Annotated in this window: 123 protein-coding genes, 1 tRNA gene, 3 pseudogenes, 5 riboswitches and 1 other annotated feature (1 of these 133 running past the window's edge); of the genes and pseudogenes, 36 read left to right on the top strand and 91 right to left on the bottom strand. The window is 41.3% G+C overall.

The features are described 5' to 3' along the window. Together mtnK and mtnA are read left to right on the top strand one after the other, a co-directional pair. On the top strand, positions 1–824 hold the 3' portion of the coding sequence (gene mtnK / locus NST65_RS06390; RefSeq protein ID WP_041116443.1) for an S-methyl-5-thioribose kinase. 370 nt of this gene lie to the left of the window's left edge; only the last 824 of its 1,194 coding nucleotides appear in the window; its start codon lies beyond the left edge, outside the window; its stop codon occupies positions 822–824. Between the two features lie 6 nt (positions 825–830). Then, positions 831–1,892: an S-methyl-5-thioribose-1-phosphate isomerase gene (mtnA, locus tag NST65_RS06385; RefSeq protein ID WP_041116442.1), complete on the top strand. Its 1,062-nt coding sequence runs from the start codon at positions 831–833 to the stop codon at positions 1,890–1,892. 24 nt (positions 1,893–1,916) lie between these two features. Here the strand turns inward: mtnA and NST65_RS06380 are convergent, their stop codons facing one another. The 3 genes from NST65_RS06380 to NST65_RS06370 all read right to left on the bottom strand — a co-directional run bounded on the left by NST65_RS06380 (position 1,917) and on the right by NST65_RS06370 (position 4,847). Beyond that, positions 1,917–2,054 carry a hypothetical protein gene (locus tag NST65_RS06380; RefSeq protein ID WP_165585032.1) on the bottom strand — a complete coding sequence of 46 codons (138 nt, stop codon included), beginning with the start codon at positions 2,052–2,054 and terminating at the stop codon, positions 1,917–1,919. Between the two features lie 89 nt (positions 2,055–2,143). Next, positions 2,144–2,635 (bottom strand): methylated-DNA--[protein]-cysteine S-methyltransferase, encoded by a 492-nt coding sequence (locus tag NST65_RS06375; RefSeq protein WP_046310751.1) that lies wholly within the window; start codon positions 2,633–2,635, stop codon positions 2,144–2,146. Position 2,636: 1 nt separating this feature from the next. Further along, positions 2,637–4,847 (bottom strand): PAS domain-containing sensor histidine kinase, encoded by a 2,211-nt coding sequence (locus NST65_RS06370; protein ID WP_034281528.1) that lies wholly within the window; start codon positions 4,845–4,847, stop codon positions 2,637–2,639. 293 nt (positions 4,848–5,140) lie between these two features. On the opposite strand from NST65_RS06370, the gene NST65_RS06365 reads away from it, so the two are divergent. After that, complete coding sequence (locus NST65_RS06365; protein WP_024426826.1) at positions 5,141–6,160, top strand: acyltransferase family protein; 1,020 nt, start codon at positions 5,141–5,143, stop codon at positions 6,158–6,160. A 26-nt stretch (positions 6,161–6,186) separates the two neighbouring features. On the opposite strand, the gene NST65_RS06360 is transcribed toward NST65_RS06365, so the two are convergent. The 5 genes from NST65_RS06360 to htpX all read right to left on the bottom strand — a co-directional run bounded on the left by NST65_RS06360 (position 6,187) and on the right by htpX (position 9,727). Continuing rightward, on the bottom strand, positions 6,187–6,360 hold the full coding sequence (locus tag NST65_RS06360; protein ID WP_170825835.1) for a hypothetical protein: 174 nt from the start codon (positions 6,358–6,360) through the stop codon (positions 6,187–6,189). After that, positions 6,353–6,517: a hypothetical protein gene (locus tag NST65_RS06355; RefSeq protein WP_087975542.1), complete on the bottom strand. Its 165-nt coding sequence runs from the start codon at positions 6,515–6,517 to the stop codon at positions 6,353–6,355. The genes NST65_RS06360 and NST65_RS06355 overlap by 8 nt, the downstream gene beginning before the upstream one ends. A gap of 6 nt (positions 6,518–6,523) precedes the next feature. Then, positions 6,524–7,042, bottom strand: coding sequence for a YetF domain-containing protein (locus tag NST65_RS06350; protein WP_046310749.1), 519 nt, complete (start codon positions 7,040–7,042; stop codon positions 6,524–6,526). Between the two features lie 294 nt (positions 7,043–7,336). After that, on the bottom strand, positions 7,337–8,683 hold the full coding sequence (locus NST65_RS06345; RefSeq protein WP_080701186.1) for a TrkH family potassium uptake protein: 1,347 nt from the start codon (positions 8,681–8,683) through the stop codon (positions 7,337–7,339). 144 nt (positions 8,684–8,827) lie between these two features. Next, positions 8,828–9,727, bottom strand: a complete 900-nt coding sequence (gene htpX, locus NST65_RS06340; protein ID WP_342489347.1) for a protease HtpX — start codon at positions 9,725–9,727, stop codon at positions 8,828–8,830. Positions 9,728–10,005: 278 nt separating this feature from the next. Between htpX and NST65_RS06335 the strand changes: the two genes are divergently transcribed. Continuing rightward, on the top strand, positions 10,006–10,722 hold the full coding sequence (locus tag NST65_RS06335; protein WP_025092320.1) for a DUF1836 domain-containing protein: 717 nt from the start codon (positions 10,006–10,008) through the stop codon (positions 10,720–10,722). A 123-nt stretch (positions 10,723–10,845) separates the two neighbouring features. Continuing rightward, positions 10,846–11,043: an alpha/beta-type small acid-soluble spore protein gene (locus tag NST65_RS06330; protein ID WP_034281522.1), complete on the top strand. Its 198-nt coding sequence runs from the start codon at positions 10,846–10,848 to the stop codon at positions 11,041–11,043. Between the two features lie 36 nt (positions 11,044–11,079). On the opposite strand, the gene NST65_RS06325 is transcribed toward NST65_RS06330, so the two are convergent. From NST65_RS06325 to NST65_RS06310, 4 genes and pseudogenes are all read right to left on the bottom strand, one after another. Beyond that, entirely contained in the window at positions 11,080–12,258 is a 1,179-nt protein-coding gene (locus NST65_RS06325) for an anti-sigma factor domain-containing protein (RefSeq protein WP_061109749.1), read from the bottom strand. Further along, positions 12,255–13,010: an RNA polymerase sigma factor SigI gene (sigI, locus tag NST65_RS06320; protein WP_003210952.1), complete on the bottom strand. Its 756-nt coding sequence runs from the start codon at positions 13,008–13,010 to the stop codon at positions 12,255–12,257. Before sigI ends, NST65_RS06325 begins: the two co-directional genes overlap by 4 nt. 215 nt (positions 13,011–13,225) lie before the next feature. Next, positions 13,226–14,117 (bottom strand): annotated as a pseudogene (locus tag NST65_RS06315) (TerC family protein). Then, positions 14,113–14,219: riboswitch (yybP-ykoY riboswitch) on the bottom strand. Its footprint overlaps the pseudogene before it by 5 nt. A gap of 77 nt (positions 14,220–14,296) precedes the next feature. Continuing rightward, complete coding sequence (locus NST65_RS06310; protein ID WP_034281519.1) at positions 14,297–14,911, bottom strand: DedA family protein; 615 nt, start codon at positions 14,909–14,911, stop codon at positions 14,297–14,299. A gap of 246 nt (positions 14,912–15,157) precedes the next feature. On the opposite strand from NST65_RS06310, the gene NST65_RS06305 reads away from it, so the two are divergent. Beyond that, positions 15,158–17,578, top strand: a complete 2,421-nt coding sequence (locus NST65_RS06305; protein WP_065214286.1) for an EAL domain-containing protein — start codon at positions 15,158–15,160, stop codon at positions 17,576–17,578. Positions 17,579–17,608: 30 nt separating this feature from the next. Here the strand turns inward: NST65_RS06305 and NST65_RS06300 are convergent, their stop codons facing one another. The 3 genes from NST65_RS06300 to NST65_RS06290 form a co-directional block, all read right to left on the bottom strand. Beyond that, positions 17,609–18,073, bottom strand: a complete 465-nt coding sequence (locus NST65_RS06300) for a MarR family transcriptional regulator (RefSeq protein WP_087975546.1) — start codon at positions 18,071–18,073, stop codon at positions 17,609–17,611. A 357-nt stretch (positions 18,074–18,430) separates the two neighbouring features. After that, complete coding sequence (locus NST65_RS06295) at positions 18,431–18,595, bottom strand: stress protein (RefSeq protein ID WP_034281517.1); 165 nt, start codon at positions 18,593–18,595, stop codon at positions 18,431–18,433. Between the two features lie 37 nt (positions 18,596–18,632). After that, on the bottom strand, positions 18,633–18,788 hold the full coding sequence (locus NST65_RS06290; protein WP_087975683.1) for a hypothetical protein: 156 nt from the start codon (positions 18,786–18,788) through the stop codon (positions 18,633–18,635). Between the two features lie 192 nt (positions 18,789–18,980). On the opposite strand from NST65_RS06290, the gene NST65_RS06285 reads away from it, so the two are divergent. After that, positions 18,981–19,310: a MerR family transcriptional regulator gene (locus NST65_RS06285; protein WP_024424656.1), complete on the top strand. Its 330-nt coding sequence runs from the start codon at positions 18,981–18,983 to the stop codon at positions 19,308–19,310. Positions 19,311–19,344: 34 nt separating this feature from the next. On the opposite strand, the gene NST65_RS06280 is transcribed toward NST65_RS06285, so the two are convergent. The 7 genes from NST65_RS06280 to NST65_RS06250 form a co-directional block, all read right to left on the bottom strand. After that, positions 19,345–19,743 carry a membrane lipoprotein lipid attachment site-containing protein gene (locus NST65_RS06280; protein ID WP_034281516.1) on the bottom strand — a complete coding sequence of 133 codons (399 nt, stop codon included), beginning with the start codon at positions 19,741–19,743 and terminating at the stop codon, positions 19,345–19,347. A gap of 308 nt (positions 19,744–20,051) precedes the next feature. After that, a complete protein-coding gene (gene mgtE, locus NST65_RS06275) occupies positions 20,052–21,410 on the bottom strand; it encodes a magnesium transporter (RefSeq protein ID WP_024424654.1) in 1,359 nt (452 codons plus the stop codon). 207 nt (positions 21,411–21,617) lie between these two features. Continuing rightward, positions 21,618–21,782, bottom strand: a riboswitch (M-box (ykoK) riboswitch). 134 nt (positions 21,783–21,916) lie between these two features. Continuing rightward, complete coding sequence (locus NST65_RS06270) at positions 21,917–22,057, bottom strand: hypothetical protein (RefSeq protein WP_181566866.1); 141 nt, start codon at positions 22,055–22,057, stop codon at positions 21,917–21,919. 76 nt (positions 22,058–22,133) lie between these two features. After that, the gene (locus NST65_RS06265; RefSeq protein ID WP_034281515.1) at positions 22,134–22,652 is read right to left on the bottom strand and encodes a PepSY domain-containing protein; all 519 of its coding nucleotides are present in this window, start codon (positions 22,650–22,652) and stop codon (positions 22,134–22,136) included. 93 nt (positions 22,653–22,745) lie between these two features. Then, positions 22,746–23,435 (bottom strand): PepSY domain-containing protein, encoded by a 690-nt coding sequence (locus tag NST65_RS06260; RefSeq protein ID WP_034281514.1) that lies wholly within the window; start codon positions 23,433–23,435, stop codon positions 22,746–22,748. A 66-nt stretch (positions 23,436–23,501) separates the two neighbouring features. Next, a complete protein-coding gene (locus NST65_RS06255; RefSeq protein ID WP_111927271.1) occupies positions 23,502–24,851 on the bottom strand; it encodes an ATP-binding protein in 1,350 nt (449 codons plus the stop codon). 3 nt (positions 24,852–24,854) lie between these two features. Continuing rightward, positions 24,855–25,541: a response regulator transcription factor gene (locus NST65_RS06250; RefSeq protein WP_034281512.1), complete on the bottom strand. Its 687-nt coding sequence runs from the start codon at positions 25,539–25,541 to the stop codon at positions 24,855–24,857. A gap of 443 nt (positions 25,542–25,984) precedes the next feature. Between NST65_RS06250 and NST65_RS06245 the strand changes: the two genes are divergently transcribed. The 3 genes from NST65_RS06245 (at position 25,985) to NST65_RS06235 (ending at position 30,297) form a co-directional block, all read left to right on the top strand. Then, positions 25,985–26,944 carry a S8 family peptidase gene (locus NST65_RS06245; protein ID WP_024424648.1) on the top strand — a complete coding sequence of 320 codons (960 nt, stop codon included), beginning with the start codon at positions 25,985–25,987 and terminating at the stop codon, positions 26,942–26,944. A 113-nt stretch (positions 26,945–27,057) separates the two neighbouring features. Continuing rightward, positions 27,058–27,249: riboswitch (cobalamin riboswitch) on the top strand. Positions 27,250–27,398: 149 nt separating this feature from the next. After that, entirely contained in the window at positions 27,399–29,687 is a 2,289-nt protein-coding gene (metE, locus tag NST65_RS06240; protein ID WP_034281511.1) for a 5-methyltetrahydropteroyltriglutamate--homocysteine S-methyltransferase, read from the top strand. A 139-nt stretch (positions 29,688–29,826) separates the two neighbouring features. Then, positions 29,827–30,297, top strand: a complete 471-nt coding sequence (locus tag NST65_RS06235) for a nucleoside deaminase (protein WP_034281510.1) — start codon at positions 29,827–29,829, stop codon at positions 30,295–30,297. Between the two features lie 58 nt (positions 30,298–30,355). Here NST65_RS06235 and NST65_RS06230 read toward each other — a convergent pair whose 3' ends face one another. Then, a complete protein-coding gene (locus NST65_RS06230) occupies positions 30,356–30,772 on the bottom strand; it encodes an organic hydroperoxide resistance protein (protein ID WP_034281509.1) in 417 nt (138 codons plus the stop codon). A gap of 161 nt (positions 30,773–30,933) precedes the next feature. Here NST65_RS06230 and NST65_RS06225 point away from each other — a divergent pair, with 161 nt between their 5' ends. Beyond that, positions 30,934–31,380, top strand: coding sequence for a MarR family transcriptional regulator (locus NST65_RS06225; RefSeq protein ID WP_024424644.1), 447 nt, complete (start codon positions 30,934–30,936; stop codon positions 31,378–31,380). A 33-nt stretch (positions 31,381–31,413) separates the two neighbouring features. Here the strand turns inward: NST65_RS06225 and NST65_RS06220 are convergent, their stop codons facing one another. The 6 genes from NST65_RS06220 to purU all read right to left on the bottom strand — a co-directional run bounded on the left by NST65_RS06220 (position 31,414) and on the right by purU (position 36,979). Further along, the gene (locus tag NST65_RS06220) at positions 31,414–31,842 is read right to left on the bottom strand and encodes an organic hydroperoxide resistance protein (RefSeq protein ID WP_041116420.1); all 429 of its coding nucleotides are present in this window, start codon (positions 31,840–31,842) and stop codon (positions 31,414–31,416) included. Between the two features lie 174 nt (positions 31,843–32,016). Continuing rightward, the gene (locus tag NST65_RS06215) at positions 32,017–32,151 is read right to left on the bottom strand and encodes a hypothetical protein (protein WP_024424642.1); all 135 of its coding nucleotides are present in this window, start codon (positions 32,149–32,151) and stop codon (positions 32,017–32,019) included. Further along, entirely contained in the window at positions 32,141–33,277 is a 1,137-nt protein-coding gene (locus NST65_RS06210; protein WP_041116418.1) for a Rap family tetratricopeptide repeat protein, read from the bottom strand. Before NST65_RS06210 ends, NST65_RS06215 begins: the two co-directional genes overlap by 11 nt. Positions 33,278–33,401: 124 nt before the next feature. After that, positions 33,402–34,649, bottom strand: coding sequence for a glutamate-5-semialdehyde dehydrogenase (locus NST65_RS06205; RefSeq protein ID WP_041116416.1), 1,248 nt, complete (start codon positions 34,647–34,649; stop codon positions 33,402–33,404). A gap of 12 nt (positions 34,650–34,661) precedes the next feature. Then, the gene (gene proB / locus NST65_RS06200; RefSeq protein WP_041116414.1) at positions 34,662–35,759 is read right to left on the bottom strand and encodes a glutamate 5-kinase; all 1,098 of its coding nucleotides are present in this window, start codon (positions 35,757–35,759) and stop codon (positions 34,662–34,664) included. A gap of 55 nt (positions 35,760–35,814) precedes the next feature. Next, positions 35,815–36,033: a binding site (T-box leader), on the bottom strand. A gap of 43 nt (positions 36,034–36,076) precedes the next feature. Further along, a complete protein-coding gene (gene purU / locus NST65_RS06195; RefSeq protein WP_046310727.1) occupies positions 36,077–36,979 on the bottom strand; it encodes a formyltetrahydrofolate deformylase in 903 nt (300 codons plus the stop codon). A 161-nt stretch (positions 36,980–37,140) separates the two neighbouring features. On the opposite strand from purU, the gene NST65_RS06190 reads away from it, so the two are divergent. Continuing rightward, positions 37,141–37,326, top strand: a complete 186-nt coding sequence (locus tag NST65_RS06190; RefSeq protein WP_034281503.1) for a hypothetical protein — start codon at positions 37,141–37,143, stop codon at positions 37,324–37,326. 136 nt (positions 37,327–37,462) lie between these two features. Here NST65_RS06190 and NST65_RS06185 read toward each other — a convergent pair whose 3' ends face one another. Next, positions 37,463–37,777, bottom strand: coding sequence for a multidrug efflux SMR transporter (locus NST65_RS06185; RefSeq protein WP_024424636.1), 315 nt, complete (start codon positions 37,775–37,777; stop codon positions 37,463–37,465). Next, complete coding sequence (locus NST65_RS06180) at positions 37,774–38,103, bottom strand: multidrug efflux SMR transporter (protein WP_041116412.1); 330 nt, start codon at positions 38,101–38,103, stop codon at positions 37,774–37,776. The genes NST65_RS06185 and NST65_RS06180 overlap by 4 nt, the downstream gene beginning before the upstream one ends. A gap of 66 nt (positions 38,104–38,169) precedes the next feature. Then, positions 38,170–38,279: riboswitch (guanidine-I (ykkC/yxkD leader) on the bottom strand. Positions 38,280–38,501: 222 nt separating this feature from the next. On the opposite strand from NST65_RS06180, the gene NST65_RS06175 reads away from it, so the two are divergent. Beyond that, the gene (locus NST65_RS06175) at positions 38,502–38,636 is read left to right on the top strand and encodes a YrzI family small protein (protein WP_073204910.1); all 135 of its coding nucleotides are present in this window, start codon (positions 38,502–38,504) and stop codon (positions 38,634–38,636) included. Between the two features lie 219 nt (positions 38,637–38,855). After that, positions 38,856–39,899 (top strand): trifunctional transcriptional activator/DNA repair protein Ada/methylated-DNA--[protein]-cysteine S-methyltransferase, encoded by a 1,044-nt coding sequence (locus NST65_RS06170; RefSeq protein WP_041116410.1) that lies wholly within the window; start codon positions 38,856–38,858, stop codon positions 39,897–39,899. Between the two features lie 14 nt (positions 39,900–39,913). Here the strand turns inward: NST65_RS06170 and NST65_RS06165 are convergent, their stop codons facing one another. From NST65_RS06165 to NST65_RS06145, 5 genes are all read right to left on the bottom strand, one after another. Further along, positions 39,914–40,459: a GNAT family N-acetyltransferase gene (locus tag NST65_RS06165; RefSeq protein ID WP_111927269.1), complete on the bottom strand. Its 546-nt coding sequence runs from the start codon at positions 40,457–40,459 to the stop codon at positions 39,914–39,916. Positions 40,460–40,476: 17 nt separating this feature from the next. Beyond that, positions 40,477–40,965, bottom strand: coding sequence for a small multi-drug export protein (locus NST65_RS06160; RefSeq protein ID WP_025092307.1), 489 nt, complete (start codon positions 40,963–40,965; stop codon positions 40,477–40,479). A 105-nt stretch (positions 40,966–41,070) separates the two neighbouring features. Next, on the bottom strand, positions 41,071–41,829 hold the full coding sequence (locus tag NST65_RS06155; protein ID WP_034281499.1) for an NADH dehydrogenase: 759 nt from the start codon (positions 41,827–41,829) through the stop codon (positions 41,071–41,073). A gap of 4 nt (positions 41,830–41,833) precedes the next feature. After that, positions 41,834–42,160: a PadR family transcriptional regulator gene (locus NST65_RS06150; RefSeq protein WP_034281498.1), complete on the bottom strand. Its 327-nt coding sequence runs from the start codon at positions 42,158–42,160 to the stop codon at positions 41,834–41,836. A 114-nt stretch (positions 42,161–42,274) separates the two neighbouring features. Next, complete coding sequence (locus tag NST65_RS06145) at positions 42,275–42,796, bottom strand: acyl-CoA thioesterase (RefSeq protein ID WP_008346212.1); 522 nt, start codon at positions 42,794–42,796, stop codon at positions 42,275–42,277. Between the two features lie 179 nt (positions 42,797–42,975). Between NST65_RS06145 and NST65_RS06140 the strand changes: the two genes are divergently transcribed. After that, complete coding sequence (locus NST65_RS06140) at positions 42,976–43,857, top strand: dimethylarginine dimethylaminohydrolase family protein (RefSeq protein WP_034281497.1); 882 nt, start codon at positions 42,976–42,978, stop codon at positions 43,855–43,857. A gap of 39 nt (positions 43,858–43,896) precedes the next feature. On the opposite strand, the gene NST65_RS06135 is transcribed toward NST65_RS06140, so the two are convergent. The 10 genes from NST65_RS06135 to proG all read right to left on the bottom strand — a co-directional run bounded on the left by NST65_RS06135 (position 43,897) and on the right by proG (position 54,495). After that, a complete protein-coding gene (locus NST65_RS06135) occupies positions 43,897–44,865 on the bottom strand; it encodes an oligopeptide/dipeptide ABC transporter ATP-binding protein (RefSeq protein WP_034281496.1) in 969 nt (322 codons plus the stop codon). Continuing rightward, positions 44,855–45,772 carry an NlpC/P60 family protein gene (locus tag NST65_RS06130; protein ID WP_034281495.1) on the bottom strand — a complete coding sequence of 306 codons (918 nt, stop codon included), beginning with the start codon at positions 45,770–45,772 and terminating at the stop codon, positions 44,855–44,857. Before NST65_RS06130 ends, NST65_RS06135 begins: the two co-directional genes overlap by 11 nt. Next, positions 45,772–46,851, bottom strand: a complete 1,080-nt coding sequence (locus tag NST65_RS06125; RefSeq protein ID WP_034281494.1) for a dipeptide epimerase — start codon at positions 46,849–46,851, stop codon at positions 45,772–45,774. The genes NST65_RS06130 and NST65_RS06125 overlap by 1 nt, the downstream gene beginning before the upstream one ends. Next, entirely contained in the window at positions 46,848–47,789 is a 942-nt protein-coding gene (locus NST65_RS06120) for an LD-carboxypeptidase (RefSeq protein ID WP_034281493.1), read from the bottom strand. The genes NST65_RS06125 and NST65_RS06120 overlap by 4 nt, the downstream gene beginning before the upstream one ends. 315 nt (positions 47,790–48,104) lie before the next feature. Then, entirely contained in the window at positions 48,105–49,727 is a 1,623-nt protein-coding gene (locus NST65_RS06115; RefSeq protein ID WP_034281492.1) for a peptide ABC transporter substrate-binding protein, read from the bottom strand. Continuing rightward, a complete protein-coding gene (locus tag NST65_RS06110) occupies positions 49,727–50,737 on the bottom strand; it encodes an ABC transporter ATP-binding protein (protein ID WP_034281491.1) in 1,011 nt (336 codons plus the stop codon). Before NST65_RS06110 ends, NST65_RS06115 begins: the two co-directional genes overlap by 1 nt. 6 nt (positions 50,738–50,743) lie before the next feature. Then, a complete protein-coding gene (locus NST65_RS06105) occupies positions 50,744–51,706 on the bottom strand; it encodes an ABC transporter permease (RefSeq protein WP_034281490.1) in 963 nt (320 codons plus the stop codon). Next, positions 51,703–52,638, bottom strand: coding sequence for an ABC transporter permease (locus NST65_RS06100; RefSeq protein WP_034281489.1), 936 nt, complete (start codon positions 52,636–52,638; stop codon positions 51,703–51,705). The genes NST65_RS06105 and NST65_RS06100 overlap by 4 nt, the downstream gene beginning before the upstream one ends. 18 nt (positions 52,639–52,656) lie before the next feature. Then, complete coding sequence (locus NST65_RS06095; RefSeq protein ID WP_034281488.1) at positions 52,657–53,481, bottom strand: M55 family metallopeptidase; 825 nt, start codon at positions 53,479–53,481, stop codon at positions 52,657–52,659. A gap of 189 nt (positions 53,482–53,670) precedes the next feature. After that, positions 53,671–54,495, bottom strand: coding sequence for a pyrroline-5-carboxylate reductase ProG (gene proG, locus NST65_RS06090; protein WP_034281487.1), 825 nt, complete (start codon positions 54,493–54,495; stop codon positions 53,671–53,673). Positions 54,496–54,663: 168 nt separating this feature from the next. Here proG and NST65_RS06085 point away from each other — a divergent pair, with 168 nt between their 5' ends. Further along, positions 54,664–55,953, top strand: a complete 1,290-nt coding sequence (locus tag NST65_RS06085; protein ID WP_034281486.1) for a trypsin-like peptidase domain-containing protein — start codon at positions 54,664–54,666, stop codon at positions 55,951–55,953. Between the two features lie 32 nt (positions 55,954–55,985). Here NST65_RS06085 and NST65_RS06080 read toward each other — a convergent pair whose 3' ends face one another. Then, positions 55,986–56,942: a ring-cleaving dioxygenase gene (locus tag NST65_RS06080; protein ID WP_034281485.1), complete on the bottom strand. Its 957-nt coding sequence runs from the start codon at positions 56,940–56,942 to the stop codon at positions 55,986–55,988. 329 nt (positions 56,943–57,271) lie between these two features. Between NST65_RS06080 and NST65_RS06075 the strand changes: the two genes are divergently transcribed. Then, positions 57,272–58,597 carry an amino acid permease gene (locus tag NST65_RS06075; protein WP_034281484.1) on the top strand — a complete coding sequence of 442 codons (1,326 nt, stop codon included), beginning with the start codon at positions 57,272–57,274 and terminating at the stop codon, positions 58,595–58,597. A gap of 126 nt (positions 58,598–58,723) precedes the next feature. Here NST65_RS06075 and NST65_RS06070 read toward each other — a convergent pair whose 3' ends face one another. The 18 genes from NST65_RS06070 to ggt all read right to left on the bottom strand — a co-directional run bounded on the left by NST65_RS06070 (position 58,724) and on the right by ggt (position 76,067). After that, positions 58,724–59,053: a bh protein gene (locus NST65_RS06070; protein ID WP_034281483.1), complete on the bottom strand. Its 330-nt coding sequence runs from the start codon at positions 59,051–59,053 to the stop codon at positions 58,724–58,726. A 63-nt stretch (positions 59,054–59,116) separates the two neighbouring features. Then, positions 59,117–60,073: a sugar-binding transcriptional regulator gene (locus NST65_RS06065; protein WP_024424944.1), complete on the bottom strand. Its 957-nt coding sequence runs from the start codon at positions 60,071–60,073 to the stop codon at positions 59,117–59,119. Between the two features lie 93 nt (positions 60,074–60,166). Beyond that, positions 60,167–60,952, bottom strand: a complete 786-nt coding sequence (locus tag NST65_RS06060) for an SDR family oxidoreductase (protein WP_111927267.1) — start codon at positions 60,950–60,952, stop codon at positions 60,167–60,169. Next, positions 60,930–61,631 (bottom strand): SDR family NAD(P)-dependent oxidoreductase, encoded by a 702-nt coding sequence (locus NST65_RS06055; protein ID WP_258521777.1) that lies wholly within the window; start codon positions 61,629–61,631, stop codon positions 60,930–60,932. Before NST65_RS06055 ends, NST65_RS06060 begins: the two co-directional genes overlap by 23 nt. 25 nt (positions 61,632–61,656) lie before the next feature. Further along, positions 61,657–63,039 (bottom strand): dihydrolipoyl dehydrogenase, encoded by a 1,383-nt coding sequence (gene lpdA / locus NST65_RS06050; protein WP_024426784.1) that lies wholly within the window; start codon positions 63,037–63,039, stop codon positions 61,657–61,659. A 12-nt stretch (positions 63,040–63,051) separates the two neighbouring features. Continuing rightward, positions 63,052–64,377 carry a dihydrolipoamide acetyltransferase family protein gene (locus NST65_RS06045; RefSeq protein ID WP_034281480.1) on the bottom strand — a complete coding sequence of 442 codons (1,326 nt, stop codon included), beginning with the start codon at positions 64,375–64,377 and terminating at the stop codon, positions 63,052–63,054. A gap of 17 nt (positions 64,378–64,394) precedes the next feature. After that, positions 64,395–65,375, bottom strand: a complete 981-nt coding sequence (locus NST65_RS06040; protein WP_034281944.1) for an alpha-ketoacid dehydrogenase subunit beta — start codon at positions 65,373–65,375, stop codon at positions 64,395–64,397. A gap of 31 nt (positions 65,376–65,406) precedes the next feature. Beyond that, positions 65,407–66,390 (bottom strand): pyruvate dehydrogenase (acetyl-transferring) E1 component subunit alpha, encoded by a 984-nt coding sequence (pdhA, locus tag NST65_RS06035; RefSeq protein ID WP_024424949.1) that lies wholly within the window; start codon positions 66,388–66,390, stop codon positions 65,407–65,409. A gap of 180 nt (positions 66,391–66,570) precedes the next feature. Continuing rightward, positions 66,571–67,602 (bottom strand): alcohol dehydrogenase catalytic domain-containing protein, encoded by a 1,032-nt coding sequence (locus NST65_RS06030; RefSeq protein WP_034281479.1) that lies wholly within the window; start codon positions 67,600–67,602, stop codon positions 66,571–66,573. Continuing rightward, positions 67,599–68,045 (bottom strand): hypothetical protein, encoded by a 447-nt coding sequence (locus NST65_RS06025; RefSeq protein ID WP_034281478.1) that lies wholly within the window; start codon positions 68,043–68,045, stop codon positions 67,599–67,601. The genes NST65_RS06030 and NST65_RS06025 overlap by 4 nt, the downstream gene beginning before the upstream one ends. A 61-nt stretch (positions 68,046–68,106) precedes the next feature. After that, on the bottom strand, positions 68,107–68,385 hold the full coding sequence (locus NST65_RS06020) for a PTS sugar transporter subunit IIB (protein WP_003212259.1): 279 nt from the start codon (positions 68,383–68,385) through the stop codon (positions 68,107–68,109). Positions 68,386–68,404: 19 nt separating this feature from the next. Further along, entirely contained in the window at positions 68,405–69,778 is a 1,374-nt protein-coding gene (locus NST65_RS06015) for a PTS transporter subunit IIC (RefSeq protein WP_034281477.1), read from the bottom strand. Between the two features lie 53 nt (positions 69,779–69,831). Further along, positions 69,832–70,299, bottom strand: coding sequence for a PTS sugar transporter subunit IIA (locus tag NST65_RS06010; RefSeq protein WP_034281476.1), 468 nt, complete (start codon positions 70,297–70,299; stop codon positions 69,832–69,834). A gap of 239 nt (positions 70,300–70,538) precedes the next feature. Next, the gene (gene cysA / locus NST65_RS06005; RefSeq protein ID WP_051627336.1) at positions 70,539–71,270 is read right to left on the bottom strand and encodes a sulfate ABC transporter ATP-binding protein; all 732 of its coding nucleotides are present in this window, start codon (positions 71,268–71,270) and stop codon (positions 70,539–70,541) included. A gap of 15 nt (positions 71,271–71,285) precedes the next feature. Further along, complete coding sequence (cysW, locus tag NST65_RS06000; protein WP_034281475.1) at positions 71,286–72,155, bottom strand: sulfate ABC transporter permease subunit CysW; 870 nt, start codon at positions 72,153–72,155, stop codon at positions 71,286–71,288. 5 nt (positions 72,156–72,160) lie between these two features. Next, positions 72,161–73,006: a sulfate ABC transporter permease subunit CysT gene (gene cysT, locus NST65_RS05995; RefSeq protein ID WP_034281474.1), complete on the bottom strand. Its 846-nt coding sequence runs from the start codon at positions 73,004–73,006 to the stop codon at positions 72,161–72,163. Positions 73,007–73,017: 11 nt separating this feature from the next. Beyond that, a complete protein-coding gene (locus NST65_RS05990) occupies positions 73,018–74,055 on the bottom strand; it encodes a sulfate ABC transporter substrate-binding protein (protein ID WP_034281473.1) in 1,038 nt (345 codons plus the stop codon). Between the two features lie 260 nt (positions 74,056–74,315). Next, complete coding sequence (gene ggt / locus NST65_RS05985; RefSeq protein ID WP_065214261.1) at positions 74,316–76,067, bottom strand: gamma-glutamyltransferase; 1,752 nt, start codon at positions 76,065–76,067, stop codon at positions 74,316–74,318. 227 nt (positions 76,068–76,294) lie between these two features. Here ggt and NST65_RS05980 point away from each other — a divergent pair, with 227 nt between their 5' ends. The 6 genes from NST65_RS05980 (at position 76,295) to NST65_RS05955 (ending at position 79,882) form a co-directional block, all read left to right on the top strand. Beyond that, positions 76,295–76,753, top strand: a complete 459-nt coding sequence (locus NST65_RS05980) for an ASCH domain-containing protein (protein WP_024424958.1) — start codon at positions 76,295–76,297, stop codon at positions 76,751–76,753. A 206-nt stretch (positions 76,754–76,959) separates the two neighbouring features. Next, complete coding sequence (locus NST65_RS05975) at positions 76,960–77,577, top strand: DUF47 domain-containing protein (protein ID WP_024426775.1); 618 nt, start codon at positions 76,960–76,962, stop codon at positions 77,575–77,577. A 15-nt stretch (positions 77,578–77,592) separates the two neighbouring features. Continuing rightward, positions 77,593–78,591 carry an inorganic phosphate transporter gene (locus NST65_RS05970; RefSeq protein ID WP_017359158.1) on the top strand — a complete coding sequence of 333 codons (999 nt, stop codon included), beginning with the start codon at positions 77,593–77,595 and terminating at the stop codon, positions 78,589–78,591. Between the two features lie 145 nt (positions 78,592–78,736). Continuing rightward, positions 78,737–79,507, top strand: a complete 771-nt coding sequence (locus NST65_RS05965) for a type II toxin-antitoxin system SpoIISA family toxin (protein WP_024424960.1) — start codon at positions 78,737–78,739, stop codon at positions 79,505–79,507. Beyond that, positions 79,476–79,652, top strand: coding sequence for a type II toxin-antitoxin system SpoIISB family antitoxin (locus NST65_RS05960; RefSeq protein ID WP_080652934.1), 177 nt, complete (start codon positions 79,476–79,478; stop codon positions 79,650–79,652). The genes NST65_RS05965 and NST65_RS05960 overlap by 32 nt, the downstream gene beginning before the upstream one ends. Before the next feature lie 98 nt (positions 79,653–79,750). Continuing rightward, on the top strand, positions 79,751–79,882 hold the full coding sequence (locus NST65_RS05955; RefSeq protein ID WP_120207232.1) for a type II toxin-antitoxin system SpoIISB family antitoxin: 132 nt from the start codon (positions 79,751–79,753) through the stop codon (positions 79,880–79,882). On the opposite strand, the gene NST65_RS05950 is transcribed toward NST65_RS05955, so the two are convergent. Continuing rightward, positions 79,871–80,770 (bottom strand): N-acetylmuramoyl-L-alanine amidase, encoded by a 900-nt coding sequence (locus tag NST65_RS05950; protein WP_034281470.1) that lies wholly within the window; start codon positions 80,768–80,770, stop codon positions 79,871–79,873. The genes NST65_RS05955 and NST65_RS05950 overlap by 12 nt on opposite strands. A 310-nt stretch (positions 80,771–81,080) precedes the next feature. Here NST65_RS05950 and NST65_RS05945 point away from each other — a divergent pair, with 310 nt between their 5' ends. Next, a complete protein-coding gene (locus tag NST65_RS05945) occupies positions 81,081–81,629 on the top strand; it encodes an ImmA/IrrE family metallo-endopeptidase (protein WP_024424963.1) in 549 nt (182 codons plus the stop codon). Between the two features lie 26 nt (positions 81,630–81,655). On the opposite strand, the gene NST65_RS05940 is transcribed toward NST65_RS05945, so the two are convergent. Then, a complete protein-coding gene (locus NST65_RS05940; protein ID WP_024424964.1) occupies positions 81,656–82,279 on the bottom strand; it encodes a poly-gamma-glutamate hydrolase family protein in 624 nt (207 codons plus the stop codon). A 242-nt stretch (positions 82,280–82,521) separates the two neighbouring features. Here NST65_RS05940 and NST65_RS05935 point away from each other — a divergent pair, with 242 nt between their 5' ends. After that, a complete protein-coding gene (locus NST65_RS05935) occupies positions 82,522–82,893 on the top strand; it encodes a DUF5412 domain-containing protein (protein ID WP_024426772.1) in 372 nt (123 codons plus the stop codon). Between the two features lie 36 nt (positions 82,894–82,929). Here the strand turns inward: NST65_RS05935 and NST65_RS05930 are convergent, their stop codons facing one another. Next, on the bottom strand, positions 82,930–83,754 hold the full coding sequence (locus NST65_RS05930) for a methyl-accepting chemotaxis protein (RefSeq protein WP_034281469.1): 825 nt from the start codon (positions 83,752–83,754) through the stop codon (positions 82,930–82,932). A gap of 217 nt (positions 83,755–83,971) precedes the next feature. Between NST65_RS05930 and NST65_RS05925 the strand changes: the two genes are divergently transcribed. After that, entirely contained in the window at positions 83,972–85,444 is a 1,473-nt protein-coding gene (locus NST65_RS05925) for an FAD-dependent monooxygenase (RefSeq protein WP_111927263.1), read from the top strand. 34 nt (positions 85,445–85,478) lie between these two features. Here the strand turns inward: NST65_RS05925 and hag (NST65_RS05920) are convergent, their stop codons facing one another. The 5 genes from hag (NST65_RS05920) to NST65_RS05900 form a co-directional block, all read right to left on the bottom strand. Next, positions 85,479–86,300: a flagellin Hag gene (gene hag / locus NST65_RS05920; RefSeq protein WP_025093449.1), complete on the bottom strand. Its 822-nt coding sequence runs from the start codon at positions 86,298–86,300 to the stop codon at positions 85,479–85,481. A gap of 286 nt (positions 86,301–86,586) precedes the next feature. After that, the gene (gene hag, locus NST65_RS05915) at positions 86,587–87,522 is read right to left on the bottom strand and encodes a flagellin Hag (RefSeq protein ID WP_034284296.1); all 936 of its coding nucleotides are present in this window, start codon (positions 87,520–87,522) and stop codon (positions 86,587–86,589) included. A gap of 231 nt (positions 87,523–87,753) precedes the next feature. Continuing rightward, positions 87,754–89,205 carry a kelch repeat-containing protein gene (locus tag NST65_RS05910; protein ID WP_111927261.1) on the bottom strand — a complete coding sequence of 484 codons (1,452 nt, stop codon included), beginning with the start codon at positions 89,203–89,205 and terminating at the stop codon, positions 87,754–87,756. 118 nt (positions 89,206–89,323) lie between these two features. Beyond that, the gene (gene alr / locus NST65_RS05905) at positions 89,324–90,505 is read right to left on the bottom strand and encodes an alanine racemase (RefSeq protein ID WP_034284294.1); all 1,182 of its coding nucleotides are present in this window, start codon (positions 90,503–90,505) and stop codon (positions 89,324–89,326) included. A 173-nt stretch (positions 90,506–90,678) separates the two neighbouring features. Then, positions 90,679–91,290 (bottom strand): GlsB/YeaQ/YmgE family stress response membrane protein, encoded by a 612-nt coding sequence (locus NST65_RS05900; RefSeq protein ID WP_034284293.1) that lies wholly within the window; start codon positions 91,288–91,290, stop codon positions 90,679–90,681. 141 nt (positions 91,291–91,431) lie between these two features. Between NST65_RS05900 and NST65_RS05895 the strand changes: the two genes are divergently transcribed. Then, positions 91,432–91,779, top strand: coding sequence for a hypothetical protein (locus NST65_RS05895; RefSeq protein ID WP_101677444.1), 348 nt, complete (start codon positions 91,432–91,434; stop codon positions 91,777–91,779). 55 nt (positions 91,780–91,834) lie between these two features. On the opposite strand, the gene NST65_RS05890 is transcribed toward NST65_RS05895, so the two are convergent. The 4 genes from NST65_RS05890 to NST65_RS05875 form a co-directional block, all read right to left on the bottom strand. Then, positions 91,835–92,293 carry a GyrI-like domain-containing protein gene (locus tag NST65_RS05890; protein WP_065214254.1) on the bottom strand — a complete coding sequence of 153 codons (459 nt, stop codon included), beginning with the start codon at positions 92,291–92,293 and terminating at the stop codon, positions 91,835–91,837. A 365-nt stretch (positions 92,294–92,658) separates the two neighbouring features. Beyond that, positions 92,659–93,792: a Rap family tetratricopeptide repeat protein gene (locus NST65_RS05885; RefSeq protein WP_034284290.1), complete on the bottom strand. Its 1,134-nt coding sequence runs from the start codon at positions 93,790–93,792 to the stop codon at positions 92,659–92,661. A gap of 129 nt (positions 93,793–93,921) precedes the next feature. Next, positions 93,922–94,341 (bottom strand): GNAT family N-acetyltransferase, encoded by a 420-nt coding sequence (locus NST65_RS05880; protein WP_070325727.1) that lies wholly within the window; start codon positions 94,339–94,341, stop codon positions 93,922–93,924. A gap of 41 nt (positions 94,342–94,382) precedes the next feature. Continuing rightward, entirely contained in the window at positions 94,383–95,537 is a 1,155-nt protein-coding gene (locus tag NST65_RS05875; protein ID WP_046310631.1) for an MFS transporter, read from the bottom strand. Between the two features lie 112 nt (positions 95,538–95,649). Between NST65_RS05875 and NST65_RS05870 the strand changes: the two genes are divergently transcribed. Beyond that, entirely contained in the window at positions 95,650–96,555 is a 906-nt protein-coding gene (locus NST65_RS05870) for a LysR family transcriptional regulator (RefSeq protein WP_034284287.1), read from the top strand. Between the two features lie 16 nt (positions 96,556–96,571). After that, positions 96,572–97,135, top strand: coding sequence for a GNAT family protein (locus NST65_RS05865; protein WP_070325726.1), 564 nt, complete (start codon positions 96,572–96,574; stop codon positions 97,133–97,135). A gap of 4 nt (positions 97,136–97,139) precedes the next feature. Here NST65_RS05865 and NST65_RS05860 read toward each other — a convergent pair whose 3' ends face one another. Next, complete coding sequence (locus NST65_RS05860) at positions 97,140–97,664, bottom strand: DinB family protein (protein ID WP_034284285.1); 525 nt, start codon at positions 97,662–97,664, stop codon at positions 97,140–97,142. Between the two features lie 177 nt (positions 97,665–97,841). On the opposite strand from NST65_RS05860, the gene NST65_RS05855 reads away from it, so the two are divergent. Both NST65_RS05855 and NST65_RS05850 read left to right on the top strand, forming a co-directional pair. Then, positions 97,842–98,540 (top strand): amino acid racemase, encoded by a 699-nt coding sequence (locus NST65_RS05855; RefSeq protein ID WP_070325725.1) that lies wholly within the window; start codon positions 97,842–97,844, stop codon positions 98,538–98,540. A 23-nt stretch (positions 98,541–98,563) separates the two neighbouring features. Beyond that, entirely contained in the window at positions 98,564–99,439 is an 876-nt protein-coding gene (locus NST65_RS05850) for a LysR family transcriptional regulator (RefSeq protein ID WP_034284281.1), read from the top strand. 43 nt (positions 99,440–99,482) lie between these two features. On the opposite strand, the gene NST65_RS05845 is transcribed toward NST65_RS05850, so the two are convergent. From NST65_RS05845 to NST65_RS05825, 5 genes and pseudogenes are all read right to left on the bottom strand, one after another. Further along, positions 99,483–100,379, bottom strand: a complete 897-nt coding sequence (locus tag NST65_RS05845; RefSeq protein WP_111927257.1) for a macrolide 2'-phosphotransferase — start codon at positions 100,377–100,379, stop codon at positions 99,483–99,485. 426 nt (positions 100,380–100,805) lie between these two features. Further along, a pseudogene (locus NST65_RS05840) lies at positions 100,806–101,635 on the bottom strand (SMI1/KNR4 family protein). Between the two features lie 275 nt (positions 101,636–101,910). After that, on the bottom strand, positions 101,911–103,029 hold the full coding sequence (locus tag NST65_RS05835; RefSeq protein WP_111927255.1) for a Rap family tetratricopeptide repeat protein: 1,119 nt from the start codon (positions 103,027–103,029) through the stop codon (positions 101,911–101,913). A gap of 192 nt (positions 103,030–103,221) precedes the next feature. Next, on the bottom strand, positions 103,222–103,881 hold the full coding sequence (gene catA, locus NST65_RS05830; RefSeq protein ID WP_111927253.1) for a type A chloramphenicol O-acetyltransferase: 660 nt from the start codon (positions 103,879–103,881) through the stop codon (positions 103,222–103,224). A 421-nt stretch (positions 103,882–104,302) separates the two neighbouring features. Then, positions 104,303–104,686, bottom strand: coding sequence for a RidA family protein (locus tag NST65_RS05825; RefSeq protein ID WP_034282012.1), 384 nt, complete (start codon positions 104,684–104,686; stop codon positions 104,303–104,305). 105 nt (positions 104,687–104,791) lie between these two features. Here NST65_RS05825 and NST65_RS05820 point away from each other — a divergent pair, with 105 nt between their 5' ends. Further along, complete coding sequence (locus NST65_RS05820; RefSeq protein WP_024424994.1) at positions 104,792–105,130, top strand: helix-turn-helix domain-containing protein; 339 nt, start codon at positions 104,792–104,794, stop codon at positions 105,128–105,130. A 268-nt stretch (positions 105,131–105,398) separates the two neighbouring features. Here NST65_RS05820 and NST65_RS05815 read toward each other — a convergent pair. The 4 genes and pseudogenes from NST65_RS05815 to NST65_RS05800 form a co-directional block, all read right to left on the bottom strand. Next, positions 105,399–106,197, bottom strand: a pseudogene (locus tag NST65_RS05815) (SMI1/KNR4 family protein). A 319-nt stretch (positions 106,198–106,516) separates the two neighbouring features. After that, positions 106,517–106,589: transfer RNA gene (locus NST65_RS05810), tRNA-Val, on the bottom strand. A 132-nt stretch (positions 106,590–106,721) separates the two neighbouring features. Beyond that, positions 106,722–107,900: a cystathionine beta-lyase gene (gene metC, locus NST65_RS05805; RefSeq protein WP_070325716.1), complete on the bottom strand. Its 1,179-nt coding sequence runs from the start codon at positions 107,898–107,900 to the stop codon at positions 106,722–106,724. Continuing rightward, positions 107,897–109,015, bottom strand: a complete 1,119-nt coding sequence (locus NST65_RS05800; protein ID WP_111927249.1) for a methionine biosynthesis PLP-dependent protein — start codon at positions 109,013–109,015, stop codon at positions 107,897–107,899. The genes metC and NST65_RS05800 overlap by 4 nt, the downstream gene beginning before the upstream one ends. Positions 109,016–109,093: 78 nt before the next feature. Then, positions 109,094–109,215: riboswitch (SAM riboswitch) on the bottom strand. A gap of 221 nt (positions 109,216–109,436) precedes the next feature. Between NST65_RS05800 and NST65_RS05795 the strand changes: the two genes are divergently transcribed. Genes NST65_RS05795 through NST65_RS05785 form a run of 3 tightly spaced genes read left to right on the top strand, consistent with a single transcriptional unit; the run spans position 109,437 to position 111,186 of the window. Then, positions 109,437–110,177 (top strand): esterase family protein, encoded by a 741-nt coding sequence (locus NST65_RS05795; RefSeq protein ID WP_111927247.1) that lies wholly within the window; start codon positions 109,437–109,439, stop codon positions 110,175–110,177. A gap of 52 nt (positions 110,178–110,229) precedes the next feature. After that, entirely contained in the window at positions 110,230–110,745 is a 516-nt protein-coding gene (locus NST65_RS05790) for a YjcG family protein (RefSeq protein WP_024426454.1), read from the top strand. A gap of 6 nt (positions 110,746–110,751) precedes the next feature. Continuing rightward, positions 110,752–111,186 (top strand): GNAT family N-acetyltransferase, encoded by a 435-nt coding sequence (locus NST65_RS05785; protein ID WP_046310592.1) that lies wholly within the window; start codon positions 110,752–110,754, stop codon positions 111,184–111,186. An 82-nt stretch (positions 111,187–111,268) separates the two neighbouring features. Here NST65_RS05785 and NST65_RS05780 read toward each other — a convergent pair whose 3' ends face one another. Continuing rightward, positions 111,269–111,526 carry a hypothetical protein gene (locus NST65_RS05780; RefSeq protein ID WP_003210759.1) on the bottom strand — a complete coding sequence of 86 codons (258 nt, stop codon included), beginning with the start codon at positions 111,524–111,526 and terminating at the stop codon, positions 111,269–111,271. Between the two features lie 126 nt (positions 111,527–111,652). On the opposite strand from NST65_RS05780, the gene NST65_RS05775 reads away from it, so the two are divergent. After that, the gene (locus NST65_RS05775; RefSeq protein WP_111927243.1) at positions 111,653–113,953 is read left to right on the top strand and encodes an ATP-dependent helicase; all 2,301 of its coding nucleotides are present in this window, start codon (positions 111,653–111,655) and stop codon (positions 113,951–113,953) included. Positions 113,954–113,969: 16 nt separating this feature from the next. Here NST65_RS05775 and NST65_RS05770 read toward each other — a convergent pair whose 3' ends face one another. The 3 genes from NST65_RS05770 to NST65_RS05760 form a co-directional block, all read right to left on the bottom strand. Continuing rightward, positions 113,970–114,227, bottom strand: coding sequence for a stage VI sporulation protein F (locus NST65_RS05770; RefSeq protein ID WP_034282022.1), 258 nt, complete (start codon positions 114,225–114,227; stop codon positions 113,970–113,972). A gap of 138 nt (positions 114,228–114,365) precedes the next feature. Next, a complete protein-coding gene (locus tag NST65_RS05765; protein WP_034282023.1) occupies positions 114,366–114,500 on the bottom strand; it encodes a YjcZ family sporulation protein in 135 nt (44 codons plus the stop codon). A gap of 84 nt (positions 114,501–114,584) precedes the next feature. Next, entirely contained in the window at positions 114,585–114,806 is a 222-nt protein-coding gene (locus NST65_RS05760; RefSeq protein ID WP_034282024.1) for a hypothetical protein, read from the bottom strand. Positions 114,807–114,824 lie beyond the last annotated feature (18 nt).

The following is a 114,824-nucleotide window of genomic DNA, read 5'->3' as shown; positions in this document are numbered from 1 at the left end:
AAGGGCTAATTGCCGGAAAACAATATCCGCATTTATCTGATCATGTTGGAGAATTTTTAGGAAAAACACTTTTTTACACATCTGACTTTGCTACAAATCCTAAAATCAAAAAACAATTTGTGAAGCAATTTACGAACCCTGACCTGTGTGATATCACAGAAAAACTCGTCTTCACAGACCCTTTCTTCGATAGTGAAACAAATGACTTCGAAGAAGAATTAAGAGAATCAGCAGAAGCGCTTTGGGCAGATCTTGAAGTGCAAGCTAGGGCAGCAGAATTAAAGCGTATCTTCCTGACATCAGCTGAAACATTGGTTCATGGAGATCTTCATACAGGCAGTATTTTTGCAAATGAAACTGAAACGAAAATCATTGATCCAGAATTCGCGTTTTACGGTCCCTTCGGATTCGATATCGGCCACTTTATCGCCAATCTGTTCCTGAATGCTTTATCTCGCGAGAATGAACACGAGCAGCAGCACCTTTTTAACCATGTCGTCAATGTATGGGCAACCTTCAAAGAAGTGTTCACAAAAGCTTGGAAAGAGGACAGCATTGAAGCGTTTAGTGTATCGGACAGCTTTTTAGAAACAACGTTTGACCGGATTTTAAAAGAAGCAACAGGCTTTGCCGGCTGTGAGCTTGTCCGCCGAACAATTGGTCTTGCTCATGCCGCTGACCTTGATGCAATTCCATCACCAACTAGACGGATTCAGCAGAAAAAAGCAGCACTGACACTTGGAAAAACATTTATCAAACAATATCATGCAGTGGAAACAGCGTCTGACCTCGTCGCATTATTCCAGCCATCTGTAAAGGAGTGACGGGTTTTGTCAAAAGAATTTGAAGTCCCCCGTTCTGTCGAATGGGAAGAAAACCGTATTAACATTTTAAATCAGCAAAAATTACCAACCGAAACCGTATTTGAGCATTTATATACGAAAGAAGATGTGTATGATGCGATTGTGTCATTAAAAGTACGCGGAGCGCCTGCGATTGGCATTACAGCAGCTTTTGGGCTGGCGCTTAGTGCACAAGCAATTGAAACAGAAGAATTGGATGTTTTTAAACAAGAAGTCATTCGAATCAAAGAATATTTAAACAGTGCTCGTCCAACCGCTGTGAACCTCGCCTGGGCATTAGACCGGCTGCTGCAGCGCATTCAGCGTGCAGCATCAGTGAATGCAGCCAAAACAGACCTTGTGCATGAAGCCATTCAAATTCAAATAGAAGATGAAGAAACATGCAGACAAATCGGTCAAAATGCACTTCAGCTCTTTAAATCAGGTGACCGTATCATGACCATTTGTAATGCAGGCTCCATCGCAACGAGCCGGTATGGAACAGCCCTTGCTCCCTTTTATTTAGCCAAAAAGAAAAATCTTGATCTTCACATTTATGCATGTGAAACACGCCCTGTTCTTCAAGGCGCTCGTCTGACAACATGGGAGCTCATGCAAGGCGGCGTGGATGTGACGCTCATTACAGATAACATGGCAGCCCATACGATGAAGGAAAAGCAAATTTCTGCTGTCATTGTTGGAGCTGACCGTATCGCCCGTAATGGAGATACAGCGAATAAGATTGGAACGTTAGGTCTTGCCGTTCTAGCCAAGCATTTTAACATTCCGTTTTTTGTAGCAGCACCGCTTTCAACCTTTGATGTATCCACCCGCGACGGGTCAGATATTCCAATTGAAGAGCGCGACCCGCTGGAAGTAAAGGAATTAAACGGCGTCCCCATTGCACCGCCTGATGTTCAGGTATTCAATCCCGCCTTTGATGTCACTCCTCATCATCTTATTTCAGGCATCATTACAGAAAAGGGAATTATCACATCGAACTATGCAGAAGAGATTGATGCTCTTTTCGCCGAAAGCATCTCCCAGTGATCGCAAAAAAGCGCCGTGTTCTTGTCATTTAAGAGCACCGCGCTTTTTTGGTTCTTGATTCGTTTTTGTTAAGATTTCTTTTTTTTGTTCTTCTGTCAAAACGTTCATTTTGACACATAGTGACGTCACGGCATACATTTTGCCTTTTTTGCCCCAAAACATGCCAGCGCCCTCCTTTTTCCCTCAACCAACTTTTTTAGCTTAATAAAAGGATATGTCGCTTGACAAACATTCGGAACAGGTCAATCGATTTATTTTTGAACAAATGGGATGCCTTCTAATTCAAGGAGGACCGCTTTCATGTCTGTTTTCGATCCTGCATAGCCCGTCAGAGTCCGGTCTTTTCCAATCACCCTGTGACACGGGATAAAAATAGGTAATGCATTTCGTCTGTTAGCTTGTCCGATGGCTCTTACAGCCTTTGGATTGCCAATCGCTTCTGCAATGTCTGCATAGCTTTTTGATTCACCATATGGAATGGCCGACAATGCTTCCCACACCTGCTCTTGGAACGGAGAACCAGTTTGCTTGAGCGGGAGATCGAATACTTGCCGCTCACCTTTGAAATATTCATCTAGCTGCTTTTTCGCTTCTTGTAAGACAGGCGTATCTGCTTGCTTTAGATTCGCTGCCTGCTTTTTTGCTAAAAACGGTTCATCATCAAACATCACCTCGATGATGGCACCGTCCTTTTCTAGTATGTATAATTCCCCGATGGGTGCGTGATAGACGGTATAATACACGTTACTGCTCTCCTTCTTGTTTCTGCTGCCTAAGTGGCAGCGTGAGATGGAAGACGGTTCCTACGCCTTCCTCACTTTCTACCTCAATGGTTCCTTGATGCTCTTCAATAATTTTATAACTAACCATTAAGCCAAGTCCAGTTCCTCTTTCTTTCGTTGTATAAAAAGGCTCGCCTAGACGCTTTAGCTTATCCTCTGCCATTCCGCAGCCTTCATCACGCAGTGAAATGACAATATGCTCCTCGCCCTTCCGCTGAATGCTCACATAGACATTTCCTTTGCGCGGCATGACTTCAATTGCATTTTTTAAAATGTTAATAAAGACCTGCTTTAATTGGTTTTGTTCACAATAAATGAGCGGAATCTCATCCAGCACATTGAGATGCATTTGAACATTGCCAAGATTCGCCTGTGCGTGCAGAAGATCCATCGTGTCTTTCACAATTTGCACCACATTTTTTTCTTCATATACAATGGCTTGCGGTTTCGCTAAAATCAAAAATTCGGTGATGATGGATTCAATCCTTTTCAGCTCTGATGTGATGACATTAAAATAGAGCGAATATTCCCCTTCTATATTTCCTTTTAACAGCTGAATGAAGCCTTTTAATGCTGTCATCGGGTTTCTAATTTCATGAGCAATTCCAGCGGCAAGCTCTCCGACCACATGAAGGGTATCTGATTTTCTCACCCGCTCTTCTAATTCCTTCCGCTCTGTCACATCTCTAAAGATCGCCAAATTCATATTATGGATAATGTTGCGTTTAAAAGAGAATTCCAGGATACGCTGATCTGGATGGTTCAGTACAAACGGAACCTCATTATCCATTTCATCTAATGACATCGCCTCGGCGGGCTGAGCCAAATTTTCTATTTGATAAGGAGCAAGGATGTGGAAAAGATTCATTTCTGTTAAATGATCGTCCTTCAATTGAAGCAGCTCGCTGGCAGATGGATTGACTTCAATGATTCGGTATTGATTATCAAAAAGAACAATGCCGTCCATTGAGCCATTAAAGACTTTACGGAATTTGAGCTCACTTTCGCGCAGCTCCTGCTCCATTCTTTTTCGATCACTTACATTACGTAAAATGGTTAAGTGCTGTCCTTCTAATACCGCATGCTTTGAAGTAAACTCAAGCTCTTTATACTGTCCATTAGCCATTTTGAACAACAGCTCTTCCCTTATTTCATCATTCCGGATATAGCGTCTTCTTGTTGGTCTATATCTCTTATCAGATTTGACGAGAAAGTCGGTGAGTTTTTTGCCAATCAGCGAGTGCATCGGTAATTCAAAAATTCGGCAGGCTGATTCATTGGCTTTCACAATCTCTCCATCGTCCGCCCATATGATGATGGCATCCATTGCATTTTCAAAAATTTCTCTAAAGCGTTCTTCACTTTTTAACAGCTTCTCTTCCATCAGTCTTTTTTCTGTAATATCCCGCATGATGGACATATAAAAACCACTCATCACATTTGATGTAATGGTGAGTTCAAATAATTTTTGCTGGCCAGATTGAAGGGTAACAGGAAGCTCCCCTTTTGCTTTCCCTGTTTCTTTAAGTGACGTTAAAAGATGCTGCAAGGCGGGAAGATTTTCTTCTTCGACAAATTCATGTAAATAGCGATCGGTTAAATCAGTCTTTTGCAGCTCAAAGCTCTGACAAAAAGAATGATTCGCATCAATCATGCAGCCATCCTGATCAAAAATGACCATCCCGTCAATGGCTCGGTCAAACAAATCTTTGAACAGCTGCTCATTCATGGAGCGTTCTCGTTCTAATATTTTCTTTGAAGAAATATCTCGCATGACCACAATATATTGCTGACTCATGGTATCGTGCTCTGCGACAAATTCAATGTATTTTGTCTCACCATTTTCCAGCTGAATGGAGATCTCTCTTTTTAACGTACCTTTTCGAAAAAATAGATCGAGTGAACATTCAATTTTATCTTTCGGGATGCCGTATAGGAAATCTAGAACGGATTTATTGAGGAGGTCTTCTTTCGGTGTCTGGACAAGCCTGCATGTTGCTTCGTTGGCTTGGATGATGTTGAGGTGCTGATCAAATATAAAAATGGCATCTAGCGTCTTATTTAATAGCATTTTTTGTTGCATTAACTCAGTTCGCAAATATTCGTTCTCTTTTTCTAATTTTCTGATATCTCCCGCAGGGGTTAACCTATTGCCATCGAGCGTTTCAGTCATTCTCTTACACTCCTTTTCCAGCCTCATTCCTCTACAATATTTCTACAATATTTTCATTGTTCCTTCATTCGACTCATAAAAAAAGATAACTTTTTACACGAAGACTGTCTCATTTATTTCATTTGGATGACAGGATTGTATAACGGTTCACTTTTCTTACGCTTCTTTTACAACCATTCTACAATTTCACATCAAATAGCGAATTGAGCGAAAATGTATTTTAGAATGAGGCAAATAAGGGAACAGTGCACTTAGAATATTTATGTTTGAAATCGAGCAGGAAAGGTGATGTTATGGCATCTTCACGAGATAGTTATTTTGATAATGCGAAATTCCTTCTGATTTTTCTAGTTGTTTTTGGTCATTTGTTACGATCATTCATTCATGATAATGACTGGATGCTCTATTTATACAAGTTTATTTATACCTTTCACATGCCCGCCTTTATTTTAGTTTCTGGCTTTTTTGCAAAAGGGTTTAGAAAACCGGGCTTTATGAAAAAAGTCGCCGTTAAGCTGATCATCCCATATTTAATCTTTCAGGTGATCTATTCGGTTTACTATTATCTCTTGCAGGATCAAAGCATGGCCAATTTAAATCCAATTGATCCACAATGGTCCTTATGGTTTTTAATTAGTTTATTCTTTTGGAATTTGCTGCTCATTCCTTTTTCAAAACTGCCGTTTCACTGGGCGATGATCGTCAGTTTATCGATTGCTTTACTCGTCGGTTATGTGGACAGCATCAGCGATACACTCAGCTTATCACGTACGTTTGTCTTTTTGCCTATGTTTTTAGCTGGATTCTATTTAAAAAAGCAGCATTTTGAATTCATCCGTACAAGCAAAGGAAAGCTGGCAGCACTTTTTGTATTAATGGCTGTGTTCCTGTTTTGCTACTTCTATGAATTTGATTATTCCTTCTTATTTGGCTCAAAGTCGTATGCTTCTCTTGGGGATGAAGGAATGATTGCGGCGATGAAACGAATGGCATGGTATTTGCTTGCATTTGGCGCTACTTTCAGCTTCTTTGCATTAGTTCCAACACGCCGTTTCTTCTTTACAAAATGGGGAACAAGAACGTTATATGTTTATTTATTACACGGCTTTGTGATCAAGCTGCTAAGAACCACTTGGTTTGATGACTGGGCGCTAAATGCAGCAAGTGTACTCATTTTATTGCTGCTGACCATTCTGTTAACCTTTACCCTGTCTAGCACTTTTGTCAAAACCGTTGCACAGCCAGTGATCGAGCTCAAAATGACCCATCTCATGCGAACGATCACCGGCAGGCAAGGCAGTTATATCAAATAAAAACGATCCTTCATGGATCGTTTTTTCTATTTCTTATTCTGCTGACATGCATCATCTTTCTTTGGCTTTACCAACGTATCAATCCATTTGCTGCTGTTAATATCTCCAAGCTCACTGCCAAATTCCTCTTCTAAAATATCTGGGTCCATTGGCTTTTTATGGTCCTTCATCTCTTTGCTCTTCATATGCTTCTTAGTCACGAGATGCTCCCCCTTGTTTCCCTTTATGAGAATTTCGGTTTGCCTGACGATCTCTTGATTGTTCGTCAAATTGAGTTTGTCCTTGATCATGTGCCATACTTTCTGTCGGCGTCATATTATTTGTTAATGCTTCATTTTTCGCTGCTTTTCTTTTCATCTGAATTCAGTCCTTTTTTGACAGGTTTAGTTCTTCTCTTAATTGGTCAAGGAGTTCTTTCATTTGCTTGACCGTCACTGGCTTTTCCTCAGGTTTTAACTCATAGCCAATTTGCCCATTGGCTTCTAGCGTGGCTTTTTTGAGACAGCTGATGTCAGTGATGCCTTGCTGCTTTAAACGCATTTTAAATTCGTCCCTTGTGAGCCTTGTTTTCTTCAGCTTATGATCAAGCATTTGGCCATCCTGTAAAATCACGACCGATTTGCCTGAAAGCAATTTTTCAAAAAAATCCGATTGAATCGACAGCTTCTCCATAATGACAAGTGCCACAATAAAGATGGTAGCTGCATAAATGGTTTCAAGTAAATTATGCTCAATAAAGGGTTGGATAATAATCGATCCGATTGAAATCATGATGACTGTTTGTTGTACAGTTAATTGACTAATCGATTTAGGCCCTGCTATTCTCAGCAGCAAGGTACCAACTAGCAGCATGACAATTGCTTTCCATAACACATCCAGCACGTCTCGTTCACCTCTTACCTATAGATTGCGAACATCCCATGTGATTTAGCCAGTTAGATAATGGAAATAAAAAAACAGCATTCGAATTGAATGCCGTAAGATGTTGACAAAGGGCCAAAATGAAGATCATTTTGGCCCTTTGTTTTCATTTCAGCGTGATAGAAAACCTTTTAAGTCTAGGAAGGACGAGCACCGGAACGGAGCGAATTTGACATTCGTGAGTACCGGAGCGCAGAACTGCGGGCGAATGCGAGGGTTTGTCTACACGCTGACAGCATTCAAATTGAATGCTGTTTAGCCAATAATGACGCGCTCTTTCGGATAATGATAATTCGCTTCGCTTTCTCTCCGGCCTATTAAATATAAAAAGCTTGGAATGCCGATCCGGCCAATAAACATGACCACCATGATGATACATTTACCAAACACAGTGAGATCTGAGGTGATCCCAAGCGACAGCCCCGTTGTTCCGAAAGCAGAGCAGACTTCAAATAAATTTTCAAGAAGTGTATTATGCTCTGTTAAGGATAACAGGAACGTAGCGCCAAAGACCAAAATAAAGGCCATCATGGTTACCATAAGGGATTTATTAATATCCGCTTGATGAAGCTCTCTCTTGAAGATTTTAATGGACTTATTTCCCCTAGCAAAATGAAACAAGGCAAGTAAATTAAGAGCAAACGTAGTTGTCCGAATGCCGCCCCCCACAGAGCTTGGGGAAGCCCCGATAAACATGAGCATACATAAAAATAAAAGCGTCGGTTCCGTCAGCTGCGTAATATCTAACGTTGTCAGCCCCCCGCTTCTTGTTGCAGTCGATTGAAACAAAGAATAGAACAAGATTTCGTGCCAGCTTTTCCCTACAAAGCTAAACCCGGCTTCAAGTGCATATATTCCAATCGCTCCAACAACGACAAGGCCGCCGAACGTGAGCGTTGTGATTTTTGTAAACAATGAGAATGATGCGTGCTTTCGGTCCTGATTGAACAAATAATCCTTCACTTCCACGAGCACAGGAAAACCAATCGCTCCAAAGATGATCAGCAGCATCGTAATAAACTGGACGAAATAATCATCTTTGTAAGGAATAAGAGAACTCCCTGTAATATCGAAGCCCCCATTGGTTGTCGCACTAATACTTGAGAAGAAGCCATGTAAGAAAGCGCCTTGCACATCGTAATACTTGAGAAAATACATGCTTAAAATCAGCCCGCCGACAAACTCAATCAGCAAAATTAAATATAAGACCTGCTTCATTAGTTTCACAATTCCAGATAAATTGCTTTGGTTTTGATCTGCCATGATAAGCTTTCTTTCTTTAATTCCAATTCTTTTTCGCATAACTAGCCATACGAAGGTACCGAGCGTCATAATGCCGATGCCTCCGATTTGCAGAACAAATGCAAGGATCCACATCCCTGCCACACTAAATGTTTGTGAGGTGTCGACAACAGTCAGTCCTGTAACACTTACAGCACTCACCGCTGTAAACAAGGCATCAATGAATGTCCATTTGACTCCCTCTTGATGAGCCACTGGCAGGCTGAGAAGAATAAACGACACGGTCACAGCAAGAAAATAATAAAGGGCAATCAACTGAAAAGCTGACAGCCGGTCAATTAGCTTTTTTATAGGATTCATTATCATTCCTTCTTTTATCTATCTTTTCGAATACCTTTATCATTTTAATGAAAAGAGACATGATTTTAAAGCTATTTTATGCTTTATTTTCATTTTCATCAAAAAGAAAAGACATCCTGTTAAAGAATGTCTTTTTCCTCTTTCTTATTTTGCTTCTAGTCTTCTGATTCTTTCGTTTAAATCAGGGTGTGTTGAGAAAAGAGAAGCTTTTCGTTTACCGCTGATTTTAAGTGTAGCGACTGCTGTTTGATCATCATCTTTGATTCTTGACGTGTACGCCTCAAGTGAACGAAGCGCATGAATCATTTTATCTTTACCTGCAAGGTCGGCTCCGCCGCGGTCTGCATGGAATTCACGGTGTCTAGAATATGCAAACACGACAAGGCTTCCTAGGATAGAGAAAATGATTTGGAAAACAATCACAGCGATAAAATGAACAATCGGCACAAGCTCTTCGCGTGAAACAAAACGGCTAGCGATCCATGCCGCAATTCTTGAAAGGAACACAACAAACGTGTTGACAATTCCTTGAAGCAGCGTCATGGTCACCATGTCACCATTTGCAACGTGAGCGACTTCGTGGGCGATTACACCTTCAACTGCTGCATCATCCATTTCCTGAAGCAATCCAGTTGATACCGCAACAAGTGATCTTCTCTTAGAAGGACCTGTTGCAAAAGCATTTACTTCAGATGATTGATAAATACCAACCTCAGGCATTTTAGAAAGGCCTGCTGCTCTTGAAAGTCTGTGCACGCGGTCAACTAGCTGCTGCTCATCATATGTTAATGAATCCTTTTCTGGATTTAACACACGTACACCCATCATCATTTTTGCCATCCATCGAGACATTGCAAGTGACATAAACGAGCCAACAAAACCAACAACTGCACTGAATACAAGAAGATAAACGATATCAAGTCTTCCGTCTGCTCCTATATAAGAATCAACACCAGTTGCTGCACTAATAACCGACAGTACAATACCAATCGTAGTGATAACAAGAATGTTCGTTAATATAAACAGAAATATTCTCTTACCCATACATAACCTCCGCTGTCATATTAAGTTCAAATGAACTTATTAATAAAATTATAAAAATAAACGTCTCAAATTGCAAGGAAAAAGGAATCACTTTCTTTGTTTATCATAACGGCTAAAGCCCCGTCACATCAATATTTACGACATTTGCCCCAGCAGAAAAGTGAACAAATTGTGACGCACAGGTCTGATTTTGAGTTTATTTTGCATTTTCATCAAAAAGAGACTATGATGTTGAATTAGATCAATAATCACGTTTTGACGTACAAATGAGGTGGAACATGGTTACTTTTAAATTAACGAGAATTGACATGACAAGACTTCTGTATTCTCTAAAAGGAGAGGGAGATCTGACTCCGCTTCAGCTTTTGAAACTATCTGTAAAAAATGGCAAGGATCATGACTATGATGAATTAAAGATCCCGTCTTTTTTTGAGAAGCTTGAACGGCGGAAGCAAAAATCAGAGCATGGTCTTTCTACAAATGAAATTGTTGAGCTTGGCAACTTGTGTGAGCTGACTTCTCTTAAATCGACGGCGATCCAAAATTGGATCAAACGTGATATTAAAGATATGATTGGCCATCCAGAGCTTGGCAAGAAGTACTCTATTGATCAGGTCGTTATTTTATTAATTGTCAGGGATTTAAAATCAGTTTTTGACTTCGATACCATACGTATGATCTTATCTGCCTTATTTAACACCATCACAGATCGAACAGATGATATTATTAGTCCAATCCGTTTTTATGAAGCATATGCGCACGTCCTTGATTTTATTTATCACCATACACAATTTCCATTAAAGGAAACAAATTTACGAGAAATAACCGAGGAGCAGACAGACAAGCTTCATGACGAGTTTACAGAATTGACGAAGAGCCAATGGAATTTGATTAAAGGGATTATCAGTTCTACCGTCTTCTCTGTATTTACTTCTCATTTGCAAAGTACAGCTCAAGAAATGATGTATAATACGCTGCAGCTGAATAAGGGATAAATAAGAACCGAGGTGACCTTCATCATCTCGGTTTTTTGTACAGCAATTGCCAGCATAATTGTACGGCTTTTTTTTCAAAATAAGAAGGCGCAACAAACATGAGGTGAAAGGAGGAATACGAACATGGCAAATCGAAATCAACTTCTTGTTCCTGGAGTAGAACAAGCTTTAGATCAATTTAAATACGAGATCGCTCAAGAATTTGGCGTCACTCTCGGTTCAGATACAGTTTCACGTGCAAACGGTTCTGTTGGCGGTGAAATCACAAAAAGACTCGTTCAACAGGCTCAATCACAAATGGGTAATCAATCTAAATCATGACATGGTGAAATACGCCGGAGCTATTCTGGCGTTTTTTTATTGTTGATATGTGTGCTCATGCCGGTTCTCGCGATAAGGAAACGGTGCACCTTTCCCTTTTTGCTTTGCATGTTCTCTTTTTTGTTCAGCGGATGGATTGTTCTGATCCCTGCCGTTTTTTTTTGCGTGTTTTTCTGCATCACCACGTGATGTACCGTTCCAGTGTCTTCTTTCATCAGGATCAGTTGAGTGATTTTTTTTTTGCTCTTTATCGAAAGAATGATCCTTTTCTTCCTTTATGTTGCTGTCTTTGCTTTCATTATCAGGTTTTTGAGGCTTTTGAACAGATCCTTGCTCTTCCCTCTCTGCCTCCTTCTGCTCTTTGTGCTCAGCTTCAGGAGCCTCTTGATCTGGCTGCATCTCTTCGCTATCGTCTGTCTTTACGTCTTCTTGATTGTCTTTATCTGCTTGTTCTTCTTCATGTTTCTTAGGATCTTCTTCCTTCACAGCATCGTTCTCTGCTGCGTCTTCATCCTTTTTGATGTCTTCATGTTCTTTATTTTGCATTTCTTGATTTCTAATATATGTTCCTGTTGAAATGCCTGCCTTTTGAGCTTTTTCTCTTGTTTCCAGGTCACTTTCCACAGTTTCCAGCTTATAATTGCGTTTTTGATATTCACCAGAAATGGTGTTAATTTTGCTTTTTACGTTTGTTTTATATGTATTGTCCTGCTTGTTTTCATAAACGGTTGAAATATAAATACTTTTAGAATTGTTCACATATCCTTTTTTGTCACAGTCATCTATAATTTCCTGCACGACTTTGGTCATGTCGTTTTTTTCCAAATCCTTCATACTCGCCAGTACTTGCTTTGCATCTTTATTCAGCGGTGTGACACCGATCACTTGATAATTGTGATCAAGCTTCAGCTCAAAGCTTGGATTAATGTCAATTGTCATATACGCATATGCTTTTTGACTTGAGAAAGATGGCATCATAGTAAAAATCACGACAATAATCGCTGCTATTGATAGGATTCCTGCATTTAACGGACGTAAACGAAGCAGGTCAAAAAAACCGGCTCTTTTTCTTTCGAGACGTGATTCATTCGGAAAAGTCACTTCTTGGCCGATTTCATAGTTTTGCTCTTCATATTTTGTCCGCAGAAATTGTCCATCAGGGGTCAGCAGCGTGACATATTTTTTGTTTTTCTCTACTATAATGCCTCTTCTCATGAATTAAGCACCCCTTTAAGGTAATCTTTCAAATACACATAATCACCTGTCATAATGATCGCCATCGCAATGATATATTTTCTATTTCTCTCAATCGTTTTGCGGCTGACTTCCACTAGCTTTTCCAGCTGTTTGACAGGCAATTGTTTTTTCTGAAATAAAATGGTTCTCAGCTCATCATGTTCAACGAGTGTATGGGCTACTTTAATGGCATTTTGTCTGGCATCTGCATGCTTTGGTGAATGCTCAAGCAGCTCTTGAAACGTGAGACCGTAAACTTTCAATCGTTCTTTAAAATGTTCAATCTCTTCTCTTCTATGTTCTTGTTCAATTAAACGCCTATATTCATTTGCAGAGAGCTCTGCTTCAATCATGCTTTGAGAGTATTCGCCATTCTCACTTTCTTGCAGGTCCATTTGAACCGTTGGCGCATTTCTTGCTTCTTTTCGAATATAGTCAATCACTTTTCTTTTAATAATTAATTCTGCGAAAGCAAGCAGTGAGTTTCCTTTTTCGGCAGAGTATTTTTCTATCGCTTCATTAAAGGCTATTAAGCCTATGCTGAATTCATCATCTTTTTCATCTATATATCGTTTACAAACGGATGAAACCGTCTTAGCGACAAATGGTTTGTATTGCTCTATTAATGCATTTTGCAGTTCGATATCACCTTGTTGAATACTGATAGCCGACTGCTCTAATGTTTGCTTTTTCTTTCCTTTTTTAAACAAAAGGCTAAGCAATGGTTTCACCTCAGTTCTCCCTATATTACTCATTTATGATAGCTAATTTATGAGGGAAGCGCAAAGGAAGAAATGAGGAATTCATTTCCTGTTACTCAATTATGACATGTATGTCACCATCTACTTTACAATGTTTCGTCTAAAAGCAAAGAAATAAGGGGGTATCTCCCCCTTATTTGTAATATACGTGTTATGAAAATGAAATGATATTTCTTTCAAAAAACCTACTCTCCCAGGCGTGCCTCTTGTTTCTCCTCGTTTTCCTGCCCGCCTTTTCTTGATGGACTTGATAAAAACCAGCCAAATGCTGCAATTGCGAGAAGCACTGTCCAGAAAATGACTTTCCATAATGCTGAATGGATAAAGTGAGACGATACGACACCGATGGCTGGATGTGACAGTGTATAAAGCGTGAGCTTCACACCCACCCATCCGACAATGACAAATGCTGCTGTTTCTAGGCTCGGTCTTGTTTTGAGCAGTTTCACAAAGACCGTTGCTGCAAATCGCATAATAACAAGACCAATGATACCGCCTAAAAGAATAACAATAAATTGACCGCCATCGAGTCCGCCGATTTGCGGAAGACTTGTTTTTGGCAGTGTCACAGCTAAAGCGACTGCCGCTAAAATGGAATCTACAGCAAAAGCAATGTCGGCAAGCTCTACTTTCACGACTGTTGCCCAGAAGCCGCTTTGTTTCATGTTTGTATCTGTTTCTTTTTTCTTAAATACGTGCGATTTTAAAATATGGTGAATGGAAATATAAAGAAGATAAATGGCACCAATGGCTTGAACTTGCCACACATCCACTAAAAAAGAAATAAGAAACAGAGAACCAAACCGCATGACAAACGCACCTGCAAGTCCGTAAAACAGTGCCTTTTTTCTTTGTTTTTCAGGAAGGTGTTTGACCATCACGGCCATGACCAGTGCGTTATCAGCTGCTAAAATCCCTTCTAATCCAATCAGTACGAGCAGAACCCACCCGTACTCTAAAATAATAGCTGCATCCATCATCATTCCTCCTTGTTTTTATCTATTGTCCCACAACAGACAAAGGCTTATGAATGCAAAAAAGACCTTTGCCTGTAATGGCAAAGGTCTTGCTAGACATGTGATATGTAGAATCATGCCAACAAAGCCGATGAACATCAGTCCATGTAATGACGACTTTGTTTCCGGTAAAAACCGGACGCTACTCCCCTTTGGCGGGATTTAGAATATTTAGATTACTTATATCTTAATCAATAGACACTGAATTGTCAACAGGTGACTTTCTGTTCGATCCATTGATTAGGCAGTTGGCGTTTCTGTTTTTCTTTTTCTTCGTTTTATAAATAGGTACAGAACAAACAATAACACAACACCGATTCCAATTGGTAAAAGATAAGGATCTAACATAGCGCCAACCTCTTTCCAGTTCTCCCCAAGCATAAACCCAAGATACACATACACAAACGTAATTGGTGTAATCGCCAAAAACGTATACAGGCAAAAGACCCACACATTCATCTTAGCAATACCGCACGGGATGGAGATCAGTGTTCTGACTCCTGGTATAAACCGGCCGCTGAATGCGACCAATCCGCCATGCTTTTCAAAGAAAGCATCCGATTTATCAAGTGACTCAGGTTTTATAAAAAAGTACTTTCCATATTTATTTAAAAAGGGTCTGCCGCCGTAACGTCCTAACCAGTACAAGGTCAACGGGCCAGCCACGCCGCCAATGGAGCCGGCCGCCACAACACCGATAAAGGCCATGTCCCCTTCTGAGACCCAGTAACCCGCAAGAGGCAAAACCACTTCAGCAGGTACAAATTCAATGCATAATGCGAGGAAGATGCCAAAGTATGACAAGTTCTTAAAGGCATCAGCTAATGAAATAATAAAATCTTCGATGTTTATCAATCCCTTTCACACATAATCATTTGACTGATTCTATCTCTTTTAGAATCACACCATATATTAAACGAATAAAACCGAAGAAACGATTCACTTTTCATCGTTTTTTTACATTAAATTTGATTTTACTATAAAAGAAGGATGAAAAAAACGTTGATTGTTTTATTTAAGTGAAGGAAAGGTGAACACAGAAGCCATTCGATCCGATATATTAAGTATATGTCTGTTTTAAGATACAGGAGGTTTTCTTACATGACCCATTTAACAGGAAGCTACAATGGATGGCTTGTCTTTCTGTCAATCGCTGTCGCCGCTGTCGCCTCCTACTCAGCTCTTCATATAGCCAGCAGGGTAGCACAGTCAAGCGGTGCAAAGAAAAAGGTATGGCTGCTCATTGGTGCAATGATCATGGGAATGGGGATATGGTCGATGCATTTTATTGGCATGATGGCATTTCAAATGCGTGTTGGCATTACATATGATACGTCCTTACTGATTTTATCGATTTTGGCCTCATTTATCGGATCCTTGATTGCTTTTTCAATATGCATTCAAAAGCAGGTCTCTAGAAGAAGGCTGCTCATTAGTTCAATCACTATAGGTACAGCTATTTGCAGCATGCATTATCTTGGAATGGAATCAATGGCCAATGTCTCAATCAGCTATGATCCAGTCCTCTTTTTTCTTTCATTTTTCATCGCTGCCATTGCCTCCTACTTTTCATTGAAGCTCTTCTTTCGTGTTGAGCACATGAAAAGTAAACGGAAGAATTATCTTTTAAAGAGCCTTGGTTCAATGTTGATGGGCGGTGCTATAGCAGGCATGCATTATACTGGTATGGCTGCCTCTACCATGTTTTATCATTCAAATGGACAGGCCGCTGCAGGCGGCTATCTTGAAATGTCGCCATTCAGTCTGTCGATTTTCATCGGATTGATGACACTTATTGTTCAAACGCTGATGATCTTTGGTGCCTATATTGATCACCGGATCATGACGCAGTCAGATCAGCTGAAAGAAAATGAACAGCGGTTTCAATCGCTCATCAAACATAATATAGACGGCATTATCGTGTTATCTGTCGATCGAAAGGTTCTTTCTGCAAATGACTCTGGTAAACAAATCTTAGAGTTGTGCAATTCTAAGATTGGTGATGATGTCAGCCAATATGTGATGCCGACTGAGTTGTGGGAAGAATTTATTTCTCAGTCAAAAAAGGCCATCACACGCGAAGCAGAACTGAAAGCAGCAGATCGTTTTTATTATTATCATGTCACTTACATACCTGTTCATGTGAACAATTCACTCGACAGCATTTATCTTGTTTTAAAAGATTTAACACAGCAGCGGATTGCAGAAAAAGAAATTCATGTGATGGCACATTATGATGCACTAACAGAGCTTCCTAACCGCCGCCACGGCATCAATCATTTAAATGATGTTCTCTCCGCTCAAGAAAAGTCAAAAACATCAACAGCGGTTCTGTTTCTGGACTTAAATCGTTTTAAAATTATTAATGATGCACTTGGTCATAACATAGGAGACTTACTGCTGAAAGCTGCCGCAAACAGACTAACGCAATGTTTACCGGACAATGGCTTTATCGCAAGACTTGGCGGTGATGAATTTTTAATGATCTTTCCCCACATGGATCATGATACACATAAAATCGAACAATTTTCTAAAAATATCATCCATCAATTTGAACGTCCTTTTTTCATCCAGAACCATCAGCTCATTACATCGATCAGCATTGGAATCGCTATCTCTCCGCAAAATGGAAAAAACGGGATGGAACTGATGAGAAAAGCCGATATGGCCATGTATTTATCCAAAAAACATAAGCAAAGCCGTTATGAATTCTTTACCGAATCCATGGAAAGATTGAGTGAGGACAGGTTAAACCGGGAGCTGGAGCTGAGGGATGCCATTCAAAGAGAACAATTTGTCCTTCACTACCAGCCGCAAGTCAGTGCCAAAACAAGAAAAATGACTGGGGTTGAAGCCCTTTTGAGAATGAAGGCACCAGATGGTTCCTTAAAGTCACCTGAAGCTTTTATTGAGCTGGCAGAGGAATCAGGACTGATCATCGATATTGGCAGATGGGTCATTGATACGGCTGGCAAGCAGGCAAAAATGTGGTATGACGATGGGCTGAAGATTCCTGTGGCTGTCAATTTATCTGCGAAACAATTCAATTCTGAAGACTTAATTGATTTGATCAAGCTCACACTGAAAAAATACGACCTGAAACCGTCACTCTTGGAGCTTGAAGTCACAGAAAGTATGACAATGGACAATATCAAGCAATCAAAACAGGTGTTAACGTCGTTGAAACAGCTTGGCGTCCGCATTAGTATTGATGATTTCGGTACAGGCCACAGCTCATTAAGCTATTTAAAGGATTTACCGATTCATCGACTGAAAATTGATAAATCCTTTATAGAGGATATTTTAAGTGATTCAAAGTCTGAACAGATTACAGGGGCTATTATAGCGATGGGACATCAATTATCTCTCGAAGTGATAGCAGAAGGTGTTGAAACATTTGCACAGGCTCAGCTATTATCTGCCCAGGGCTGTGACGACCTGCAAGGGTTTTATTATGCCAAGCCGCTGCCAGCAAGCGATATTGAAAAATTCATCGCCTATCCGGCGCTGCTTGACACATAAAAAAGGTGCCATCATTGGCACCTTTTCGTTTTATCTAAATAATAAATGCTGACTGTGAATACCTGCTTTTTTCAATAGACTAATCAATTGCTCTTGCTCTTCACGCGTCAGACCAGAGAATGCACGCGCAATCCGAAGAGAGTGGATCGGATAAATCTTGTCAAGATAGCTTCGCCCTTTTTCCGTTAAATGGGCATAAACAGACCGTTTATCCTTGGGGTCCTGTTCTCTTTCAATGAAACCATTTCGTTCTAATTTGTCAATTACGTACGTCACATTCCCGCTGACAAGCAGGAGTCTTGAGCCGATTTGCTGAAGCTTTTGAGCACCTCTTGTGTACAGTAATTCAAGAACGGCAAATTCAGTTGGATTGAATCCATGCTCTTTGCTGTCTCTAATACTGTGTTCTGAAACGCTTTTAAATGCTCTTGCAAAAACCTTGTAAAGCGTCATTGAGCGTTCTACTTCTTCTTCATTAAACGATAGTCTCATCACATATCTACCTCTTATAATATTTTTTTAACTTCAAGGCTGTCTTGCGGTGCAGTTGGAGCCTTTCGTAAAAAATAGAAGTACGTTTTTGAAAACCCTTTCAACCACATAAGTGACTCCATTCGTGTTATGTATAAGGTTTCGATATAAACTTTTAAAATCCTTCTTATTTTTCACAATCATCTCGAAAAAAAGCTTTTTCAGCAAACCATCAAGATGCGACACACTTTAACAAAATCTGTAAAGAATCTATGGTTTCTTACACTTCATTCGCCAAATTTCTACAAAATTCAATATTGCTATAATATTAAACACAAAAAAAGAACCCTTTATGTGACATACGCACATTTCAAGGGATTTTTACAAATAGCGCTCTGTTTTGTTGAAAAAGAAATGATACTCTTTTTTTAAGTCACTAATTGTCATGTCCTTGGCCGCATCAGGGCTGTAAACTCCTAATGAACATAGCTGCTTCGTATAATAATGTCTTTCCTTTGCTAAAGCTTCTTTTAATATACGCCGCACCGATTATCCCTCCTATCAAGTGATTTGGATCGGGTGCTTATGAAGACTTCTTATACAAATCATTTTGCATGGCTCTTAGAAGCGCATGTGCATTCTGACCTGCAGCCTGCATGAATTGCTCAAGCAATTCATCCCTCTTCACATCTAATGCGATGATTTCTTTTGCCATACGAATGATCTGTGCTTGCTCCATCATATGCTCCTCCTCCTATGTCAACTCACCATGATTATATGCCGCCGTAAGATGTATTGCACACTCCCTGTTATCTTTCCTTCCATGGTTTTTTCATTTTTTTCGTTTTTGTGTTATATTTTCTAACAAACGATAGGTTTTTTTCCTTCTCGTTCTATATAATATGAAGAAAAGACTTGCAGGGGTGAGTATATGACGCAGGAAGATGTATCTTATAAAGATAAAAAAGTCATTTCAATCGGGATTGTCAGTGAGCTAACAGGGCTTTCCGTCAGGCAAATCCGATATTATGAGGAACGTAAACTCATTTACCCCCAGCGCTCAACAAGAGGCACACGGAAATATTCTTTTGCAGATGTTGAACGTTTGATGGACATCGCCAATAAACGGGAAGACGGTGTGCAGACAGCTGAAATTTTAAAAGACATGAAGAAAAAAGAACAAGCGCTAAAAAGCGGACAATTTAAGAAAAAAATGCTGGAAGGCCAGATTAACGCACACTTTCGGTATAAAAATCGTTAAACAAAAAAAGAATCGCTCTTTTGAACGATTCTTTTTATTTAGAGGAAGCTTCAGTACCTTCAACAACCCCTACAAAGTCAATCAGCACGCCGCCTCTTTCAGGATCTTCTTTCACCCGCAGGGCAAGTGCCTTTTTCTTCCCGGTTTTTGCATCTTCATAATTCGCGTGGAACACATGAATGCTGGCTTCTTCCAATTGAAAATCCTCATAAGAAAGCGTGTCTATGCCCCATTCTTTTTTCAGCTTCAGAATGTCGTCTGGGCTCGGGACTGCGCCTTCGACGTAGATGTCTTCCATTTTTCTTTTATTTCCTTCGGTGATGGCTTCAAGCATATGCTCTGCAGCCACTAGCCTTCGGTCTTTCCCCTCGTCCTCCCTTTGACATGCACTCAGCAAAAACATACATATCAAAACGAATAAGAATTTCTTCATGTTTCTCTCCCACCTTCTCCTTAAAATGTAAAGGATGGAAGCGCTATATGCAATCTTTATACAAAAAAAGACTGTAAAACGTCATGTTTTACAGTCTTAGATTGTGGACAAGGGGCTAAAATGATGTTTATTTTAGTCCTTTGTCTACCTTTCAGCGCGATCTGAAAACCTTTGAAGTCTAGGAAGGACGAGTACCGGAGCGGAGCGAATTGAACATTCGTGAGCACCGGCACGCAAGAACTGAAAACGAATGCAAGGGTTTGTCGGCGCGCTGAGACTGTAAAACGTCATGTTTTACAGTCTTTTTGCTACATGAGTGTATGAAGGAAAGCTGTCGCAATACCAAAATAGATGAGCAGTGATAAAATATCGTTCAATGTTGTAATCAGCGGCCCAGATGCAATCGCAGGGTCCACGTTTAATCTGTGTAAAATAATAGGCACGATCGTACCTGCCATCGTTCCAATAATCAGTGTGGCAAGCAGTGACGAACCAACAACAAATCCTAAAATCATATTACCCTGCCACACCATTGCGACGACTGTAATAATGATGGAACAGACAATCCCAATGTAAATACTTGTTCGGAGCTCTCTAAAAATCAGGCGCATAATGGTTTTTTTCGTTAATTCTTCTTTTGAAAGTCCTCTAATGACGACCGCAAGCGACTGTGTGCCTGTATTCCCTGTCATTCCGGCAATCATCGGCATGAAGAAGGCTAAAGCGACGACTTGCTGAAGGGTATCTTCAAAGTAATTTAAAATACTGCCTGAAATCAGCCCAATGAATAAGAGCAAAATGAGCCACGGGAGACGCCGGTATGCTGCCACAAAAGCGGGAGTGTCGAACGTAATATCTTTACCAGAGGCAGCGAACTTCTCATAGTCTTCTCCTGCCTCTTGAATGACGACATCAATGATATCATCGACTGTGACGATTCCGACCAGGACATTGTTCTCTTCTACAACAGGAATGGCAAGAAAATCATACCGTTCAATCAGCTTTGCGATTTCCTCCTGATCCTGAAAAGCTCCAACGGCAATGACTCTTGTAAACATAAGATCCTGCACTTTTTCATCTGGTTCACCTAAAATGAGATCCCGGTACGACAGAACCCCTACAAGCTGCTTTTGATCATTAATGACATATAAATAGTTGATCGATTCTGCAATTTCAGCAAAGCTTTTCAGCTTTACAACTGCGTCCTGAACCGTATAGTGCTGAGGAATCCATACGTACCGGTTGGTCATGATCCGGCCTGCTGTCTCAGCAGGATAATTCATGAGAAGCTGGACGGCCTTTGATTCCTCTGCCTCCATGTTTGATAAAAGCTGATCTTTCAGCTCATCATCCATTTCATCAAACAAGTTGGCTAGGTCATCGTTATCCATTTTGTTTGTGACGAAGGTGGCTTTGTCTTTTCCTACTTTTTCAAGCACAATTTCTTGGTATTCGCGCTCAAGCTCACCCATCATTTCCGTCACATCATCGATTGTTAAAAAGCTGAGGAAACGGCCGCGGTGTTTTTCTGGAAGTTCTTTAAATAAATAGGCCATATCATATGGCTGAAGTTCTTCCATAATGTTTTTAAATTCTTTGCGTTTGCCATCTCTTAATAAAATAATGATTCTTAAAATGAGTTCATCGTACGTAATGTTCTGTATCATCGCTGTTACCTCCCCAAAGTCAGGAGATACCCGAATCCCTTAGAATGTGCGGGGTCAGGATCTCCTCTGTCTGATGCGTCAATCTGATCTTTTGACATACTCTCTATGTGTCTCGAATCGGGATGATCCATCCCCACACCTCCTTTTCTCATAAAAAAGCACCTTCAACCGAATGAAGGCGCTTTGTAAGCATGACAAAATAAACACTTGCTCCTTCAATCGTAGAGCTTTAGCACTGTATGGCATAGGAAAAAATCCAGCTGCATTAAAAATCACCTTATGTCGATGATTTCTGTTGACCCATTGGCGTCTTTGGACATTTTTGGGCAGCAGCGTATCTCCATACAGGAGCCTCACCTAACGAAGTCTCATATTGTTAACACACTGAGATTACAGAAAAAGCGGAATGATGTCAATAAGCAAGATGCCAAGTATCCTTATGTATTCGCTTACTTTTCAAAAAAAAGAGCGATAGACAGCTCAGCCATCGCCCTTTTCATGTCTTTTTATTTCTCTTCAGGCTGATTCATATCCTCTTGGGAGAGGAGATGAAAGGAATCATGCAAAAACAAAGCATATCCTTCTCCATCAGGATGCGGAACGTATTCCGCGTGATCCATTGTTTGCTCTTCTTCTTTTTTCTTCATATTCTCTCGCCTCCTTTCCCGTAGTTTGTCCCAATGAAAAAACCTTACACATGAAAGTGTAAGGTTTGGTCATAGCTTAATCATCCCATTCTTGCTTCAGGATTTTGCCTGTTTTAGCGGAAATCTCAAAATCAACTTCCTCGCCGCTTGGTGTTGTGATTTCAATTTCGTAAATGTACACACCATTTTCTTTATCTAGATCAGAATCAGTGACTGTGCCTTTTACTTTTGCAAGAGCCATTTTTTCAGCCTGTTTTTTCGTGATCTTCACGTTCTGTTTCTTTTCTTTGACTGGATCATTCATCGCTTTTCCAGTTTTTGCATCGACATATACTTTATATTCAAAGCCGCCTTTTTTGATCTCGACCTCATACACCCATTTTCCTTTTTTACGCTCAAGATCCACATCATCCACATAGCCTTTCACCACTTTTAAGGCTGCTTTTTCAGCTTGTTTCTTTGAAACAAATGACGATTTCTTTTGCACGACTTGCTCGGCGTTTGCTGTTTGATTTGTATTTTGCGCTTGAAGTGTGAAACCACCTGCGACAAGAGTTCCCGTTAATGCTGTAGCTACTAGTACTTTTTTCATCATGTTCAATTCCTCCTCTGTTTGATTTCTTCTCTATCTTAAGAAAACAAGATGATAAAGGAAGGAAAGAAACATGAGAATATCATGAGAAAAGGATTAGTTTTCGTACGTAATGCCCTCAATATCCCCTGTATAGGCGTTCACAAGCACCTCCGCCTCTCTGCCGTCAGGCAAATCCAGCTCCACCTCAAATACGAGCATACCGCTGAATGTTTCAAGATCAGCATCATCCACTGTTCCGCCAACTTCTTTGACGGCAATTTGGATGGCTTCCTCGACAGTAATTTTCGTAAGCTTCTTTTCTTTAGAGGTTGGTTTTTTCTTTTCTGCTTCAAGCACCTTAAATGACTGTTTGTCGACCTCGACTTGATATAATTCTTTTTTTGATTGGATGGTAAAAATGAAACGATCTGACGTCTCTTTTTTTTGAATGACAGTTCCGCTCACCTTTTTAACAGCCGCCTCTTCTGCCTGGAGCTCAGCATTTTTTTCATTTGGCTTTTGATAGCTTTTTAACTGTCTAATTTCTTTCATTTGACCGCTTGCAGAAGATGCAATGATTTGATAGATGCCATTTGCATTTTCCAGCGTCATTGTATAGTCCTGTTTATGATTGATTAAATCAATATGTGTAATGTTTCCATTGTAGTCTTTTGCGATCATTTTTTTCATTTCTGCTTCACTTAATATTTTTTGATCAATGGTTTGGATCATGAGCATTGCAAAGGCCGCAAGAATCACAAGACATCCTGCGAGCGCAAGCACCATTTTCGTTTTTCTAGACATGCAGCGCCTCCTTCCTATTTCCTATTTTATAAGGAGGAAATGAGAAATTGATGAGAAAAGACCCATTTATTTCTGAAAAAGAATGGTCATGGCTGTCCCTTCGCCGATACGGCTGTCTACCTTCAGCTCGGCCTCATGTTCTTCTGCAATTTGCTTCGCAATTGAAAGACCGAGTCCGGTTCCGCCCGTCTCACTGTTTCTCGCTTCATCCACGCGGAAAAAGCGGTCAAAGATTTTCGGCAGATCCTCTTCTTTTATGCCAATTCCTTGATCAATCACTGAAATAAATGGCTTGTCTTCTGCCCATCCGCAGGTCACATCAACTGGCTCTCTGCTATATTTGACCGCATTATCAATTAAGATGGTCAAAAGCTGTTTGATTTTCTCTTCGTCTCCTTCTGCGATCAGCGGCTGATCTGTCTGCACATGGGCTTGAATCGTTCGATTCGTGGCCACTTCAAGTGTATGACATAGCTGCTTGCACAAATGACCAAGATCAACCGGCTTCATATCCAAGTATAACGGCTGACCGTTTTTCGCCAATGTCAGTAATTGATCTGTCAGTCTTTTCATTTTTTTCGCTTCATCATGAATCGCTTGGGAGGATTCTTCTACAACCTCTGGACGTGTTTGCCCCCAGCGTTTGAGTAAATTGCTGTAGCTCATAATGACGGTAATCGGTGTCTTCAATTCATGGGAGGCATCATGCAAAAATTGCTGTTCTTTTTCATAATGCTTCTCGAGAATCTCGGACATTTCATTAAAGGTTTGTCCCATTTGATATAGTTCATCCTTTGAATCGCCTGTTAATTCAATTCGTTTAAACGCCTTCTCTTTCATACTTGCCTTCATGGTATTCGTCATTCTGCTAATCGGCCGGACAATTTGCTTTGTTAAAACGTGGCCTGCAAAATAGGAAAGCACAATAAACAAAACGCCGGTAGCGATTAAAATCATTTTTAATAACGCTAAGTTCTCTTCCGTATTTTCGATTTCTTCATATACTTGAAGCGACATAATCTCACCATTTGTCCAAATGACCGGAATAGCAGCGAACGCAATCATATGCTTATTGTATTCTTTGATTTCTGCTGTCTGGCCAGATTCGTATGTAAAAGGCAGTGAGCTAAACGTTGATTCCTTTGTGACAGTCAGTTTTGACTCTCCCGTTTCTGTCACGACTCGGATCATACCATTTTGAGGCAGGTACGCCTTCAGCAGCTCCGAGGACGGAAGACCCTCTTCCTCTGATTTTTTTAAAGCAATGGCAATATTTTCAGCCACCTCAGACAAGCGGGACATATCTTTTTGCGTCAAGGTCATCGAAAAAATAAAATAAATGGCTGTATGAAACAAGAGCACCATTAAAAACAAAGACAACGACGTATAAAGCTGAATCTTATTTTTTAATCTCATTCTTTATCCTTTCATCACATAACCCACACCTCTCACTGTGTGAATCAGCTGTTTTTCGAATGGGTAATCGATTTTTTTCCTTAAATAACGGATATAGACATCTACCACATTTGTATCACCGAAATAATCAAAACCCCAAACCGCTGTTAAAAGCTGATCTCTTGTGAGCACTTGCTGCTGATGGTTCAGTAAGTGGACAAGCAGGTCATATTCTCTCGGTGTGAGTTCAAGCATTTGCCCAGCCCTTTGGATTTCTCTTGTTTTCTCGTTGACCGTTAAATCTGCTATGCTCAGCTCTGTCTCCTTTTCTTCTTGTGCATGTATATTCAACCTTAGCTGTGCGCGAATTCGCGCTAATAATTCTTCTATGTCAAAAGGTTTTGTTATATAATCATTCGCCCCAAGATCGAGCCCGCTTACCTTATCAGGAACACTTCCCCTTGCTGTAATCAAAATAATAGGTGTCGCTGTATTTGTTTTCCGAACCCTTCTCAGCACTTCAAGACCGCTTAACTCTGGAAGCATGACGTCAAGCAGCACCAAATCGAAGCTGTCTTCTTCAAGAGCCTGAAGCCCGTCCATTCCTGTCTCTTTGACTGTCACCTCATATCCTTCATATTCAAGTTCAAGTGACAGTACCCTTGCGATTTTCTTTTCATCTTCGACTACGAGTATCTTCCCTTTGTTCATCTCTATCTCTCCTATCTAAAAGGCAAGCTTGTCTTTCCATTATTATATGTTGCCTTTCTCATTTGGAACAGTCACAATCTTCACATCTATTTTTTTATGGAGGGAATTATTTTTGAGAAAAAACATTTAACTTGATCCTTCTTCTCAATTTGTTACTTCATCTCATTATTTTTTAGTCTGCCTCTTTTAGTTCTATTCACCCATTTTCATCTGTACAGGTGCAACCTCACTATGCAGCATTTCCTTCTTTTTCATATGATATCAAGAGTTTTCTTCAAAAGGTGAGCTCTTTCGTCAATATGTGAGGAGAACTGCACTTTTGATAATAGATTGATTATTTTAAAAATTATTACAATTGACCCTTTCCGATCAAAAGTTTCTTTTATACAATAACATTATGCAGCCTGAATCTACTTTGAAAACAAAATAAGGAGGGCTTTCTTATGAAAGGTGAAATTCGCTTAATTCCGTATGAAGTAAAAGCCAATGTGATGGAAGCGAAAGAGACGCCGGAAAGTATTCAGGAGATTAAAGCACCCGAACTTTGGTCAAGTGGCTTCAAAGGAAAAGGCATAACCATTGCTGTCCTTGATACAGGCTGTGACACAGAGCATCCCGACTTAAAAGATCAGATTATCGGTGGGAAGAACTTTACCGATGATGACGATGGAGATGCTGAAAATGTAAAAGACTATAATGGGCATGGTACCCATGTAGCAGGAACGATTGCCGCAACCGATCAAAATGGCGGAATTTTAGGGGTTGCCCCTGAAGCCAAGCTGCTCATCGTGAAAGTTCTTGGCGGTGAAAATGGCAGCGGAAAATATGAGTGGATCATTGATGGCATCAACTATGCCGCAGAGCAGAAGGTGGATATTATCTCTATGTCTCTCGGTGGTCCAAGCAATGAGCCTGCCCTGCAGGAAGCCATTCAAAATGCGGTAAAAAGCGGTGTGCTTGTTGTGTGCGCAGCAGGAAATGAAGGGGACGGGGACGAGCGTACGGAAGAGTTCTCCTACCCAGCAGCATACAATGAAGTCATTGCCGTCGGTTCTGTTTCCCTTGCTAGAGAATCCTCTGAATTTTCTAACGCCAATAAAGAAATCGACCTCGTCGCTCCAGGAGAAGACATTTTATCCACTCTCCCTAACCATAAATATGGCAGGCTCACAGGGACTTCAATGGCTGCCCCTCACGTAAGCGGTGCACTAGCCATTATTAAAAATGCCGAAGAAGAAGCGTTCCAGCGCAAGCTGACAGAGCCTGAGGTTTATGCTCAGCTTGTCAGAAGAACCCTTCCATTAAAACAGTCGAAAGCCCTTGTAGGGAATGGATTTTTATATTTAACTGCGCCTGATGTCCTTTTAGAAAAAACATTAGAAGCAGATCTTTTATCTCTATAGCTTAAATAGAGGTCCTGAGAAAAGATAGAATTTTCTCAGGATTTTTTTAATTAAAATTATTCAAAATTTACTTTGACGAAATGAAGTGAACGTTATATAATCGAACACAATAAATTCATAGTTTGAGAGTCGGTAATTCGATTACACGTCGAATTTTAATTGGGAAGACCGGTGAAAATCCGGCGCGGTCCCGCCACTGTGAGTGAGGAGAGCTTTTCTCAGGAATCCACTGTCATTAGGATGGGAAGGATGAAAAGCTTGCAGATTCACCAGCCAGGATACCAGCCGCTCTATCACATCAAACCCCCTACGGTTGATAGGAGATGTCGGAAAAGCGTCAGTGATACTCACGCCTTATTTCGCACACACATTTTGTCTTTTAAACCAGACATTTACCTCATCAATCATGATCATGAGCGTAAATGTCTTTTTATATTTAGAGGAGGAATTGGAATTGACAATTGTTAAAACAAGTAATCTAGGCTTTCCGCGCATTGGTTTAAACAGAGAATGGAAAAAAGCACTTGAGTCTTACTGGAAAGGTCAAACAGACCGCGAAACCCTCTTAAGCACACTGGATGAACAATTTTTAACTGCCATTAAAACACAAATCGATCAACAAATTGATGTTGTTCCTTCTGGAGACTTTACCTTCTATGATCACGTGCTGGATACCGCTGTTATGTTCAATTGGATTCCAGAGCGCTTCCGCAGCTTAAAAGACCCGCTAGATACATACTTCGCGATGGCAAGAGGAACAAAAGATGCCGTCTCAAGTGAAATGACAAAATGGTTTAATACAAACTATCACTACATCGTTCCAGAATACGAAAAAAGCACAGAATTTAAACTCACACACAACAAGCCGCTTGAAGCTTACGAAAAGGTGAAAAAGGCGTTTGGTGTTGAAACAAAACCGGTTGTACTTGGTCTATATACATTTGTCTCACTTTCTAAAGGTTATGAAGCAAATGAAGTGAAAGAAATCCAGCAGCGTCTAGTGCCGCTTTATACTCAGCTTTTAAAAGAACTTAAAGAAGCAGGCGTCAAATGGGTTCAAATTGATGAACCTGCACTTGTCACAGCTTCCAGTGAAGACGTAAAATCCGTAAAAGAAATTTATCAAACGATCAAAGAAGCCGTACCTGGCTTGAACATTCTTCTTCAAACATACTTTGATTCAGTAGATGCGTATGAAGAGCTTGTCACATATCCTGTTGAAGCAATTGGTCTTGATTTTGTCCATGATCAAGGGCGCAACCTTGATCAAGTGAAAAAGCACGGCTTCCCGAAAGATAAAATTTTAGCAGCAGGCGTCATTGATGGAAGAAATATTTGGAGATCAGACCTTGGCGAAAGATTATCCTTTATTTCTGAAGTCATGGCTGACGTTCAGCCGAAAGAAGTGTGGCTGCAGCCATCAAGCAGCTTGCTGCATGTGCCAGTTGCCAAACACCCAAGCGAACAGCTTGAAGAAAAACTATTAAACGGACTGTCTTATGCCACTGAAAAGCTGGCTGAATTGACATTACTAAAAGAAGGTTTAACAAAAGGAGCAGCTGCCATTGATGCTGATATTAACGAAGCAGCACAAGCACTTCTTACCTTAAAAGAGTTCGCAAAAGGAACAAATGCGGATCTAACAGCGGAACGCAACAATCTTTCATCGAAAGATTTTAAACGTCCAGCTGCCTTTGAAGAACGCCTTCGTATCCAAAACGAATCTCTTGAGCTCCCGCTTCTTCCAACAACAACAATTGGCAGTTTCCCGCAGTCTGCCGAAGTGCGCAGTGCTCGTCAAAAGTGGCGCAAAAATGAGTGGACAGATGCAGAGTATGATGAGTTTATTAAGAAAGAAACAAAACGATGGATTGATATTCAAGAAGAAATTGGTCTGGATGTGCTCGTACATGGGGAATTTGAACGTACAGACATGGTTGAATACTTCGGTGAGAAGCTAGCCGGATTTGCCTTTACAAAATTTGCTTGGGTACAATCCTATGGATCACGCTGCGTGAAGCCGCCAATCATTTATGGAGATGTAGAGTTTACAGAGCCAATGACAGTGAAAGAGACGGTATACGCACAAAGTTTAACAGAGAAAAAAGTCAAGGGCATGCTGACAGGACCTGTTACCATCTTAAACTGGTCTTTCCCAAGAACGGATATCTCTCGCAAAGACATTGCTTTCCAAATTGCTTTCGCTTTGCGTAAAGAGGTAGAAGCTTTAGAAGCAGCTGGTATTCAAGTGATCCAAGTGGATGAGCCTGCGCTAAGAGAAGGTCTTCCGCTCAAAGAAAGTGATTGGGCAGAATATTTAAACTGGGCAGCAGAGTCATTCCGTTTATCTACATCATCCGTTCAAAATGAAACACAAATTCATACACATATGTGCTACAGTAACTTCGAGGATATTGTCGATACAATCGAAGACTTGGATGCTGACGTGATTACAATTGAACATTCACGCAGTCATGGCGGATTCCTCGATTACTTAGAAAAACACCCGTATTTGAAAGGACTTGGACTAGGCGTTTATGACATCCATAGCCCGCGCGTTCCATCTGTTGAAGAAATGAGCGAAATCATTGATGATGCGCTGAACGTTTGTCCGACAGATCGCTTCTGGGTGAATCCGGATTGTGGTCTAAAAACTAGACAAGAGCCTGAAACCATTGCTGCTTTGAAAAACATGGTCACAGCTGCTGAAGTCGCTCGTAAAAAGCTGGCGCAGCATGCATAATTGAATGTCCCTCCCCTGCTGAACGCGGCAGGGGTTTTTTATGCGTAATTTGGCCTGTTCGATCTCCTGCTATGATGATTTCTTTTCTAGCATGATTCGTTTATACTAGAGAAGTCAGTCGAACAAAGGGAGGAAGACAATGAATCACGAAGATTTTTTACAACGAGCAATTGATCTTGCAGTAGAAGGAGTCAATAGTGGTACTGGCGGCCCTTTTGGAGCAGTCATTGTCAAGGATGGTCAGATTATTGCAGAGGGCAGCAACAACGTGACAACAGCAAATGATCCAACCGCACATGCTGAAGTCACAGCCATTCGAAAGGCGTGCCAGACGCTGAATACATACCAATTAGAAGACTGCACTCTATACACAAGCTGCGAGCCTTGTCCGATGTGCCTTGGCGCTATTTACTGGGCTAGACCAAAAGCTGTGTATTTTGCCGCTGGGCATCAGGATGCAGCGGATTCTGGTTTTGATGACTCATTTATTTATGAAGAAATCAACAAAGAATACGAATCAAGAAATATACCATTTTACAAGCTGACACCTCAAAAAACCCTTGCGCCATTTGAAGCATGGGAAGCATACGAACAAAAGAAAGAATATTAAAAAAGAAACACCTGCTCATCAGCAGGTGTTTCTCTTTTCAGCGTGATAGAAAACTTTTTTATTCAGCCACTTCAAGCTCTACTTCAATGTTCCCTCTTGTTGCTTTTGAATATGGACAGAATTCATGTGCAGCATGGACAAGCTCTTTCACTTTGTCATGATCATGACCTTTCGCAGATACAATCAGCTTTACGCCAAGCTTAAAACCGCCGTCACTTTCATCTTTTAAAAGACTGACATGTCCTTCTACTTCCGATTCTATTTCTATCCCTTGCTTCTTCGCTACCTGCTCAAGTGCTCCTCCGAAACAAGCTGCATAGCCTGCTGCAAATAATTGCTCTGGGTTTGTACCAGTCTCTCCATCTTTCTTAGCGTTAGGCATGACAATGTTATGATCGAGCACACCATCCTCTGAACGAACATGTCCAGCTCTTCCATGCTGCGCCTTTACTTTTGCTGTGAATAATGGTTTCATCTTCATCTCCTCCTTCATCTATTCATCCTTTTCACGTTCTCTTCATTTCTCAAACATTTATGGCACATTGAAGAATTTTTCATTTTTCGTCTGTATTTATTTTAAAAAAGAAGAAAATCTTATACAATGATAAGTATGACAAAAAATAGTTGGTGACTGACATGACAAATGAATTTGAACATATGAAGCTGGAAAATCAGCTTTGTTTCTTGTTATATGCAAGTTCACGAGAGATGACGAAGCAGTATAAACCGTTGTTAGAAGAATTAAACATTACGTATCCGCAATATTTGGCACTGCTTTTATTGTGGGAGCATGGAACATTAAATGTGAAAACGATGGGAGAGCTTCTCTATTTAGACTCCGGTACACTCACGCCCATGCTGAAACGAATGGAGCAAAACGGACTCATTATCCGAGAACGTTCGAAAGAGGATGAGCGGTCTGTGCAAATTCGTTTAACGGAATATGGAGAGCAGCTAAAAGAAAAAGCCACTGCGATTCCGTCTCACATGCTGACTGGGACAGGAAGATCGGAAGAAGAGCTAAAAACACTGCGTGCCTCTTTACATGAGCTTTTGCAAAATTTAACACAATCAAAAGGCTGAGGGAATGTTCCCTCAGCCTTTTATTGATATCTATTATTGTGCGACAGCTACTAGTTCTACTTCGATGTTTCCTTGAGTTGCTTTTGAATATGGGCATACGCCGTGCGCTTTATGAACAAGTTCTTCTAATGCAGACTGCTCAATTCCAGTTCCCTTTACTTCTAATTGAACACCTAGTTTGAAGCCGCCATCTGAACTGTCTTTTAATAAGCTGACATGTGCTGTTACTTCACTTTCAAAACGGATACGCTCTTGTCTTGCTACCATTTGAAGGGCTGAATCAAAACATGCAGAGTAGCCTGCTGCGAATAATTGCTCTGGATTTGTTGCTTTTTCAATTTTTTTTGCTCTTGGTGTTCCAGGCATTGCTACATCATGCTCAAGTACACCATCTGTTGAAACAACCTTACCTTCTCTTCCTCCGACAGCTGATACCGTTGCTGTAAATAAAACGTCTGACATGAATATAACCCTCTTTCTCTCCAATAATATTTCCTACAATTGAATTGTACACAATTTAAATTGTAGAGTCAATCAATAAATACTCTTTTTTAAGTTTTCCTCCTCGTTTCCTTTTTATGAGCATGTCCCGCAGAATGGTGTTTAGGCAGTAAAAAAAGCCCTTTAACAAGGGCTTTAGATCGTGTCATGCTGCGGATTCGGTTGTTCCAGCGTATGGTTTCTGTTATCTGGGTCGGCATTTGCTGCTGCCAGCCACAATGCCATAATGGTGATGCTTGTACAGACGACTGCCCATTTTTTAAAATTCATATAAACAATCCCCTCTCTGAATATAGATTCGAGCATGTTCCGCTTCCCCATAGAACATGGAAGATTTTTCATAATCCCCCATTTCATTATAATACTTTGCGGTATCTAATGCCAGCTCCTCTATATCTGGATATGCATAGACAGACTCTAAAAAATGGAAAATTTGTTTGATATGCTCAGCATCTTGTCTTAAATACAATGCTTCTAGAAATATGGTTTTCTGAAGATGAATGTCATCTTGAAGAGCTTCTGCTCGCTTCATACATTCTTCTCTGTAGTGTAATGCTTCTTCGTGTTTTCCTTGTTTGTATAATATCTGAGCGGCTGTATAAAGAGGGTCTATAGATCGACGAAGATGATCGGATTGATTTTGATCAAATAACGAGATGGATTCTTTCATTAATTCGAGTGCGCGGGTCAAGTCTCCCATTCGGTAATAACTGTTGCCCATATTAAACAAAGAGGAGGCAATAAAACGCACATTCTGAAACTCTCTTGATCTCGCAAGTGCTCTTTCGAGATGTGGTAATGCTTTTTCATGCCTTCTCATATCATCGTAGTTACCTGCCACAATAAATTCACACTGAATTGTGCGAAGCGCATACAGTTCATGCTGAACATAAACATCCAGCGCTAGTTTAGCATGGTGCATCGAGATATGTGTTTGTTTCATGTGATAATATATTTCTGACATTTTAAAATGAAATTCCGCACGTTCAATATCATCTGATACAAAAGAAAGCTTGTGCTCTGCCTTTTGATAAGACGATATGGCAGCAATATACTCCCTCCGCCCGAATTCATACATGCCTCTAAAAAAATGATAGTAGTATTCAAGCATGCCTGTAACATGCGTTTGATGCTCATCTATTTCTTTCGAAAGCTCGGAAAAGTTGGCGCGAAGCTTTCCTTCCTTTAATGGCTTTAAATAATCGAGCATGACCTCATGCCTAAATTCCATTAAAGAAAAATAGAGAAGCAAATTCTGATCTTCTTCCATTGAATCAAGAGAGGTGCGAATTTCCTGTTTTAACTGTTCTGCTTGTTCTGAATCAAATCTGCGGATTAATTCATACCACTTGTTGATTTTCACTCCAATATCCGAAGAGGGAATGATTTTCGCCATACGTTGCCTTCTCCAATCTTCTCAAAATATAAAACATTACCATATTTTATCATACTTGACCGGAGAAATACAAAAATGAAAGGAAAAAGAGAGCCTGTTGTCACAAGACTCTCTTTTAAATTCGTTATTCTCTTATTTGTCCTTGACCACGAATGACAAATTTTTCAGACGTTAAGGCTGGCAGACCCATTGGCCCTCTTGCATGAAGTTTTTGTGTACTAATTCCTATTTCCGCTCCATAGCCAAACTCAAAGCCATCTGTGAAACGAGTAGAGGCATTATGATAAACAGCGGCAGCATCGACAGCTGTTAAGAAAAGGGCTGCATGCTCATCGTTTTCCGTAATGATCGCTTCAGAGTGCTTAGAGCTATATGTTTGAATATGCTGAATCGCTTGTTCTATGTTTTCTACAATTTTAATACTGACGATCGGTGCTAAAAACTCCGTTGCATAGTCCTCTGCTGCCGCTAATGCAGCACTAGGAGCAAGCGCGCAAACGGCTTCATCACCGCGTATTTCTACCCCATTTGATTGAAGGGCTTCAAATAACGAAGCACCGTATGTTTTTGCCCATGTTTCATGAATGACAATGCTCTCGATCGCATTACAAACAGATGGTCTCTGGGTTTTGGCATTCAGCACAATCCGCTCAGCCATTTCGTTTTTTGCTGTTTCATCAATATAGATATGACAATTTCCTGCACCTGTCTCAAGCACCGGCACAGTTGACTCTCTCACGACAAGATCAATTAAATTCTTCCCGCCGCGCGGAATGAGGACATCCAGGTATTCATTTAAGGTGAACAGCGTTTTCGCCGTTTCACGGCCAGTATCTTCAATCAATTGCACACTGTCTACTGGAATATCCGTCGTATGAAGCGCTTCATGAATCACCTTTACAATTGCCTTATTACTATGAATAGCAGATGAGCTTCCGCGCAGAATCACAGCATTTCCAGTTTTCAAGCAAAGGGTCGCAGCATCGACTGTCACGTTTGGTCTTGCTTCATAAATCATTCCAACCGTTCCAAGCGGTACACGGACCTTTTCGATGAGCAGGCCGTTTTCTTTTTGAATGGTTTCTAACGTTTCACCAATTGGGTCTTTTAGCTGAATGAGTTGAAGGGTCGCGTCTGCAATGGCTTCAATTCTCTCTTCCGTGAGTGTGATTCGGTCAATGACAGATGGCGTGAACTGCTTTTCCTCAGCAGCCTGAACATCCTTTAGGTTCTCCTCTATTAAATAAGCTGAAGATGCTTTTAGTGCACTCGCGATGGCGTGCAGGGCAGCATTTTTTTGTTCCGTCGTTTTTAGAAGCAGCTGATCTTTGGCTGCACTTGCTTTTTTTGCTTTTTCAAGAACTTCATTCATCGTATTCCCTCCTCAGTTTTGTACATGCTGTACCCAGTGATCTCGGTGTATGACCTCAGGCTTCTCTTTTGAAAGCTCGTCACTTCGCATTCCTTTAATGCCGAGAAGCTCATCGGAGGCGTACAAGGTTTGTCCCTTACCAACTAATCCGTTTGGACCGACGACTTCTACGACTTCTCCTTTAGAAAAGTCACCAGCGACATCAATGACTCCTGCCGGAAGAAGGCTTCTGCCATTATGCAAAATCGCCGCTTCTGCTCCTGCATCAATCATGATCTTTCCAGAGACCGGTGAGTGGAATTGAATCCATTGACGACGGTTGTTCACGGCTGATAAATCCTGTTCACCGATATACGTTCCATCGCCTTGCCCCGTAAGAATGCGAAGCAGTTTGTCTTCCCCAGTGCCTGTGCCAATGAAGACTTTCACGCCAAGTGAAAGTGCCGTTTGTGCAGCAGAAAGCTTCGATTTCATTCCGCCTGTTCCAACCTTTGAACCGGTGCTCTTTGCATATGAAAACAATTCTTCTGAAATGTGGGTCAGGACATCAAACCGCTTCGCCTCAGGATGCTCATTTGGATTTGCATCATAAATGCCATTGATGTCTGTTAATATAATCAATTGGTCTGCATGGATTAATCCACTGACAAGAGCTGACAGCATGTCATTATCCCCAAAGGTAAGCTCCTCGATGGAGACTGAATCATTTTCATTTATGATCGGCAAAATCTTTCTTTCCAGCAGCTCCATCATCGTTGCGTAAGCATTTCGATATCTTGTTCGATCTGAAAAGTCATTACGTGTTAAAAGCATTTGAGCAGGTGTCATGTGAAACTGTGAAAAAAGCTCTGTATATTTCTGCATTAACAAGCCCTGACCAACGGCGGCAGCTGCCTGTTTCCCCTTTAAGGTCACAGGTCTTGATGGATAGCCTAAGCTGCCAAATCCTGCTGCAACGGCTCCTGACGAAATTAAAATGATTTCATGACCTGCTTCTTTGAGCTTTGCGATGGCTCTTACATGATCCCGCATCTTTTGTTCATCAATGGCTCCTTTTTGCTCTGTTAATGAACTGCTGCCAATTTTTATGACGATCCTTTGCTTTTTCATCCTTGATTCCCTCCGCTATACCTTTAGGCACAAAAAAATCCCTTTTTCTCCTTATGTAAAGGACGAAAAGGGATTTTCCGTGGTACCACCTTCATTGAATAAGCATGCGATCTGCTTATTCCACTCAACTCCTGTAACGCCAGGCACGCGCTTAGATTTTTCCTCTAAGGCTCAAAGGGCAGGTTCAGCAGCTGTCTGCGGCAAATGTTTCAGCACATCATTTGCTCTCTTTACGCATCAGTTCCTGCTTACTATTCCTTTTCAACGCTCGTTAATTTTTTTATATTATCACCAATTGCTAAAGAAAAGTCAAGCGGTCAATTAAAGACAATCGTTTTATTCTCATGAACAATAATTCGATCTTCAAGGTGCCATTTGACAGCACGTGCAAGCACACTGCGCTCAATTGTCCGGCCAATATTTTTCAGGGCTTCCGCATCATCCCGGTGATCTACACGCTCAATATCCTGTTCAATGATCGGTCCTTCATCTAAATCATTGGTGACATAATGAGAAGTCGCACCAATTAATTTGACTCCCCGCTCATATGCCCGCTTGTAGGGGTTTGCACCAATAAATGCTGGCAGGAAGGAATGATGAATATTAATGATTTTGTTCGGATGCTCTTCAATGAATCCAGGCGTTAAAATTTGCATGTACCTGGCAAGCACAATCGCATCAATGTCGTACTTTTCTAATAAGGCGAGCTGCTCTTTTTCAGCTTCTTTGCGAATATCTTTATTCGCCTTTACAAAATGGAATGGAATTCCGAGTGCTTCTACTGTATCTTTTGCCGTTTCATGATTGCTGATCACAACTGCGATTTCAGCCATTAAATTTCCGCTTTGCCATTCCCATAGAAGCTCATGCAGACAATGAAGCTCTTTTGAGACAAAGATTGCCAGCTTTTTCAGCTCACTTGCACGCGACATGCTCCACGTCATTTGAAATGATGCTGCGATTGGCTCAAAGCTATTTTTCAATTGATCCATATTCGCCGAGATGTCTTTCCAATCAAATTCAATTCTTAAAAAGAACCGGCCGCTTTCATGATCGGTTGTGTATTGGCTGGATTCAATGATGTTCGCTCCGTGCTCAAATAAAAAGGAAGAAACAGCTGATACAATACCAGGCTGATCCGGGCAGCTGACAAGTAATCTGCCTTTTTGCTCGTGCTTTTGTCTGTGTAATTCAAGTTTCTCTGTAATCAATGTTCTCATGTATCATGACCTCATTTACGTTTTCATTCTAATGAAATATTATACTGGACTGGAAAGAGAAAAAGCAATGAAGAGTCCATTTTTTATTGAATATTCATTCAATTCTGCACCTAGCGTGATATAATATGAGTAGACCTTTTATCACAAAAGGAGTGATGGAGATGAAAAGCATGACTTTGTTTGGTAAAGTGAGCTTTTGGCTCGGCATCGTATGTCTGATCACAGGTATTTATCTTTTTATAGCCGGTGAGAGACTCATTCCTTTACTCACATTTGGTGTCTGTTTTCTTCTAGTGAGTCAGCTTTACCGCAAAAATGAAAACGATTCCAATCATCATTCGATGTAACAAAAAAGGGCTCAAATGATTTTTATTTGAGCCCTTTTTCTACTTTTAACGCGTGATAGAAAACCTTTGCAGCCCTGACAAAGAATGCGAGGGTTTGTCTACATGGAGAGGCTGGCAGACAGATGCCAGCCTTTTCTTATTCAATGATTTTTAACCCGACCGCCGCAGATAAAATCAGTGCGATAAAGAAAATACGTTTTGCGTCCTTCGACTCACCGTAAAACAGCATGCCGACAATGGCTCCTCCAGCAGCTCCAATGCCAGTCCAAATGGCGTATGCCGTTCCCATCGGAATTGTATTCATCGCAAGAGAGAGCATGAGAAAGGACAGCGAAAATCCAGCTGCAATGAATAAAATCCATTTGACATGCCGGTCTTTCTGGAATTGATTCATCATGGTGACACAAAGCATTTCTAAAATGCCTGCACCAATAAGTAAAAGCCAGCTCATGATTCAGTCTCCCCTTTCTTTTCACCCGTGGTCAGTTTGAGCCCTAATACACCGCTTAAAAGCACCATGATTAAAAGTAATTTCACTAGCTGTACCGGCTCACCCATTACCATACCTACTATGACAGTACCTGCTGTCCCAAGTCCGGTGAAAACGGCGTAAAGTGTGCCAACTGGCAGTACAGTCGTGGCTTTCAGGAGTAAATAAAAGCTGACGACAATACAAACGATGGTTGCGGCCCACTCCAATAAAGAGTCAGCATATTTCAACCCCATCACCCAGCCGACTTCAAAGATCGCCGCAATAAAGACATTTCCCCATTTCATCTAATCCCTTCCTTTCTGAACGATTCCAACCAACAAAAAAAGCCCGGAAATCGATCGTTTGATCAAATCTCCCGGGCTTTTATCCCTCCGTGTACATACGGTCTATTGTGTAGACCTTATGTGTTTTCTCTCGGTCCAGACTGCGCCACCCGCACGGAACCCTAGAAAACCAATTCTTAATAAGCAGATCTGACTTAAAGCAGATTCTGTGTGTCAAAATTGTATCACACCCCGAAATACCGGTCTACCGCTTTGCTTGCCACACGCAAATATACTTGTTCATTTTTCGAAAGAAATTTTATGGGACCTCCGTATACTAAGGGTTAGAAACAGGTCAACTGATAAAGAAGATCTGCGGGCTGTTTCACATGCTGCGAACTGAAGGGAAACGAGCGTATATGACAATTCATTTATTTTTTATGACATTGACGATTAAGCGTAAATACAAGGACATGGAGACCGTACTTTACGAACAAGAAGTTGAAGCATTTTATGAAGAAATGAAACAGAAGCAGCTAAAATATATGAACTAAAACAGGAAGTGAAAAATGAGAAAAGAAGGAGAATGATGCTTGATTGTTATACGAGGGAGAAGGATCTATTCCGGGTACAGCAACGATCACACCGCTGATATAATAAAATCAGATTGATGTGATGAACGTTCAACTTTAGGATGATGCATTTACAGATCATCCGTTGTACTCCAAATAATGCTGAAAAACATTTTATAAAAAATTAAGAGGTGGCTTCATATGATGATGACCGATGAACAAAAACATGAATTTTATCAAGCACTTGTTGACAAGAATCCGCAATATGACGGCACATTCTTTGCCTGTATTAAGACAACTGGCATCTTCTGTCATGCCACATGTACGGCTAGAAAGCCAAAATTTGAAAACTGTGAGTTTTTCTTTACAGCGGAGGAAGCACTGCTGGCAGGGTATCGCCCTTGCAAGCGCTGCACACCATTAACATACCCGAACAGCATTCCTGAAGAAGTCAAAACACTCGTTTCAGCAGTAGAAAAAAATCCTGAGAAACGCTGGAAGGAAGAGGACTTCCGCCAATTAGGGATTCACTCTGCCACAGCTCGAAGAAAATTTAAAGATATTTACGGCATGACCTTTGTTCAATATGCAAGATCACGCCGAATGGGACTTGCCTTTAAAGAAATTTTGAACGGAAAAAAAGTAATCGATCAGCAGGTCACTTTCGGCTATGAATCTTCAAGCGCCTTCAATGATGCATTTACGAAAATCATGGGAAATCCCCCTAAAAAAGCGCAGATTCACATTCTTTATGCTAATTTTATTTCCACACCGATCGGGCGGATGATGAGTGTGACAGATGCCACACATGTGTATTTACTGGAGTTTATGGACAGGCGGGGACTCGAAAAAGAAATTGAAACATTAAGAAAGAAGCATCATGCCCGCATTTTAGTTGGAGAAACAAACGTCCATCAGCAATTAGCAAAGGAATTGGCCTTATATTTTGAGAAAAAGCTGACCAAGTTTACTGTACCGCTTTCCTTACATGGCACCCCTTTTCAAATGAAGGTGTGGGAGCAGCTTTCACTCATTCCAGCAGGCGAAACGAGATCCTATCGTGATCTAGCCGCGAAACTGGGCGATCCGCATTTGGTTCGTGCCGTTGGTAATGCAAATGGTGCGAATCAATTGGCTATTATCATTCCCTGCCACCGCGTGATTCAAACAAGTGGTGAGCTTGGAGGCTATGGCGGGGGGATTGAACGGAAGAAATATTTGCTTCAGTTAGAACAGCGTGCATAAAAAAACGGCTCTGCTTAATCGGTAAGCGAGCCGTTTTCTCCGTTACGGGTAATGCTGTATACATCAATGATTTGGTCCCATTTTGAAATAGTTTTTTCTTTTTTCATGCCCATTTTTAAAGCGACCTTCACCGACGCTTCATTCTCAGGACGAATTAGGCTGACCATCCGTCTGACCTTCATTTCTTCAAATCCATAGGTAAGGCAGCCTTTTGCAGCCTCAGCAGCATAGCCATTCCCCCACGCCGCTTTCTTTAGCATATATCCGATCTCAAGCTCCGTTTGTCCTTCGATATTTTGCAGAACAATTCCGCTTTGTCCAAGACGTTCATTTGTTTCTTTATCTTCAATGATCCATAGCGAGGTGTGGTACATGCGGTCATTTTTTTGATTCCATGCAATCCACTCTTTTGTCTGCTGTTCATCCTTCAAAGAAGGATAATACTTCATCACTTCTTCATCTTGGAACAGCTCGTCATATAAAAATGACGCATCATGTTCATTCATCGTTCTCAGTTTCAGGCGCTCTGTTTCTAGTACTGTTCTTGTTTGATATGACATTGATAATCCCCCCTTTTTTACTTGCTAAAAATATCTCCGAACAACCCATTTGAATCTGGGGCAAAGTAATGGAAGCCCGCACCGGTTAAACTTGCAGCCAGCGCTGTCCACATCATTAAACTGACGGTCATCCACACCGCGACTTGCTTTCTTTTCGTTCCAAAGCTCATGCACATCAAGGCCGCTAAATGACTGCCGATGATAAAAGGACCAATGAGCGCTAATCCAGGCAGACCGTATCGTTCCCAAATTTTTCTAGCCCGCAGCTGCTTTTTCTCTCCTTTCTCATCACCTTTCTCTTCTTTTCTCTTTAACCACCATGCTTTAAACCGGTCCACAAACACAATGAGAAGCAAAACTGTGAGAAAGTTGCCGATGAATCCAATTACAGCCGTTGTCACAGGGTGCAGCCCACTTAAGATTGCGAATGGAACGACACCAATCACCTCAAAAAAAGGCAAAGCAGCCAATACAAAAACGAGTACATATCCCCATACGATATCCAAAAACAGAACCCCTTTTCATTTTTGTCCTCTCCCCATTGTAATGAAAAACACAATTCCATTTCTACATTTTTTTAGAAAAAGAAAAGCACATCGTATGAGATGTGCTCAGTTTACATTCATATTTTCATTTTTCTTATTTGCCCGGCGCAGGACAATGAGCATAAGCCCTATTAAAATCACAATAGATAGCAGACTTTGCAGCAAAATCACACTTGGTGACGTCCAGCCAATCCATTCGAAGATGAGCTGCGGTCCGAAAAAGATAATCGGAATCAATGAAACGACATTCGCCTTTAAGATTGCATTGAATACAACGATGCATAGCAGCATGAGCAGAATGACGCCCCACCTCTGGCCAGAAGTAAGGACAAGTAGTGGTGTGCCGACCTTTTGATCCAATAGTTTGATTGTCACCATCGCTGTCAGCTGAAAGATTCCTAACATCCAAAAGTAAAGAAATACCCGGCTGCTTGTTTGAAAGGCAGACGCTCTAAACATCACAATGATCATGATGACATTGGCCACTAAAACGAGCGGATATCCAATTAAAGCAAACCAAGAATAGGATAAGTTTTGGCTGATTGCATCTGATAAGATCATATAAAAAAGCGATCCAATTAAGAAAGCACTGACGAATGGCACCCAGTCTTTATGGTTTTCTGACAGCTCTTTTGCCAGTTCATCAGCATAGCTCCGCGGATCTCCTCCGAACACATCCTCACCTGTTTTGCCGTCTTTTTCAGCCTCAACCGCATGTGCTGTCAGTTCATCCATCAGCTCATCGATTTCATCCTGATTTTTTCCCTTTGATATGAGATAAAGTTGCAGCTCTAGTAGAATGTGTCTTGTTTCTTTTGATACCATAATCTCACTTCCCTTTTTGTAATAAGCGGTTTACATTTTTTGAAAGCTCATTCCAGCGGTCAATAAACTCTGTGAGCGCTTGTTCTCCCGCTTGTGTGAGCGTATAGTATTTCCTTTTCGGACCGCTCGCTGACGCTTTTGTAACGGTGGTCACCAGCTGTTCCTTTTGCATACGCAGCAAAATCGGATAGATACTGCCTTCACTAATTTGATCAAACCCATAATGCGCGAGCTTCTTCGTCATTTCATACCCATAAATTTCGCCCTCAGAAATAATCGACAGCAGACAGCCTTCTAAAATTCCTTTTAGCATTTGTGTGGATGTTGTCATGATTGTTCCTCCGATTCCAGTACCTTGCATCACAAGATAGCTTTATCTTATCATACACTATCTTGCCATGCAAGATACTGGTACAGAAAAAAATCACCGCTTAAAGGGTGATTTTTACGCCCAAGGTTTATCTGTCCCAAGTGCGTCAGCAAGCGCCTTACTATGCTTTCGGCGGCTTTTTCTTTCCTCTGCCCGCTGCTTCGCTGTTTGATGAAGCATGATTTCTTCCTCTGTTTCCGGCATCACCTGCGGGACTCGTTTAGGCTTTCCGTTTTCATCTAATGAGACAAATGTCAGAAATGAAGTCGCTGCGAGTCTGCGCTCTCCAGACATCAAGTTTTCTTTAATGACTTTGACGAACACTTCCATAGAAGACGTGCCCACCCATGTGACATAGGATTCCAAGCATACTGACTCCTTTTGTCCAATCGGCTCTAAAAAGTCAACAGAATCCATTGAAGCTGTGACCGTTTCACTGCGGCTGTGTCTTGCTGCCGAGATGGAGGCAATGTCATCTATATAACTCATTAATTTCCCGCCAAATAACGTTTGGTGGTTATTCGTATCGAGAGGGAATACTCTGCTGGTTTTAACAACTTTCGATTCCTTGCAGTATTTGAAATTTTCTTCACTCATCATCATAGCTCCTTCTTGCTGTTTTCGTGGATGCGGAACGACTTTTATTAAACACTATTCTTTTAGGTTTGTCTAAACTTTTTGCTTTAGTCTTATGTGAGAGATTTTCTTTCGGAAATGTTTCAACCATGGCTAGAAGAAGGAATAATAGAACTATGAATGAACAAGGAGGCCATTTGATGGATTCTATGAGAGCAGAGCAATTATACAAAATGCCGCAATGCATGAGTGAATACGACGATTTAGAAGAAGTTCTTTTATGCAGTCCTATTTATATGGAAATCAAACAAATTATTAACGAAACCCAGAAACATTTTGCGAAAGAAAATATTTCTCAAATGAAAGCAGTCGCTCAGCATAAGCAATTGATCCAAACCCTTAAAGATCATCAAGTACGGCCTATCCTGCTCCCGGCGAATGAACGCTTCCCTGAGCAAGTCTTCACTCGGGATATTGGGTTTACGATTGGACAGACACTGTTTGTTTCAAGTATGGCCGCTCCGGTTCGGCAAGGGGAAGAACAATACCTAAAAGAATGGGCACACGCAAAAGGGTGGTCAGCTGTCACTTTGACAGACGGAACGATTGAAGGCGGCGATGTGCTTGTGGATCAGAAGCGTGTGTTTGTTGGCACGAGCAAAAGAACTAGTTCAGCCGCTATCTACCAGCTAAAAAAGGAACTGCCGGATCATGACATCATTCCGATTCACCTTCCTCCTCACATTTTGCATCTTGATTGTGTGATGAATATTCTGTCTCATGACGAGATAATCATTTATCCTGAAGCGTTCAAGCAAAAGGATCTCCAGCTGCTCAAAACGTATTATGATTTGATTGAAATCAGCGAACAAGAGCAATTCACACTTGGACCAAATGTTTTATCCATTGGTCAGAAAAAAGTGATCAGCTTGCCCAGCAACCAAGAAACAAATGCTTTATTAACCGCTCACGGGTACACCGTTATTAAAGTGGACTTTTCGGAAATTATTAAATCTGGCGGCTCTTTCAGATGCTGTACATTGCCTATTCGGCGTTCATCCACTAAAAAAGCCAGCATGTAGAACAGTTTGTCTACTTGCTGGCTTTTTATCGGGCTTGTCCTATTTTCTATTGTATAAATGACAGGCGACTTCATGTCCTTCTTCCACCGCTTGTAATGTCGGCTTTTTTTCAGCACACACATCCATCGCGGCAGGACATCGTGTTCGAAATACACAGCCGCTTGGCGGGTTCACTGGACTTGGAATTTCTCCTTTTAAAATAAACCTTTTGCGCTTGTCCTCTACGTCAGGATCTGGAATGGGGATGGCAGACAGCAAGGCTTGTGTATATGGGTGAAGCGGTGTTTGATATAATGCATCACTCGTCGTCAATTCGACGAGATGACCTAAATACATGACACCGATCCGGTCACTAATATATTTCACCATGGACAAGTCATGTGCAATAAAAAGAAAAGTTAATCCTTCCTCTTTTTGCAGTTTTTTCAGCAGGTTCACGACCTGCGCTTGGACGGAGACGTCTAGTGCAGAAATCGGCTCATCTGCCACAATAAATTTTGGCGCTAAGGCAAGTGCTCTTGCAATGCCGATTCTCTGCCTCTGTCCCCCGCTAAATTCGTGCGGATAGCGGGTAGCAAAATCATAGCTTAATCCTACCGCTTCAAGCAGATCTTTCACGCGGGCAATCCTTTTCTTTTGACTGCCATAAAGCTGATGAATCTCCATTGGCTCCAGCATAATATCTTTTACTGACAGTCTTGGATTTAACGAGGAATACGGATCTTGAAAGACCATTTGCATTTGCCGGTTGAAATCAAATGATTCTTTTTTAGAAAGGTGGTGAAGACTTTTCCCTTCATATAAGGCTTCACCATCTGTAGGTTCATAAAGACGCATGAGCACTTTTCCAAGTGTGGATTTGCCGCAGCCAGACTCACCAACGAGACCAAAGGTTTCTCCTTGTTTCAGCTGAAAAGAGACACCATCCAGCGCTTTTAAGGTTCTCCCTTTCGATAGATGAAAATGTTTTTTAAGGTTGTTTACTTGTAAGAGTGGTTCAACTGTCATGATCGCTCCTCCTCTCGCTTGGTAAATACCGCCTTGCACCTGCCCATTCCTTTTCATATGAAGTGCCAGAAAGGGAGAGAAGCTCAATTTGTCTGCCAGTTTTGGGCGAATGAAGCATCATCCCGTTCCCAGCGTAGATCCCTACATGGCGGACCGCTCCTTTTCCGTTTTCATTTGCAAAAAACAGCAAGTCGCCTTGTTCTAAATGGCTTGATGTAACCGGCGTTCCTTGAACAGCTTGGTCACTTGCATCTCTCGGCAAAAGATATCCGCACGCTTTGTACATGCTGTAAGCAAAGCCTGAACAATCATAGCCAAAGCTGCTCATGCCTCCCCATAAATACGAAAGGCCTATAAATTGTTTTCCTGCGTCTACGACATCTTTGCCTATCAGAGAGAAAGCATGTGAGCCTGGGCGTACATCCGCTTTGTTGATTTCTCTTATTCCTACTGGGGTGACAACATGAAATTGATCATCAGTTTCTTTGGCTGCTGCCAGCTCTGTTAAAAAACTAATCTCCATATCTGGTTCCCCGTTTTGATATAGCGTGGCTTTTTTCTGACAAACGATAAGAGATACAGCTGACGCACTTCCCTCAGTTACTTGGTTTAATTGCTCAGCAGGTATATAGCCTGGATAGCCTTCTGGATGTTTCCGGCTGGCCTGCTGCGGTATGACGACTTTTATCCAGCCATCTGTCTCTTCTAATCCAATCACTCGTTCGCCGAGCAGTATTTGAGATTGAATCAAATTTTCTTCACATAAAGCCAGCTTTTCTTCATATGTTTGCTGGTCAATCCACTCTTTGATGTTGATGGAGTCCTGAAGTACCTTCTGATCGATTTCTCTCGGCGAATGCGGCGCTGTCCATACGTTAGCGACTGGAACCTTTGATTCGTATATCATCATGAGACTCCTTTCACCCCTTGAATGCCTAACCCATGATGCAGCGGTAAAAATATGTCTTTTCCTTTGTACACGATTCCTCCGTCTATCAAGTCCTCTTTCAGCATAAGCGGGGCATCAAAATCGCAGCGGGTGATATTCGGCTGGCTTGCGGCGAAATGTGCCGCAGCTGTAATGCCAAGCTTTGACTCAATCATACTGCCAACCATGCACTGAACACCGTATGCTTCGGCTAGGGCATTGATTTTTAATGCTTCTTTTATGCCGCCTGATTTCATTAATTTTAAATTGATCAGATCGCAGCTTCTCGTTTCAAGCACCCTAATGGCATCATGAAAACTGAAAATGCTTTCGTCTGCCATAATCAGTGTTTCAGTTGCTTCTGTCACACGGCGCAGCCCTTCAATATCTTCTTTCGGCACTGGCTGTTCTACTAGTTCAATATTCAGCGCTTCCATTTTTCGAATGGCTGTGATCGCTTCCTTCCACGTCCAGCCCTGATTGGCGTCGAGCCTGATCTGAATATCCGGACCGACTTTTTCTCGAATCCGCTTGATCCGCTGAATATCCGTGTGTATATCATCTTTTCCTACTTTAACCTTTAACGTCTGAAAGCCTTCGGCTGCGTATTGCTTCGCATCTTCCGCCATCTCAAGCGGCCGGTTTACACTGACCGTATAGTCGGTTTCGAGCTGATGACGATATCCGCCAAGGTATTGATAAAGCGGAAGTCCTGCCTGCTTTGCTAAGCCATCATAAATGGCCATATCGATTGCAGCCTTTGCGCTTGTGTTGCTTGCGAGCACGCGGTTCATAGCAGAAAAGATTTGTTCATACTCTGCCAAGGAAGCCCCGAGCAAAATGGGTCTGATCACTTCACAGATGGCATAGTCGATGCTTTCCAGCGTTTCTCCTGTAATCACCGATGTGGGAACTGCCTCTCCGTAGCTGACGTCACCTTGATCATATGTGATGATGACGATCAGAGATGCTGCGTCATACACCGTTCTTAAAGCGGTTTTGAAAGGCTTTTTTAGCGGTACACTCGTTCTGCATGTACGAACATCCACAATTTTCATTTAATCGCCTCTTTCGCTGCAACGCCTGGAGAAATGTGCAGTTTCTTCCCTGCCGCATCTAGTGCAGCCTGCACGCCCATCGGAATGGCAAAGTTCGGTGATGAATGACCGATCCGAAAGCCGCCAAGTGCAGGTTTCTTTTGCGGCACAATATAGGTTTCCCATAGCTGTTCCAACGTTAAGGACTGGTCTTTCTTTTTTGGTTCACATTGATGAAAATCGCCAATGATGAATCCAGCCGCATCATCCAATTTTCCAGCAGAGGTGAGATGCTGCATCATGCGATCGATTTTATAAGGCTCTTCGTCAATATCTTCAATGAACAACAGCTTTCCCTTCGTATCAATTTCAAAAGGTGTGCCAAGTGTTGTCACGATGAGGGCAAGATTCCCTCCTATGATGTCCCCTGAAGCGGTGCCGGGGTAGAAGGTATGAAGAGGTGACAAGTGATGCGAATACGTAAAGGCCTTCGGCGTGAACAGCTGCAAAAAGGTATCCTTCGTATACGGATGGACCTCTTCAAGTCCCACATCAGAGGAAAGCATTGGACCATGAAAAGTCACAAGACCCGTCTGCTGCTGGATGGCCGTATGTAAAAACGTAATGTCACTATAACCCCAAAAGATTTTTGGATTCCGGCGAATGAGATCATAGTCAATGACTTCCGCAAGTCTTCCAGTTCCGTACCCTCCGCAGGCACAAATAACCGCTTTGACTTCTGGATCTTGAAACATGCCATGAAGATCTTCCACTCTTTCATGATCACGACCTGCTAAATATCCGTACCGGGAATCAAGATACTTCCCTTTTTTCACCTTCAGCCCAAGGCTTTCTAAAAAGGCAATCCCTTTTGCTAATTTCAATTCATCAGGCGGGCTTGCTGGTGCGATAACCCCCACCGTATCCCCTGTTTGAAGCGCCGCTGGCAGCTGGTTCATGCCAATCCCCTCTTTCTCTTTATTTCTTACAATCTATGGGCATCTTCTCCATAACATGAACAAATAAAGGAACAGACGCTTTTGTTCAAAGCGTCCCATATTGTTGACAAAGAGCTAAAATGATCTTTATTTTAGCCCTTTGTCTTCTATTCAGCGTGACCTGAAAACCTTTGCAGCCCTAGGAAGGACGAGCATCGGAGCGGAGCGAATTTGACATTCGTGAGTACCGAGCGCAGGACTGACAAAGAATGCGAGGGTTTGTCCGCGCGCTGAGACGCTTTTGTTCAAAGCGTCCGTGTTCCTCTTTTCCTTCAATTACTCTCCATCTACTTGTGCCCATTTCAAATCGATATACCCAACAGGGTGGCGGACAATTCCCTTCACGCCCTCTTTTTGCAAATGCACTTGGTTATAAAAATGAATTGGAATGATCGGTGCTTCTTCAATGAGAAGTGCCTCTGCATCATGAAGGATGCTGTTTCTTTTTTGTTCATCTGCTTCCTGGCTTGCCTTTTTAATCAGCTGATCATAGGTGTCGTTTGACCATCCAGTCCGGTTCATCGCATTCCCTGTTTGGAAGCTCTCTAGGAAATTGATCGGATCTGCATAGTCTGCTAAAAATGAACTTTGCGAGAATTGGAATTTCAGCGCCTTTTGATCTTCTGCAAATACATTGGCTTCCATGTTTGCAAGCTTCACGTCCACACCCAGCGCTTCTTTTAATTGCTGCTGGATGGCTTCAGCTTTTTTCTTATTCTCAGGCTTTGTGCTATATGTTAATGTGACGGGCGGCAGCTTTGAATAGTTTTCTTCTTTCAGCCCTTTTTCTAATAGCTTCGCAGCTTCACTCGTATCTTGTTTGACAAGATCGCCGCCAGCTTCTCTGAAATCATCACCCTTTGAATCTAAAATCCCCGGTGAAACGAAGGCGCGGGCAGGCTTCTCTTTATTCTTCGTGACATAATCCACGATATCTTGCGGGTTGATCGCCATTTGAAAGGCTTTGCGAATGTTCTTATTTTGAAAAGGTTCCATGTTCACATTCAGACGATAAAAGAACAGTCCGGCCTGATCTTCAATTTGTACGTCTTTATTTTTCAGCAAATTTTCACTTTGTTCTGCTGGGACAAAGGCAGTGTCCAAATCTCCCGATTGATACATTTGATAATCAGTGTTTCGATCACTGATCATCAGCCACTTTACCTGATCCAGCTTGACTGTTTTTTTGTCCCAATACGTCTCACTTTTTTCCATAGTGAAGCTCTCATCATGCTTCCATTGTGTCAGCTGAAACGGTCCATTCCCAACAAAGGTTTTGGCATCCTTTGCCCAGTTTGGATCCTTCTCTGCTACCTTCTCATTGACAGGGAAAAAGGCAGGGTTTGCGGTCATATTTAAGAACGATTTCTGCGGGTATGCCAGTGTGACCTTTAGCGTTTTGTCATTTTCAGCACTGACTTTTACATCCTCTTTCTTTCCTTTTCCGCTGTTAAATGCCTCTCCGCCTTCAATCATGTATGCTAAGAAGGATGCAGATGAGCCTGTTTTCGGATCAAGCAGACGCTTCCACGCATATTCAAAGTCACTCGCTTTCACTGGGTCACCATTCGACCACTTGATGCCGTCTCTTAAATGAAATGTGTATGTTTTTCCATCCTCTGAAATCTCCCATTTTTCCGCCATTGCAGGAGATGGTTCGTGCTTTTCGTTCAGTCTTGTTAATCCCTCCATTAAGTTATTCAGACCTTGCCACGATACATTATTAAAACCAATCGGCGGGTCAAATGACGTCGGTTCGTTTTCGTTATTTAAGGTTAATACTTTCTTTTCATCCTTATTGCTTGATGATCCTTTACCTGCTTGCTCATTGGCTGTACATCCAGCGAGCAGTATGATGATAAACAAACAAATACTGATGATCCACCCTTTTTTCCTCATCAAAAACTCCCCCTTTGTGTTGCAGATAACATCGCTTGGTTCGCTCGCTCATCCTGAAGCCAGCAATGCACTGTATGAGTAGGTGACCGCTGCGTTTCGTGCGGCATGATATGATCACACACTTTCATGGCAGCCGGGCAGCGATCGGTATACGGACAGCCCTTTGGCGGTGCAAATAAATCAGGCGGGCTTCCTTCAATCGGAATCAGTTCATCTTTCATATCAAGTCTTGGAACGGATTGCAGGAGCCCTTTTGTATAAGGATGCTGCGGACTGTAAAAAATATCCTGCCTTGTTCCAGTTTCAACCATTTTCCCTCCGTACATGACCGCTACCCGGTCGGCAACTTGGGCTACGACCCCTAAGTCGTGTGTGATTAAGATAATGGTAACCCCTGTTTTCCTCTGAATCTCTTTAAACAGCTCTAAAATTTGTGCCTGTATGGTCACATCCAGCGCGGTCGTCGGTTCATCTGCGATCAGCACCTTTGGCTCACAAATCAGTGCCATGGCAATCATGAGCCGCTGCCTCATTCCCCCGCTGAATTGGTGCGGATATTGCTTTAGTCTCTCCTTTGGCTGCGGAATACCAACCAAATCAAGCATCTGTATGGCGGCTTCTTTCACTTCTTTTTTCGTCAGCTTTTGATGCTCCTTCGCCGCCTCCATCAGCTGATCTCCTATTGTCAAGGTTGGGTTGAGTGCTGTCATCGGATCTTGGAAGATCATCGAAATATCCACGCCTCGTATGGCGCGCATTTCTTTTTCAGATAATGACAGCAAGTTGCGGTCTTGAAACCAGATTTCTCCCTGATCGACTTGCGCGCTGTATGCAGGCAGAAGCCTCATAATGCTTTGTGATGTCACACTTTTTCCGCAGCCTGATTCTCCCACAATGGCGAGGGTTTCTTTTTCATATACATCGACATTCACTCCGCGTACTGCTTGAACTGAACCGCCGTATGTCCGAAAACTGACGTGCAGATCGATAATTTGTAGAACTTTTTTCAAAGCGCTTCACCTCTTCATCTTTGGATCAAGCGCATCTTGCAAGCCATCACCTAAATTGTTAAAGCAAAACATCGTGAGTGAAATAAAAAATGCAGGGAAAAATAAACGCCACCAATGTCCATTATCTGACAGCACAGTCGGCAAAGCGTCATTAGCCATCACGCCCCAGCTTGCAAACGGGGCTTGAATACCTAAACCGAGAAAGCTTAGGAACGCTTCAGCAAATATCGCGGTCGGTACAGTCAGGGTCATTTGGACGATAATCGGCCCCATCGTATTCGGCAGCAGGTTGCGGCGAATGATCCGCAGGCTTTTGGCACCAAAGGTTTTTGAGGCAAGCACATATTCCTGGCTTTTCAGCTGAAGAACCTGACCTCTCACAATTCTTGCCATTCCAATCCATCCGGTGACAGTGAGCGCTACAATAATGGTGACAAGCCCTGGCCCCATGAGCACCATCAATAAAATGACGACGAGTAAATAAGGAAGTCCGTAGAGCACCTCGACAATTCTCATCATGACATGGTCGTATTTGCCTCCCTTATAGCCCGCTATGCCCCCATAAATCACACCGATGGCAAAATCAATCAGGGCTGCCATGACACCCACAAATAATGAAATACGGGCTCCGTACCAAGTGCGTGTGAACACATCTCGTCCAAGCTCATCTGTTCCAAACCAGTGAGCAGCCGAGGGCGGCAGATTTTGCATCGAAAGACGCTGCTCTGTCACACTATTTGGTGCAAGCAATGGGCCTAAGACTGCCATGACAAAAAGAAAAATCAGAACCGATAGGCTAAACATCGCAAGCTTATTTTGCTTCAGCCGCCTCCATGTATCAGCCCAATAGGAAAGAGAGGGTCTTTTAATGGCATGGGCTTCTGTTTTCTTTTGCTCTCGTGGAGAAAACCATTCGTCTGGCACTTCAGGATGCCTGTTCGGTGGATCATGCTGAAGGTGTATACTCATGCCTTTCCTCCTTTCTGATGCAGCTGAATCCTCGGATCAAGGAGACGATACGCCACATCGACAATGAAGAGAAGTGTGATTAAAATAATGCTGTAAAAAACAGTGGTTCCCATGATGACAGGATAATCACGGTTGTTAATACTCTCGACAAAGTATTTTCCCATCCCAGGAATAGCAAAGATTTTTTCAATGACAAAACTTCCTGTTAAAATACTTGCGACAAGTGTTCCAAGAATGGTTACAACGGGTAAAAGTGCATTCCGAAGCGCATGCTTAAATACAATTTTAAAGGGAGAAAGCCCTTTTGCTTTGGCCGTACGGATATAGTCTTGTGACAGCACTTCAATCATGCTCGATCTCGTTAACCTGGCGATAATGGCCATTGGGCCGACAGCAAGGGCGATTGTAGGCAGCACCATATGCATTGGACTTGTCCACATCGCTGTAGGAAAGAGCTTCAAATTGACAGCAAGCTGCTGAATTAATAGGGTAGCAAAGATAAAGTTTGGAATGGATATACCGAAAACTGCAATGGTCATGGCGATGTAATCAATTAAACCATTATGCCGGAGGGCAGCCATGACCCCTAGCAGGATGCCAGAGATGACAGCAATCAATATCGAGATAAGACCAAGTTCTAATGAGACTGGGAAGCCTCTCGCCAATAGATCATTGACACTTTCAGAAGGCTTTTTAATGGAAGGACCAAAATCAAAGGTAACAATGGATTTTAAATAGATGACATATTGAACATAGAGTGGTTCGTCTAAGTGATAGTAGCTTTCGAGGTTTCGCTGGACGGTTTCGTTTGTATTTCGTTCTTCATTGAAAGGCGATCCTGGGATGACCTTCATTAAAATAAACGTTAAAGTCGTAATCGTTAAGATCGTAGCAATCATCGCAATAAAACGCTTGAACAAAAAGCTGGCCATCTGCTGTCTCCCCCTCACTTAACAAAATGTTGTACGTGCGGCAAGCTCTGTCATGACAAGCATCGCTTGATAGGCTTCTAATATATTGTCTGCTTGGTACGTCACCGTCGTTGTTCCTTCTATGATGGCAGTACCCGGCATTAAATTCGCCCATTCAGCTTGTCCATAATTGGCAAACTCAATCTTAAGCAGCGGCTGATCAGGAGGCGTCAGCGGCTTCATTTGATCAATCTGTTTCATCGCGGCTTCCACTTGCTGCGAGATTTGTTTATTCACTTTGGCAGGAGGTAAGCATTTCACAGCAGATCTTGAGATGGTTTCTTTCACTGCCACTGTTTTCACACCAGGCATCAGCTTTTCTGCCTCACGTGCTGCTTGATCATCCCCGCAAACAAGAATCACCGGCACACCATAGTAGCCTGCAACATACGCATTAAAGCCCATTTCCCCAATTGGATGATCATTTATGTAAAAATGTCTGACACCAAAAATCATACTGTGCGACATCACACCTTTCATTGATGCCCTTGCATGATAACCTAAGAAAACAGCTGCATCATAGGTTTGATCCAATCCTTGCACCATTGAATAAGGCTTTACGTCACCTGATATGAGAACTGCCTCTTCATGCAGTTCTTCGATCAAAAGATTATTCATTTTAGAATGACTGTCATTCACCAAAATGTCGGTGGCACCATGCTGAAGAAGCGCTTCTACACAAGCATTCACTTCACCTGTCATAATGCGTCTGCCCCGCTCATAGTTATGCTGGCGCGAATCAACAAATGTATGATCAGCTAGACCAGTAATCCCCTCCATATCGACAGATACATAGAGCTTCATTCCCATCCCCCTTTAATTAAACATAAAATTTGTGTATATTTTTCTAAATTTTCTAAAAAATTATATGAGAACTTGATTGATTTTTCAATACAATGTCCGAAAATAAGGAGTTTAGACTCAGATAATACAGGTCAAAAGGCTTTTTTAGAAAGGATTTTTTTAACAAATAAAACACCACTAACTATGCCTTTAGTGGTGTTTATCCGCTTCGTTGATCTGCGATTTCAGCTGTTCATATTTCTTCATGGTTTGTGTAAATAAATCATCAAACATCTGAGGTGCCTGCTGTTGAATGACCTCAGCACCTTCTCCTGTAATTCCCCCTTTTGTCGCCACTCTATCGACAGTTTCAGCAAAGGTTAGGCCTCGCTCTACGAGGATCTGGCCAGTACCTAAAAGGGCATACGTTAAAAATTCATTCGCTTCCTCTAAGGAAAGATCACTATTTCTCACAGCCGCTTTCGCCATTTCTTCAAAAAGAGCAGCGATAAAACCAGGAGATGAGCTTGTCAAATTGCTCGCCGCATCAAACCGGTCTTCCCCTACTTCCCTGACGATGCTAAAAGCTGAAAGCAGACGGTGCAAACGCTCCTTTTCCTCGCTTCCTGCTGCTGCACCATGCGCAACAAGTGATACGCCCGTCCCAACAGCTGACGTGAGTGTTGGGATGTATCTAGACACTGGCTGTGTTGTATGCGCCTGTAACTTTTCTAATGTCACAGCTGCTGCTACTGACACAATATGTACCGCTCTCGCTTGAGAAGGCAGCTGATCCAGAACATCAAGTACTGCAAGCGGCGGCACGCAGACAAACAATATATCACATGACGCAGAAAGTTCGTCTAATGAACAAATGTTGACTTCTTGGTGCTTTTCTTTGAGCTGATGAAGGCGCTCCGTTTCACTTCTTGTATGGATCATGATTTGATGAGCATCCAGCACCCCATTTTCCAGCCACTTTTGCACCATCATATCAGCCATACTTCCATATCCAATGATTCCAATTGTCTCCACAGTTTAATCTCCTCTATCTTGCTTAGATTCACTACTTATTTTAACAATTTCCCACAATGTTTTCATTTTTATCCCACACTTTTTTCATACGATAAAGTCAGTCCCCACCACATACGGTAAAACACCCAAACACATACATGAAAAAATCATTGAAAGAGAGTGATTGAAATGACACAGCACAAAGATGACAAACAAACAATTGAACAACCTCAAAAACAGAAAAAGCCAAACGGCTGGTTTAAGCCATTTGTCAGCGGTGTTGTAGGCGGTACATTAGCTTTAGGTGTCTACGTTCTTTCGCCATATGCTCAGCATTCATCAGACAGCACTGCAAATGATTCGGCAGCGAAAACTGAAGCAGTATCGACAAATCACACGAATTCGTCAAAAACAACAGCCGTCCAAACATCAAATTCATCAAGCAGCATCTCCAGTATGGTCGAAAATGTATCACCAGCTATTGTCGGCATTACAAACTACCAAGCACAAACTCAAACAGACACGAGCTTTGGCGATTTCAATACGCCTTTCGATGAATCACAGCAAAACAAAAGCAGTCAAGAGGAAGAAACCGGTACAGGCTCAGGAGTGATTTTCAAAAAATCAGGCAATAAAGCCTATGTCTTAACAAACAACCACGTCATTGACGGGGCAAATAAACTAACCGTATCCTTACACGATAGCAAAACCATTGAAGGAAAACTGGTTGGAGCTGATCCGCTCACTGACTTAGCCGTTGTGGAAATTAGCAGCAATCATGTGACGAAGGTTGCGGCATTAGGCAATTCCTCCTCACTGCGTGCTGGAGAAACCGTCATTGCGATCGGAAACCCGCTTGGTGAAGATCTTTCAAGAACGGTGACACAAGGAATTGTCAGCGGCGTCGACCGAACAGTCTCTATGAACACATCAGCAGGCGAAAGCAGCATTAATGTTATTCAAACAGATGCAGCCATTAACCCAGGAAACAGCGGAGGCCCGCTTCTGACGACAGACGGAAAGGTTGTGGGGATCACGAGTATGAAAATCTCTGAAACAGGTGTTGAAGGCATTGGGTTCGCACTGCCAATCAATGATGTCAAACCAATCGCTGATCAGCTTCTCGCAAAAGGAAAAATTGAACGTCCATATATCGGCATCAGCATGCTGGATCTCGAACAAGTTCCAAATGTGTATCAAAAAGAAACTCTCGGACTCAAAACCAGTCAGCTCAATCAAGGCGTGTATGTCAAAGATATCGCCGCAGGTTCACCTGCCGCCAAAGCTGGCTTAAAGTCAGAGGATGTCATTACCGGCATCAATGGGAAACAAATCAAAACTGGCAGTGAATTACGTCATGAGCTATACACGAATGCAAAAGTAGGAGACACCGTGAGCATCACCCTCATTCGAAACGGAAAACAAGAAACAAAGCAGGTCACATTAACACAATCTGAATCTAAGCAGGTCAGTTCCTAATAAAAAAACAGCTCAGTTGATGAGCTGTTTTTTTATGACGACTGAATTGGCGTTAATCTTTGTTCAATTTCTGCTCGTTTATGCTCTAGGAACGGCGGAAGGGCTAATTGATCGCCAAGCTCATCCACCCCTTCATCGACTGTAAATCCAGGGCCATCTGTTGAAATTTCAAATAAAATACCATTTGGCTCTCTAAAGTAAAGAGCTTTAAAGTAAAAACGTTCTACAACACCAGAGTTCGTGAAGCCTGCTTTTGAGATTTTTTCATACCATTTTTCAAGCTCCTCTGCATCCTTCACACGAAATGCGACGTGATGCACACTTCCTCTGCCGGAACGTTCAGAAGGCCCTTCTGTTTTTTCGATCACATGAATTTCTGTTCCAGCACCCCCATTTCCTGACTCAAAAATGGTCACGATCTCACCATCATTTGATTGTTCACGTGCTCTTTCAGTGAAGCCAAGGATGTCCGTTAAAACACGGATCGTCTTGTCAGCTTCTGCAACGGTTAATTCAACTGGACCTAAACCTCTAATCGCAAACTCTGCCGGAATATCATCATGCACTGGCGGTGAGCCTTGCTCTTTTGCATTCGGTTCTACTGTTAAAAACAGCTGCTGCCCTTCTGGGTCTTTAAAACGCAAAGCAGGTCTTCCGCCTCTCAAGGAAGCTGTTTCTTGCTGCACGCCTTTATCTTCAAACCGCTTTTCCCAAAACGTGAGTGCCTCTTCAGAAGAAACGAGAAGGCCTGTGCTTGTGATCGCATTCGTCCCTTTCAAACGGCGGGCAAGCATTGGAATTTCAAAGAATGTTAGCTCCGTTCCTGGTGAAGCGACCTCATCTCCATAAAACAAGTGATACATAGACGGGTCATCCTGATTGACTGTTTTCTTTACAAGTTTTAAGCCAAGGATTTGGCGGTAGAAATTAACATTTTTCTGAGCATTGGCTGTTAACGCAGATACGTGGTGAATCCCATTGATTTTCATTATTTTCACTCCTATTTTAAATTATCTCGAATTCGAGATAATATCCTTATGAATAAAATAGTTCATTTTTCAAGAAAAGTCAACCATTTGGCTGCACGTTAACTGGATGTTCGGTTTCCGGTCATTAAATTAACATTAAATCAAAAATAATCTTTTATAGTTCGTTTTTAACGCAACATTCACCCTAATATCTCCAATAAACGAACACTTTCAAATACAAATACGAAAATCAGAAAATTTTTTTAATTCTTGTTTTCCTAAAATCGTATTACAATGAACAAAATACATGTCACAGTAACGTACGAAAGTGATGCAGGAGGTCGTGTGTAATGAACAAAGAACAACCAGCGTTAAAACAGGACATCGGCTTATTTTTCGCCCTATCTCTTGTCATCGGGACGATTATCGGGTCCGGCGTCTTTATGAAGCCAGGCAACGTCCTTTCCTATTCAGGAAGCTCAGACATCGCCTTATTCGCTTGGCTGCTAGGTGGCATCTTAACCCTTGCAGGCGGACTGACTGTCGCTGAAATTGGTACACAAATCCCGAGAACCGGCGGTTTGTACGCCTATCTTGAAGAAGTGTATGGTGAATTTTGGGGCTACTTATGCGGCTGGGTGCAGATTATTATTTACGGACCCGCCATCATTGGTGCACTTGGTCTTTATTTTGGTTCATTATTAGCCAATCTATTTTCTCTTTCGACTTTATGGTCTACAACGATCGGCATTATCACCGTTTTATTTTTATGTATCATTAACATCATGGGAACAAAATACGGCGGTTTTGTTCAAGGGCTGACCACCATTGGAAAGCTTGTCCCGATTGCCGCTATTATTGTGTTTGGCTTATGGAAAGGAAACGAAAATATTTTGATGGCTGTCAACGATAGCATCGCTCAAATGAACTTCGGTGCAGCGATTTTGGCTACGCTGTTTGCTTATGATGGCTGGATTTTACTTGCGGCGCTTGGGGGTGAAATGAAAAACCCTGAGAAACTGCTTCCTCGCGCGATGGCAGGCGGAATTTTAATCGTGACGGCTTGTTATCTCTTTATTAATGTCGCACTTTTGCACGTGCTGCCAGCTGATCAAATCGTCCAGTTAGGTGAAAATGCGACAAGCACTGCTGCTACCATGCTCTTTGGGCCAATTGGCGGGAAAATCATTAGTATTGGGATCATCATCAGCATCTTTGGCTGTTTGAACGGAAAGGTTCTTTCATTCCCACGTGTGATTTTTGCGATGGCAGAACGAAAGCAGATTCCTTTCGCCAACGCGATTTCGCGGATTCACCCAACGTTTAAAACACCTTGGATCGCTGTATTTGTGCAAATTTTGATCGCCATTGTGTTTATGATCGTCAGTAATCCGGAGAAGCTGTCTGAGGTCTCGATTTTCATGATCTACATCTTTTATGTGATGGCCTTTTTCGCCGTCTTTAAGCTGAGAAAACAAAACAGCGGAATGAAGCGTGCTTACAGTGTACCACTTTACCCGCTGACACCGATCATTGCGATTATCGGTTCATTATTCGTTTTAATCAGCACCATGATCACCGATTGGAAAAGCTGCCTGATCTCCATGCTGATCGGGATGGCTGGACTGCCTATTTATTATTATATGAAAAAAACACAAAAAAAAGCAGAGCACTAAACGGTGCTCTGCTTTTTTTCCTTCTTCTCAGCGTAATAGAAACCTTTGCAGTCTAGGAAAGACGAGTATCGGAGCGGAGGACTGACTTGCCTACAGGCTGAAGCAGAGTGCTAAACGGTCTCTGCTTCATTTTTTATATTGTTTGATCACTTTGTATGATTCGTTTAAATATCTCATGAGCCGGTATGGCTTACTAAGCACGCGGATTGGGAGTCTTGAGATAAATCCATTCAGGTTCGACTTATATTCCTGCGTGATCCGCTTTGGCTTTGTCGCTATTTTCTCGTATACTTCCTTGTAAAATTCCTTCATGATGTCGACTTGCACACTGATCTTTTGATGACACTCTGTACACTCAACGCTTTTCATCTGATCATTCACATAAACGATGCTGTGGAGGGTCTCTTCTTGGCACCGAGTACAGTGTAGGTTTGCTTCCATTTCGGTTTGCTTCAAGATACACAGCTCCTTTCTCGTTTGATGTTGCTCTTGTTATACCATTCGAACGCTGCCAGTCTTTTATTGAACGGATGCTTCCTTTAAAATGGCTGCCGCCGTTAGTTCGTCTGTCACCAGTACTTGGATGAAGCCGCCATTTAAAGCCCCTAAAATGCTCTCAGCTTTATGGGTTCCTTCTACAACAGCGATGACCGTTTTGACGCTCTTTAATTGTTCCAGCGATAAGCCAATGACCTTTTGATTTAGTTCATCTTGGACAGGTTTTCCTTCTCCATCAAAGAAACGAAAGCCAATATCACCGACAGCCCCTGATTGCCTTAAACCAGATAAGTCCTCTTCTTTTAAATAACCGACTGTTTTTAAAGTTGACCCTTTATGCGGGTTGCCAATACCGATGAGGGCAATATCCACATTTCTGCCTTCTTCAAGCACAGCTTCTATGTCCTGCATCGCCATAAGCCGTTCTTTTAATTCTTCTGTTTCTAAAATCGCAGGGGCATATAAATAGGAACACGTGCCGTTCATTTTCTTTGCCAGCTCATATGCCAGCTGATTGGCATGAATGTCGACCGCCTGCCTGCCCATTCCACCCTCTAAAGGAATGACCTTCACATCGTTTCTTCGTTCAAACGGATATTCTTTTACAAGCTCAGCAAGCGTCGTCCCCCATGAAATGCCGATTTTCTCCGCATTTTTCATGTTTTTAGACAAATAATAGGCGCCTGCTTGACCGACTGCCCGCTTCACCATCTCAGACATTGTCCCGACACTTGGGACCACGACCGCATCTGTTAATTGAAAGGTTGTTTCTAGCTGCTTTTCAAGTTCCACCGTATGAATGCTTTCGTCTTTAATGTACACTTCAACGATTCCCACATCTTTCGCTTTTTGTAAGAGCTTTGAAATGACTGGTCTTGAGACATTGAGCTTTTTTGCAATTTCCTGCTGCGTCCACCCGTCTGTATAATAAAGATGAGCAACTTTGACGAGCTGTCGTCTTTCTTCCCAATTCAGCATGTGACATCATCCTTTTAATATACTATGATTACCAGTATACCAAACATTCGTTTCCAATTGGAACAATTGTTATGAAAATGACAAAAAGAGCGATTAACTCTCCGCTCTTTTTCCCTCAGTATATTTCGGCTGATACGTTCTCCCTCCGTCTAACAGGATCATTTGTCCGTGCAAATAACTCCCCTCGCCACGTGTGAGAAATAAAGTGAGTCCTGCAATATCCTCAGGCTTTCCTAATCTTCCGATGGGAATGAGTGATTGCAGCTGCCGTTTCTCCTCTACAGTAGGATAGAGCGTATCAAGCATTTGAGATTCAATTACGCGGGGGGCAATCACATTGATGCGTATATGATGCGAGCCTAGTTCTTTTACGAGCGAACGCATCAATCCAAAAGCCCCTGCTTTTGATGCATAATATTGAATACCGCCGCCTGATCCGGTGATTGCCGATCCCGATCCAATAATGACAACACTGCCTTCCTCCCGCTCACACATATAGGGTGCCAGCGCTTTGATGCAATAGTAAAGACCATATAAGTTCACAGCAAGTGTCTTTTTCCAAAGTGAAAAATCGACTTCTAAAAAAGGCAGTGATTTTGTCATTCCTGCTGAATACACAAGGTGAGCAATACCGCCCAGCTCCCTTTCAGCTGCTGATATCATTTGCTGAACACTTTCCCACGATGAAACGTCAGCTTGAAATATCAGTAGCTGAGGATACTGTGTCTTTAAGAGCGAAAGTCCCTTTTCGTCTATATCTGACACGGCGACTTGGTGCCCTTCTTTTAAAAACCGCTCAGCAATTTCTTTTCCGATCCCTTGGGCTCCGCCAACGATGAGAACTGGTTTTTGAACATTAGCCAGCACTCTCACCCCCATCAAGCATAATCGCCGCGCCATCTGTAAATGCACCATAGGATGTACTGAGAAACACCGTCATATGGGCCACAGTCTCCTTGATTTGCTCTGTATCAGGAACCAAATCGAGAGGCGGCGGCAGCAGCGCAAGCACCCGGATACCTTTGTCTTTAAATTCTCTTGCTAACCCTTTTGTCATGGCATTCAGCATAGAATTTGATGTAGCATGTGAGATCCCGCCATCCCCTGTGATACTGCCTGATGACGATATATTAATGATGCAGCCTTGCTTCTGATCAACCATATGCCATACGGCAGCCTGACTGGAAAGAAAGACGGTATTCACAGCCGATTCCACTTCATCCACCCACTCATCTGGGCTCACGTCATCAAGCTCTGCGTCCGCTCCTTGTTCAGCTTGATTGACCAAAATATCCAGTTTACCGCATGTATCAATCACTTGCCTCAGCATCTGTGTGGCATCACGCGGCGTTTCCAGCGGGTTCTGAATGATACTCGCTTGACCGCCCATTTTTTGAATGTCTTCACGAATGGTTTTAGCCTTTAATTCATCATGAAACGTGTGTAAAAAAACATGTGCACCTGCCCGGGCTAAAGCCAGGCAGATGGCTTCTCCAAATCCATCTGTGCTACCTGTCACAAGTGCCGCTTTCTGATGAAGCTGGACGTGCACATGCATCTCCTCCCTATCCCTTGTTTGGCATTTATTTTCTCAGCTTACTCACGATATCAAGTGCTGCTTCGTAAAAACCTTCTGAGATGGTCGGATGCGGATGAATCATTTTCGCCATCTCTTCTGCTGTTCCTTCTAAATACATAAAGGAGGAAGCTTCTGAAATCATCTCTGTGACGTGCGGGCCAACCATCGTCGCGCCAATCACTTCACCATAGGCTGTATCGTATACCAATTTAATAAAACCTGTTTGCTCGCCTGCCGCTAGTGCTTTACCACTTGCTGCTAAATCAAATCGTTCTGCCCGCACGTTAAGTCCTTTGGCTTTTGCCTCTTTTTCAGTTAGACCAACACTTGCTACCTCTGGTAATGTATAAATACATCTAGGCATGATATCAGCATTTATTTTTTCAGACACACCGCAAATATTACTGACCGCAACAGCGGCCTCTGCCATCGCTGCGTGAGCAAGCTGATAGCCGCCAGCGACATCCCCAACTGCATAGACACCTTCCACGCTTGTCTGCATCTTGTCGTTCACCTTGATAAAAGGACCATCCAACTGAAGGTCAAGCTGGCTGACAGCAGAAACGCTAGGTCTTCTTCCTACACAAACAAGCAGTCTTTCAGCCGTAAAGATATGCGTCTCTCCTTTATCGTCTGATGCATGAACCGCTTTGATTCCTTCGCTTTCCGTCACCTCTGTCACAGTGGTTTTTTTCGCGATATGGATGCCTTTTTTCTTTAATTCTCTTTCTAGCAGCTTAGATGCTTCCTCATCCTCTTGCGGAATAATAGACGGAGCCGCTTCGATAATCGTGACTTTTGATTGAAGACTCTGGAAGATACAAGCCAGCTCAAGTCCAATGACACCGCCGCCAATGATGACGACAGAAGCCGGAATATCTGGAATGTCAAAGATTGTATCACTTGTGTCAAATTGAATGTCTTTAAGGCCCGGTATTGGCGGAATGGCAGGTGAAGATCCAGTAGCAATGATGAGTTCTTTCGTTTCGATCGATTCTGCCCCATCTTGCTTTTCAATCTCAATCCGGTGCTTTGTAACAGCTGTACCTCTGCCGTTATATACATCAATCTTTCCTTGCTTTAATAAAAAGGCAATTCCGCCTCTGAGCTTTTCAATGACGTCATCTTTGCGCTTTCTCATTTTATCGAAGGAAAGGACCAAATCACCTGTTTCAATTCCCCAGCTTTTCGCCTTCTCAATTGATTCAATGACTTCTGCATGTTTGAGCAGCGTCTTTGAAGGAATACAGCCTCGATTTAAACAAGTACCGCCTAGAAAATCCTCTTCAATCAATGCGACCTTCCGTCCACGCTCAGCTGCTTGAAGGGCGGCAGTATACCCGCCAGGCCCTCCGCCAATGACTGTCAGATCATACGTTTTCGTCATCCGATTCATCTCCTACATTAGCAATTCAAATGGTTGTTCAAGCACTTTTTTAAGATCTGTTAAAAAGGCAGCCGCTGGTGCGCCATCTACCACTCGGTGATCAAACGATAAACTAACGCCCATCATCGGCCGCACCTGAATTTCTCCATCTACTACAACAGGTTTTTCTTGAATGCGCCCAACCCCTAAGATCGCCACTTCCGGCTGATTAATAATCGGGGTAAAGGTATCAATGGCATACATCCCTAAGTTACTAATGGTAAAAGTGGACCCTTTCAGCTGGTCTGGCAGCAGTTTTTGGTCACGTGCGTTTCGGCCGATTTCTTTCGCCTCTTTTGTCAGCTGTTTTAACCCTTTTTGGTTCGCATGAGAAATGACTGGAACCATTAAGCCATCTTTTACAGCGACAGCGAGACCAATGTGCACATCATCATGGAAATGGAGCTCATTTTGTTCAAACGTCATATTGATATGCGGGTGGCGTGTGAGTACGTTGCTGACCGCATGAATGATAATTTCTGTGAACGACAGTCTGTAGCCTGTCTCTTTTTCAATCGCTGGCAATAGCTGTTTGCGTACTTCTTTCGCTTTTGTCATATCGATTTCACTTGTTAATGTCACGTGTGGTGCTGTAAAGGCACTTTGTGACATGCGGTCAGCAATCACTTTTCTCATGCCAGCTAGTTTTTGTGTTTTCGCTGGAGAAGACTCTACTGTTTGTGCAGCTGCTGCCGTTACATCACTCTTCATAATTTTTCCGTGTGCACCAGATCCAGCAACATTCGCTAAATTGATTCCTTCACGAGCAGCCACTTTTTCTGCAAGCGGTGACACGCGCTGATCTTTCTCACTAGAGTGGACGGCCGCCTCGACGTCACGCTTTTGAACTCTGCCTTTAGGTCCTGTGCCAGATACCTCATGAATCGCTACATGATGATCTTTTGCCGTTTTTCTCGCCGCAGGTGTGGCACGTACTTTTTCATTAGGTGTTTTTGGGGCTTCAGTAGAACTGGATGAAGCCGCTTCTGATGAAGACGATTCGCTGCTGTCTGGTGAATCTTCATCTGATTGTGCTGGCGGTTCGCTTGGCACCTGTTCATTTGCCTCTCCGATGTATCCAATGACAGCATTGACTGGAATTTGATCATCGGCTTCATAATATTTCTTTAGAAAAATACCATCATCATAGGCTTCCACCTCAATATTGATCTTGTCTGTCATAATTTCAAAAAGAGGCTCACCGATTTCAACCGAATCTCCTTCTTCTTTAAACCATTGAAGCAAGGTGCCGACTTCCATCGTACTGCTCAGCTTCGGCATAAATATCTCTTTTGGCATGATCTTCTCCCCTTTACTTAAGAGCGCACAAGCTCTTTTGCTGCTTCAATAATATCTGGCACTTGTGGAATGACCGCTTTTTCCAGCGTCGGGTTGTATGGTATTGGGACCGCAAGACCGCCAAGTCGTTTAATCGGCGCATCTAAGTAGTCAAAGGCTTCACTTTCCGCTATCATACTTGCAATCTCTCCGCCATAGCCGCCTCGTTTTACTGCTTCATGAACCACGATACATTTACCTGTTTTCTTCACAGATTCGATAATCGTTTCTTCATCTAATGGGACAAGTGTTCTTGGGTCAATGATTTCAACATCAATTCCCTCTGCTTCTAGTTCCTTCGCCGCTTCTAACGCTTTGTGTACCATAATCGCTGTTGCTACAATCGTGACGTCTTTCCCGCTTCTTTTCACATCTGCTTTCCCTAGAGGAATGGAATATTGCTCTTCAGGCACTTCACCGATTGTTTTATATAAAAGCTTGTGCTCGTAGAAAATGACAGGGTTGTCATCATCCATCGCCGCTTTTAAAAGTCCTTTTGCATCATAGGCTGTTGAAGGCTGAACCACTTTGAGTCCTGGAATATGCGCCATCCACGCTTCTAAGCTTTGTGAGTGCTGCGCCGCTGCACCCGTTCCTGATCCTGCTGGTGTTCTTACGACAAGCGGCACTTTTCCTTTTCCGCCAAACATGTATCGTGTTTTGGCTGCTTGGTTCACAAGCTGATCCATTGCGATTGTTATAAAGTCAGAGAATTGAAGTTCTAAAATCGGCCGCATACCAGTTAAAGCCGCTCCGACTGCCCCACCTGCGATGGCAGCCTCTGAGATAGGTGTATTGCGAACGCGCTCTGGACCGAATTCTTCAATCATGCCGCGCGTGACCCCAAAAGCACCTCCATATACGCCGATATCTTCACCTAAAATGAAGACATCTTGGTTTTCTCTCATTTCCTGACTCATAGCCTCTCGAACGGCTTCTAAATATGAAATCTCTCTCACTGTTGTTTTTGTCACGTGATTTCCCTCCTAATTAGGCGTATACATCCTCTAATAGTGTGTCAATTGACGGTTCTTTACTGTTTTTGGCGAATTCTACAGACGCTTCAATTTCCTGCTTCGCTTCTTCCTGTAAGCTTGCTGCCTGCTCTTCTGTTAAAACATTCAGTTCAATCAAGAGAGACTTAAAGCGTTTGATTCCGTCTTTTTGTCTCCACTCTGTCTCTTCTTCACGTGTACGGTATTTTTTCGCATCACTCTTAGAGTGACCCTTCCAGCGGTACGTTTTCATTTCAATGAGTGATGGGCCTTCTCCCGCTCTCGCACGGCTGACTGCTTCATCTACTGTGTTCATAATTTCGACCATGTCATTTCCATCAACCGTTTTTCCTGGCATTCCGTAGCTTTCTGCTCTTGTTGAAATGTCTTCAATGTTGATCATTTCTTTCACAGGGCCAGACATGCCGTACTGGTTGTTTTCACAAATAAACACAACCGGTAAATCCCAAATAGACGCAAGGTTTAATGCTTCATGGAAGCTGCCTTCATTTGTGGCACCATCTCCGAAGAAACAAAGAACAACAAAGCCTTCCTGCTTCATTTTAGATGTGAGCGCTGCACCTGTTGCCAGCGGGATACCGCCGCCAACGATTCCATTTGCCCCAAGATTTCCTTTTTCTAAATCCGCAATATGCATCGAGCCGCCTTTTCCTTTACAATAGCCGGTTTCACGTCCAAACAATTCAGCCATCATTTTATTAACCTCGGCCCCTTTTGCAATACAGTGACCGTGTCCCCTGTGTGTGCTGACGATCTTATCTTTATCTTCTAATACGGCAATCGATCCAACAGCTGACGCTTCCTGTCCAACACATAAATGAGTGGTGCCATGGATAAGTCCTTTTGCAAAAAATTGGTCGACCTTTTCATCAAAATATCTCACTAACCACATTTGTTTATATAAATCTGCTAATTTCTCATGGCTAATCTGTTCAGGCAAAGTGATTTGTTTTTGCATTTCTTCTCTCCCCTTTACATTTGTTCTTATGTGTTACATTTGTAATAATCATACGTTTAAGTGTCATCGAAGTCAAGCATTTCTCTCTCATTTTTAAGCGTTTTCATCTTTTATCAGTAAAAAAGAGAAAGGGAAAGCCCTTTTCCAAAGAACTTCTCTTTCTCTTTTAATCTCATACACTCATTCATCTGGATACATCATGATTTTGACGCTCTCACCCTCAGGATGCCTCGCACATTCTATCGCCTGAAGCAGCTGGCTTAACGGATAACGATGCGTCACCATCTTTTCAGTGTTGACCACTTTTGCTTTCAAAAGCTCGAGGGCTTCACGATAATGATATGGATGCGAGGAATAGGCTCCTACTACCTTCACTTCATCATTAAAAAATCGTTCAGCAGGAATGGCCACATCTCCCTTTGGAAAATGAGCAAACACCAAAATCGTCCCGCCTCGCGCTACAGCCTGAAACGCCTCTTTTAAAAGCGCACTGCTCCCAACAGAAATAATGACGAGGTCTGCTCCCTTTCCATCTGTTTCTTTCATCACCCGGTTTTCCACCGGCTCGGCTGCTGGATGAAAGGAGACGTCTGCACCTAAACTCCTCGCTTGCAGCAGTCTGTTCTCATTCACGTCTGTTATCATCACTTTCCCAGCCAAATAATATTTGGCGAGCTGCAATTGAATACAGCCAATTTGCCCCGCTCCAAGGATCAAAACGGAATCTCCTGGGTGAACAGGAGCTCGTTCAAACCCGTGCAGGCAGCAGGCAACCGGTTCTACCATCGCCCCTTGCTCATACGATACGTCTTTTGGAAGCTTGCCCATCGTGTGCTTGACATGCAAAGCAGGTACACGGATATATTCTGAAAACCCGCCCGGCTCTACATTTGTGGCTGTAAACTGCGGACACATCGTATAAAAACCCTTTTGACAAAAGTCACAGGTGAAACAAGGCACATGATGTGCCACATAAACCCTGTCTCCCGTTTGGACATTTGTCACGTGCTTGCCGGTCTCGACAATATCACCAGCGATTTCATGCCCCAGCACTGTCCCAGGAGGTACTGTCTCATGTGTTGCTTTGTAAATATCCGTTCCACATAAGCCGCAGGCTCGCAGCTTTAACAAAACTTCATCATCACCGATGACTGGCCGGTTCCGCTCCTCATACCGAATGTCCTCTGAAGAATAAAAGACAGCTGATTTCATGTAGCGGCATCCTCCTTTTCATCACCCTTCGCAAAATCCTGCAACGTTTGAACAAGCTGCTTGTACTCACTCATCTCACTGGATATCCAGTAACGCCCTCCGAATATACGAGATGGACCCACCCTGACATAGACTTTCCCGATATGAGGATAAGGCTTTAAAAAAAGCTTTCCTTTAATATCAGAAACTGCATATGTGTGCCATCTGCCAAAAGCGCCTATCTTCAGTTGATCTTCACTAATGATGACGCTTGTCGGCTGGTTCAGTCCTGTAATACTAGAGAGCATGAGAATAGGCAGCGTATAAACGCCTAACACAGCTAACGGGTCAGGTCCTGCTGACCATAACGTATAAAGAGACCAGAGAAAAAACAGACAGATGAGCACAGCCGGAAGAAAAATAGACAACACTGCAGACGTTCGGCTATAAGCATGATGCTGCATAAGACTTCCTCCTTTCAAATCACTAGAAGGAGCCGGAAAAGCTCCTTCAGAAAATAGCCCTCTACTTGATATGATCAATGATTTTCTCGATATCATCTTCAATACCAAATCCAGTTAAAAAGGATAATGTTTGAATCACAGGTGTCCCTTTTGTATCACTTACAGGCGTTGTCGTCACAATTAAATCGGCGCCTTCCGCTTTTTGCGGGACTTCAGATGCCTTACACTGTTCCACCACGACATCATATCCTTTTTCCTTTAACGTCTCTTCTACCTTTTTAGCGACAACCGTTGATGTTGCAACTGCCGTTCCGCATGATACTAATATTTTCTTTGCCATTAGAATCCCTCCAGCTCATTTATTGTTCTTTCTGATCTAAGCCCATTTCTTTTGCATACTGCTTTTTAATATCATTTCGCACCCAGTACCATAGAAGCCCATAAGCCAGAGCACAGATGATGGCTGCAATAAAGTAAGGGTTGCTCGGATCAAGAAGTCTCACCATGATCCAAGGAATGACGTGAGAACCAAGATCAATACCTGAAATCATGTTTGCCCCTTCTGGGAAATCAAAGCCGACTGCTTTCCCCATGGTTGTCGCAAGCGGAGCAAGGTTCGTTGCGATAAAGAAGACAATCATTAATGTAAAAATACTGTTAATAAGGCCGCGAATAATATTTCCACGAGCGGCTGCTACTGCCCAGACAACTGTAAATGGCAGAACCGATAAGTCAGCAAACGGGAGCATGCCATTGTAAGGCAGAACAACTGCGAGCAAAATCGTAATCGGCACCATTAAAAGGGCTACCGCCATATTCGCTGGATGACCAATCACAATCGCTGTATCTAAACCAATATAGACATTTTTCCCTGGGAAACGCTTTTGAATATAAGAACGAGCGCCCTCAGAGATTGGAATGAGCCCTTCCATTAATAAAGCAACCATTCTTGGCATTAAGACAAGAACTGCCGCCATTTGAATACCGAGCGTCATCACGCCTTTTGCATCATAGCCGCCGAGAAGACCAATAATGATACCAAGTATGAGACCCATCACAAGCGGTTCGCCAAAAATGCCAAAGCGTTTCTTCAATGTTTCTGGATCAGCATGAATTTTGTTTAAACCAGGAATCTTATCTATGACGCGGTTGGACGCATACATGAGCGGGGCGAAGTTGACCGTTTCCGCATGAGCCATCGATACGCCTTTTAATCCGAAATGGTGTTCGATTGTCGGCGCCGTCCAATCGGCTAACTTTAGCGTGATCGCAGAGACGATCAAGCCAACAGCAAGAGCCAAGAACATATTATGATAAGCGTAGTAAGTAACAGAGGCTGCGAAAATCAAATGCCAGAAGTTCCAAATATCCACATTCAGCGTTTTCGTAAAGTTTACAGACAATAAGATGACATTTAATAAAAGCACAAGAGGAATCATGAGCGGGGCAACGGGTGTACCAAAGGATATGGCAGCTCCAATCGGCCATCCAACATCCAAAATATCGAGCTTTAGCCCAAGGGAATTAACCATGGCTTTTGCTGCTGGCCCAAGTCCGCTCACGAGCAAATTAATGACAAGATTGACACCAACAAATCCAATTCCGATCGTAATACCGGCCCTGAAGGATTTCTTAAAGCCCTGCCTTAAAATCATACCGAAAAGCGTCATAATAATCGGGAGCATAATAGTTGGTCCAAGGTCTAATATAAAATCGACGGCTTGCTTGATCATACATCCACCTCCTGAATTTTTCAGATAAAGCGCTTACATAATTTCGTGAGTGACTATTGGTTTAGTTCTTGCTGAAGCACGTCAACCGCTTTTTCATAAGATGTCATATAAGAGAGCTTCGTCATCACTTCTTCTTTTCTAAAAAGTGTCATCAGCTTCTCCAGCATCACAAGCTGTTTGCTAGGCTCAGAGATTGCTAGGACAAATACAATTTTGGCTTGCACTGTTTCATCAGGGCTTCCCATCTTATGAAAAATGACAGGTTCCTTTAAAGTAGCTACACTAATCGCTGGTTTGTTCACATGCTCAGGATCTGTATGCGGAATCGCTACCCCAAAGGCTGCAAGTGGAAGGCCTGTAGGATATGTTTTTTCTCTTTCAAGCACTGCTGGTAAAAAGCTCGATTTAATGTACCCTCCAGCTTCTAACCGCCCTGCTAAATATGTGGTCACCTCCTCTCTCGAAGATGCTTCGAACTGCAGCTTAATCAGTTGTTCATCTAACTCAAACAAGCTGTTCAAACAACCACCCCATTCATTTGGTATAAATATGAACACATGTAACAAAAGAAAGAACATTTTTAGAATAGAACCTTTTATAAAGCGCTTACAATTATGCGTTCTAAAAAATGTTCAATACCGTTACCTTTGTAAAGATATTATAATATTCAAAATTATAAGTCAATGTCCCTAGGGAAATTTAAATAAAAAAAGACGCAGTCATCACCGCGTCTCTTCCTTCTAATCTTCTATACTGCTTGTTAAATGTGGCTTCCTATATCTAAAAATTCAGATACAAATAGATTGTCTGTCTGCACTGCCATTTCTTCCTTTGTGCCAATTTTTTCGATTCTTCCTTCATTCATCACCACAACACGATCAGCAATATCAAATGCTTCTTCTTGATCATGTGTCACAAAAATGGTGGTCATTTGAAAGTCACGATGAACTTTTTTCAGCCAATGCCTTAATTCTTTCCTCACCTTTGTATCAAGTGCGCCAAAGGGTTCATCTAAGAGGAGTGCCTTCGGCTGAACGGCAAGTGCGCGCGCCAGTGCTACACGCTGCTTTTGCCCGCCTGACAGCTGCTCTGGATACCGCTGCTCAAACTTCGTAAGCTGAACAACCTCTAAAAGCTCATGTACCCGCTCTTTGATGTCTTTTTTAGGCAGTCTTTCTCCTCTAGGTTTAATTTTCAGTCCATATGCCACATTATCAAAAACCGTCATATTTCGAAAAAGCGCATATTGCTGAAACACAAAACCGATCTGCCGTTTTCGTACTGGAATGTGTGTGTAATCCTGATCTCCGAATAAAATCTGCCCGTTATTGGCGTAATCAAGACCTGCAATGATTCTTAATAACGTCGTCTTCCCAGAGCCAGACGGTCCTAATAAAGAGATCAATTCACCATTTCTTATCGATAAATCCACGTTTTGCAAAACCTTTGTCTGGCCAAATTGTTTTGATATTTGTTTTGCTGTAATCCCCAAGGCCGATCCCTCCATTTATGTTGACCGCTTGCCAAGCCGGTGATCCCTCTGCTGAATGATTTGCTTAATGATTAAAGTAATGACTGCCACAAACGCCATGAGAGACGCCACAGCAAAAGCGGCTTGAAATTGGTACTCATTGTATAAAATTTCGATATGAAGCGGCATCGTATTGGTTATGCCTCGAATATGACCTGATACAACCGACACGGCACCAAATTCACCAATCGCTCTTGCCCCGGCTAAAATGACACCGTAAAAAAGAGCCCATTTGATATTCGGCAGTGTCACAAAGAAAAAAGTCTTCCATCCGTTTGCACCAAGTGTGAGCGATGCTTCCTCCTCATGAATGCCTTCATGCTGCATAAACGGGATTAATTCTCTAGCAATAAACGGAAATGTAACGAATATGGTGGCTAGGATCATGCCTGGTACAGAATAAATGACTTTCCATCCATTCGCCATAAGCCAAGGTCCTAAAAGCCCGTTTGAACCAAATAAAAGCACAAATACAAGTCCAGCAATCACAGGCGAAACGGCAAACGGGAGGTCAATCACAGTCGTTAACAAACGTTTTCCGCGGAAGTTAAATTTTGTGATAAGCCATGCAGCACTCACCCCAAAGATCATTTGAAGCGGCAAGGTGACGACGACAATGAAAACGGTCAATTTGATCGCCGCTAGTGTATCTGGATGTGAGATGGCCAGAAGGTATGAACTCCACCCTTTCTCAAATGCCTTTGAAAAAACGGCGATCAGCGGTATAAGTAAAAATAAAATCAAAAAAGCATACACGACCGTAATCAATAGGATTTTCACTGCTTTAGATTCGGTTACAGGACTTTTATACCGAACATGGTGCTGATGACTAAACTTTCTCTCCAATGGTTTCACCTCACGTATACTTGTTTTTTCCGCTCAACATACCACTGAATGCCGTGAATCAATAACAGAATGAAAAATGAAAGAAGCAGCATCAAGCATGCAATTGCTGCTGCACCATGATAATCATATTGTTCAAGCTTGGACATGATCATCAGCGGTGTAATTTCTGTTTTAAACGGAATATTTCCAGCAATAAACACAACAGAGCCATATTCACCTAGCGCTCTTGCAAACGCAAGTGAAAATCCAGTCATCACCGCAGGAAACAAGGCCGGCAGCAGTATGTGAAAAAAGGTCTGTCTCCTTGTCGCACCAAGAATCGCCGCAGCCTCTTCCACTTCCTGCTGCAGCCCCTCTATCACAGGCTGAACGGTTCGGATAACGAATGGAATGCCAATAAAAATCAGTGCCAAAATAATCCCAATCGGTGTGTACGCCACCTTTATATGCAGAAATTGACCAATCCATCCATTAGGAGAATAAAGGGTGGTGAGGGCAATACCCGCAACAGCGGTTGGGAGAGCAAAAGGCAAATCAATGAGAGCATCTAAGATTTTCTTTCCAGGAAATGTGTACCTGGCGAGAACCCAGGCAATCAGTACACCAAACCCTGCATTGATGAGAGCAGCTGCAAAGGAAGTCGTCACGGTCAGCTGAAGCGACTTCAATACTCTTGCATCGGTAAATACCTTCCAAATCCCCTCTGCTCCTAATGAAGCCGTCCAAATAAATACCATGGATAAAGGAATGACGACAATCGCACTCACATAAACGAGCGTCACCCCAAGGCTCAGACCAAATCCAGGCAATATACGTTTTCTTTTATTGGCGGCTGCATGTGTTTTCTTCATCACATCGCCCCCTATTTTTGTCCGCTGTATATTTGATCAAATAAGCCGCCATCATCAAAAAATCTTTTCTGCGCTTTTCTCCACCCGCCAAACGCTTGATCAATCGTCACCATATCAATCTTTTTAAACTGGTCTTTATATTTGTTTAGGACTTCTTGATTTCTAGGGCGATAATAGTTTTTCGCCGCAATTTCCTGCCCTTTTTTAGAATATAAATAATCTAAATAAGCCTTCGCCACTTTCTCTGTTCCTTTACGTTTCACATTTTGATCAACAACCGCAACAGGCGGCTCCGCTAGAATACTAATTGATGGGGTGACAATCTCAAATTTGTCTTTGCCTAGTTCTTGCTGCGTTAAATAGGCTTCATTTTCCCATGCAATTAACACATCCCCAAGTCCGCGTTCAACAAAGGTCGTTGTGGCTCCCCGTGCACCTGAATCAAGGACTTCGACATGTTCATATAGCTTTTTGACAAAATCCTTTGTTTTTTCTTCATTCCCATGAAATGTTTTATCGGCGTAGGCCCATGCAGCTAAGTAATTCCATCTCGCACCGCCGGACGTTTTCGGATTTGGCGTAATGATGGACACACCTGGCCGAATCAAATCGTCCCAATCTTTAATGTTTTTGGGATTCCCTTTCTTCACAAGAAACACAATGGTCGATGTATACGGTGTGGACTGATTTGGAAATTCTTTTTGCCAATCTTTTGAAAGCAGTCCGCGATCTGCAATCGCATCAATGTCATACCCTAAAGCCAGTGTTGCCACATCTGCCTCGAGTCCATCAATAATCGATCTTCCCTGCTTTCCTGATCCACCGTGAGACTGCTTGATCGTGACATCCTCACCAGTTTTGTCTTTCCAATACGTCTGAAAGGCTTGATTGTATTCCTGATACAATTCACGTGTAGGATCATACGAAACATTTAACAGCTCAACCTTTCCCTTTTGCTTTGAAGCTTCGTTTGCGTTTGAGCATGCAGTACTCGTCACAGCCAAGACTAATATGATGGTCACGATAGAGACCCATTTCCACTTTTTCATGTTATCCCGCTCCCCGTTATCAAATAATAGTGACACCAACCTTGCCGTTTCACACGCAAAAAAGACCCTTAGCCACCTGAAATACATCACAGTTCTGTACTTCAAATTGCCAAGAGCCTTCGGTTGTCCGATCAGCTATGTATGATTGATGTTAGTCTATATATTATTCAAACTATTCACAGGTGTCAACTATGTTTTTTCATTTAAACAAAAAAAGAAACGCCATCTTGAAGAGGCGCTTCTTTTCCCGGGAAATGGTCTTAATCGGCAGATAGCTTTAAATTGACACCAACAGCGGTTCCATTTCTTGAGGAGTCAGCTACTCCTGTAAATGTCCCTGCTTTCCGATCAATGAGTAAGGCTTGCACATTTCCTATATCAATAGGTGAACTGCCAAAACGGTGACCCATGTCATTTAGCTTCGTTCTCACATCAAGGGGAACACCTACTTCGTAACGGTAAGAAGTTGGACTGTTTGTATAAATCCGCGGCTCTTCTACCGCATCTTGCAGCTCCATGTCGTATTCAAGCAAGTTTAGGATCGTTTGTGAAACAGAAGCAATAATGGTCGTTCCTCCAGGTGAGCCCACAGTCATGACCGGCTCGTTATCTTTGAATATGATGGTCGGGGTCATACTGGATAATGGACGTTTGTTTGGCTGGACTTCATTTGCTCCGCCTGGTCTTGCGTCAAAATCTGTTAGTTCGTTATTTAAGAAAAAGCCATATTCCGGAACAAGAATTCCTGTACCAAATAACTGTTCAATGGTTGTTGTGAATGACACGACATTTCCCCACTGATCGGCAACAGTAAAATGAGTGGTCTCGCCAATGGTTTTATCTTCTGGCTGCGGGACAATTGGGGATGGATTTTTTTCATCCTCATACGCCCATGGATCTCCTTCTTTCGGGTTTTTGTTCATTTGATCTAATTGAATGAGAGAAGCTCTTTTTGAAATGTAATCATCGTCTAGTAGTCCTTTTAGTGGAACATCTACGAATTCGGGGTCGCCTGCATATGCAGCACGGTCAGCATAGGAGAGATGCATTGTTTCAGCTAGCAGCTGATATTTTTCGAATGATTTGGGGTCATATTGTGATAGATTGAAGTGATCTAGTATTTTGAGTATTTGCAGCATAAACACACCGCCTGAGCTTGGTGGAGGCATACTTGCAAGCTGGTATCCTTTATAGTCCCCCCAGATAGGCTTGTCAGTCTTGACCTCATAACGAGCAAGGTCATCAGTTGTCATCGTTCCGCCAAAATCTTGGACTGTCTTTGCAAGTGCTTTTGCTACTTTTCCTTCATAAAATGCTTTGCTTCCTTTTTTTGCAATCAGCTTAAATGTTTTCGCAAGACCTGGCTGTACAAGCAGATCGCCTTCTTTGAGCGGCTGATCATCTGGAAGAAAGATTGGCGCTGCGGCCGTTTTTTTCAGCTTTTCTTGATGATCTTCAATGGCTTTTGCCAGAACAGAATCGATTTCAAATCCATCCTCTGCAAGCTGAATGGAAGGCTCAATCAATTCCTTCATCGAACGGGTTCCCCACTTATCTAATGCTGCCTCGAGACCTTTTACTGTCCCTGGGACACCAACCGCATTACCGTGTGTGGACCGCTCAGCAAATGGGATGACTTTTCCCTCATCCGTTAAAAACATGTCAGGTGTTGCGCCCTGTGGTGCTCGTTCTCTACTATTGATGATGGATGTTTCTTTTGTCTTTCCATCATAAACCATCATAAAACCACCGCCGCCAATTCCAGACATCATTGGCTCTGTCACATTCAGTGCGTACTGGATGGCAACAGCAGCATCCACTGCGTTTCCACCTTTCTTCAATACATCAGCACCTACTTCTGATGCCAGCGGGTGAGCAGTAGCCACCATGCCATCTTTACCAACAGCTACTTTACTCCCATGAGATTCGTTCGCATTGACTTGGCTGACAGGCAGAAAAAACGAGAAAACAAACAGACATATGGACAAAACAGTTAGAGAAATGCGTTTCATGAACAACACCCCTTCCATATTCTTACTTTGACCTTACCGACTTCTTGACCAGAATACAATAGATTATTCTAAAATTTCAAAAATTTTCATCCTATCATCCTACATTTCCCAAATCAAACATTGTTTTTCAAAACATATGACGCACTCACTCATTAGGAATAAAGACACATCATTTCCAACGATTCAGCTTCAAGGTATAATAAACACAACAAAGAGGGGGAAAAGCATTGAACAACAAATGCAGATTATTTTGGGAAGACTATTGGAAAGAGAAATCAGAAAAAGCACCTGCTGACGCGTTTGTTTCGGCGTGGGCATTCGGCTCAGATCCTGATCATTTGCTTGATCTTGTAAAGCAAGGAAAAAAAACAGCCACTTGTTCTGGACACCTTTTTTATGAAAAGGAACAGGAGCCGCTTCCACAACCCGGACAATATGCGGTCATTTTGGACAGCCAAGAAGAGCCAAAAGCCATCATTGAAATTACACATGTAGATGTCATGCCAATGAATGAAGTTCCCGTATCATTTGCACAAGCAGAGGGTGAAGGCGACTTATCTTATGACTATTGGTACAGAGAACATAAAGAATTTTTCACAGAAGCACTCCAATCATACGGTTTAGAATTCAAAGAGGATATGCTTCTTGTTTGTGAACGGTTTAAGCTGATTCATTCAGCTTCTTAGCCTTTAAGCGGCGCCAAATATGGCCCGCTTTTTTCGTGGCTTTTCCCCTTTTAGAAAAAGGTGTGTTGAGATCACATCTTTAGGTCAGAATAAGATCAAATAGAAAAAGTGAAGAAATTTTCGACTACACCTGTTTTTTTTCGACAAAAGAATATATAATTATTTGATGTGTGCATTGTCTCATTTATACAATGGAGGGTTTTTACATGTTAAAAAGGAAAAAAGACAAGTTTTCCGTCTTGTTAACGGAAATTGCTAAAAATTTAGATGAAACTGCTGAGTATTTTGTTAGCTATAAAGTAACAAATCAAACCACTCTGAAAGAATTTTCTGACACATTGAAGGAATATGAGACAAAAGGTGATAATCATGTTCATACCATGATTAAAGAGCTGAACAAAGCCTTTATTACACCGATTGAACGTGAAGACATTCTTCAATTGACGAATAGCCTCGATGATGTTTTAGATGGAATTGAGCATTTTTCCGCAACATTAGAAATTTACTCAATTACAAGCTCTGACGAACATATCGACAAATTCAGCCACTACATCAGAGAGTGTGCGAAAGAAATTTTAATCACAATTGATCTACTAGCTGAAAATCGCTTGAAAGATATTCATCCGCACGCAATCAAGATCAAAGAGATTGAACATAATTGTGACAATCTTCATCGTAAATCATTAAAGAACTTGTTTGGAAAAGAAACAGATCCAATTAAAGTGATTCAATACAAAGAAATTTACGAAACACTTGAAGAAATCGCTGATTCCTGTCAAAGTGTTGCCAACAATCTAGAAACAATCATTATGAAGAATGCGTAACGGGGTTAGTTAAACATGGACACATTACTCATCCTTACCATACTTATTGTCATTTGTGCACTTGCTTTTGATTTCATTAACGGGTTCCACGATACAGCAAATGCCATTGCGACTTCAGTTTCAACGAAGGCATTAAAGCCTAGACATGCGATCATCATGGCAGCGTTCATGAACTTCTTAGGAGCAATGACATTTACAGGTGTGGCAAAATCCATTACAAAAGATATCGCAGATCCATTTACGCTTCAAAACGGCTCTGTTGTGATCTTGGCTGCTTTAATTGCCGCCATCACATGGAACTTGCTTACTTGGTATTACGGGATTCCGAGTAGTTCTTCACATGCATTAATCGGATCAATTGCAGGTGCGGTTATTGCTTCTGCCGGTTTTGGCGCTTTAAACTATTCGGGATTCATTAAAATCATTCAAGCACTTTTGCTTTCACCTATCCTAGCTTTCGTATTGGGATATATCGTGTATACCATTATCAAAATTATATTTAGAAACAACAATCTCGCAAAAACAAATAAACAATTCCGACGTGTTCAAATTTTAACGGCTGCACTGCAATCGTATACCCATGGGACAAACGATGCGCAAAAAGCGATGGGAATTATTACGATGGCTTTAATTGCAGGTAATTTGCATACAACAGACGACATTCCTTTCTGGGTACAATTCTCTTGTGCGCTTGCAATGGGACTCGGTACTTCTATCGGCGGCTGGAAGATTATCAAAACAGTCGGCGGTAAAATTATGAAAATTCGTCCAGTAAACGGAGTATCTGCAGACTTAACGGGTGCAGCTATTATCTTCGGTGCGACGTTTATTCACTTACCTGTTAGTACGACTCACGTTATCTCATCTTCTATTCTAGGTGTAGGTTCTGCACACAGAGTCAAAGGGGTTAACTGGGGTACAGCAAAACGTATGCTTGTCACTTGGGTGATTACATTACCGATTTCAGGAACTCTAGGAGCTCTTATATACTTTGTGTTAAATGCGATTCTCTAATATCAAAGACCTGTCTGACAGGTCTTTTTTTATTTGCCCGCACACTTAAAACCGTCCTTCTACAGGACATTTTTTCATGAAGCAGGGTTTCCAATCATATCCATAGAAATAAACAAGTATTCATCTGTCTATGGGAGAGAAGAACATGCTATTATTTTTTCAATTGACTGTATGGTTATTGCTAGGTGCTCTTGCTGTGTATGTATTTGCGGTTTGGCGCTTTGAACAAAAAGTAAAAGAAAAGATGTTTGCCATTCGTAAAACGTGGTATTGGATTTATGTAGCGGGTGCTGTTGTGTACTGGACAAATGACCCCTCTTCTATCTTCACTGATTGGATGCACTACTTGATCATTGCCGTATTTTTCGCATTAACTGATGCTTTCATCTTTCTTAGCTCCTATATTAAAAAACTCGGAAATCATGAGCTGGAAACCGACACCCATCAACTCCTTGAACAAAATAACGATCTGCTTCATTCTTACCTCAATAAACTAAAAACGTACCAATACCTATTGAAAAATGAACCGATCCATGTATATTATGGAAGTGTAGAGGCATATATAGAGGGAATTGAGCGGCTGATTTATTCTTTTGCCGACAAGATGAATATTCAAGCGGTGCTTTGTCCATACGATATGCAGGAACAAAAAGACGACCTGCTTCGGACACTTGACCAGCGGGCTCTTATTCAGGCGAAGCTTGACAGGCAGGAAGTATATTACGATGATTTCGGTCATTTGGTGCTCATCCCATTTTCTGTAGCAGATGCTCATTTTGTCATTAAGCTCACCTCCGATGAGATTGTCACGGAGTTCGACTATTTATTAATGACATCACTTACAACAATTTATGACCTAATCTTGCCTGACGAAGAGGAAGGTGATGAAGATGGACCACGCACTTCAAGGGGATAACAACAATCCTAAGAAAAACCCTTTTAAGATTTTAAAGAAAAAACGCCATATCAGTATGGCCGATTATAAGGTAAGCCCCCATACTGAGCGAATTTTTAAAAAGAATGAACAGCTTCTGGATGAGTATAAAAATAAAAAGGCTTGATTACACTAAAGGACGCGGAACGAAATCCGCGTCCTGCTTCCATTTTCACATAGACTTGCATACAATACACTATACGCTGCAACGATTGAGGTGCCAAAATGAAAAAGAAAATCAAACAACTGAGATATGTTCAGTTTGCCGAATATCAGCCGTCCCCATATACTAAGCGTTTAATTGAAAAGAGTGAAACAGCCATCCAATCATACAAACAGAAACACTCACTGATTTAACAGTTTAAGCAGCTTCTCCTTCGTTTTAGGACCGTATATTCCATCACTTGTCAAACCGTTCACCAGCTGAAAGCGCGCTACGGCATTCGCCGTTTTTTCTCCGTAAACACCATCGATACCTTTATCTGCAGCCGATTTATCAGGATAAAAATAAACAGCAGCAAGCGCTTTTTGGACGAGGCGTACGTGCTCTCCCTTCGTTAGAGGCGAAGTCACCTTTAAAATCCCATCTGGCAGCTCATACATCATTTTTCCATCATTTCGATAAATTTTGAGAACCTGTCCAATTTGAATCTTGTTCGGGTCGCTAATGTTATTCCACTTCTGAAGATCTTGAACTGTGACGTCATGAGCTTTGGCAATACTCGTTAACGTATCCCCGCTTTTGACGACATACGTGATGACCGTCTCAGGGTCTCCTGCCGTTTCAATTCCTTTTTTAAATTCATCCCATGTAGCGAGAAGCAGACGCGGACATGCTTTTCCAGACCAGTGCTGATGTGTGACCACATTCGCTAGTGGAATATTATGCTCTTTCAGCAGCTTTTGGATGAGCCATTGCGCATGTTTAACCGCTTGCTGGAAATTCCCATCTTCATTTTCACAAATTTCAATGCCGATCGACTTTCTGTTCCCATTTCCATGTCCGTCCCCTGCATGCCAGCCATTTTCATTTAACGGCAGATGCTGAAAGATTTCATGATCATCCACTGTAAAGTGCCAGCTTTCCGCTGTCGTTGGGCGTTTCACATATGCCGCATGACTTTTCGCATCCGCCCCTTTTGACGTGTTTGCTGTGTTATGAACCGTCACATACATCGGTGTCATGGCGTATCCTGGGCGGTTCCCGTTTCCAACTGGAATAAAATCTTGATAAATTTCCACCATGTTCTGCACTCCCTTTTGCTAAATTGAATTGATCTTTCTCATCAATTGGTGGCGTTCGTAAGACAACTTGGGTTTGTTTTAGTGATAAGACTATGGTAAAATTTGAATTCAAACCACTCTTTTTAGTAATGGAAAACGCAAAAATGAAGAAAAAAACAGGAATTAATTCCATTTTTCCTTGATTTTATGTTAAAATTGTTAAAAATAAGCCGATATTAAAAGTAAGTAATAGCTTCATTAGCTATTTAGTCCTATATGGACTTTTCTTTTACGCCAAAAATAGAACATACGTTTGCATGGAGGTTTTTAAATGACTGGTTTTTTAACCCATTTAGAAGAAGAGATTAAGCGGTTATATGCCAAATTACAAATAAGCGGTCCTGCTTATAGAGACATGCAAAGGATCGCTTCTGAATTTCATGTATGGGTCCACTATGAGGATACTGGCAGCATGATGATCAAACATCAAGGTCTTTACAGTATTATATTAAACAGATCTCTATCGTCAGAGGAACAATGGCAGGATTTTGCCCACGAGCTTTGTCATGTGCTGAAGCATGCAGGCAATCATTTCAAGATGCACAAACTCTTTCGAGAACTGCAAGAGTTTCAGGCTAAACAATTCATGTATCACTTTTGTGTGCCGACCTTTATGCTGATGCAAATGAAGCTTCCAAACCTTCGGCAGCAAGCCATTTTGCACATTGCGCAAACATTTCACGTCACCTGGGCTTTCGCTGAAAAGCGGCTCGCCTTGTTCGAACAGCGGAAAGCAGGCATTCGCTTCCAACAAGAGTTTACATCTTATTTAATGAAAGCCGAGAAGGTCGCGGAAAAAGAAGCTGTTTATCAAACGTAAGCCTCTTCTGCATAGGGCGACAGGGTTTATCCATAAAGATTTAATACTTGCTTGAGTACATTTGTGTACCGATAAAATTGCTCATTTTGCGTTTCACGGCGATAGCGCCGTCTGAAGTCTTGAAAGAATGCTCTTCTTTGCGCCTGACTGATTTCAAGTTGTACACTTTTTCCGGTCAGACATTGATTATTAATATTGTGAGGATGAGTTCCAGAATAACGATCAGATTCAGATAGCAGCACTGCAGGGAATCCATTAAGCGTTAAACGTTTCACTGTTTCTGCCGCTTTTTCTCTGTCTGTCCCGCCCACTAATGTTTGAAGCACCTCTGTTTCCCCGTAGCCATGGAGCGCAAACGTGTAATGATGGGCATGCACTAGAGAAAGGCAGACCGGCTCATTGAAACGTGTGCTTGTAATGTGAAGCACATGATTGCCTTTCACTTTAAGGCCTTCAAATAAATACATAGAATCATCACTTGCGATCTCATGAATGAGCTCACTCACGCCAGATTCAATTCCCCCAGCATGAGGGGACAAAACCAAAAGCTGGTCTCCTTTCCGCTCGTGAAGAATTTGATAGTCGATTCCCTCTCTTTCATGAGCGGAAAGCTCTTCATAACTTTGATATGTATCAATGATTTGCGTCATTCCATCTTCCCCATTTCTCTATATGAGCATAAGTCTACTGATCTTAAATTCTTTTGTAAAGGGATTTCACATGACCTATCGACTTAATACATCCTTAAATTTTCCTTATCTTTTCGGCTATCTGTTGAATTTTGAGAAAAAATGACCGATAATTGAAATGAATAGAACTTTTGGACTATATGAATCTTTTTGCATTCTCTCTCATAAATTAGAAATATTGTGATCTACATCTGGAGGAATTCATGTTAAAAAAGAAAACCACCATCACCTTTGTCATCTTAATCCTCAGCTTCGCTGGCATCATTTACTGGAAATGCTTTTCTCTTCAAGGCGTATCTCACGGAACCTTTATCCGCTCGATGACATCACCTGACGGAACATATATCATCAACACCTATCGACATAGCGGAGGGAAACTAAAGGAGAACGCAGTTAGAGCAGAAATTGAAAACAAACTCACCCACCGAAAGAAAACGATTTACTGGAAATACCCTGATAAAGACCCTCTCATCAAATGGAAAAATGGACAGCTTGTTCAAATTGGGCATGAATTTTTAAATGTGGTAAAGGGAGAAACATACGATTATCGCTTTGACCGGAACAAAAGAAAATAGCGTATCAAAAAAACGAATCCCTCTTGGATTCGTTTTTTACGTTGACATCACATGCTGCATGAATTCTTTCATTTCTTTACTTACGCTCGTCAGCCGTTCCACAATTTCACTAAACTCTGTCACAAGTAAAGCCTGCTCTGATGATGAACCTTTCATATGGTCCATACTCTCAAGTAATGTATGTATATTAGAGGAAATCCCTTGCAGTGAACTTTCAATATTTTCTGTTGCACGTGAAGTTTCACTTGAAAGCTTTTGAACCTCACTGGCTACAACACTAAATCCAGCCCCCTCTTTTCCTGCCCTGGCTGCTTCGATTGACGCATTCAATCCCAGCAAACTTGTTTGTTTCGAAATGCCCTTAATCATTTTTGTAATATCAGATGTTTTTTTCGAGCTTTCAAGTGTTTGCTGCGTTTGTAAGGTCATTTCCTCACTTGTCGCAGAAAGCTCTTCTGAATGTGCCGCCACCACATGCACCTTTTCTTGAATACTTTGAATGATGTCATTTAATGACTCCATATATGCTTCAAGCTCTAATTGATTTTTAAGTGGAAAACCTAAAGCGAGTGCGCCGATAACTTGTTGATTTTCATCAAAAATTGGCAGACCCATTGCATTTAACGGTATTCCGTAAACCGATTCAGGCACAAACATACTTGATGTCTCACCTCTGAGCGCTTTTTTCATATTTAAATCATCTGGCTTAATGAGTTCTCCTGCTCGAATTTGAAAATCAACATCTTTCGATGGCAAATACAGCAAGAATTTCTCTCGATCAATGACACCCATCGTCACTTCGTTTTTTAAAATCTGCATCATATAAGGTGCTGCTGTCACAATACTCTGTAGTATATCCAATTTCTCTACCCCCTTATATAGTTTATCGGTCGTTCCTCTTAAATTAATAGTTACTTTTTAAAATAATGATAATGATTAGAAGAAATTCTTCATATTTACGAGTAAAAAGAAGTACTTTTCCTTTCTATATTCAAACGTAAATTTGCTATAATTAATGAATCGACATATGATGAAATGGTCATGTAACCATTTTGTATATTCATTGGAGGCGCATGTTGTGACACAACCCATGAAATATGAGAGGGCAATCGTCATTGGCGGAGGTATCACCGGGATGCTCGCTGCAAAAGTTTTATCAACGTTTTATCATCAAGTTTTGATGATTGAAAAGGATGAACTGCCGGACTCTCCTGAGAATCGTCTTGGCACTCCTCAAGCCTTTCACCCACATAGAATGCTGCCACTTGGCAATCAAATCGTTGAACGTCTATTCCCTGGTTATACAAAAGAGTTACTGGCAATGGGCGGATTTAATACCATGCATCAAACCTCTCGATTTATCACAAAAGATGGCGAATTAACGCTCACTGATAGAGAAGAAACCGCCGTCACAAGACGTGCAATGCTAGAGTGGGTATTGATGCAAAGAATGGTAACAGAGGAACGTGTGCAGTTTTTAGAAAAACATGAAGCCATCTCCCTTCAGTTTAAAGAGGGGACTAATCAAGTCATGGGGCTTATTGTGAAGGACCGGCAAGTAAAACCTGGCAGCATTCATGAAATGAAAGCAGACTTAGTGATCGATACGTCTGGAAGAATGTCTAAGTTGCCAAAATGGTTGAAAGACGCTGGATTAACCTTGCCACAGACTGATGAGTTACATGTGTTTCTAGGATACAGCACAAGATATTATCAAATACCATCAGGTGCGCCACCCCTGCAATCAATGGTCGTAGTTGGCCAGCCAGACAAGCAAATTCCAACAGGACTGTTTGAACGGGTTGATCATGATTTAGTAGCTGTGCTTCTTTCTGCAGCCGGCGGTTCACATTATCCCACAACGGATGCAGATCAATTTGATTCAGAAACCGCTGGACTGACCCATCCCGCGATAGCAGAAGCCATCACCCATTTAACGCCCTTTACAAAACCAAAAGGATTTAGAGTTCCTTCTTGCGTGAGACATCACTATGAACACATGCAGGATTGGCCAAGTGGATTATTGGTGATGGGCGATGCCTTGTGTACGTTAGATCCCATTCATGGACAGGGCATGACAAAGGCAGCCCTCGAAGCACAAACACTTCACCGTATGCTCAAACAAGCACAAAAAAATGAGCGGCTGTCTTTTGAAAAGGACACATTACAACAAATGCAGCAAGCGAGTGAACTTGGCTGGTGGCTTTGTGCGATTGCTGATATGGCGTGGGACGGCGTCGAGTTAAAAGGAGAAGCAACCATCCCCCACTTGACGTTCGTACAGGAATTTTTAAATCGCTACGTACAATTCGCCATTGTGACAAAACAGCCTGAATGTCTTGAGTCGTATCACCGGATGCATTCTTTTTTATTAGAACCAAGAGAAATCATCAACTTAGAACAGCTGCACAACATGATTCAAGCTGACACCTCTGGAGAAACCGCTGAATGGTGGAAGCAATGGGATCAAAAGAACGATGAAGGCAACCTAGCTTTTTTCCATGAAGCGGTTCCTGACTTTCGTCTAGAGCACTTGCTGTCATTTGAATGAAATAAAAAAAGCCCCTCTCAAAGGGGCTTTTTCATTAACGTAATAATTGAAGTACGTTTTGTGGCTGCTGGTTTGCTTGCGCTAACATTGCTTGAGATGCTTGAGAAAGAATGTTGTTCTTTGTGAACTCACTCATTTCTTTTGCCATGTCAACGTCACGAATACGAGACTCAGCTGCTGTTAAGTTTTCAGCAGAAGCACCAAGGTTGTTGATTGTGTGCTCTAGACGGTTTTGGACTGCACCAAGAGCTGAACGCTGTTTAGAAACAGCGCCGATTGCTGCGTCGATTTTTGCTACTTCGGTGTCAAAGTTAAAGCCTTCTTCATTAACTACAATATCTTTTACAGTTAAAGTTTCTGCATCCATTTTGCCAATCTGTACGTTGATATTTTGCTCAATGTTTGCGCCAATTTGAAATTGGAATCCTTCTTCAACGCTACCATCCAACAGATTCTTTCCGTTAAATGCTGTACGCTGAGAAATACCATCAATTTCATCAACCAAAGCAGTAAGTTCTTCTTGAATAGCTGTTAAATCTTCTGTTTGTTGAGTCCCAACGTTACCTGCTTGAACTGTTAATTCACGCATACGTTGAAGAATCGCATGTGTTTCAGTTAATGCACCTTCAGCTGTTTGAATAAGCGAAATGCCATCTTGTGCGTTTTTAGACGCCATTTCTAATCCGCGGATTTGTCCACGCATTTTTTCAGAGATCGCAAGACCTGCTGCGTCATCTCCTGCACGGTTGATACGAAGTCCAGAAGAAAGCTTCTCCATGTTCTTTTGCCCTGCACCATTGTTGGCAGACAAACGGTTCAGTGTGTTAAGTGCTGCGATATTGTGGTTAATTCTCATGTTAAATGACCTCCATGTGTTTGAACCAATTGGACGTCCTTATCCAAAAGTTCTAAATTAGAATTTTTTTGTAAGCCTTACAATCCATTTATCGAACATTTATGGAATATGTTTAACAAAAAAGGAATAAATAAGGATAAAGTCTCATTCACTATGGTCGTTTCGCTAGAGTATTCCAAATTTAAAGGTCATTTTTCATGATTTATAACAGGGGTTTAAGAATCATAAGACTGGAGAAAACGCGAAGAAAAAAACATAAAAAAAAGCCCCATAAAGGGGCCTGTCATTAACGTAGTAATTGAAGTACGTTTTGTGGCTGTTGGTTCGCTTGTGCAAGCATTGCTTGAGACGCTTGAGAAAGAATGTTGTTCTTCGTGAACTCACTCATTTCTTTCGCCATGTCAACGTCACGGATACGAGACTCAGCAGCTGTTAAGTTTTCAGAAGAAGCACCAAGGTTGTTGATTGTGTGCTCTAGACGGTTTTGAACTGCACCAAGTTTACCACGTTGAGCAGATACTTGGTTGATAGCAGCATCAACGATTTTCAATTGTGTATCAAAACCTACATCAGTTGCAGTTGCAGCATTATCAGCAAATTTAGTTACATCAATATCTTTTACAGATTGATTAGCTAAGATTGTTCTTCCAGTTGTATCAGCTGGATCTTTAACTCCTAGTGCATCAGTGCTCATTTTTTCGATGTTCACTGAAATTTGTTGAGTTGCATTAGCACCGATTTGGAATACTAAAGATTGCTCACCAGCAGCTGGTGCTGCAGGATCAGCAGGAGCTTTAAATGTACCATCTAACAATTTCTTACCGTTAAACTCTGTACGATTTGAGATACCATCTACTTCTTCTTGTAGAGCTTTAATCTCATCTTGAATAGATTGAAGATCAGTAGTTTTATCCTGTGTACCAGTATTTCCAGCTTGTACAACTAGTTCACGAACACGTTGAAGGATTGAATGAGTCTCAGTCAATGCACCTTCAGCTGTTTGGATAAGAGAGATACCGTCTTGTGCGTTTTTAGAAGCCATTTCTAATCCGCGGATTTGTCCACGCATTTTTTCAGAGATTGCAAGACCTGCTGCGTCATCTCCTGCACGGTTGATTTTAAGACCAGAAGAAAGTTTCTCCATGTTCTTTTGGCTCGCACCGTTGTTTGCAGACAAACGGTTTAATGTGTTAAGCGCTGCGATATTGTGGTTAATTCTCATTTCCTATTACCTCCATGTATGTGGGACCTGACAGACGTCCTTGTCTGAAAAAAGTCCTTTATTCTAGGGCTTATCAACCCTGACAATTCTATTATCGGATTTGTTTATAGGATGTTTAGCAGATTTTTTAAAAAATATCTTATTTTTTTCATGACGTTGATCCTAATTTTAACAATTCTATCAAAATAAAAGCTGCTGATCTCTTATCAGCAGCTTTACAATTTATGAATATCAGTATTGCTTGATATCAAACATTAAGATATTTTGGTACACAACGTAATCCTTCTTACTTGTGAAAGGACCTTTATTGTGTTCATCATTGATTTCATAGAAGTTCATGCCAATTCCAAAACTTCTCTCTTTATACCAGTTTAGAAAATCGTTGATTTCTTTCATTGAAAGCAAATAATCCTTTTGCAGCCCGTTTATCATGGTAATTGAAAGTATACCTTTTGTTGCTTCTTCACCAGGTTTTGTTCCGTCTTGATCCTTTGGTTCTTCAGTTGAACCATCACCTGGTTTTGTTCCGTCTTGATCTTTCGGTTCTTCGGTTGTGCCATCATCTGGCTTTGTTCCGTCCTGATCTTTCGGTTCTTCGGTTGTGCCATCGCCTGGCTTTGTCCCGTCCTGATCTTTCGGTTCTTCTGTTGCGTCATCATCTGGCTTTGTTTCACCTTCAGCAATTTGCAAATCTTTTAGTGAGATAGAAATCACTGATTTGTAATCACTTTTAATCGATTTTGAATGATAATCTTGCTTGAAATTTCGACCACCTATGATATATATGGTATCCTCAATCGTTACAGCACTTGAACCTACTCTAGCTTCAGGTAAATTGATCGAGCTTCTTTTCACAGAATTCGTTTTAGCATCATAAAACTGTGTGTAAGGTGATAATAGACTAGATCTGTCGTCATACTGACCTCCAGCCATAAACAATTTCCCCTGGTATGTTGTAAATGCAGCCCCTAGTTGATAAAAATTCAACTTTGATTTCGTTTGTACCCATTGATTTGTTTCAATGTTATATTCATATACTTGGGCATTATGGAGATTACTAACTGTTCTTTCTCCACCTGTGGCATAAATCTTGTTGTTAATAACTTCTGACATAGACATTCCCGTAAATTGCTGAGGAAACATTTTTAATTGTTCCCATTTATCCGTTTTTGTATCATAACTATAAAAATTATGTTCTTGATAAGGGCTTTTATTCGTTGCAAGAATATAAATCTTATCATTTAAAACACTCGCACTTATATCACCTTTTGTTACAGCTAAGTATGGAATATTAATTGGTGTTTCTACCCATGTATCTAACTCTGCATCGTAAATATCAATCGTATTTGTACTATCTTGATATGCTCCTCCAATAACATATACTTTTTTACCTATCGCCACTGCCGTACTATCTGTTCTTTCTCTTGGCATATCAGCTTTTGAGCTCCACTCATTTTTGTGAGGATCATACATGTAGGTATTTTTATTACTATATGATTTTTCACTACTTCCCCCGAAAACAAAAATCTTCCCATCTACTACTGCGGAACTAGAATGAAGTCTCTCTTCCGGTAAGTCCGCCCGCTTCGTCCACCCATTTGTTTCAGCTGCATGAGCTTTTAACGGATGAATTGTGACCATCATAAAAATAGTCAAAAGCACTAAAAATAAACCTTTTTTCATCGTTTCTTTCCTCCATATCTTAAATATCCCTCCTTTTATCGACATATTTGTAATAAAATTTAATTTTTATCATTGTACACCAGAACAAATATCCTCAAATCGCACCTGTTATTTACCCTCACACATACATCACCGGCGTTGATATTTTAATAATCTTTCCGCCGCGACGATAAAATCTTGGGACGCGCCGGCTTAAGGTGGCGATGACTTCGTAGTTGATCGTATTGAGCATTTCGGCGATTTCATCGACAGAAATTTCTCCGCCCTTTTGACGACCATATATGACGACTTCTTCGCCTTGCTTTGCTTTCATTTCTCCTAAACTGATCATCGTCATATCCATGGTGACGCGGCCAGCAATCGGCATTCGTTTTCCACGGAAAAGCATAAATCCTCGATTGGATAATGCTCGTGAGTACCCATCTGCATAACCGATTGGTATGGTTGCTATAACTTCATCAGGTTTTGCTACATAGGTTGCCCCATAGCTGACGGTCCTTGGCTTTGTCACCATTTCCTTCACGAATGCAATCCTTGCTTTTAAACTGAGAGCGGGCTCTAGCTTAATAGCATCTAAACTCTCAATGTATTGCGAGGGATACAGTCCATAAAGTCCGATGCCTAGCCGTATCATATCTGCGCTAAATTCAGGAAATGCGATGGCAGCCGCTGTATTGTTCATATGTACAGTGGGCAAAGTAATGCCTTCTTTTTTTAAGAAACGAAGAAAATCAATAAAAATGCTGTGCTGCATTAGTGTGAAATCAGGGTCAGGCTCATCCGCAGTGGAGAAATGCGTAAATATTCCATCCCACCTCAGGTTTTCACTCTTTTCAAGCGCCTCCACCACCTCTAACAGCTCTTCCTTTGTCCGTACACCTAATCGTCCCATCCCTGTGTCAACATTGACATGAATCCCAAGGCGATGCTGACTCTCTTCTTCCGCTAAGATCTCATTTGCTTGAACAATCCAGTCTTCTCGAAGGCCGGATAGGTCAATTCTCCAGGCTGCGGCCCTTTTCACACAGTCGAGCGGGGTAAATCCAAGGACCAGAATCGGTGCTTCAATTTTTGCTCTCCGCAATACAATGCCTTCTTCCAAGCTGGCAACCGCAAGCTCTGTCGCACCGCTTTCTAGTGCCTGCCGCGCTACTTCAACTGAACCGTGTCCATAAGCATTTGCCTTTACGACAGCCATGATCTTGCTTTTCCTTGGAATATGCGCTTGAATGGCTTCGATATTTCTTTTAATCGCGTCAAGATTGACCTCGATCCAGACTTCCCTGCAAAGCTTTTGCATGTATGTTTCCTCCAGTCATTTTTGATAACAATATTCGTTTCCGTGTCTAGTCTATCTTTATTCATTTTTGAGAAAAACATTCAACCGCAATGATTGAACCAGCTTTTGTCTTGATGGACATAAAAAAAGAAACCACCTCAAACTGTGATTTCTTCTTTATGAACAGTCATTTATTAAACCGCAGATTTCATCATTGAATCAATTTCATGATAAATCTCCTTCAGATTTTCTCGTTCAGTCAAATATTCGGCATTACTCTTACGAACAGGCACATCAAATGCCAGAAAGGCGAGCGTTATCGTTGATGATTCCTGATCATTCATAGTTAATCTCAATTCAAGTGTCGAGATCTCTTCATTATTATCACTCTCAACAGATTGTTCAATCGGTACACCATCTTCTAACATGTCAACTTGCTTCAACTCTTTCAAGGAAAGCTCAGTGACTTCAAACCTGAATTTTCGAGATGAGCCGCCAGGTTGATGTGTAATAAAGCGCATTGCCTTTCGCTCATCATCAATTGCAAAGCCTTTATCAACATTTTGTGAAAAGATGTATGTTGAAGCCTGAAACCCGTCTTCTTGAAAAAGCATCATCATTTTATCTAATAATATATTTGGATCATTCTTTTCTTTTTGCCTTTGCAGCCTACCCGCTATCCATAAAATGACCATTGCACCGATGATGCTAAAAACCGTTCCCAGCCCATTACCTACATCTACGAAAATAGTAAAGCCTAAAATAGCCACAATAAAAGCGATTACAATGCCTATGATGAATATCACTCCATGCTCCTCCTGTCATGACCCTCATTGTTATATTTGGTTTAATCAAGTATAGCATCTGGATTTTGATCGAAAAAAAATCTACTATAGACTAAACAGATACTATATTCATTTCGCTTTTAAATAGAAAGGATTTTTATGATGAACCTCTACACGACAGACGAAATCATTGATGCACTTTATAAAGCCTGGTCCTCTCAATCTAGTTCAAAATGGAGTAAAGAAAACCCGGCCAATGGACAATGCGGTGTCACTTCTTTAGTCGTCCATGATCTTTTAGGCGGAAAAATAAACAAAACCGCATTACCCAACGGATGGCACTTTTACAACGTAGTGAATGGAACAAGAATCGACTTTACTTCTTCACAATTCTCGGAGGAAATCGTTTATATGGATGTACCTTCAAATCGAGAAGAAGCATTTGAAGATACGAATGAGGATCAATATCGATATTTAAAGGAACGAGTCCTAAAATATTTATACATATAATACTCATGAAAACAGACCATATGAGGTCTGTTTTCATTGCAGTTTGATCAAGTGTTTAAAAGATAGGCAGTAAGAATTCACACACCTTATCTTCGCCTTCTTCTTCTCTATACCTCTCCATTATAGGTGCCTGACGCATGTTTAATCGATTGTTTTGGATCATTTGAGGCAATTGTCTCCAAAACAAATTCACTTTTTCAGTTGTATGTGTCACCGTAAACACAGCATACTTTCCTCCTTCAAAATGACCAGTCTGAACCATTTGATCTTTTGTGAAATCTCTATTTGTCATAAGCATGAGGTCGTATCTGCATTTTTCTGATGGAATTTTTCCAGGATCATCTTGAGGAACACCATATATACCATATTCCTTTAATTCATCATTTAAATGATGTTGCTTAATCCATTTTTTAAATCTCTTCATCATCTCAAAATTCTCTTTGCTGCCATATGATCCGATATTTCTCATATACACCATTTTCATATTCGTTAACATTTCAATTTTGTAATTCATGATTCCCCTCCAATTTTTATTGGAAGACTGGCCAATCATTCCTTACAAACAACGGTAACATCCTTTAAAATAGAATGCAGTAGGATATTAAAAATAATGTATGATGAAAAATACATATTTTTCAAGATTTGAATCTTTAAAACAAAAAAGAACGGACAACGGCCGCTCCCTTTCTATTACGATTCATTTTTTTAAGGCTTAGCACATTGAAAACCAAAAAAGCCATTATAAAGGCTCTTTTAGTTTAAGCAAAATAACCGATACTAGATGTATGTCCTCTTTGGGCTTCATTATGGATATCGTTTGACGAAACATAGCTAAAAGCACCTAACACACTGACAATTATAAATATGGTTGCTACTGACTTAAATTTCATAAAGACAGTCTCCCCTTTTAATTTGGTGTTGGAAATATAGAATCTTCTCGTAAAATTCGTTTGAGCGTTCTAAATCTCCTGCTTTATTATAATGCTTCGCTGCATCTTTCGCTAAATCTTCAAGATTTGCAAAAAAAGACTTTGATTCCAAATAAGCCATTGACTCTGTTATACGATTCACATTGTTATCTATATATAGTGATTTCAACATAATGAATGTATTTATAAAAATATCATCCTTTAATTTTTCAGCTAACTCGATCCCATAGTTTAATGCATATAAACCTAAATCACTCTGATTATCTTTAAAGTATGATTTTGTCAACATGACTAGCGGATCAAGGATTTTGTTTAAATGCTCATATCCCTGTTCTTTAAACGAATGAATAGATTCATTAAAATATTTAATTGCCATTGAAAGATTATTGTTATGAAAATAACTCAACCCTAAATTATAGAGTGCTGATCCTTTTAATCGTTTGGTTGAGTTGTCGGCGGCTTTTTCTAGTGCGTGCTGAAAATGGGGTATTGCTTTTTCGGGGCAGCCCATATCTATATAGTTTAATCCGATCACAAAAGAACATTGTATTTCTCTTACTGTGTATGTCTCTTTTTCTCGATAGCATTCTATCGCCTGAGCGATATGGTGCATAGACATGTGGGTTTGTTTCATGTGGTAATAGATTTCAGCCATCTTGTAATTGAACTCGGCCCGTTCGATATCGTCACTGACAAGAGACAGCTTTTTTTCTGCCCGTTTATAGAAGGTAATCGCATTTAGGTATTCATAGTTTTCAAATTCATACATGCCGTAGAAAAAATTGAAATAATACTCGAGCAATCCTGTTAATTTCTCTTGGTCCCTTTTGATCTTCATTGCGAGCTCCTTGAAGTTGGCCCGCTCTTTCCCATTTTCTAAAGGATTCAAGTAATCAAGCATTAATTTATGTCTGAACTCCATGAGTGAGAAATACAATAATAAATCTTGATTTTCTTCCATATGATCAAGCATTGATTTGATTTCCTCTTTATATGCTTCGGCGTCCGGTACGTTAAATCTTTGAATATGATAATACCATTCATTGATTTTTAAACCGACGTGAGAAGAAAGCACTTTCTCCATCAGCTCTTACCCCTTCCTCTATTTTCCCTATAATGACATATATTATCATTTTATGTACCATTCGACACCGAAAAGAAACCGCAAAAAGGCCCAATAAAGGGCCGTGAAATTGATAAAATAAAATGACTTCTATTCATAAATAAGCACCCAGTATTCCGCTCCAGGTTCTCCTTCTTCCACAACAGCCTTCCACCCTCTTTTTTGATAAAAAGATAAAGCTTTGTGATTGTCGGAGACACATTTGAGGGTGACCGGTGTTCCTAAAACTTTTATCGCTTGTTTGAGCAGCAGATCGCCAGCCCCTTGACCAGCAGCTTCTGGATGTACAAACAAAAGGTGAATAAAACGATCTGGTACATATAGAGAAATGAATCCAAGGATTTTATTGTTCTCCTCAGCTAAGAAAATTTGCTCTTCCTGCGTATCTTGATCAAAATCTTGCAGATGGAGTTCTTCTGGATTGAGCCAGTGAAAGCTCTGGCGCCGGGATTCTAAATAGGTTTGTCTTAATTGTGGATAATCGATCGTTTTTGCTTCTCGAATGAGCAATAGAATTCCCCCGTTTATATTGAAATGTGAAGCTGCATCATTTAACTCGACACTTCTTCTTTTCTACCAAGTTTCATTGATAACTGAACGCCAATCATTAACGAGACGATGACAAGCATTGCCACAATGGAAGCATAAAAATGTCCGCTTAAATCGAAAACCAAGCCAATGAAAAACGGACCGAATCCACCCACGATGTACCCGCCCATCTGCGACATCGCGGACCAGGTTCCGGCTTCCTCCGGAGTACTCGTCTCCATAATCGGGAGCATAAGCGCTAAAGGAAATAACCCCCCGGCACCCATACCTAGGAAAATGACGGCTGGCAAGATCGGCATTGGCAGAAGAAGAAAGATAAGACCAATGAGTTCAGACAGACTGCATAAGATGAGAAATAATTTCGGTTTTCCTAACCGAGTAACGACTGCTGGAACGAGTAGTGCCACCGGAATCTGAATGAGTGTAAATATGGTCAAGAGCATGGCAGCATATTGCGGACTGTTTCCAAAACTAAGAGCAATCGGTGAAATCCATGCCGTCAAAGAATAAAACATACTGGACATAAAGCCAAAGAACAAGGTGAATTGAATGGCCTTTTTGTTTCGCAGCGGCAATTTTAACGGCAACGTTACAAGATCACTCTGCTCATTTTTGCGAGCTAAACCTATCCATAGAATAAGGGCGATCACCCCTAGAATAGCCCAGCAGGACAATGCAAATGGAAGATGATGCTGACTGCGTAGATAAATCGGAATCGTGAAGCCGGAAGCGAGCGCTGCACCTATTGTCATCGAAATTGAATACACACTGACAATACCAGGATTTCTCGGGAAATATTTTTTAATAAAACTAGACAATAAAGGACCTGCGAAGCTAATCCCTACCCCTCCAGCAAACGCAGTCATGAGCAGGATAGCAACCGATTGGCTAGTACCACGCAGTGCAGTGGCAATCGTGATAAGAAGAATCGAGAAAAACAGCGTTCTCTCTAAACCAAAACGCCGGCTGAGTATCGTTGCAACGGGAGCAAATATTCCCATACAAAGGACAGGCAAAGTGGTCAAAAGACTTGCTGTCAGTGCGTTTACTCCAAGCTCTGATTGGATCATGCTCATCATGGAAGCCACGGAAGTAATGATCGGACGTAAGTTTAAAGCGGCTAAAAATAAAGCGGCTAAATAATATATTTTTTTCATCAATACCCTTCTTTCTCTCTCATCTTGTTAAGGTTACTTTGAGTATAAATCTGCCGCATTCATTGATCAATACAATAAATCGTATTATGATGATAGGAAAAGACTATCATTTATGAAAGGTGGACATATGGATACCCGGCATATTACCTATTTTATGGCTGTATTCAACCATTTGCATTTTACAAAAGCCGCTGAGCAGCTAGGTATATCACAGCCTACACTTAGCCAGCAAATTCGACTGCTTGAAGCAGAAGTTGGGATGCCGCTCTTTGATCGAATCGGCAAAAAGGTCGTTGCTACCGAAGCTGGTTCACTGCTTTATCAATATGGCGTGAAAATGCTTCAAGCTGAAAGAGATGCAAAAAATGCGATGAAAGAACTATTATCGGAAAAACGAGGAACCGTTCGTCTCGCAGTACTCCCTTCAGATCTTGATTTTCAGCTGGTGCCACTATTTGTAGAATTTAAAACTCTTTATCCAGAAACCAATCTAAAGGCATATTCAAATATCTTCGTTCGTGAAGAAGTCCTTTCGCATAAAGTGGATCTCGGCATCGGACTGCGAGGGCCTGCGGATAAGCGTCTCGTTCAAATTCCACTTGGAAGTGAGCCTTACGAATTATTTGTTCATTCAGAAAGTGATTTGGCCCAAAAGAGCGAAGTGTCATTAAAAGAGCTGACTCACCGTGCGTTGGTCATGTATCCGAAGGGATATCTAGGAAGGGATTTAGTAGATGACGTATGTAAAGAACAGGGTGTTGAACTGGACACCGCCATGGAGGTTGGGTCCGCGTTTTCGCTATTGCAGCTGGTTGAAGCCGGCATCGGTGCAACCATTCAGCCAAGAGGATTACTAAAGCAACATTCGATGTGGCCTAATATTGTTTCGATTCCTATTGCTGATCCAGCACCTGTCCGGCACTTGGAATTAATTTATTATGCAGATCGATTTGTCAGCAAAGCACAACAGCAGCTATCTGAATGGCTGATAGACTTTTTCAAATCAAGAACAAACTAAAAAGTGAGGTTAACACATGAAGAATGCAAACAGCATATTTACAAGAACAAACCGGGTTGTTATTCGTCAATTTGATAGACAGGATATTGAAGCATTTTATCAATATCGAGCAAATCCTTTTATTGCAAAATTTCAATCTTGGGAAAACTACACGTACGAAAATGCTGAATCATTTGTTCAACATCAAATGACACAAAAACCTAATCAACCGGGGACGTGGTTTCAATACGCTATTGCCTTATCTGAGTCCAATCAGCTGATAGGAGATTGCGCCATCCATACACTTGACAGTGAACCTAGAATCGTTGAAATAGGTTTTACCCTCGCGCCCGAATACCAAGGAATGGGCTATATTCACGAAGCTCTCAGTTCAATCTTCGAATATATTTTTATGACATTGAACAAACATAAAATTATCGCCTTTACAGATGTGCGCAACGAAAAATCCATTCGAGTGCTGGAACGTTTAGAAATGAGACGCGAAGGACATTTGCTGCAAAATTATATGTCGAAGGGACATTGGGTGGATGAATATCAATATGCCATTCTTCAATCTGAGTGGGCCGCTAAGCGTCATTAAACATTTATTTCCTATTCAAAATTCCTAAATAAGCGCTCCATGGACCCACATCGGTTCGATATCGTTCCGCCATGACCCGAACAATCTGGGACATGTGTGTGAAGTCATGGACAACCCACGCAGAAAGTAATTCGCTCACTTGCACGACCCCAAACTCCGGATGGACGCCCTTTTTCTCTAAATCAAGGCCTGAATGTGTTATGCGCTGAATGTATGCCACATTCTCCATCCGCACATGATGAAACTCAGATAGTGCTTGTTCTATCTGTCTTTCAGTTTGATTCAAATGAGAGTAGCGGTCAAACGCAGGAAATGGTGTATTCTCTCCATCAGCAAGAATCACATTTAATCGAGGAATCCAATTGAATTTCTCTGCTTCAATCAAATGTTCAATGACTTCAACTGGATTCCATGTTCCCTCTCCTTCACGGCTGTGAAGCCAATCATTCGATAAACCGGACAAAAGACTTTCTAACATGTGAGGAGTTCGACTCAACATATCCAAAGCTTCATTTAAATTGAAATTCATATGGCTGCTCCTTTGTCAATTTTCTTTATTCTAATGTTTTTTGAATAGATTGCAACTCATATTTCAAGACAGATAAATGCGCTTTTCATCAACCTTCTATATACAAATAGAACTTTTCTATAACGATTACCATGCTTTCTTTTTTTATAATAGAAAAAAAGAAATGTGGTGATATCTATGTCTATAACGATTGGTATTATGGGCGGGATGGGTCCTTTAGCAACGATTGATCTGATGAAAAAAATCATTTCACATACACCAGCTATTAAAGATCAGGATCATTTACATGTGATTGCTGATAATTTCCCTCAAATTCCTGATAGAACCACTGCAATTTTTGGGAAAGGCGACGATCCTACAGAATATATGATTGAATCAGTAAAGAGATTAGAACGTGCCGGAGCGGACTTTATTCTTATTGCATGCAATACCGCACACTTCTTTTTAGAAAACGTACGACATTCCACTCATATCCCTATTATGAACATGCCATTAGAAACCGCAAATTACCTAAACAAACATCACTATACATCTGTGGGCTTACTATGTACTGATGGAACATTAAAAACCCAGCTCTATCAAAAGGCTTGTGCTCATCACAAGATTGACGTCATGACTCCTAGTGAAAATCTTCAGAAAAACGTGATGAATGGGATATATGCAGTGAAAGCAGGAAAATTAAGTAAAGGCGAAAGTGAATTGGCGTTAGCTGCAGAAATTTTAATCAATCAAGGAGCAGAAGCCATCATTGCCGGCTGTACAGAAATCCCCTTAGTCTTAAGGTCAACTAAAGATGTGAAAGTGATTGACCCTACTGTCATTTTGGCGAAAGAGGCTGTAAAATTAGTGTATGAGCTTGAAAAACTAAACATTTAAAGAACGTCATATAAGGGGATAACATGAATATTGAGAATATAGAAGCGTTTATTTATGTATGCCAGCTAGGCAGTATCAATAAAGCTGCGGAAGCACTGTATTTAACCCAGCCTTCTGTTTCGGCACGTATTCAATCATTAGAAAAGGAATTAGACCTGAAATTATTTGATAGACAGAGAAATAAACTATCTCTGACGGAAAAAGGTGAACAGTTTTACCCGCATGCCAAAAAGATTCTCCATTCTTATCAAGAAGCAAAGCATAGTCTCAAACAAACGATGATTCCTTATGAATTGACGATTGGATGCGCATCCTCCATTTCCAATAATCTATTGCCTAACATATTGCCCGCCCTAAAAGAAAAATACGAAAACCTGAAAGTGAAAATCGTAACAGGACATTCAAAGGATGTTGTCCAAAAAGTGATTAACAACCAAGTAGACTTTGGGATTGTGAGGACTGAAACACATCCTCAAATTGAATCGATCCCAATTTTCAGCGATCCAATCGGGCTGTTCGTCCCAACTCATCACCCACTTGCCAGCCTTGACAACATCAATATGAAAGAGCTAGAAGAACAGCCTTTTATTTTCTTTGACTATGGATCATTTGATTGGTTGATGCTCCATCGATTATTTCAAAAAAACAACATCACACCGAACATTTCCATTGAGGTTGATCATATGGAAACTGCAAAAAATTTAGTGCTGCAAGGAATGGGACTATCATTTCTACCTCATCATTGTGTTAGAAATGAGCTAGAACAAGGAACATTAAAACAAATTTCAATAGACCCATCCATTGATTTCAACATCAATATCGAGTTCATTTATAAAAAAGGAAAATCCAAATCCGTTTTCATTGATCAACTCAAACAGTTTTTTCATGAATTAGATTAAAAAAAGCCCTTTTTAGGGCTTTTTTTGGATTCGTTCTGATTGATTAGCTTTCGTTTGCCAACATGTATGCTGCAGATTCATGCATATATTTCAATCCTGATCTCTGTGCGTACTCGGCCACAGTGATCGCACTTGTCGTCAGAAGTTCTATTATATGTTCATCCATTCCTGGCCAAGTTCTCCCGCCTGCTTTTTCATACGCATGGATAAGTTTTGTTAACCCTTCTTTCCCAAAGAGAAGTTGATGCGACAAAAAGTCTGCAGATACATCACCAACCCCCACTTCAGACCAATCAATCACACCCGTCACACATTGATTTTCATCAATCAGAATGTGGCCGGGATGCAAATCTCCATGCTTCACTCCCACGAAAGGCGGCCATAAAGAATCTTTAGCTAGCCATTCTTGCCAGCGCTCCCATAAACCGCTGTTAATGGTGTATTGCGATTTGACACGTTCCATTCGCTGTTTCATTGATCCTCTTAATTCATGAGCACTGAGCATCTCCACACCGATCGTTTTAAAAGGCTGTTGATCTAAGGAATGTACATTCGCTAGAACTCTTCCTAATGATTCATAATAAGCTTGCGGTACTTTCGTTTGATCAAAACTCCACACATATGATTGCTTCTCCACATCAATACTAGCCGACGGTACCCCCTCTAATTGTTTATAAGCAATCAGACTTTCTGTAAAGATAGACCACTGAGGGACCTGAAAGTGAACCTGCTTACTCATATGATCTAATGTCTTTTTTTCTTGTAAAGTATGTTTCATTGATTCAGGTCTGCGAGGCACTCTTAATATCCATTGATCACCATGTAAATCTTCGACATGTGCGACACGGAAATCCACACCTGATTCATTTATTTTGATGGTATTCTCTAAAATTTCTAATCCGTGATGTTTGGCTAATTGCTTTAATTCTAGTCTATTCATATTCTTTTCCTCCAATTGCTCATTTAGTCATGATCAATAGGCGTTAAGAAAATCATCAAAAAAACCACAAATAGGCTGCTATCTGTGGCTAGAGTAAACACGGCTAGACTCATCTCTCTCTTTATATTAATAAAAATTACAAAAAAAGACAGAAACGATATCTGTCTGTCTTCAAGTAAAGTTACATACTTGACCGCTGAAAATGATTAAAAATGTGCAGACTCCTCCGTTTACTCTGTTTGATGAAAACAGAGCCTTTGAACATATGAAATTATTGATTGTTCAAAGTTTGCTGGCGTAATCTTCCTGCATGCATCATTTTTAACCATCCTCCTCTTCATAATATAAAACTACTATACTTCATTTAAATATGACTTTCAATAAGATTACAAAAAGAAGCCCTTTTCAGGGGCTTTTATTCTTTCACTATCGTTTTTTCACAGGATGAATGTCCTCTCCCAAAAAAGCGGTATCAGGCTCACCACTATTTTCTAGAAACTCCGCTATTTCTTTCAGCTCTTGATTGATAAGGTCATTTCTTTGCATATCCGGGTTTAACAGAAGGATGGAGTGAATCGTTGTCGCTGCTTCATACAAAATATGTTGATCTTTTATCTGTTTGATGCATTTTTTCATACGATCGAAAAACCATTCAATCTCTTCAATTTCTTCCATCGGATAATGTGCCATTTTAAAGAGATTCTGCTGACAAAGGTCTTGTCTCTCAAAAATTTGTTCAAGCTCTTCTTTACTGATATACAAATCCGAGCATTCCTCATCAATTTCTACTACCTCGATCATGGCGTCTTCAGCTGTATATAACTGCTCAATAAAATCATCGAAAGTATCCGCCAGCTTAAAATCGACTCCCATTTCTAAATCAAAATAGTGGATAGGCGGGTGTTCCTTCGTTTTTCGATAATCCATTGCGATCCATGTCTCTTCCTCTCCGCTGATGATCACAAGTCCCTCCGGCAGCTCCAATTCATCACTTAACTGGGAACTATTCATGATGCCATCATCTTTGGCGATTCCTCTTAGATGGTCAAATTGAACATGATCATCTCCCATGAATTCGGCTGATCAGTTGGAAACGCATTACGCACTGTAAAACCACCGTTCCAATCTAAAATGAGCTTTTTATATGTATCAGGTAAAGTGACACCAAGTCTTCCCTCTGCTTCACGAATTTTTTCCTCATCTATCTTTTCTAACGTGAAAGGACTCTCTTCTTCTTTCTCCCAAAATGGTTTCAAAGTGGGGACCTCCCTATATCTATTGAGATAAGTATAACATTGACCAACTGTTCATTTGCTCATTCTACTTCATAAAAAAACAGACTATTAAAGTCTGTTTTAATCTTGTCTATACGTTTTCAGAGGTTGTATTTCGATCAATCATAGTCGTGTTTCGATTTGATTTTTGTTGCTCCTCCATAGTTGTATTCCGAATTGATTTTGTTTCAATGATTTTCAAAGTTTCTACTGTTGAAACACTTAACAATACAATGGATACAATGACTAGTAATTTTTTAATAATCATACAGACACTCTCCTTTTTGAATATCATTTTGAGCTTTAAGAGCCTTTCTATAATATTCGGCAGCTTTTTCAAAGTCCCCCTTTTTTTCAGAAGATAATCCTATACTTTGAGCAAAAGCCTCTACATAGACATATAGTTGCTTTTCCTCAAAATAATCTAGCACTTCTAGAATTGCATTCTCATTAGCATCTATATAAATGGCTTTTAAAGCTTTAAATAACATCAAACACAACGAATCATTTATCTCTAAGGAGCACTTAAGACCATCTTCTACGAGTGGAGCGGCTTCATCATGTTGACTAGATTTATACAACGACCAACTTAAACTAAATAGGGTGATTGGTTTTATATCGATACTTCGTGGTGTAATAATGTCTAAAACTTCTCTGTAGCGTATGATTGCTTCAGTGTACTTTTGTTGTCGATCATATGTATTCGCTATGTTCAATAGAATTTTAGCAATTAACATATTATCGGCGAGCTCTTCTGCTATAGAAAAAGCTGTATTTAGATGCTGTAATGACTTGTCATATCGCTTGAAATCATCATAATTTCCTGCAATAACAATCAAGCTTTGTATTTGGCGAACTTTATATTGTTCATGCTGCTTATAGATGTCTAAGGCTTTTATAATATGATGCATAGAAACATGAGTTTGTTTCATAATATAGTAGGCTTCAGCCACCTTGAAGTGAAACTCTGCTTGCTCAATATCATCGACCACCAATGCGAGCTGCCTTTCAGCGATCTTATAATATTGGATAGCCTTTATGTATTCTTTCTTACTAAAGTCATACATTCCTCTAAAAAAAGCATTATAGTATTGCAGCATACCAGAAAGTTGATGATTTGAATTTTCGATTTTATCAACCAAATCAGAAACAGAAGGCGATCGTTTTTCTGAAGGTTTAATATAATCGAGCATAAGCTGATGTCGAAAACACATCAATTGATAGTAAATGAGCAGGTCTTGATCCTCTTCCATTCGCTCAATTTCTCGTTCTACCTCAGCTTTCAAAATCTCTGCATCGGGTACACTGAATTGCCGAATCATTTTATACCATTCATTTATTTTCACACCAACATGTGAAGAAAGAACTTTCTCCATCCCTTATTCCCCTTCCACTAATTTCCCTTATATTACATTTATTATCACATGTATGAGTTTTCAAGGCACCGAAAAGAAACCGCAAAAAGAACAGTTGAGTAACAGATTTTACGCATTTTCTTCACATAACAAAAAAGCAGACTCCATCAAGTCTGCCTTTTCTAAAAATCAAATGACTACACCTTTTGAAAATTAAGTATACAATGAATCGCTTAACCACTCTTCACAATGTTCTATAAGCCACCTCAAATATTCCACATATTGACCGACGTGATAACCATCACAAACAGCATGATGTACTTGAATCGCAACGGGTAGGATGATTTTTTCTCCTTTCATCTTAAATTGACCTAACGTAAATATCGGCAGTAAATAAGTTTCATCTGTAGATACATTAAGGTTAAAAGAAGTAAAATCAATCCACGGCAGACTTGAAATATTGAACATGTTTTCTGGCATATGAGGTTTCGGAAATAGGTTGCTGCTTTTGCTAAATGTTTCAATGTCGGCCACACAGCTTTTATAAAACCGAGCAAAGTTTTCGTCATAAGGTGTCCAAATACTTGAAAATGTCTTTGTTTCTTTATTTAGAATCGTATAACTAGGATCGAGAAGATCCCAGTGACCAAGTTCATCGTTCACTAGATCCATCCGAAACTCCGGTATTTTTTGCACAGCCCTTGCTAACAAATAAATTTGCACAGGATATACTTTTAGCTTTTTTTCTTTTAATATTGAATGCAATGTCGTGATGTCTAGATCAACCACCAGACTATATGAGCATCGAGTTAACGTCATATAATGATGAAAGTGCTCTTTTCTCGGATAATTTTCATCTATTTGTTTAAACATTTTTTAATCCTCCTGAATGTGTGATTTACTGTATTCAGGAGGAGACTTTATCTGTTTTCACCACCACAATCATCCTTTCAAGAGATATGTGTTTCTGTCCATTCAAAGTCTACCATGAGTTTTACCTACGATAAAGCCTGCAGCAACTCTTTGTAAGTCATCTTCCCTAACGTGAACTGTTCTAGTGCTATATATGTTTTCTCTGCTGAGGTATTCATTCTATTATGACATTCATTCACTAACTCATGTTCATTTGTTATTGGCTCATGTATATGTTCTTTTTTTCGAAATGCTTCATAATATCTTATACCAAATATTCTCTAGGACATCGCATTGATGTGAATTCCGTCCGGATTAGGTATAAGACCTTTCGCAGTAACATAATAACTATTTTCATGATGATGTGCATACGATAACATATTTAATCAGTGTGTGCGATAGCCTTGACTTCAATCAATTGCTCTGGGAAAGCCAGATATGTCACACCAATGAGACTGCCAGCTGGTCTGTGTTGACCTAAGTATTCCTTGAATAGATCTATGACCGTTTCGGAGTGTTCTTGTGGATTTGTTAGAAAAATTTCAACATATGCAATGTTGGATTTCGTAGCTCCCAATTCCACCAATACCCGATCAAGGTTCTCAAATGTTTGCAGAGTCTGAGCTTCAATATTCTCCTTACCAACGAACATACCATTTTTATCGTATGAAAATTGACCTGAAATATAGATTATTCCTTTAACGCTATATCCTTGGGTAATACCGTGATCCCATAGATTGTGATTGTAGGTTTTAATATTAGTCATCGTTTTCTCTCCTTTATTTCAAAGTAAAGTAAGTATAAAATGAATATAGAGAGAAAAAAAGTACGCACTATTTAGATAGTTACTACCAGAAAGGATAGTGTCAATATGAGTATGGCCGATTATAGAAAAACGGGTAATATCCAAGAGACACCTTTTGGATATACTTTATCAGTTATAGGAGGCAAATGGAAAATGCTAATTCTGTATCTCCTTTCGGAAAATCAACCCGTTCGCTTTAATGATATGAAAAGGAGACTTGGAACGATTACCTTTAAAACATTGAGTGCACAACTTAAAGATTTAGAGGCAGATGGGATGATTATACGAAAGGAATATCCACAAGTCCCCCCTAAAGTGGAATACAGTCTTACAGATAAGGCAGAAACACTTTTACCAATTTTAGAACAGTTATGTGATTGGGGAGAGAAAAATCGCAGTAATTAAATTCTTTTTGTATAGATAATTCAAGTATTGACTATGAAGGTTTTGATAAAGCAATGGAGCGTATAGATAACTTCTAATCTAATGAATACTATAGGAATGAATAGCCCCTATCTATTTTGTCTATACGTTTTGAGGTGTTGTATATCCAGTTAACTGTTTCTATTGAAAAAAGCCGTCCCTTTGGACGGCAAAATGATATTCATTTTATTTCATGCTTCTCCAGATAGATCTTCACCAGTATGGACTGTCTTTGCATGCTCAAAGCTAATTAAAGGAAACTTGTTTGCATAGCAATTTGTTCTCCTTGATTTACTATAAGTGGATCTTTATTTTTTTCTAAAAATTTAGCAATTTGATTTAGATTTTTATTAATTTTATCGTTGATTGGCATATTTGGATTCAATAAAAGAACGTTGTTAATCGTAGAAGCTACTTCATAAAGATCATCTTCATCTTTTGTTTTTTCAATATGATATTGCATCTTTTTAAAAAACCATTCTATTTCATCCAATTCAACCATTGGGTAATATTGAATTTTATACAAATTATCTTCATAAAGGAAGTCCAATTCAAATATGGCTTCAAGTTCTTCTTTACTTAAATGATCTTCATGAAGTTCATATTCACCCTCTGCTGCTTCCTCATCAACAGTGTACTCAGCTGTATAAAGACCTTCAATAAACTCGTCAAAAGAATCTGCTAACTTAAAGTCTTCTTCCATCTCAACATCAAAATAATGAATTGAAGGATTCTCTTTCGTTTTTCGATAATCCATAGCTACCCAAGTATGGCCATCCCCGTTAATCAAAACAAGCCCTTCTGGCAGCTCCCACTCTTTTATCAAATAGGCACTATCCATAATCCCTTCATCTTCAGCAATTCCCAGCAGGTGATTAAATTGAATGTGATCCTCAGCCCATGAATTAGAATGAGTGGTTGGAAAAGCATTATGGATATGTATCTGGCAAAGTGACACCAAGTTTCTTTTCAGCTTTAGCTATTTCTTCTGCATTGATCTTTTTTAACGTATAGTAACCTTCCTCGTCTATTTCCCAAAAAGATTTCAAAGTTTATTTCCTCCTAGTGTCATTTAACAAAACACCTTTCACGAACTTATATTCTATTAAATTGTTTTTGGTGGTGATTGTATGTTTTATCTTGAGAGAAAGATTTATCGTATGAGTCGCTTTCGTAAGAATCCAACAATTGATGATCTGAAAAGAAAAACAGGTAAAGACGAGAAGATCGTTAGGCAATCAGTCAAAACCTCCTGCCAACTGAAAAACAACAATCTGGCGGATAAAGTTCGTCCCCAATCAAAAGAAAAAGAACAAATATTCGTTGTCAAAAAAACAAAAAACCCTTGCTACGCAAGGGTTTCAACGATGATTCCGACTGGGCTCGAACCAGCGACCTCTACCCTGTCAAGGTAGCGCTCTCCCAGCTGAGCTACGGAATCGGGTTATGTATCAGTTCTGGGCTTTCTTTTACTGACAGTCTCTATTATATAACCATCATATTAAGTCGTCAATGGTTTTGTTCAAAAAAGGTCAAAAAGCCGGCGGCTGTGCCGGCTTTTTTCTCTCCTTCTTTATGATTGGTTCACAAGGACGGGCTTTAGTTGATCGAGTGCTTGTTTGAAGTCGCGTTTGAGGTCTTCTCCGTTTTCAACTCCGACACTTAAACGAAGCAGCCCATCTGTAATCCCTCTTTTTTCTCTTTCTTCTTTTGGCATAGCCGCATGTGACATTTTGGCTGGATATGACAGAATCGATTCAACGGCGCCGAGGCTGACGGCGAATACAGGTAATGTGACAGCATCCACCAATTCTTTGACAGCCGCTTGGTTTTCTAGTTCAAATGAGAGAACGGCTCCAGCTCCGCTTGCTTGCTTGCGCTGAATGTGTGCCCCAGGATGATCGTCTAAGCCTGGATAGTATACTTTTTTCACCGCAGGATGTTCTTTTAGAAATGAAGCTAGTTCGAAGGCCGTTTGGCTTGCTTTTTCTAATCTCACCTGAAGGGTTTTTAACCCTCTTAACACAAGCCAGCAGTCCTGCACGCCAAGGACCGCACCGAAGGAGTTTTGCAGCGAATAAAGTTCCTCTCCCAGCTTCTCATCTTTCACCACGGCTAAGCCTGACAGCACATCACTGTGGCCGCTTAAAAATTTCGTTGCGCTGTGCAGAACAACGTCAACACCAAGGTCAAGCGGACGCTGAAGCGCAGGGGTTAAAAACGTATTATCTAAGAAAGTCAGACAGTCATGCTCTTTCGCAAGCTGGACGACACCTTCAATATCTGTAATCCCTAGTGTTGGGTTGGACGGTGTTTCCATGTAAATGACCTTTGTATTCGATTGAATGCCTCTTTTGACTTCATTCAAATCCGTCATGTCCACGAAGGTATGCTCAATTCCAAACCTTGAAAGAACTTGGGTGATCATCCGGAAAGTCCCGCCGTACACATCTCTTGTGACAAGGACGTGATCTCCCTTTGATAATAGAAGAAAAGCGGTCGAAATGGCTGCCATGCCTGATGCAAAGGCAAGCCCTCTCGTTCCTCCTTCCAGCGCCGCAATCGTATCCTCTAATGCTTGACGTGTCGGAGTTCCCGATCTGGAGTAGTCATATTGGCCAAATTCATCGAAGCTGCTTTGATGAAATGTGGATGCATGCTGAATCGGTACACTGACTGCACCTGTTGAACGGTCTGTTTTAAACGCATTATGAACGAGTTGTGTTTCGAGTGTCCAATCGTGTGTGGTCATTTGGCGTGTACCTCCTCTTTTACTTGTGATAGTGCCTGTTTCAGGTCTGATTTCAGATCATCTACATGCTCGATGCCAACAGAGAAACGGAGCAGCTTGTTACATACACCGTTTGCAATGCGAATCTCTTCTGGAATATCCATATGCGTTTGTGTTGCAGGATACGTAATGAAGCTTTCGACTCCGCCAAGGCTTTCAGCAAAACAAATCGTTTTCAGCTGCTTCAAAAATGGATTGACCCAGTCCTCTTTGGCTACTCGGAATGACAGCATGCCTCCCTTTCCTGGATAAAGCACATCTTGAATTTCTGGCTGCTCCTCTAAAAACTGTGCCAGCTCCTTCGCATTTGCCTCGTGCTGGCGCATTCTAAGAGCCAGAGTTTTCATTCCTCTCATTAAAAGCCATGAGTCAAATGGTGATAGAACCGCTCCTATCGCGTTTTGATGCTGGAACATGTCTTCAGACAGCTGCTCTCCTTTTGTGACGACAAGCCCTGCAAGAACGTCATTATGTCCACCTAAATATTTGGTTGCGCTATGAATGACAATGTCCGCTCCAAGCGTAATGGGCTTTTGCAAGACTGGTGTGTAAAAGGTGTTATCGACAATCACCAAAGTGCCATAATCTTTTGCAATCTTCGCTATTTTTTGAATATCTGCTTCCTGCATCAGTGGATTTGTCGGTGTTTCAATAAAGACCGCTTTTGTGTTTGGCGTGATTTTAGAGCGTAAACAGTCTTCATCTGAAAAATCATCATAAAGAAAACGTAAGCCGTACTTTTTCCATTCGTTTTCAAACAAACGGTATGTACCGCCATATAGGTCTGAAGAGACGATGAGTTCATCTCCGCTTTCAAATAGAGCCATGATCGTTTGGATCGCCGCCATTCCCGAACTGAAGGCAAAACCGGCCGTCCCTTCTTCGAGTGAAGCAATTGCATCCTCTACGAGCTGTCTTGTTGGGTTTTTCGTTCGAATGTAATCAAATCCTGTAGATTCCCCTATCCCTCTATGTCTGTATGCTGTCGAAAGATAAACGGGAGGACTGACAGTGCCAGTCACCTCTTCGCTACGGTTTCCAATCTGCGCTAATTTCGTTTCCACATGTTCTGTCATTTGACACCATCCTAAGTAAAAATCTGATTTCAAAACAGAAAACCCCTTCTTCATAAGAAGAAGGGGTTTAATCGCTTCCTCTTATCTTCCAAGCAAAAAAGCTGCTTGCTGGATTTAGCACCTTGGTACATCACATGAAGTGATGCATACCGGTTGCTGAGGTTTCAAAGGGCCAGTCCCTCCACCTCTCACGATAAGAATGTGTTGTCTGTCTGTTCTAATTCTTAATACTGTAACCCATTAAATCTCATTTTTCAAGGGGAAATGACATGATTAATTAAAATTTTCTGTATTTTATAACAGAATGAATGTTATACGATTTGATTGCATGTTAGCATATAGGAACAATGCTGTTTTTCATGTTACAATGAATGGAAACGTTTCACTTTATGATGAATTTGGTTAGCTGGAGGAATGGATTATGGTGAAGAAAACAGGAATCATTCAAGAAGAAACCTTACAGTCAAAAGAACTTGGGGCGGACATGACCATTTTGATCTATTTGCCAGTCAATTACTCCCCCCTTTATACATATCATGTCATCATTGCCCAGGATGGTCATGATTATTTCCGCCTAGGCAAAATAGGCAGACAGGCAGAAGAATTGATGCAAAACAAAGAAATGGAACGCTCGATTATCATTGGTGTTCCTTATGAAAATGTCACAGAAAGACGAAACACGTATCATCCAGACGGTACAAAGTTTGAAGCGTATAAACGCTTTTTAGCAAATGAACTGGTCCCTTATATTGATCAACACTATCCAACCTATCAAATTGGATCAGGACGGACGTTTATTGGTGATTCACTGGGTGCGACGATTTCCCTCATGACAGCCATTGATTATCCTTCTTTATTTGGCGGGCTGATCTTGCAGTCCCCTTACGTTGACGAGTCGGTTTTAGAAGCCGTCAAACAGTCGACAGCCCTTTCTCATTATGCCATTATCCATCAAATTGGGCTTGAGGAAACCGCTGTGAAAACAACAGATGGCCAAGTGCTTGATTTTGTTCAGCCGAATGAAGATTTAAAGACCCTTCTTGAACAATCTGGTGCGGATTATTTATTTGAGACATTCGAAGGGGATCATAAATGGACGTTTTGGCAGCCGCTCATTGCGCCTTCGTTAAAAAGAATGCTCCCATATTCGTTAATCAACTGAATTTTGTTATAATAAACAATAATAAATACTTTCTTATTCAGGAGGGAACATGATGAAATACGGAGTTGTTATATTTCCATCAAAAAAATTGCAAGATATTGCGAACTCTTACCGGAAGCGTTATGATCCGAACTATGCACTCATACCGCCTCATTTAACATTAAGAACACCTTTTGAATTAACGGATCTAGAAGCGGCTGAGGTCGTCTCAACGTTAAGAGATTATGCAAAAAATGCTTCTCCTATTACGTTACGTATTAAAAAATTCAGTTCATTCGCTCCTGTAAACAACGTCATTTATATGAAAGTAGAACCGAACGAGGACATCATGGCGCTCAATGAAAGATTGTACGCAGATCCACTTGCCGGCACACCTGAATATGCCTTTGTTCCGCATGTGACAGTCGCTCAAAAACTATCAGATGATGAGCATTCAGACGTACTTGGCACATTAAAGCTGAGAAAGATTGACCATGAAGAAACAGTGGATCGCTTCCACCTTTTATATCAATTAGAGAACGGATCTTGGACCGTCTATGAAACATTTATTTTAGGAGAAGAGGGTTAAAGACATTTGAAAACAGTCATCGCAACAGAACAAACACAACGAGAAGATGCATATTACGTTCGAAAAGAAGTATTCGTAAAAGAACAAGAAGTTCCAATAGAGATCGAAATAGATGAACTAGAAGACAAAGCCACCCATTTTGTCATTTACAATGATGACAAAAAGCCTCAGGCGGCCGCTAGACTGCGGATCATTGAGGGATCAAAGGCAAAGCTTGAACGAATTTGTGTGTTAAAAGAGGCGCGCTCCTTCGGCCTTGGCCACAAGCTATTAGAGGCGCTAGAAACAGAAGCGGTTGCTAATGGAGCAAAAGAAGCGGTTATGCATGCCCAAATCCAAGCTCTTCCTTTCTACGAAAAGAAAGGCTACAAAGCGGTTTCTGAACCGTTTGAAGAAGCAGGAATCAAACATGTCAAAATGACAAAAACACTGTCTGTTTGACCAAAAGAAAAGCCAGAGCATTCAAGATGCCCTGGCTTTTTCTTTTTCATTATCGTTCGCCAATGGAAGAAAGCGCAATCATTTATATATACGTATTGATATGAACGCCCTTGCCTTCCTCCATAAACATATCTCGTACAAAGCGTTCCCGCTTTTTTTGCTGTACTTTCGTTTCCGCTTCTGTCACTAAGTCCTCTTTTTTCTCCAGCTCTCTGTAAATCTTGTCATGAAAGGTGCGGGTAACCTTTGTTACTTTCGCGTAGTCTTCTTTATCCTGAGGAGCTGGACGATTGATATACTGAAAATACAGATCCGGCTGAATCGGGGCTATATATCCCATCAAGAACGCCTCCTTTGCTTCTCTCTTACTCTACTATTCCCTAATTATGACTGTTTGAAACACGCCTCATTTGATATGATTAGATGTGTTTCATTTTAAGATTGATTGACTATTGGAGGACTAGCTTTGAAATGCGCACGACGACATGATCGAACGATCTCATTACATACGTATTCGAGAGAACACTATCAATTCCTCCATGACGAGGGAAAAAAAGGACAATTATTCTGCCCATATTGCGGACAACCGGTCTTTTTTAGATTAAATATACATGATGAACCTGCCTTTATTCATAAGCACATGTCTCAGCAAGAGATTTGTGAACAAGCTGATCACAATAAAACGGCAGATCAAGAGGAAAGGGATTCTTATAAAGAACTTGGCGGCTTCCGTTTTCCAACCGGGAAACAGATCATCTCGCAAACGAACGAATCATATGACTGGCAGGAACCTAGGTCAATTCAATTTAGCGACGCCTTACATTTAGAAGAGAATGAACAAGTTCATACGATCGACCTCTTTCCGCATATCACCTTCAGCACACCGCAGCTTCAAGCTGTCACACATCAAGATGGTCCGATGCTTGTGCTGGCTGGTGCCGGCAGCGGGAAAACAAGAGTCCTGACGGCTAGAGCGGCTTATCTCATGTCCCATCATCATATTCCTGCTCACCATATTTTACTCGTGACTTTCACCACAAAAGCGAGCAATGAGATGAAAGAAAGGCTGCGTAAGCAATATCAGCTTCATCCTTCACAAGCCAGTCAAGTGGTAACAGGCACCTTCCACAGTCTTTTTTATAAAATGCTGCTTCACGATGACGCAAGCAAATGGAACGGCCAGCATCTGATCAAGTTTGACTGGCAAAAGGAGCAATACATTCGAAAAGCCATAATGAATGAAGGGCTTGATGAAAAAGACTACCCTACTGATCAAGTACTGCAATCGATCGGCTATTGGAAAAATGCCTTTTTACCAGGTGAACTTCCTGATTTGAAGGATGAAAAGGAAAAACATATGTGGACGATCTATCAATCATATGAACAGCAAAAACGAGACAATCAGCAATTTGACTTTGATGATATGGCGATTGCCTGCTTACATATGCTGACAGAACAGCCCGAACTGCTAAAACGGTATCAAGAACGATTCCAGTATATTTTAGTGGATGAATTTCAGGATATTAATCCAGTACAATATCAATTGATTCAGCTTTTATCCGGAGAATCAGAGCAGTTATTTTGTGTAGGGGATGATGATCAAGCCATTTACGCCTTTAGAGGGAGCAATCCTGCTTTCATTCTTGAATTCAAACAGGACTATCCTTCGGCTCAGATCGTCCATTTACATGCGAATTACCGGTCTCACCATACGATTGTCGCAAGTGCTGATGCGATTATTAAGAAAAATCAGCATCGCTATGAGAAGACGTTAAAAGCCGTGCGCGCGGAGAAAATTCCCCCGACGCTTTTTTATCCATATGATGAAGAAGAGGAAGCGACGATGATTGTCGCAGATATTCAGGAGAAAATTAAAAACGGTGCAAAGCCGAATGACTTCTGCGTGCTGTTTCGAACGAACACAGGCGGCCGTGCGATTTATGAACGGCTGCATCAATCGGCCATTCCGTATGAAACGGATGCCGGCGTCAAAGCCTTCTACAGCAGACGAATGGTTCGGGTTCTCCTCGCCTTTCTTTCCTTAAGTCAGGATGCAGATGATGTGGCCGCCATAAAACAGCTGCTGCCGGTTTTCTTTTTAAAGCAGCAAACCCTGAATACACTAAAGGCACTGACCATCACAGAAGATTGCTCAATGGTAGAAGCGCTCGGAAAACTGACAGATATACAGCCGTTTCAGCGGAAAAAGCTGCAATCAATTGTTCCTTTGTTCCGAACGTTACGGACGTTAAAGCCATCGGACGCAGTGACATTTATTGAACAAAAGATGGGACTCGGGGATTACTTAAAAAAACGGGTGAACGATACGAATGTACTTGAAAAAGGAGCGGATGATGTACGTGATGTGAAAACAGCCGCCAAACGCTTTGAAACGATTGAAGCCTTTCTCGCACATGCCGAACATATGAAGTCTGCCGAAAAGGAAAAAACAGATGAACCCGGTGTTCAGCTCATGACGATCCACCGCGCAAAGGGACTTGAGTTCCAGACAGTATACATCACTTGTGTGGTCGACGGGGCACTGCCCCATGATTTCTCACTGGATGAACTCAGAAACGGTGATGAAGAAGCGCTGGAAGAAGAGCGCCGTTTATTATACGTTGCCATGACAAGAGCTGAACAATCTCTTTATCTGTCTGTTCCATCATTTAGACGAGGAAAAACGGCTCATCGTTCTCGCTTTTTATATCCTCTTCTAAAGAAAAACCGTGAATTATTTACGCAAAAACAACAGGCCCCCCTTTAAACGGAGAGCCTGTTGTTTATTTTTTGTTGTTCATCATTTTAGAGATTGTATTGAAATCAAGCTTTTCTTTTCCACTTGTAATCGATTGAACGATTTTGTCTTCCATTTCTTTAGGTACACGTTTGTTCGCAAGCTGCGCTACTTTTTTAATGACACCTCGAACGGTATTCTCATCTTTAAAGTTGGCATTTTGCAAAGAACCTGCAAGTTTAAACACATCATTCATATTCACACCGGTTTTGTTTTCTACGCTTTTAAAGAATTTATTATCCATTCATTTGCCTCCTCTTTGTGGAGTAATCACCTTACTATATGAAAATAGGCGAGATATGTGCCTATCCTAAAGCCTTGTTTGATCAAAGAGAAAGGAAAGCAAAAGGCTTCCCCCTTGCTTCCCTCACCTTCTTACTTTTTAGTAGTTAAAGAAAGAAGCACCAACGATAATTAGAAGGATGAAAAGCACAACGACAAGAACAAATGTTGATCCATATCCGCCGCCGTAGCCACCTCCGTAGCCGCCGCAAGAACCGCCACCGTAACAACTCATATATAAGCACCTCCTCTTCTCCCTTACAAAGTATGAAAAATGAAAGAAATGGTTTGGACGATCACATAAAAAAGTGCGGAATTTTTATTTCTGCTGTTTAAATACGTAATCTGCCTCTCTATGACGCATCATGAATGCTTCTGTTTCTTTCGCAAAAGCCTCCATCTTCACGCCAAATTCTTTTAAGTGCTCCTCAAGATCATTCGCTTTATCCGTTAGATCCATTTCAGCCTTCTCGTGCGCTTGTTCTTTCCCATCATGGGGTTTAGTGAACAAGGAACCAATTAATTGTTCGAATGCATCCATTCTGGTCACCCCTTCCCT

Origin of the sequence: Bacillus sp. FSL P4-0248, from assembly GCF_038593305.1 — a bacterium.
Classification (GTDB): Bacteria; Bacillota; Bacilli; order Bacillales; family Bacillaceae; genus Bacillus; species Bacillus safensis.
The sequence above is the reverse complement of the archived record's forward strand: the minus strand, read 5'-3'. Positions and strand labels throughout refer to the sequence as shown.

Bases quoted from the DNA above. Each gene is read 5' to 3' on its own strand.
- NST65_RS06380 (WP_165585032.1), bottom strand. From the start codon at position 2,054: ATGTTTTGGGGCAAAAAAGGCAAAATGTATGCCGTGACGTCACTATGT.
- NST65_RS06370 (WP_034281528.1), bottom strand. From the start codon at position 4,847: ATGACTGAAACGCTCGATGGCAATAGGTTAACCCCTGCGGGAGATATC.
- NST65_RS06365 (WP_024426826.1), top strand. From the start codon at position 5,141: ATGGCATCTTCACGAGATAGTTATTTTGATAATGCGAAATTCCTTCTG.
- NST65_RS06355 (WP_087975542.1), bottom strand. From the start codon at position 6,517: ATGAAAAGAAAAGCAGCGAAAAATGAAGCATTAACAAATAATATGACG.
- NST65_RS06345 (WP_080701186.1), bottom strand. From the start codon at position 8,683: ATGAATCCTATAAAAAAGCTAATTGACCGGCTGTCAGCTTTTCAGTTG.
- htpX (WP_342489347.1), bottom strand. From the start codon at position 9,727: ATGGGTAAGAGAATATTTCTGTTTATATTAACGAACATTCTTGTTATC.
- NST65_RS06335 (WP_025092320.1), top strand. From the start codon at position 10,006: ATGGTTACTTTTAAATTAACGAGAATTGACATGACAAGACTTCTGTAT.
- NST65_RS06330 (WP_034281522.1), top strand. From the start codon at position 10,846: ATGGCAAATCGAAATCAACTTCTTGTTCCTGGAGTAGAACAAGCTTTA.
- NST65_RS06325 (WP_061109749.1), bottom strand. From the start codon at position 12,258: ATGAGAAGAGGCATTATAGTAGAGAAAAACAAAAAATATGTCACGCTG.
- NST65_RS06305 (WP_065214286.1), top strand. From the start codon at position 15,158: ATGACCCATTTAACAGGAAGCTACAATGGATGGCTTGTCTTTCTGTCA.
- NST65_RS06290 (WP_087975683.1), bottom strand. From the start codon at position 18,788: ATGGAGCAAGCACAGATCATTCGTATGGCAAAAGAAATCATCGCATTA.
- NST65_RS06285 (WP_024424656.1), top strand. From the start codon at position 18,981: ATGACGCAGGAAGATGTATCTTATAAAGATAAAAAAGTCATTTCAATC.
- NST65_RS06280 (WP_034281516.1), bottom strand. From the start codon at position 19,743: ATGAAGAAATTCTTATTCGTTTTGATATGTATGTTTTTGCTGAGTGCA.
- mgtE (WP_024424654.1), bottom strand. From the start codon at position 21,410: ATGATACAGAACATTACGTACGATGAACTCATTTTAAGAATCATTATT.
- NST65_RS06270 (WP_181566866.1), bottom strand. From the start codon at position 22,057: ATGAAGAAAAAAGAAGAAGAGCAAACAATGGATCACGCGGAATACGTT.
- NST65_RS06265 (WP_034281515.1), bottom strand. From the start codon at position 22,652: ATGATGAAAAAAGTACTAGTAGCTACAGCATTAACGGGAACTCTTGTC.
- NST65_RS06260 (WP_034281514.1), bottom strand. From the start codon at position 23,435: ATGTCTAGAAAAACGAAAATGGTGCTTGCGCTCGCAGGATGTCTTGTG.
- NST65_RS06255 (WP_111927271.1), bottom strand. From the start codon at position 24,851: ATGAGATTAAAAAATAAGATTCAGCTTTATACGTCGTTGTCTTTGTTT.
- NST65_RS06250 (WP_034281512.1), bottom strand. From the start codon at position 25,541: ATGAACAAAGGGAAGATACTCGTAGTCGAAGATGAAAAGAAAATCGCA.
- NST65_RS06245 (WP_024424648.1), top strand. From the start codon at position 25,985: ATGAAAGGTGAAATTCGCTTAATTCCGTATGAAGTAAAAGCCAATGTG.
- NST65_RS06235 (WP_034281510.1), top strand. From the start codon at position 29,827: ATGAATCACGAAGATTTTTTACAACGAGCAATTGATCTTGCAGTAGAA.
- NST65_RS06230 (WP_034281509.1), bottom strand. From the start codon at position 30,772: ATGAAACCATTATTCACAGCAAAAGTAAAGGCGCAGCATGGAAGAGCT.
- NST65_RS06225 (WP_024424644.1), top strand. From the start codon at position 30,934: ATGACAAATGAATTTGAACATATGAAGCTGGAAAATCAGCTTTGTTTC.
- NST65_RS06220 (WP_041116420.1), bottom strand. From the start codon at position 31,842: ATGTCAGACGTTTTATTTACAGCAACGGTATCAGCTGTCGGAGGAAGA.
- NST65_RS06215 (WP_024424642.1), bottom strand. From the start codon at position 32,151: ATGAATTTTAAAAAATGGGCAGTCGTCTGTACAAGCATCACCATTATG.
- NST65_RS06210 (WP_041116418.1), bottom strand. From the start codon at position 33,277: ATGGCGAAAATCATTCCCTCTTCGGATATTGGAGTGAAAATCAACAAG.
- NST65_RS06205 (WP_041116416.1), bottom strand. From the start codon at position 34,649: ATGAATGAAGTTCTTGAAAAAGCAAAAAAAGCAAGTGCAGCCAAAGAT.
- proB (WP_041116414.1), bottom strand. From the start codon at position 35,759: ATGAAAAAGCAAAGGATCGTCATAAAAATTGGCAGCAGTTCATTAACA.
- purU (WP_046310727.1), bottom strand. From the start codon at position 36,979: ATGAGAACATTGATTACAGAGAAACTTGAATTACACAGACAAAAGCAC.
- NST65_RS06190 (WP_034281503.1), top strand. From the start codon at position 37,141: ATGAAAAGCATGACTTTGTTTGGTAAAGTGAGCTTTTGGCTCGGCATC.
- NST65_RS06185 (WP_024424636.1), bottom strand. From the start codon at position 37,777: ATGAGCTGGCTTTTACTTATTGGTGCAGGCATTTTAGAAATGCTTTGT.
- NST65_RS06180 (WP_041116412.1), bottom strand. From the start codon at position 38,103: ATGAAATGGGGAAATGTCTTTATTGCGGCGATCTTTGAAGTCGGCTGG.
- NST65_RS06175 (WP_073204910.1), top strand. From the start codon at position 38,502: ATGACAATTCATTTATTTTTTATGACATTGACGATTAAGCGTAAATAC.
- NST65_RS06170 (WP_041116410.1), top strand. From the start codon at position 38,856: ATGATGATGACCGATGAACAAAAACATGAATTTTATCAAGCACTTGTT.
- NST65_RS06165 (WP_111927269.1), bottom strand. From the start codon at position 40,459: ATGTCATATCAAACAAGAACAGTACTAGAAACAGAGCGCCTGAAACTG.
- NST65_RS06155 (WP_034281499.1), bottom strand. From the start codon at position 41,829: ATGGTATCAAAAGAAACAAGACACATTCTACTAGAGCTGCAACTTTAT.
- NST65_RS06150 (WP_034281498.1), bottom strand. From the start codon at position 42,160: ATGACAACATCCACACAAATGCTAAAAGGAATTTTAGAAGGCTGTCTG.
- NST65_RS06145 (WP_008346212.1), bottom strand. From the start codon at position 42,796: ATGAGTGAAGAAAATTTCAAATACTGCAAGGAATCGAAAGTTGTTAAA.
- NST65_RS06140 (WP_034281497.1), top strand. From the start codon at position 42,976: ATGGATTCTATGAGAGCAGAGCAATTATACAAAATGCCGCAATGCATG.
- NST65_RS06135 (WP_034281496.1), bottom strand. From the start codon at position 44,865: ATGACAGTTGAACCACTCTTACAAGTAAACAACCTTAAAAAACATTTT.
- NST65_RS06130 (WP_034281495.1), bottom strand. From the start codon at position 45,772: ATGATATACGAATCAAAGGTTCCAGTCGCTAACGTATGGACAGCGCCG.
- NST65_RS06125 (WP_034281494.1), bottom strand. From the start codon at position 46,851: ATGAAAATTGTGGATGTTCGTACATGCAGAACGAGTGTACCGCTAAAA.
- NST65_RS06120 (WP_034281493.1), bottom strand. From the start codon at position 47,789: ATGAACCAGCTGCCAGCGGCGCTTCAAACAGGGGATACGGTGGGGGTT.
- NST65_RS06115 (WP_034281492.1), bottom strand. From the start codon at position 49,727: ATGAGGAAAAAAGGGTGGATCATCAGTATTTGTTTGTTTATCATCATA.
- NST65_RS06105 (WP_034281490.1), bottom strand. From the start codon at position 51,706: ATGAGTATACACCTTCAGCATGATCCACCGAACAGGCATCCTGAAGTG.
- NST65_RS06100 (WP_034281489.1), bottom strand. From the start codon at position 52,638: ATGGCCAGCTTTTTGTTCAAGCGTTTTATTGCGATGATTGCTACGATC.
- NST65_RS06095 (WP_034281488.1), bottom strand. From the start codon at position 53,481: ATGAAGCTCTATGTATCTGTCGATATGGAGGGGATTACTGGTCTAGCT.
- NST65_RS06085 (WP_034281486.1), top strand. From the start codon at position 54,664: ATGACACAGCACAAAGATGACAAACAAACAATTGAACAACCTCAAAAA.
- NST65_RS06080 (WP_034281485.1), bottom strand. From the start codon at position 56,942: ATGAAAATCAATGGGATTCACCACGTATCTGCGTTAACAGCCAATGCT.
- NST65_RS06075 (WP_034281484.1), top strand. From the start codon at position 57,272: ATGAACAAAGAACAACCAGCGTTAAAACAGGACATCGGCTTATTTTTC.
- NST65_RS06065 (WP_024424944.1), bottom strand. From the start codon at position 60,073: ATGCTGAATTGGGAAGAAAGACGACAGCTCGTCAAAGTTGCTCATCTT.
- NST65_RS06060 (WP_111927267.1), bottom strand. From the start codon at position 60,952: ATGGGGGTGAGAGTGCTGGCTAATGTTCAAAAACCAGTTCTCATCGTT.
- NST65_RS06055 (WP_258521777.1), bottom strand. From the start codon at position 61,631: ATGCATGTGCACGTCCAGCTTCATCAGAAAGCGGCACTTGTGACAGGT.
- lpdA (WP_024426784.1), bottom strand. From the start codon at position 63,039: ATGACGAAAACGTATGATCTGACAGTCATTGGCGGAGGGCCTGGCGGG.
- NST65_RS06045 (WP_034281480.1), bottom strand. From the start codon at position 64,377: ATGCCAAAAGAGATATTTATGCCGAAGCTGAGCAGTACGATGGAAGTC.
- pdhA (WP_024424949.1), bottom strand. From the start codon at position 66,390: ATGCAAAAACAAATCACTTTGCCTGAACAGATTAGCCATGAGAAATTA.
- NST65_RS06030 (WP_034281479.1), bottom strand. From the start codon at position 67,602: ATGAAATCAGCTGTCTTTTATTCTTCAGAGGACATTCGGTATGAGGAG.
- NST65_RS06025 (WP_034281478.1), bottom strand. From the start codon at position 68,045: ATGCAGCATCATGCTTATAGCCGAACGTCTGCAGTGTTGTCTATTTTT.
- NST65_RS06020 (WP_003212259.1), bottom strand. From the start codon at position 68,385: ATGGCAAAGAAAATATTAGTATCATGCGGAACGGCAGTTGCAACATCA.
- NST65_RS06015 (WP_034281477.1), bottom strand. From the start codon at position 69,778: ATGATCAAGCAAGCCGTCGATTTTATATTAGACCTTGGACCAACTATT.
- cysT (WP_034281474.1), bottom strand. From the start codon at position 73,006: ATGAAGAAAACACATGCAGCCGCCAATAAAAGAAAACGTATATTGCCT.
- NST65_RS05990 (WP_034281473.1), bottom strand. From the start codon at position 74,055: ATGAAAAAGTGGAAATGGGTCTCTATCGTGACCATCATATTAGTCTTG.
- ggt (WP_065214261.1), bottom strand. From the start codon at position 76,067: ATGAAACGCATTTCTCTAACTGTTTTGTCCATATGTCTGTTTGTTTTC.
- NST65_RS05975 (WP_024426775.1), top strand. From the start codon at position 76,960: ATGTTAAAAAGGAAAAAAGACAAGTTTTCCGTCTTGTTAACGGAAATT.
- NST65_RS05970 (WP_017359158.1), top strand. From the start codon at position 77,593: ATGGACACATTACTCATCCTTACCATACTTATTGTCATTTGTGCACTT.
- NST65_RS05965 (WP_024424960.1), top strand. From the start codon at position 78,737: ATGCTATTATTTTTTCAATTGACTGTATGGTTATTGCTAGGTGCTCTT.
- NST65_RS05960 (WP_080652934.1), top strand. From the start codon at position 79,476: ATGAAGATGGACCACGCACTTCAAGGGGATAACAACAATCCTAAGAAA.
- NST65_RS05955 (WP_120207232.1), top strand. From the start codon at position 79,751: ATGAAAAAGAAAATCAAACAACTGAGATATGTTCAGTTTGCCGAATAT.
- NST65_RS05950 (WP_034281470.1), bottom strand. From the start codon at position 80,770: ATGGTGGAAATTTATCAAGATTTTATTCCAGTTGGAAACGGGAACCGC.
- NST65_RS05945 (WP_024424963.1), top strand. From the start codon at position 81,081: ATGACTGGTTTTTTAACCCATTTAGAAGAAGAGATTAAGCGGTTATAT.
- NST65_RS05940 (WP_024424964.1), bottom strand. From the start codon at position 82,279: ATGACGCAAATCATTGATACATATCAAAGTTATGAAGAGCTTTCCGCT.
- NST65_RS05935 (WP_024426772.1), top strand. From the start codon at position 82,522: ATGTTAAAAAAGAAAACCACCATCACCTTTGTCATCTTAATCCTCAGC.
- hag (WP_025093449.1), bottom strand. From the start codon at position 86,300: ATGAGAATTAACCACAATATCGCAGCACTTAACACACTGAACCGTTTG.
- hag (WP_034284296.1), bottom strand. From the start codon at position 87,522: ATGAGAATTAACCACAATATCGCAGCGCTTAACACATTAAACCGTTTG.
- NST65_RS05910 (WP_111927261.1), bottom strand. From the start codon at position 89,205: ATGAAAAAAGGTTTATTTTTAGTGCTTTTGACTATTTTTATGATGGTC.
- alr (WP_034284294.1), bottom strand. From the start codon at position 90,505: ATGCAAAAGCTTTGCAGGGAAGTCTGGATCGAGGTCAATCTTGACGCG.
- NST65_RS05895 (WP_101677444.1), top strand. From the start codon at position 91,432: ATGAACCTCTACACGACAGACGAAATCATTGATGCACTTTATAAAGCC.
- NST65_RS05890 (WP_065214254.1), bottom strand. From the start codon at position 92,293: ATGAATTACAAAATTGAAATGTTAACGAATATGAAAATGGTGTATATG.
- NST65_RS05885 (WP_034284290.1), bottom strand. From the start codon at position 93,792: ATGGAGAAAGTGCTTTCTTCTCACGTCGGTTTAAAAATCAATGAATGG.
- NST65_RS05875 (WP_046310631.1), bottom strand. From the start codon at position 95,537: ATGAAAAAAATATATTATTTAGCCGCTTTATTTTTAGCCGCTTTAAAC.
- NST65_RS05870 (WP_034284287.1), top strand. From the start codon at position 95,650: ATGAAAGGTGGACATATGGATACCCGGCATATTACCTATTTTATGGCT.
- NST65_RS05865 (WP_070325726.1), top strand. From the start codon at position 96,572: ATGAAGAATGCAAACAGCATATTTACAAGAACAAACCGGGTTGTTATT.
- NST65_RS05860 (WP_034284285.1), bottom strand. From the start codon at position 97,664: ATGAATTTCAATTTAAATGAAGCTTTGGATATGTTGAGTCGAACTCCT.
- NST65_RS05855 (WP_070325725.1), top strand. From the start codon at position 97,842: ATGTCTATAACGATTGGTATTATGGGCGGGATGGGTCCTTTAGCAACG.
- NST65_RS05850 (WP_034284281.1), top strand. From the start codon at position 98,564: ATGAATATTGAGAATATAGAAGCGTTTATTTATGTATGCCAGCTAGGC.
- NST65_RS05845 (WP_111927257.1), bottom strand. From the start codon at position 100,379: ATGAATAGACTAGAATTAAAGCAATTAGCCAAACATCACGGATTAGAA.
- NST65_RS05835 (WP_111927255.1), bottom strand. From the start codon at position 103,029: ATGGAGAAAGTTCTTTCTTCACATGTTGGTGTGAAAATAAATGAATGG.
- catA (WP_111927253.1), bottom strand. From the start codon at position 103,881: ATGTTTAAACAAATAGATGAAAATTATCCGAGAAAAGAGCACTTTCAT.
- NST65_RS05825 (WP_034282012.1), bottom strand. From the start codon at position 104,686: ATGACTAATATTAAAACCTACAATCACAATCTATGGGATCACGGTATT.
- NST65_RS05820 (WP_024424994.1), top strand. From the start codon at position 104,792: ATGAGTATGGCCGATTATAGAAAAACGGGTAATATCCAAGAGACACCT.
- metC (WP_070325716.1), bottom strand. From the start codon at position 107,900: ATGACCACACACGATTGGACACTCGAAACACAACTCGTTCATAATGCG.
- NST65_RS05800 (WP_111927249.1), bottom strand. From the start codon at position 109,015: ATGACAGAACATGTGGAAACGAAATTAGCGCAGATTGGAAACCGTAGC.
- NST65_RS05795 (WP_111927247.1), top strand. From the start codon at position 109,437: ATGGTGAAGAAAACAGGAATCATTCAAGAAGAAACCTTACAGTCAAAA.
- NST65_RS05790 (WP_024426454.1), top strand. From the start codon at position 110,230: ATGAAATACGGAGTTGTTATATTTCCATCAAAAAAATTGCAAGATATT.
- NST65_RS05780 (WP_003210759.1), bottom strand. From the start codon at position 111,526: ATGGGATATATAGCCCCGATTCAGCCGGATCTGTATTTTCAGTATATC.
- NST65_RS05770 (WP_034282022.1), bottom strand. From the start codon at position 114,227: ATGGATAATAAATTCTTTAAAAGCGTAGAAAACAAAACCGGTGTGAAT.
- NST65_RS05765 (WP_034282023.1), bottom strand. From the start codon at position 114,500: ATGAGTTGTTACGGTGGCGGTTCTTGCGGCGGCTACGGAGGTGGCTAC.
- NST65_RS05760 (WP_034282024.1), bottom strand. From the start codon at position 114,806: ATGGATGCATTCGAACAATTAATTGGTTCCTTGTTCACTAAACCCCAT.